Raw genomic sequence first — 108,750 nt, 5'->3', positions numbered from 1 at the left:
GCCGTCGGGCGACAGGCCGATTCCGTTGGGCTCGATCGTCTTGTCGATCAGGGTCAGGGCGTTGTCAGGGCCCAGGCGGTAAACGCCCGAATAGTCGGTCTGGCGATAGGGCGAGGCCCAGTCGCCGTTCAGGCCCCAAGGCGGGTCGGTGAAATAGATCGCGCCGTCGCGGGCCAGGACCAGGTCGTTGGGACTGTTGAGACGCTTGCCCTCGAAACTGGCGGCCAGGACAGTCTTCTTCTGGGTCTTCAAGTCGATGAACGAGACGCAGCGGTTGCCGCTGTCGCCGATCACCAAGCCGCCGCGCGCCAGGATCAGGCCGTTGGAGCCGGCCTCGCGCAGGCTGCCCGTGGCGGGTCCGGCATAGCCGGACGGCGTCAGCCACACCGCGCCGCCGCCCTTGCCGCCGCCTTTTCCGCCCCTGGGGGGCGACCAGCGCAGGATCCGGTTGGCCGGCACGTCGGAGATCAGCAGGAAGCCGTCCTTGCCGCCGACCCAGACCGGGCCCTCGCTCCAGGTGAAGCCGTCCAGCACCTGCTCGACCGGCGCATCCGCGTCGATCAGGGCGTCCAGGGCGGGGTCCAGGCGTTCGACCTTGCCGACCACGGGATAGGTAGCGGCGTGGGCGAAGGCGGGCGTGGCGGCAAAACCGGTCAGGGCGAGACCAGCGAGCGCGCGACGGCGGCTCAGGGCGAGGGGCGGGTGCTGGGTCACGGATCGGTTCCTCCGGCGAACGCGCGTCGCCTTCAGACCCTGCATATCGAGGGAGGCGCGCGAATGTCCATCGTTGTCATCGCGTGATCGGGTTGGGCCGCGATCCGATCCTAGCTGAGCGTGCGCCACACCTGGCCGGCGTGCTCGTCGAGGCCCGGCGCCTTGGGGTCCGGACGTCCGGGTTCCTGGCGAAACAGCAGCGGCGTGCCGACCACGGCGTTTCCCGCCGCATCGCGCCAGATCATCCCGCGCGCCGCCACTGCGGGGTCGGCGAAAGCCTCCTTCAGGGTGCGGACCGGGGCGAAACAGATGTCGCGCCCTTCGAACCAGGCTTCCCATTCGGCCTGGGTCCTGGTGATGAAGGTCTCGCGAAAGAACACCCGCAGGGGCTCCTGGCCGGGACCGGGCGGCTGGCGGGCATGGTCCAAGAGGTCCGACCGCCCCAGCGCCTCGAGCAGGGCGGCGGCGAACTTCACCTCCGACCCTCCCAGCACGATCCAGCGGCCATCGCGGCATTCATACAGGTTGAACATCGCCGCCCCGCCCCAGGAGCGCTCGGCCTTGGGGACGTTGGCGCGGTCTTGGGCGAACACCGGGCCGGTGGCGTTGGGCGTCCAGGCCATCAGACTGTCGAGCATGGCGACGTCGAGATGGTCGCCCAGACCCGTCTGGGTCCGGCGATAGAGCGCCATCAACACGCCGGACAGGGCGGTCAGCGAGGCCAGGGCGTCGGCCGCCATCAGGCCGGGCATGGCGGGCTTGCCGTCCTGGCCCTCGTTCAGCGCCACGAGCCCGGCCAGGGCCTCGACGGCCAGGTCGTGGGCGGGCCGGTCGCGATAGGGGCCGGTCTGGCCAAAGGCGCTGATCGAGCAATAGACGATCCCCGGATTGACTGCCTTGACCGCCTCGTAGCCGACCCCCAGGCGATCGACCACGCCGGGCCGAAAGGCCTCGACCAGAACGTCGGCTTCCTTGGCCAGGGTCCAGAACGCGGCCTGGCCTTGAGCGGATTTCAAGTCCAGCTGCACCGAGCGCTTGCCGCGATGGGTGTTGCGAAACCACACGGTCTGGCCGTTTGTCGAGAGGCCGATATGACGGCTGGGCTCGCCTTCGCCGACCGGCTCGATCTTGATCACGTCGGCCCCGTGGTCGGCCATCATCAGGGTCAGCATCGGACCGGGCAGGAAAAGGGAAAGGTCGAGCACCTTGACGCCGTCGAGCTTCATCGGTCGTCACCCCGCAGCAGACCGTTGTGCTCGCCCATGGCCGGGGCGCGGGCGGCGGGCATGCGCTGGCCATCGACCTTGATCGGGCAGGCCAGCATGTGCAGGCCCTGGGGCCTAGCCGGATGGTCGATGTGGTCGCGCATGGCCACCTCGGCCACGAAGGGGTTATCCAGGGCGTCAGCCAGGTCGACGATCGGAGCGAACGGCACGCGGCCGCCCAGATAGGTCATCCAGTCGGCGCCCGTGCGCGTCTCCATGATCGCGTCGAGGATCGGGGTCAGGGCGTCGAGATGGGCGCGGCGCGCTGGCATGTCGAGGAAGCGCGGATCGGTCTTCAGGTCCGGCCGCTCGACCAGATCGCACCAGACCTCCCAGAACCGCTGCGTCTGGCACATCAACATGCCCCAGCCGTCCTGGGTCTTGACCCGCTGGGACGGGCTGATCGATGGATGGGCCCCGCGCGGCGGCCGTCCGACGACATAGCCCTCGTTCATCGCCCACACCGCCGGATAGGAGGTCTGGTGCAGGGCCACGTCGAACAGCGACACGTCGACGTCGCAGCCGATGCCGCTGGCCCGCGCCCCGAGGATGGCCGAAACGATCCCCAGGGCGAACACCGAGCCGGTCATGAAATCGACCATCGACAGGCCAAACCGCACCGGCGGTCCGTCCGGCTCGCCGGTCATCGTCATGAACCCGGCTTCGGCCTGCATCAGATAGTCGTAGCCCGGCCAGGCCTCGCGACTATTGCCCCGTCCGTAGGCGGACAGATGGGCGCAGACGATCGCGGGCTTGATCGTCTTCAGGCTGTCAAAGGTGATCTTCAGCTTGTCCGGCTGGTCGCCGCGCAGGTTGTTGACCACCGCGTCGGCGCCGGCCACCAGGCGCTCGAAGTCGGCGCGGCCCTCCGGCGTCTTGATCTCCAGCGCCACCGACTGCTTGCCGCGCGAGAAGGTCTGGAAGAACTGGCTGTCGCCGTCGCCCAGGAAGTAGGGACCCAGGCCCCGGCTGATGTCGCCGCCCAGGGACGGGGCCTCGATCTTGATCACCTGGGCGCCCAGCTCGCACAGCAGCTGGGTGCCATAGGGCCCGGCGGCGTACTGCTCGACCGCCACGATGCGCACGCCGTTCAGGGGTCTGTTCATGCGCTCCGCCTCTGCTTGAGGCGATGATGCGACGGCCCGCCGGTCGCGCCTAGGGCGACGTGAGGGAAGGCCGCTTGTTTCCGCGCGGCGATGGACGTAGCAAGCCGCTCGACAACGCCGCCGTCGGAGATCCCATGACCGTCGTCCTGCAGACCGCCCGCGCTCGCGTCGAGATACTGCCTGGCCTGGGCGGCGCCTTGGGGCGTTTCACCTGGGACGACCGCGACGTGACGCGACCCACGCCCGCCGGGACGACCGAGGTTCTGGACGCGGGGTGTTTCCCGCTCGTCCCCTATTGCAACCGCATTCCGAACGGCTGCTTCGGTTTCGCCGGCCATGAGGTGTCGCTGTCGCCGAACCTGGGGGACCATCCGCACGCCCTGCACGGTCAAGGTTGGCGCGCGCCCTGGACGGTGGAGTCTGCGAGTGATGTGGAAGCTGTCTTGGTCTTCGAACACGCCCTCGGTGAATGGCCTTGGGCCTATCGCGCCGAGCAGCGGTTCCATCTCGCTGACGACGGTTTGCGCATCGAGCTGTCGGTGACCAATACCGGCGACGCGGCGATGCCCGCCGGCTTGGGGTTCCATCCGTATTTTCCGGCCCCGGCCGGCGAGCGCTTGAGGGCGGGGGTCACCGGTGTGTGGATGATCGACGAAGACTGCCTGCCCACCACGCTCGTCGAGGGCGCTTGGCGCTCGGATTGGGCGGCCGGCGCCTTGACCGCCGTCGAAAGCCTGATCGACAACTGCTACACAGGCTGGAACGGCGTGGCGACGCTGACGGGCCCCGACGGCGCGACCACCACCGTCACAGCCTCGCCCGAATGCCGTTGGCTCCACGTCTATTCGCCGCCGGGCGCCGACTTCATCTGCGTCGAGCCGGTCGCCAACCGTCCTGACCCGTTCGGGGGCAAGGACAGTGGAATCAGGATCCTGGCGCCGGGCGAGACGATGTCGGTGTGGATGAAATTCGCCTCGGCATGAGCGTTCCTCGATCTCGCGGCACGCGGTCTCGAACATCTAGAGACTTCGTCAATCCACCATGGCTTCCAGGGCCGCGCGGTCGCGTAGCAGCACCTTGCGGGCCGCCGGCAGGGCGATAAGCCCGTCGTGCTGAAACTGGGTCAGGGTTCGCGAGACGGTCTCGATGGTGAGGCCCAGATAGTCGGCCATGTCCTGGCGAGTCATGGGCACATCGAGCAAGGCCTGGGCGCCCGTCCGTTCGGCGAGGTCCAGCAGCAGGGCGGCTACCCGTTCGCAAGCGGCGCGGCGGCCTAGCGTCAGCGCATGGTCCTGGCTGCGGCGCAGGCTGTCGGTGGTCAGTTCCAGGAGCCGGCGCGCGACGTCGCCGCGCTCGGCGGCCAGGTTGTCGAGAGCGGCGCGCGGCATGGCGCGCACCAGGGTTTCGGACAGGGTCTCGGCGCTGGCCCGATAGGTCGGGCCGCTCTCCAGTCCAAAGACGTCGCCAGGGAAGTGGAAGGCCTCGATCTGCCGGCGACCATCGCGCAGGATCCGACAGGTGCGCAAGGACCCCGAGATCAACTGAAAGACCCGGTCGGCGGACTGGTCCTGGTGGAAGATCGTCTCGTCGCGCCCGTGGCTCAGATGCAGGCCGTCGAGGACAAGGGCCGGCGGTGGGCGGGCAGGCGATAGGGTGGGCGCGTGGATCACGGACAGCATGGCGATCTCCCGATAGCGCCGTCACTGTCTCGCGTCGCGGTCGGGCGGTACAGTCGTGACCGACGCCTAAGGGCGAATACCTAGGACGGCTTACCCCTGCCGCGCCGACAGCGTCATCCGCACCAGCGCGGCCAGGTTGTCGGCGTGCATCTTGGCCATCAGCTTGGCGCGATAGATCTCGACCGTTCGAGGGCTGATCCCCAGGTCGCGGGCGATCACCTTGTTGGGCTGCCCCTCGACCACGCCATCCAGCACCTGGCGCTCGCGTTCGGACAGGGTCTCCAGCCTCTGCAGGACCAGGGTCCTGTCGTCGGAGGCCGCAGTGGAGGCCGGCGTCGGTCCCGCGGCCAGCGCCCGGGTCAGGGCGTCGAGGATCCGCGCCTCGCCGAACGGCTTTTCGATGAAATCGATCACCCCGGCCCGCATGGCCTCCACCGCCAGGGGGATGTCGCCATGGCCGGTGATCATCAGGACGGGCACGCGCGAGCCGCGACTGTTCAGTTCACGGACCAGCTCCAGGCCGGTCATGTCGGGCATGCGCATGTCGGTGATCACGCAGCCGGCGCCATCGAGCGGCAGGGCGTCGAGCAGCGCCAGGGCGGAGGCGTGGCTGACCACGGCGAAGTCGGCGGCCTCCAGCAGGAAGGCCAGGGCCTCGCGGGCGCTCTCGTCGTCATCGACCAGGTGGATCACGGCTTCACTCATTGATCGGGCTTTCATCGTCGTGTCGTGCGTGGTCGTGCTGGGGCGGCAGGGTGAAATGAAACACCGTCCCGCCCTTGGGATTGGCGTCGGCCCAGATGCGCCCGCCGTGCGCCTCGATGATCGAGCGCGAGATCGACAGGCCTACCCCCATGCCCTCGGCCTTGGTGGTCATGAATGGCTGGAACAGGCGCTCGCGGAAATCGTCATTGATGCCCGAACCGGTGTCGGTGACGCTCACCTGGACGGAGTCGCTGTCGAGGCGCTGGCTTGCGATGGTCAGTTCTCGGCGCGGCGAGTCGGCCATGGCGTCGACGGCGTTGCGGATCAGATTGACCAGCACCTGCTGGATCTGGACTCGATCGGCATAGACCGCGTCGGCGGCGGGATCGAGCTTCAGGCGGGTGGTGACCAAGTGCTCGCGGGCGCCAATCAGGGCCAGGGCGGCGGCGTCCTCGACCACCTTCGACAGGCGTTCGGGCGCGCGCTCGCTGGCTCCGCGCCGCACGAATTCGCGCATCCGGTGGATGACGTCGCCGGCCCGCAGGGCCTGGGCCGAGGCCTTGTCGACCGCGTCGCGCACCTTGGCCTGATCCTCGGGCCGGCCCCGGTCGAGCAGGCGGCGCGAACCGGTCAGCAGGTTGGCGATCGCCGACAGCGGCTGGTTCAGTTCGTGCGCGAGGGTGGAGGCCATTTCGCCCATGGCGGTCAGTCGCGAGACATGAACGAGCTCGGTCTGCAGGTCGCGCAGCCTCGTCTCGGTCTGCTGGCGATCCGTCAGGTCGCGGATGAAGCCGGTATAGAAGGGGCTGGAGCCTCGGGTTTCGCCGACCGCCAGCTCCATCGGAAAGGTCGAGCCGTCCTTGCGCTGGCCGACCACGACGCGGCCCGTGCCGATGATCTTGGGTTCACGGCTGCGAGCATAGTTGGCGAGGTAGCCGTCGTGACCCTCCCGGTGCGGTCCAGGCATCAGGCTGCTGACATTGCGTCCTATGGCCTCGGCCGCGCTCCAGCCGAACAGGCGCTCGGCGGCCGGGCTGAACGAGGTCATCAGGCCGGCGGGGTCGATGACGATCACGGCGTCGGGCGCGCTGTCGAGGATCGACTGCAGATGATGGGTCATGGCCGCAGCGCGTCGACGGGCGGCATGGAACCAGCCGCCGCCGATCGACATGCCGACCCCGATCATCACGAACACCAGGCTGGACAGGGCCGTGGCCTGGTCATGCAGGCCGCGCGCCTTCAAGGCCCACACCGCCGCCGCCGCCAGCACGGTGGCGAACAGCCCTGGCGCCAGACCGCCGACTGCGGCGCTGATCAGCACCGCAGGCACGAACAGCAGGAAGGCCGACGACGCATTGAACGCCGGCGGCAGGGCCAACTGCACCAGGCAACAGGCCGCCACCGTAGCCAGGGCCGCCAGATAGGCCCGAGGCCGCAGGTCGCTGTGCAGCGTGCCGGCCGTAACCGTGGTCATCACGTGATAGCGATCTCCGCTCCGCAAGGTCGGCTACCCTATAGCGCGGGGCGAAGCGATTGGCAGTTGCTGATCGCACAGGGCGCGCGGCGCGGCGCGGTGGCTCACCAGGATCAGGCCCTGGCCGGTGCGTTTGAGCCGAGCGTCGAGGCGCGCGACGACCTGGGCCTCGGTCGCCGGGTCCAAGCCTTCGGTAGGCTCGTCGAGCAGCAGCCAGGGCGCGTCGCGCAGCAGGGCGCGGGCCAGGCTGAGGCGCCGCCGCTCGCCACCGGAGAGCCGTTCGCCGTTCTCGCCGATCCAGGTGTCCAGGGTCAGGGGCATGTCGCGAACGCGAGCCTCAAGCCCGGCGTCGGTCAGGGCGTTCCACATCGCGGCTTCGGCGTGAGCGCCGGCGAGAGCCAGGTTGGCGCGGACGGTGCCCTCGATCAGGACGGCGTCCTGCGGGGCGTAGGCGAAGGTGGAGCGCGTTTGGGCGCTTGGTTCTTGGCCTGCGCATAATAGTAACATCCGCTCATCCCGGCGAATGCCGGGATGAGCGGATTTGGAAAAAGAGCGCAATCCAAGGAGCCGCTCAAGGATGGTGGTCTTGCCGCAGCCGGACGGACCAGTCAGGACCAGCCGGGCGCCGGGTTCAACCAGCAGGTCCCCGAAAGTCAGGCTCTTCCGCTCCGCTATGGCGCGGGCGCCCGCCTCGCTCGGCTCATGTTTCAGCACCGTGTCCAGCCGCACCGCCGCCGCATCCGCCCCGGCATCCTGCTCGAAGGCCTTGGTCACGCCGGACAAGCCTTCCAGCGCCATCGCCGCCGCCAGGCCCGCCATCGCCGCCAACGGCTGGGCGGCGCTTTGGGCGAAAACCAAGGTCAGCGCCACGGCGAGGCCGAGGATCAGGCCTTGCAGCACGACCAGCCAGCCCTGGGCGGCGACCGCCTTGCGCCTCAGGGTGTCGAGGTCGACGCCCAGCGCCTCGATCTCCGCCGCCGCGCGATCCTGGACGCCGTAAACCCGCAGCTCCGGCGCGGCGGCGACATAGGCGGCCATGGCGTCCTTCAGCGCGCCGGTGGCTTGCTGGATCGCGGGTCCGGTGCGGACGCTCAGGCGGCGGGCCAGCCAACGGCTCGAGACCAGCGAGACCGCGACGCTCACCGCCGCGACCAGGGCCGAGGCCCAGCTTGCCCCGGCCGCCATCGCCACCCCGGACGCCACGGCCGCGCCGGCGCCCCAGGGCGCGGAGAGGCGGATGAAGCGGGTTTCCACGGCGTCGATGTCTTGCACCAGCCGCGCCGAGGCCTCGCCGCGCGACAGGGCCATCGCCTCGGCGGGCGGCGACGCGGCCAGTGCGGCGAACAGGGCCGGGCGGATGGCGGCCAGGGCCTTCAGCGCGGCGGCATGGCCGCTCAGGCGCTCCAGATAGCGAAAGGCGGTGCGCAGGATGGCCAGAAGGCGAATGCCGGCGCTGGGCAACAGCACGTTAAACGCCTGGGCCGCCGCGAGGCCTCCCAGGCCGGCGATCGCCGCGCCAGTCAGGAACCAGCCCGAGAGCCCCAGCAACAATACCGTCGAGGCCCCGACGATCGTGGCCGAGGCGGCGGCCAGGCGCAGTCCGTCGGCGTGGCGCCGCCGCTGCTGGCGGACCAGCCGGGCGAGGGGACCGCTCACAGCCGCACGACGCGGCTAGCCAGCGCAGCCAGGGCTTCGGAGTGGGTGGCGATCAAGGTCGTGCGGCCCCGGGCGGCTTGGGCGATGATCGGCAGCAGGGACTGTTCCGACGCCGCGTCAAGATCAGCGGTCGGCTCGTCGAGCAGGAGGATGCCGGCGGGCTTGAGCATGGCGCGGGCCAGGCTCAGCCGGCGCCGTTCGCCCCCGGAGAGGCCGGCGCCGCGCTCGTCGAGCCGAGCGTCGAGGCCGCCTCGACCATCGAGCACCTGTGTCAGGCCGACCGCCCGCGCCGCGACTTCGAGCTCATCGCGGCGCGCGCCTGGATGGGCCAGGGCCAGGTTGTCCGCGAGGGTTCCTGGCAGGACCACCGGCGACTGCCCGGCCCAGGCCACGGCGGACGCGATCGAGCCCAGGTGCGACAGGCGCTGGTCGCCGATCAGCACCTCGCCGCTGCTGAGCGGGGCCAGGCCCAGCAGCAGGTTCAGCAGCGTGGTCTTGCCGCTGCCGCTGGGACCCAGCAGGGCGACGACCTCACCGGGGGCGATGGCGAGGTCGAAGCTGTCGAACACCGGGGTCTCACCGGCGGCGTAGGTCACGGTCACCGACTGAAAGCGGATCGCGGGCGGGGCGTCGAACACCATGACGGGCGGGCTTGGCGTCGGAGCGGGCAAGGCGGCCAAGGTCAGGGCGGCGGCTTCGGCGGCCTGGCGATCGTGATAGGCGGCGGCCAAGCGGCGCAGCGGGGCGTAGACCTCGGGCGCGAGGGCCAGGGCGAAGAAAGCCCGCTTGAGGTCCAACTGTTCGGGCGCCGGGAAGGGCAGCAGCCGCAACAGGTTGAACCCGCAATAGACCGCGACCAGGGCCACCGAAAGGGCGGCGAAGAACTCCAAGGCCCCCGACGACAGAAAGGCCACCCTGAGCACGCGGATGGTCCGCGCCGCCAGGTCCTCGGCCGCGCGCGACAAGTCTCGCGTCACCGCGCCCTCGGCCTGGAAGGCCAGCACCACCGGCAGGGCGCGGACCCGGTCCAGGAACAGACTGGACAGCCGCTCCAGGGCCAGAAACTGCCGGCGCGACTCCTCGCCCGCCGCCCCGCCGGCCAGGGCCATGACCAGGCCGAACGGAACCAGGGTGAACAGCAGAACGCCGGCCGCCACGGGCGAGGCCACGGCGACGGCGGCGATGATCAGCAGCGGCGCGACCGCCGAGGCCAATCGGGCCGGCACGAAGCGCGAGACGTGGCCGTCCAGCGCCTCCACGCCCTCGACCACGGCTGACAGCGCCTCGCCGCCGGTGCGGCGCGCGGCGCCGTGTCCAAGTATGGCGGCGACCGCCTGATGCCGGGCCGCCGCCTTGACGCCCGCCGCAGCCTCCGCGCCCGACCGCGCCCCGCGACGCGCCAGCAAGCCGCGCGCCAAGGCCGCGACCGCGATTAACACCAGCCACGGAGCGGCGGCAGGGAGACCGCGCGGCAGGGCGTCGATTCCGAGTGCGAGGCCCCCGGCGAAGGCGATGGCGGCGGGAACGTCGGCCAGCAGCCACAGCGGCGCGGTCTTGCCCGCGCGCCCGCCGGCGGAACCGATCGCCTTCAGCCAGGGCCGCGCGACGGCGTCGAGGTCGGCGGTGAAGCGGGCGGACATGGACCGTAGTTAGGGGAAGGGAACGAAGGCGTCCTTGATCCTGATCAAAGCGCCCTGGCCTCTACGCGTCTAGAGGTGGGTGGTCATTGGGGCGATCGAACGCCCCTCGACAACCGGAGCGCCACATGGATCCCGCCGTCGTCGATCTCTCTCGCCTGCAGTTCGCCCTGACGGCGTTGTATCACTTTCTCTTTGTGCCCCTGACGCTGGGGCTGTCGTTCATGCTGGTCATCATGGAGAGCGTGTATGTGATGACCAAGCGGCCGATCTGGCGGACCACGACGCGGTTCTGGGGCACGTTGTTCGGCATCAATTTCGTGCTCGGCGTGGCCACTGGCCTGACCATGGAATTCCAGTTCGGCATGAACTGGTCGTACTATTCGCATTATGTGGGCGACATCTTCGGCGCGCCCCTGGCCATCGAGGGGCTGATGGCCTTTTTCCTCGAAGCCACCTTCGTAGGCCTGATGTTCTTCGGCTGGGACAAGCTGAAGCCCGTGACCCACCTGGGCGTGACCTTCCTGGTCGCCCTGGGCACCAACCTGTCGGCCCTCTGGATCCTGATCGCCAACGGTTGGATGCAGAACCCGGTCGGCGCGGCCTTCAATCCAGACACCATGCGCATGGAAGTCACCGACTTCAGGGCGGTGATCTTCAATCCCGTGGCTCAGGCCAAGTTCGTGCACACGGTCAGCGCCGGCTACACGATCGCAGCGGTCTTCGTGCTGGGCGTTTCCGCCTTCTACCTGCTGCAAGGCAAGTACAAGAGCGTCGCCAAGCGATCGCTGACCGTGGCCGCCGCCTTCGGCCTGGCCTCGTCTTTGTCGGTGGTCGTGCTTGGGGACGAGAGCGGTTACGCCCTGACCGACAACCAGAAAATGAAGCTCGCGGCGCTGGAAGCCATGTGGGAAACCGAGCCCGCCCCGGCCGGCCTCACCGCCTTCGGCATCCCTGACCTGAAGAACCGCGTCACCCATGCCGAGATCAAGATCCCCTATGTGCTCGGCCTGATCTCGACCCGCAGCCTGGACCGCCCGGTGGCCGGCATCTTCGAACTGGTCGCCCAGGCCGAGACCCGCATCGAAAGCGGCGTCATCGCCTATGACGCGCTGGAGAAGCTGAAGGTCACGCCCACCGACCTCGCCGCGCGGGGCGTGTTCGAGACCCATCGCCGCGATCTTGGCTACGCCCTGCTGCTCAAGCGCCATATCGCCGACCCGCGGCAGGCCGATCACGCCCTGATCGCCAGCACCGCCTGGGACACCGTGCCCAATGTGCCGGTGATGTTCTGGGCCTTCCGGATCATGGCGGGCACCGGCCTGCTGATGATCGCCCTGTTCGCCACCGCCTTTGTCTTGGTGAGCCTGCGCAAGCACGAGACCCGATGGTTCCTGCGCCTGGCGGTCATCGCCATCCCCCTGCCGTGGATCGCCACCGAGCTGGGCTGGGTGCTGGCCGAGGTCGGGCGTCAGCCCTGGGCGGTGGAAGGCGTGTTGCCCACCTTCCTGTCGCCATCCAGCCTCAGCGTGCCGCAGATCCTGACCAGCATCGTTGTCTTCACCCTGCTCTATGGCGCCCTGGCGGTAGTCGAGGTCGGGTTGATCCTCAAAACCATCAAGAAGGGCCCGTTCGCCGAGCAGGAAGCCTTCCCATCAGGCCACGGCGCCCCCGCCGGCGAAGCCGTGGCCTAGGAGAACCAGATCATGGACCTTCCTCTCGACTATCCGACCCTGCGGGTCATCTGGTGGGCCCTGCTGGGCATATTGCTGATCGGCTTTGCTTTGACCGACGGCTTCGACATGGGCGTGGGCGCGCTGCTGCCCTTCGTCGCCCGGACCGACGAGGAGCGGCGCATGGTGATCAACACTGTCGGCGCCACCTGGGAGGGCAACCAGGTGTGGTTCATCACCGGCGGGGCCTCGATCTTCGCGGCCTGGCCGCTGGTCTACGGCGTCAGCTTCTCGGGCTTCTATCTGGCGATCTTTCTTGTGTTGGTGGCGATGATCCTGCGGCCGGTGAGCTTCAAATACCGGTCAAAGCGCGCGGATTCGCGTTGGCGGACCTTTTGGGACTGGGCGCTGTTCACCGGCAGCTTCGTGCCGGTCCTGGTGTTCGGTGTGGCGGTCGGCAATGTGCTGCAGGGCGCGCCGTTCAAGCTGGATGGCGACCTGCGTAGCACCTATTATGGCGCCTTCTTCGGCCTGTTCACCCCGTTCACCCTGGTCTGCGGCCTGCTGTCGGTCGCCATGCTGGTGCTGCACGGCGCGGCCTGGCTGGGGGTCAAGGCCGAAGCGGGCATGGTGCAGGATCGAGCCCGCCGGTTCGGGACCGGCGCGGCGATCGCCAGTCTGCTGCTGTTCCTGGTCGGGGGCCTGCTGGCCATGCGCCTGGGCTTCCGGATCGAGGGCGTGATCAACCCGGCCGCGCCGTCCCACCCGTTGCGGACCATGACGGTCGCGGCGCCGGGCGCCTGGTTCGACAACTACGGACGCCATCCCTGGATGCTGATCGCACCGATCCTCGGCTTCGCCGGCGCCTTGGCCGCCCTATTCGGGTTGTGGAAGCGGTCCACGCTGCTGGCGTTCGGCGGCTCGTCGGCCTCGGCGACGGGGATCATCGCCACGGTCGGGTTGTCGATGTTCCCGTTCATCCTGCCCAGCACCATCGACCCGCGCTCCAGCCTGACCGTTTGGAACGCATCGTCCAGTCACCTGACCCTGTTCATCATGCTGATCGTCGTCGTGGTGCTGCTGCCCGTCGTGCTGCTCTACACCGCCTGGGTCTACAAGGTGTTGTGGGGCCGGACGAGCACGGCCGCCCTGAAGACCGATCCGTCGCTCTACTGAGGAGATATAGCCATGTGGTATTTCACCTGGATCCTGGGCCTTGGCCTGGCTATCGTCTTCGGGGTGCTGAACGGCGTCTGGTACGAGTTCAACCTGACCGATGACGGGGACCTTGGGGTTTCCGAGCCGGATTAAAGTTTTCCAACCGCTCATCCCGGCGAATGCCGGGACCCAGATCCCAAGCGCCTGGACTGACTGGATAGGCTCGGCGTCTGTGGCGTCAGCGTCGGAGTCATTCCATCTGGGTCCCGGCATTCGCCGGGATGAGCGGCATTTGTGAGGCGTTCCGCGACAATTCGGCGCGTGGCGATGACCACCCCATTAACCGTTATTAAACGACGATCGCGCTCTTCTGGCCTCCGACGCGAAACCGGATTTCGGCCTTTCGCCGCAAGACCTTTTCGCCTCGGGGATGACCATGACCGACCAAGCCGAACCCGCCCTGGAGCTGATCTCGTTCTGCATCGGCGAGCAGGAGTTCTGCATTGACGTGAAGACGGTCCGCGAGATCCGCGGCTGGACCCCGGCCACCCCGATCCCGCACGCTCCGTCGTTCCTGAAGGGCGTCATCAACCTGCGCGGCGCGATCATGCCCGTTATCGACCTGCGCAACCGCCTGGGCTTGGGCGTGACCATCCCCGAGACCCGCCACGTCATCGTCGTCGTCGAATGCCAGGACCGCCTGGCAGGTATCTTGGTGGACGCCGTCAGCGAGACCTTCTCGGTGTCGCGCGACCACCTGCAGCCGACTCCGGACCTCGGCGCGGACGAGCTGCGCTTCATCCAGGCGATCATCTCGCTGGACAGCCGCCTGATCACCTATCTGAAGATGGACGACGTCTTCCCGGCCCAGGTCAGCCGAGCGGCTTAGACCTCGCTTCATCGCGAACGAAAAAGGGCGGACCGCGAGGTCCGCCCTTTTTGATTCCCAGGGATCGGTGGACTACTGCCCGCGCACGATCCGCGCCGCTGCGGCGTGGAAGCTCGCCTCGGCTTCCGCGGCGGCCGCCACCGCGTTGTGGCGGTCGGCCGAGACCAGCATCGGCGCGCGGCCGGTGGTTGGGACGGCGTAGCTCTGAGCGACCTTGCGGGAGTCCTGGGCGCGAAGAGCGGCGTTGGACGCGGTGGTCTCGTGCCAGTGGGCCAGCTGCTCAGCGGTCAGGGCGCCGTCGGCCGGCACGTCGCCGTGGTGCACCACTTCGCCAAAGCCGATGGCCACGAAGCCATGGATCACGCCGTAGTCCTCTTCGGACAGCAAGAAGGTGATCTGCCGCTCCTCGACCTGGCCGGTATAGTCGTTCATCTCCGGATCGAACTCGCGCAGCACCAGCACGTCGCCGACCGCGAACTCGCGGTCGTTGCGGCGAATCTCGAAGCGCTTCTTGCCCAAACGCAGGGCCGCGAAATATTGCGGCCAGGTCTTCAGTTCGTGACGGGTCATGGGGGACTTCTGCGGGTGTTCGGGAAATAGGAAGGCGTGGTCTCAGACACCGGATCGGGCTGTCAGGTTAAGGCGGGAGCATGGGGTTGTGGACTCTAAAACGCCGTTTCCCCGGCGAAGGCCGGGGCCCAGATGGAATGGCGGTGGGGCTGACGCCAATAGCGCCGCGCTCATCCAATCAACCACACCGCCTTGGGATCTGGGTCCCCGCCCTCGCCGGGAAAGCGGACTAGGTTAGCCCAAACAGACCCGGGCGATCTCGGCGCGCAGTTCCGGCAGGCCGTCGCCCTTTTCGGACGAGGTGGCCAGCACCTTTGGGAAGGCGGCAGGCCGCTTGGCGATGGCCTTCTGGGTGGCGGTGACCACGGCCTCGACCTCGGCCGGCTTGATCTTGTCGGCCTTGGTCAGGACGATCTGGTAGGAGACCGCCGCCACGTCCAGGGCGTCCAGGGCCTCGGTGTCCACGGCCTTGAGGCCATGGCGCGCGTCGATCAGCAGATAGACCCGCTTCAGGTTCACCCGCCCACGCAGATAGGCGCGGCCCAGGTCCTGGAACTTGTCGGCCACGGTCTTGGACACCCGTGCGAAGCCATAGCCCGGAAGGTCGACCAGCCGCAGCTGCTCGGCCAGCACGAAGAAATTGACCTCGCGCGTGCGGCCAGGCGAGTTCGAGGCCCGGGCCAGGTGGTTCTGGTTGACCAAGCCGTTGATTAGGCTGGACTTGCCGACATTGGAGCGGCCGGCGAAGGCCACTTCCGGGAAGTCGGACGTGGGCATGCCGTCCATCTTCACCGCGCCCATCATGAACAGGCAAGGCTGGGCGAACAGCACGCGGGCTGTCTCGATTTCGTCGTCGGTGAAGGCGAGTTCGTCGATCATCAGGTCGCCTCGGCGGTGGTCTTGCCGCGCAGACGGTCGATCACCTTGTCGATCGGGTTCTCGACCTTGTAGCGGTGCATGATGATGTACTGCTGCAGGATGGTCAGCACGTTGCTCCAGCACCAGTAGATCACCAGGCCCACGGCGAAGCCCGACAGGGTGAAGGTGAAAATCAGCGGGAAGAACTGGAAAATCTTCTGCTGGATCGGGTCGCCGGCCGGCGGGTTCATCGAGGTGGTGAGCCACATGGTGATCCCGTAGAGGATCGGCCACAGGCCCAGGTGGGCGATCGAGGCGCCGAGGAAGGGCAGGGTGGAGGGGTCCCAGGGGATCAGGCCAAACAGGTTGAACAGCGTGGTCGGCTCGGGCGCCGACAGGTCCTTGATCCAACCGAAGAACGGCGCGTGCCGCATCTCGATGGTCACCGTCAGCACCTTGTACAGCGAATAGAAGATCGGGATCTGGATCAGCATGGGCACGCAGCCCATCATCGGGTTGATCTTCTCCTTGCCGTACAGCGCCATCATTTCCTGCTGCTGTTTGGCCGGATCTTCCTTGTGCTTGACCTTCAGTTTTTCGACCTCGGGGGCGATCTTCTTCATCTTCGCCATCGACTCGTAGCTCTTGTCGGCCAGCGGGAAGAGGATGAGCTTCAGGGTCACGGTCAGCAGCAGGATGGCGACGCCGAAGTTGCCGACCAGCTTGTAGAAGATCTCCAGGATATTGAAGATCGGCTTGGTGAAGAACGAAAACATGCCCCAGTCGACGGCCCAGTCGAAGCGCGGGATCTCGACCTTGGGACGGTCCCAGAACTTCCACCAGACCACAGGCTTGCCGCCGTACTGATAGCGGGTGATCAGCGGCACGGTCTTGGCGCCGGCGAACAGGCGGGTGCTGTGGGTAATGGTCTGGCCGGGGTTCAGCGCCTGGGTGGCGCCCAGGAAGTTGGACTCATAGATGTCCACGCCGCGCGACTGGGTGACCCGGAACCGACCGCTGATCATCTCGGACTGGTCGGGGATCAGCGCCGACAGCCAGTATTTGTCGGTGATGCCGATCCAGCCACCCTTGGATTTCAGGTCGTTCTGATCGGGCTTGTCCTTCTTCCACTTGGGGTACTTGGCCTTGTCCTGCAGGATGTACTTGTCGTCGGTCACGCCGCCGAGCACGCCGATGCCGCCTTCGTAGACGATCTGGGTCTTGCCCAGGGTGGCCGGGATGCCTTGGCGTTGCACCGAGGCGTAGGGCGCCAGGGCCACAGCCGCGCCGGCCTGGTTACGCACGCCGTCGGTGACGGTGAACATCGCATCGGCGTCGACCGAGATGAGGCGGGTGAACACCAGGCCCTGGCCGTTATCGTAGGTCAGGGTGACGGGCGTGTCGGGGCGCAGCACCTGTCCCGGCGCTGCGGTCCAGACGGTCTGGGCGGTGGGCAGGCCGGGGAGGTTGGAGCCTACCCAACCGAAGTCGGCGAACCAGGCGAACTCCATCCCCTCGGGGCGGAACAGCTCGACCGGGGCCGAGGTCTTGGAGAGCTCCTGGGTGTAGCGCTTCAGCCAGAGGTCGTCGATGCGAGCGCCCTTCAGGGCGATCGAGCCCGACAGGGCCGGGGTGTCGACGGCGATGCGCGGGCTCTGGGCCTTGGCGTCTTCGCGCGACAGCTTCACTGACTGCGGCGCGCCGTTGGGGCCGAGCGTCATGCCGGGTTGCAGCGCGACCTGGGCTTCGGCGATCTTCTTGGCCTGCAGGGCCGCCGCGGCCTTCTTCTGCTGCGGCTCCATGTAGAAGAAGTTGTAGCCAATCAGGATCGCGAACGCGCAGACGAGAAAGATCAGCGTGTTCTTGTTGTTGTCGTTCGGCTGCATGGATGACTTAACCAGAAACGGAGGAATCGGACGCGGTGGGGGCGTGCGGAGCGGGCTGCTGACCCGGGCCCGCGCGATCGAGGTCGGCGGCGAGGCTTATCAGCGCGGTTTTAACGTCGTCAAGCAAACGTCCCCAAGCCCGCTGGCCGGTGCCGCCGCGAGCAATGAACACATAGTCGCACGAAGGGCGACCATGAAGGGGAAGAAGTAGCCTGGCGGCCTCGCGCAGGCGTCTTTTGGCGCGATTTCGCTGAACCGAGCCGCCGATCTTCTTGGTGGCGGTGAATCCCACGCGGATTTGCGGATCGTCGTCGTGACGGGGGCGCATCTGCATGAACACCGCGCCACGCGCCAGGGCCGGGGCCTTGGCGGCCTTGAGGAACTCAGGGCGCTTCTTGAGGCGCTCGATCTTCACGGACGCCGGGGTCTGGGACGGAAGCTGGGCTTCGGTCATGAAAAAAGCCGCCCTTTCCGGTGCAGGCGCTGAGCCTGTTTCGAGGAAAGGGCGGCTTCTGTCATGGTCTTGATCCCGCCCACTCTTGCGAAGAAGGAGGGAGGAAGTCTGTTAGGCCGTCAGGCGCTTACGGCCCTTGGCGCGGCGACGCGCGACGATCTTTTGGCCGTTCTTGGTGGCCATACGCACGCGGTAGCCGTGACGGCGGGCTCGCACGAGCTTCGACGGCTGGAATGTCCGCTTCACGAGGTGGCTCCGATATTAGTTGGGCGCGGAAGCCGCTAGGCCCCCGCGAGTGAGGGGCGGTGGATAAGGGAAGGGGCGGGCGCTGTCAACATGAGTCCCGACTCTTAGGTCCGTGAGGCTCCGAGCCCGCGCGGCGCCGGTTCGCCTCCCTGTGCCAGGCTCCAAGACCGGTTGCGCGATAATTCATCCCAACCGATGATTGGGGCAGGGTTTGGGGCGCTGTCGGTCTGTCGGCGGATCAAACGGGCACGGGACGACAAGGCATGCATGTGGTTCAGGGCATCGGTGACGCTTCCGATCCGGCCCTGCCGGGCTCGATGCTCGACGCCTTGTCCTCCAATATCGCGATCCTGGACAGCGACGGCCGCATCGTCGCGGTGAACGAGGCCTGGGCCCATTTCGTCACGCTCAGTGATTTCGACCTGGAAAACCTTGGCCTGGGAGCGGATTACATGTCGCTCCCCAACGCCCTCCATGCGAGCGACAGCGCCGCCATCGACGAGGGTCTTCGGGCGTTGTGGGGCAACGAGCCGAGTCCCTTTCGGCTCGAATACGAAACCGGCGGCGCGGTGGGCCGGTATTGGGTCCGGCTTTCCGCCGTCAGGGTTGGCGAGGGCGAGAAGCCCTTGCTGATCGTGTCGCACGAAGACATCACCCCCCAGCGCCGCGCCCAGGCCGCCCTTGGCCGGGCGACGGCGGCGCTACTGCATGCCGAGGACGACGAACGCCGCCGTATCGCCCGTGAACTGCACGACGGCACGGCCCAATACCTGACCGGCGCCAATCTGATGCTGGGCAACCAGAAGGTGGAAGGGCGCGCCGAGGAAATCCGCATGGAGGTGAAATCCCTGCTGACCAGCGCCTTGGATGAGATTCGCAGCCTGTCCTATGTGCTGCATCCGCCGGCCCTGGAGGAGCTGGGCCTGGGCCTGGCGTTGCGGCAACTGATCGACGGTTTCGCCCGGCGCACCAGCCTGTCGATGCGCATCGATATCGCCGACGATTTTCCCAAGATGAACGCGGCGACCGAGATCGCGCTTTATCGCGTCGCCCAGGAAGCCCTCGCGAACGTCCACCGGCACTCGGGCAGCTCCATGGCCACGATCAGCCTGCGCCTGGCCGGTGAGATGGTGCTTCTGTCGATCCGCGACTACGGCGTTGGCTTGGCCAGCGAGGATTCGCTGACCGGTGGCGTTGGCCTGGCCGGCATGCGCCTGCGCCTGGAATTCCTGAACGGCCACGTCACCCTGACCCAGGGCCTGCCCGGCGTCTTGGTCGAGGCCTGGGTGCCCTTCCTCGCCAAGAACGCGGCCGGGGCCTAGAGGTCAGGCCGGATCACGGCCTTGCCGATCACCTGGCGCTCGGCCAACAGGTTGAACGCCTCGCGCCAGCGCGCCAGCGGCAGCTCCGCATGGACGTGCGGCGAGATCACGCCCTCATCGGCCATTCTCCAGATCGCCGCCTGGTTCTCCCGGCCCTTTTCCGGAAACCGCCGGCCATACTCGCCGGCCCTGACGCCCATCACCGAAAAGCCCTTGATCAGCGGCATGTTGACCGAGATTGTCGGAATCCGGCCGGCGGTGAAACCGATCACCAGCAACCGTCCGTCGAAGGCGATGCACCGCACGCTCTCGTCGAACACGTCGCCGCCCACCGGATCGTAGATCACGTCGGCGCCTCGCCCGCCGGTGATCGCCTTTACCTGGTCACGGAAACCGTCGGTGACATTGACGACAGCGTCGGGGGCGTAAAGTCGCTCGATCGCCGCCAGCTTGATGTCGGACGCCGAGGCGGCGATCACCCGCGCGCCCAGGGCCTTGGCCAGGTCCACGGCCGCCAGGCCCACCCCGCCAGCCGCGCCGTGGACCAGCACCCACTCGCCGGGCTCCAGCCGCGCCCGGCGCACCAGCGCGACATAGGCGGTCAGATAGGCCGCGCCATAGGCCGCCGCCTCGCTGAACGACAGCCGCGCGGGCTTGGGCTTCAGGCTCTCGGCGCTCAACACCGCATAGTCGGCGAACCCGCCCAGCCGCGCCCCGCCGACCACGGCGTCGCCGATCTTCCAGCCCGTGGCGCCTTCGCCGAGCGCCACCACCTCGCCGGCGACGTCCAGGCCTGGGGTAAAGGGCAGCGGCGGTTTGAACTGGTATTCGCCGCGGGTCATCAGCAGGTCGGGGAAGTTGACGCTAGCGGCCTTCACCGCGACCAGCACCTCGCCTGGGCCGGGCGTTGGCGTGGGCACGTCGCGGATCGCGCAGCCGGCGAAGTCGGGGGCGAGGGTCTCGACGACGAGGGCGCGCATGGTGCTGTTCATGCGCGCCCCCAAATTCCGCTCATCCCGGCGAATGCCGGGATCGAGATCCCATGGCGTTTGGGTAATTGGAAAAGCGCTGAGATCATGGAACCCACTGTTGAGCTCTTCCATCTGGGTCCCGCATTCGCCGGGATGAGCGGATAAAAAAGACCTAGACCCGCGCCTCGAGCGCCGCCCGAACCAGCCGCGCGATCTCCCGGCACGCCGCGTCGGCCGCCGGCACGGCCCCGGTGAACGCCGTGAAGCCGTGGGCCAGGGCGTCGTAACAGCGGTAGGTCACCGGCACGCCGGCGGCGGCCAGGCGCTTGGCGTAGGCCTCGCCCTGATCGACCAGCGGGTCGAACCCGGCGGTGATCACCACGGCCGGCGCCAGGCCGGTCAGGTCCTCGGTCTTGTCCGGCGACAGACGCGGATCGGCCGGATTGGCGTCCGGACCCATATAGTGGCCCATGAACCAGTCCATGATCGGCCGGCTCAGCGGATAGGCGTCGCCATAGGTGCTCATCGACGCTGTCTCGCTGGCCACATCGACGGCGGGATAGATCAGCAGCTGCAGGGCCGGCTGGGCCTCGCCCGTTTGCTGCATTTCCTGGGCGACGATGGCCGCGAAGTTACCGCCCATGGAATCGCCGCCGATCGCCGCCGTTCCCGGCGCCGCGCCAAAGCGAGCGGCGTTGTCGCGTGACCAGCGGTAGGCGGCCAGCACATCATCCAGCCCGGCCGGGAAGCGGTGGTCGGGCGCCAGGCGGTAGTCAACCGAGATCACCGCCGTGCGGCAGGTCCGCGCCAGAATCCCGCAGAAGGCGTCGCAGGTTTCCAGGTCGCCGATCACGCCTCCGCCAAAGTGGGCGAAGACGATCAGGGGCGCGCCGCTGTCCTGGTCGGCCGGGCGATAGGCGCGCAGGTTCAAGGGGGCTACACTAGCCTCCCTGGACACAGGCCCATCGATTGAGAGGTTTTCGGTGCGCACGCCCGGCTCGGGCGGCCCGCTCATGGCGGCCAGGCCTCGGGCGCTGGCGGCCCGTGCCTCGTCGGGCGCCAGGCTGGTGATCGACGGCATCTTGGCCGCCGCGTGGCTGAGGAACTGGAAGCGCGGATCCAGGGTTCGCCCGCCACGATAGACCACACCGCCGCCGGACATCGCTCGCAGCACCGGGCTGGGCAGCGACATCAGGGCCTTGAGGATGAACTTCTGGACGGCGGGATCGGCCATTTGGGCTCTTTCTTATGGAAGGCGCGGCTTCAGGCGTGAGGCAGGGCGGGCAGGCCGCCGAGGATCATCTTGACGGCGAAATCGGCGGCGCCGGCCACGTCGATCGGGCGACGCTCCAGCATCTTGTCGCCGATCTCGCGGGCGATCGCGATACAGGCGGCGGCGAAGTAATCCAGATCGACCGCCGGGGCGTGGTCGTGCTCCAGAACCTTTGCCAGGGCGGCATGGACCTCGTCGAACACCGCGACGATTTCGGGCGTGGGGCGGGCATGGGGAAAGACCTCGCCGGCCGGCCGGTTGACCCGCCAACTCTCGTGCTCGCCTTCCAGAAACTCAAAATAGGCCCGGACCGCGCCGCGCAGAAAGCCCTCGAAGTCGACGGCCCGTTCGGACTCGGCCCGCAGGATCGGCCGGAAGCGGCGCGCCCCGTCGTCGGCCAGGGCGTCGAACACTTCCTCCTTGGACTTGTAGTAATTGTAGAAGGTGCCCGAGGCCAAACCCGTGCGGCGGATGATGTCGCGCACGGTGGCGGCCTCGTAGCCGAGGTCGCCGAACACCGCGCGCGCGGCGTCGAGGATCGCCTGGCGGTTGGCGACCTTGGTGCGCTCGCGCTTCCCGGGCTTATGGTCCTCGAGAACCGGTCGGACGGGGAAATAGGCGATGTTCGACATCGGAACGCGACTCGTGACGAGGCCCAGCTGACGCCCCGTCATGATTTCAGCCTCATTCCGCCGCCAGGGGCAAGGCCTCGACGGCGCGCGCTGCGATTGAAAGCCTGTTGCCGGCCGCCTTCGCCCGCCTTTCACCCGCCGAAATCTCCTTTTTCAGGTCGGCGCAATAGACGCCGAAATCGACCTGTATGGTGTGACGGGCCGAGGCGTAATACTGGCCGGTGTGGCGCTCCTCGTCCTTGGCGGTGATGCGCTGCATGTCTGCGATCGCCGGGAGTGCGTAGCGGCCAGTGAGGTATTCGGCGACCAGCTTGGACTGCTGCTCGGCGAAATTCACCAGGGTCGGCAGGGCCTGGGCCAGGCCCATGTAGAAGAGATTGGGCGTCCCGGGCTTCATCATCCGCTTGAATAGCGGCAGGCGGTGATCGGCGTCCGGAACCAGGGCCGGCTCGGCCAGGAAGGGGAAGCTGATCTTGTAGCCGGTGGCGAAGACGATGACGTCGACTGCCTCGACCGTGTCGTCCGCGAAGCGGACGGTCTTCCCCTCCAGCGCCTTGATCGCCGGCTTGAAAGTGATGTCGCCGCAACCGGCCCGGGTCAGGAACTCGCCCGACACCGAGGGGTGGGCCTCCAGCGGTTCGTGGTCGGGCTTGGGCAGGCCGTAGTCTTCCATCTTGCCGACATGCTTGCGGATCAGCGAGCGGACGATCGACAGGCCCAGCTTGCGCGGCATCCAGGGCGGCATGGCCGACTTGTCCGACGGCTTGCCGTTCAGATATTTCGGAAACACCCAGACCCCGCGCCGCGCCGAGACGATCAGCTTGCCGGCGATGGGCCGCTGAGCCAGTTCGCTGGCGATATCCATGGCCGAATTGCCCATGCCGACCACCACGACGGTCTTGCCGCGCATATCGACCGGATCGAAGGGGTCGCTATAGGCATGGGCGTGGAAGGCGACGCCATCGAACGACCCTGGATATTCGGGAATGCGCGGGTCCCAGTGGTGGCCGTTGGCGACGATCAGCACGTCATAGAGCCGGGTCTCGCCGGTCGACAGGGTCACCGACCACAGGCCGTCGTCGGTTCGCGCGGCCTTCTGAACCTTGGTGTTGAAGGTGATGGTCTCGCGCAGGCCGAAATGGGCGACATAGTCCTTGAAGTACTGGAGGACCTGGCTGTGATGGGGGAAGTCGGGCCAGCCCGCCGGGACTGGGAAATCCTCGAAGGCCAGGCGCCATTTCGAGGTGTCGATGTGCAGGCTCTCGTAGCAGGCCGACAGACCGTTGGGGTTCTTGAAGTACCAGTTGCCGCCGATGTCGTCGGAGGCCTCGAAACAGTCATAGGAGACGCCAGCGTCCTTCAGCCGCTTGGCGGTGGTGAAACCGCTACAGCCCGCGCCGATGATGCAGGCCTTTGGCAGCCCCTTCTGAGGCAGTGCTGGGCTCATGGCCCCCTCCCTGACTTATCGTTGTTCAGGAGAGCGTAACAGCGTTAGCCGGACCGTCAAATTGCCGTTGGGTTACTCAGCCGCCCGGGCGCGTGTAGGTGGCCGTACAGCGGCTCTTGCACTGGGCCCACTGGCCGCCGCAGCCGGGATCGTCGCCGGTCGCGCCGCAGAAATAATAGGCCTTGGCGCAGGCGGCCCGGCATTGGCCGGGATCGCGGCCCTGGCGGTTGGCGGCGAACGGCAGCAGCACGGGCAGGACGGGATTGGCCGTCTGGGTCGGTGTCGGTTGCGACGTCACGGCCCGCGGGACCACCGTGGTCGGCTTGGCCCGCACCTGGGCGCCGGCCGGCGTGGCCAGGGCGGCGATCATCAGCAGGCAGGCGAGGGCGCGGCGCATGAAGCCGTGTGTAGCGCGGACAGCTTTAGGTTTGATTAACCACGTTGCAGGCGTGAAGGGCTAAGGCTGCGACGTCGCCAGAAAGTCCGTCAGCCCGTCGGCCAGATGATCGAACATCGTCCGCATCCGCAGGGTGCCGCGCAGGTCCTCGTGCATCACGAGCCAGATGCCGAGCGAAAAGCGGATCAGGCCGGGGCAGACGGGGATCAGGTCGGGCTCCCGCCGCGCGATCCCGTGCTGGACGAAGCCCACGCCGAAGCCGGCGCGCACGGCGGCGAGCTGCGCCAGATCGCTGTCTGCCCGGAACGCGAAGCCGTTGCGACTCAGGGGCAACCGCTGGGCAAGGTCCCTCAGAAAGGGGTTGCCGCGATCGAAGCCGACCAGAGGGTGGTCCTGAAGCTGTTCCAGGGTGGTCGGCGCGCCTTCGGCCTCGACATAGCGGCGATGGGCGTAGAGGCCCAGATAGGTGTCGGCCAGGCGGCGGGCGACCAAGGCCTCCTGGGTGGGGCGGACCATGCGCACGGCGATGTCGGCCGCGCCGCGCAGCATGTCCTGTTGTTGATTGTCGAGGGCCAGCTCGATGATCACGCCGGGGTGCAACGGGCGATAGGCGGCCAGGATCCGGGGCAGCACCTCGGCGCCGATGATCTCGCTGGCGGTGATGCGAACGACGCCACGCGCGGTGTCACCCGCTCCCGAAGCGGCGCGGGCCATGGCGCTGGCGGCCCCGGCCATGGCCTGGGCGTGCGGGGCCAGCTCAAGGGCGGCGTCGGTGGGCTTGAGGCCCTGCGGCGAGCGGGTGAACAGGGCCAGGCCCAAGGCGCGCTCAAGTTCAGCGACTTGTCGGCCCAGGGTCGGCTGGGTCAGACCCAAGGTTCGAGCGGCGGCCGACAGGCTGCCCTCGGTCAGCACGGCCAGGAAGGCGCGATAGAGACTCCAATCGGGATCGTTCATGCATTCTTGCATAGCAGATCAACAAGGTTCGCCAATTCCTGTTTATCTGATTGAGGCGCAGTTTGGGGTCATCAGATTTCACGGGAGACCAACATGACCTCGACTTCACAACCCATCGCCCTGGTGATCGGCGCGGCCGGCGGCATCGGCGGCGAAGCGGCCAGCGCCCTGGTTCGCCACGGCTGGACCGTCCGCGGCCTCACCCGTCGCGACCAGCCCGCCAAGGCCGGTATCGCCTGGATCGCAGGCGACGCCATGGTCGCCGCCGACGTGGCCCGCGCGGCCCAGGGCGTTTCGCTGATCGTCCACGCCGCCAACCCGCCCGGCTACAAGGACTGGGACAAGCTGGTCCTGCCGATGCTCGACAACACCATCGCCGCGGCCAAGGCCAACGGCGCGCGGATCCTGCTGCCGGGCACGGTCTATAATTTCGGCCTCGACGCCTTCCCGCTGATCGACGAGACCGCGCCGCAGGCGCCCGCCACGCGCAAGGGCAAGATCCGGGTCGAGATGGAGCGGCGGCTGAAGGCGGCGTCGGCGGATGGCGCGCCGGTGCTGATCGTCCGGGCCGGTGACTTCTTCGGCCCGCACGCCGGCAACAACTATTTCGGCCAGGCGGTGGTCAAGCCGGGCGCGCCGCCGACCTCGGTGGCCGAGCCGTCGGCCAAGGGCGTCAGCCACGCCTGGGCCTATCTGCCGGACCTGGCCGAAACCATGGCGCGCGTGCTGGATCGCGCCGACCGGTTGGGGTCGTTCGAGGTGTTTCACTTCAGCGGCCACCAGTTGGCCTGGGGTGAGATGGGGGCGTCGATCCGTCGGGTGTTGGGCCAGCCCAAGCTGCCGATCAAGGCCTTCCCCTGGTGGATGATCGTGGCCCTCTCGCCCGTGGTGCCGGTCTTCAGCGAGATGGCCGAGATGCGCTACCTGTGGCGCGAGCCCATGGCGCTTATCGACGGCAAGCTGCGGGCGTTTCTGGGCGAGGTCCCGCACACGCCGCTCGACGTCGCGATGGCGGTGAGTCTGAGGGGGCTGGGGTGTCTGGAGAGCCATCCCGTCGCGGGAGCGCCCGAGGCCGGCCGTGCCGCGACGCAAAGCTGAGGCTTACGGCGCCACGGATTGTCAAAGGCATTGCCACGATCGGGGACATGCATCTGTGCATGTCCCCAGCCGCTTAAAGGGCTTCCGAGGCGCAGCCTCTATTTCAGCTTCTCGATCAGCGCCATGGCGGCGGCCGGATTGCGCACCTTCGCCCCGGCGATGAAGTAGGCGTAGACGTCGCCGCGCTTGGCCCAGGCCTGGGCTCGCTTGGCGATGGCGTCCAGATCGTCCGAGGTCATGCCGGTGGGCTCGCTCTCGCGGCTCGACATCAGGCGGGCATAGGTGAAGTCGGCGGTCGGCTGGTCGATGCAGGGCCAAGTCGGCTCCTCGTCGTCCTCGGCATAGACGATGGCCGCGCCGTACTGGGCGGCCAGGTCGTAGAATTCCTGGGTGGCGAAGGTGGGGCTGCGGACCTCCAGGGCGTGGCGCGCCGGCCGGCCGCCGATTTCCTTGGGCAGCAGCTTCAGGAAGCCTTCGAAATCGACCGGGTCGAACTTCTTGGTGGCCATGAACTGCCAGTTGATGGCGCCCAGCTTGGCGCCCAGCGCCTCCAGCCCCTGGCTGAGGAATTTCTCCAGCGAGTCGTTGTTCTCCGACAGCACCTTGCGGTTGGTGCAGTAGCGGCTGGCCTTGACCGAGAACACGAAGTCGTCGGGCGTCTCGGCATGCCACTTCTGCCAGCTGTTGGGCTTGAAGGTGGAATAGTAGGTGCCGTTGATCTCGATGCTGGTGACGTGGCGGCTAGCGTATTTCAGCTCGTCCTTCTGCTTCAGATCATCGGGATAGAAGGGGCCGCCCCGCCAGGGCTCGTAGGTCCAGCCGCCGATGCCGGCGCGAATGGTTCCGGGCATGAGTGTTCTCTTCCTGTTCTGGCGGCACGTTAGGTTAAGGGTTTGAGTTTGAGCAAGAGGAAACCGGATCACTGGCCCCCACCTGACGGCTTCGCCGTCTGTCAGCGGCGAGGGGGCGGAGCCCTGCGCTTAAGCTCTTCCCCCTCTGGGGGAAGACGATCGCGAAGCGATCCGTAGGAGGCAGGTGATCAACATTCCACCCGGTTGACCGACAACCCCACCGCCAGACCCCCCAACGAGGTCTCCTTGTAAATCTCGCTCATGTCCTCGCCGGTGCGCTTCATCGTGGCGATCACCTTGTCGAGCGACACCGAGTGCTGACCATCGCCCAGCAGCGCCAGCCGCGCGGCGTCGATGGCCTTGATGGCGCCCATGGCGTTGCGCTCGATGCAGGGGATCTGGACCAGGCCGCCGATCGGATCGCAGGTCAGGCCGAGGTTGTGCTCCATGCCGATCTCGGCGGCGTTTTCGATCTGCGCGTTGGTGCCGCCGAGCGCCGCGCACAGCCCGCCGGCCGCCATCGAGCAGGCCACGCCGACTTCGCCCTGGCAGCCGACCTCGGCCCCGCTGATCGAGGCGTTGCGCTTGTAGAGCGCGCCGATCGCCGCCGCCGTCAGCAGGAACACCCGCACCTGCTGCGGCGTGCCCTGGTGGAAGCGGTGGTAGAAGCGCAGCACCGCCGGGATCAGGCCGGCCGCGCCATTGGTCGGGGCGGTGACCACCCGGCCGCCGGCCGCGTTCTCCTCGTTGACCGCCATGGCCCACAGGTTGACATAGTCCATCGCCGCCAATGGATCACTGAATTGGGGGTCGCTGATCTGGCGCTCCATGCGGCCCTGGATGGTCTGATGGATCTGGAGGGCTCGCCGCTTGACGTTGAGCCCTCCGGGCAGGACGCCGCTCTCGCGCATGCCGCGGTCGATACAGGCCTCCATGGCCTCGAAGATGCGGTCGAGCCCAGCGGCCAGCGCGTCCTCGTCCATCCGGACAAGCTCGTTGGCGCCCATCACCCCGGCGATGCTCAGGCCGGCGTCGGCGGCGCGTTGCAACAGGTCGGCGCCGCTCTCGAACGGGAAGGGGACTTCTGGCCCTTCCTCTGGCGGGGTGTTGCGGCCCATCTCGCTCTCGTCGCGCACGAAGCCGCCGCCGATCGAGAAATAGGTGCGCTCCGCCAGCGTGACGCCAGCGGCGTCGAAGGCTGTGAAGGCCAGCCCGTTGGGGTGCTGCGGCAGGCGTTCGTGGCCGGCCCAGACGATGTCGCGTTCGGCGTCGAAGCCGATGCCGACCTCGCCGCCCAACATGATCCACTGGTTGGCGGCGGCCTCGACCAGCGCCGCCTCGCCGGCGTCGGGGTCGAGTTGGGCGGGCACGAAGCCCATCAGGCCCAAGACCACCGCCCGGTCGGTGGCGTGGCCGCGACCGGTGAGGGCCAGGGAGGCGTAGAGGCGGATTTTGACCCGCGCCGTTGTCGCCAGTTGGCCGGCGTCACGCAGACGGCCGACAAACAGGCCGGCGGCCGTCATCGGCCCCATGGTGTGGCTGCTCGACGGGCCGACGCCGAGCTTGAATAGGTCGAAGACGGAGGCTGTCATGGTGTGGTTTCACAAAACGCGTTTGCGTCCGCGAATTACGATCGGGGACATAGGCATGTCCCCGTCCGCGTCCCGAACGGCAGAAGTCTACTTCCGATCCGCCTTGGTCGTGTCCCGCAGCGCCTTGAACTCCGAGCCCGCCTGCCATTCCGGCCAGACCCTCGAATTAGCCAAGTCCGCGCCCACTTCATAGAACAGTCCTATGTCCTGGGCCTGGCCGGTCAGGTCCCAGTCGGCTCGCCATTCGTCGGCGGGCTGGTGGTAGCGGTTGGTGGTGTAGTCTTCCTCGCCCTTCTGGCCGGCTTCCTTGCCGCCCACGACCAGATCCTCGCCCGAGCCAACCGAGATGGCCGGCACGCCGCGCTTGGCGAACGGGAAGTGGTCCGAGCGATAGAAATGGCCGGCCTGGGGCGAAGGGTCGGGCGTGAAATAGCGGCCATGGGCCTTGGCCTTGGCGACCAGCAGGTCCTGCAAATCCACCTTGCCGTCGCCCGAGGTGGTGATGTCCTTGGCCGGGCCGGTGGCCGACAGGGCGTCGATGTTCAGGTCACCCACGGTCTTGGACAGCGGATAGAGCGGGTTGGCGGCGTAATATTCCGAACCCAGCAGGCCGCGCTCCTCGGCGGTGACGGCCAGGAACAGGATCGAGCGCTGCGGGGCCGGCTGGCTCTTGAAGGCGCGGGCGGTTTCCAGGATGGCGGCGACGCCATCGGCGTTGTCGATCGCGCCATTATAGATCTTGTCGCCGCGCGCGTCGGGCGCGCCAACGCCCAGATGGTCCCAGTGGGCGCTGTAGATCACCGTCTCGTCGGGACGGACGGAGCCCTTGATGCGGCCGGCGATGTTCTTCGACACGATCACCGAGTGATCGACGGCGTAGGCGGCCGAGAAGGTCGCGCCTTTCAGCTCGACCGGCTTGAAGTCGCGGCTCTGGGCTTGCTTTTTCAGGGCCTCGAAGTCGAGATGGGCGGCCTTGAACAGCTCGACCGCCGCGTCACGCTGGATCCAGGCCTCCAGGTTGGGGTGGCTCTTGGCCGGCTCATTGCGCACAATGTCGAACATCGTCGCGCCGTTGGAGTTCTTGACCGTCGCCCAGCCATAGGCGGCCGGGGCGGTTTCGTGGACCACCAGCACGCCGGCCGCGCCCTGGCGGGCAGCCTCCTCGTACTTGTAGGTCCAGCGGCCGTAATAGGTCATGGCCTTGCCGCCGAAGTCACCCCCGTCCTTGGTGTTTGGGCCGGTCTCGAAGTCGGGGTCGTTGATCAGCACCACCAGGACCTTGCCCTTCAGGTCCAGGCCCTTGAAGTCGTCCCAGTGACGCTCTGGCGCCTTGACGCCATAGCCAACGAAGACCAGCGGAGCGTCCTTGATGGCGACGCTGTCGACATTGGTCATGGCCGCGCGGATGGCGATCTGCTCGTTCCGGGCCAGGGGCACGGTCTTGCCGCCGATCGTGAAGTGGGCGTCGACAGGGCCCTTGATGTCGAACTTGCCCAGCGGCACGTCCTGGGTCCAGGCGCGGGTCCCGTCCTTCTGCGGATCGCCGGCCGGCTCCAGGCCGATGGCCTTCATCTGCTCGACGATATAGCCGACCGCCTTGGTCTCGCCGGCCGTGGCGGGGCCCCGGCCCTCGAACGCGTCGGACGACAGGACCTTGATGTGGGCCGACAGCTTTGCGGGGTCAATCTTGGGCGTATCGGCCGCCCCTTGCGCAAAACAAGGATGCGCCAGCATGGGAGCTACGATCAGGGCGGTCGCGAGCAGCAGGCGTTTCATCGGGCCTCTCTTTTGGAGTAGATCTTTATCGTTGGGGCGGACCCTAGCTGGCTTCTCCTCACCCGCAAAGCGGGGGAGAAAAAGTCAGATCTCTCCCGCCAACACCCGCGCGAACAGCGCCGGATCGACGTTTCCGCCCGAACAGACGATGGCCGCCGTCTGGTCCTTCAGGTCGATCTTCCCCGTCAGCGCCGCGGCGAGCGCCACACAGCCGCCCGGTTCGACCACCAGTTTTAGCACCGAGAAGGCGTAGCGCATGGCCTCGGCCACCTCGGCGTCGGTGACGGCGACGATACCCGACAGATTCTGGCGATTGATCGGCCAGGTCAGCTCGCCGGGGATCAGAGTTTGCAGCGCGTCGCAGATCGAGCGGGCGCCCGTTTCGATGGTCTCGCGCCGCCCGGAGGCCAGGGAGCGGCGGGTCTCGTCGAAGCCGACCGGCTCGGCGCCCCAGACCTCTGTCTCCGGCGACAGCGCCTTGACCGCCGTGGAAAGGCCGGCGACCAGCCCGCCGCCGCCGACGGGCGAGAGCACCCGGTCCAGCTCGAGCCCGAGCGCGCGAGCCTGTTCGACGATCTCCAGCCCCACCGTGCCCTGGCCGGCGATGATGTACGGGTCGTCATAGGACGGCACGACCACGCAGCCGCGCTCGGCGGCGATCTCTGCGGCGATGGCGACGCGGTCCTCGGTGAAACGGTCGTAGAAACGGATCTCGGCCCCGAAGCCGCTCGTGCCCTCGACCTTCACGCTGGGCGAGTCGGACGGCATGACGATCAGGGCCGGACAGCCGATGATCCGGGCCGCCAGGGCGACGCCCTGGGCGTGGTTGCCCGATGAGAAGGCCACCACCCCGCGCTGGCGCTCGTCGTCGCTTAGCCGCGACAGGCGGTTATAGGCGCCGCGGAACTTGAACGCCCCGGCCCGCTGCAGGGTCTCGGGCTTGATGAGCACTCGCCCGCCCAGGCGTTCGTTAAGCGCGGGGCTCTCGACTAGCGGCGTGCGCACCGCCAGGCCGACCAGGCGGGCGGCGGCGGATTCGATGTCGGAAAAGGCGATGGCGAGGGCGTCGGTCATGCACGAGGGTCTAACGCCGCCTCAGCGCGATCGAAACCCTTTGCGAGCCGCGCCGTTCACGCCATAAGAGAAAAACACACGACTTTGCTGGGGAGCATTCCGTGAAGAAAGCCCTGTTCGCCATGGCGGCCTGCATCGCCATGACCGTCGCCGGGCCCGCCCTGGCCGGTGAAGCCTTTGTCGGCGTCTACAAGCACGACGTGACGTTCCTGGGTGAGGCTGTCGGCCTGGGCGCCGCCGGGCGCGAGGACGGCGTCGATGTCCATCTGGGCTATCGCACCAACCGCATCGAGAGCCTGCGTTGGCTGGGCAAGCCGCAGGTTCACGCCTTCGTCTCGATCAATAGCGAGAACACCTCCAACTTCGTCGCCACCGGCTTCGACTGGCCGATCGAGCTGGGCGCGCCGGGCGGCTTCTATCTGCGGCCTGGTTTTGGCCTGGCCTATACCGACGGCGCGGCTGGCCTGCCGCCGGTCAACCAACCGGGCATCTCCCAGGCCGAGATCGATCGCCGCCTGGTGCTCTACAACACCCGCATCGACTTCGGCTCCAAGGTGCTGTTCGAGCCGGAACTGGCCCTGGGCTACCGGTTCAACGACCGGGTGTCGGCCGAACTGTCCTATACGCACCTGTCGAACGGCCAGATCTTCCACCAGGGCAAGAACCAAGGGCTTGACGACGTGGGTGTGCGGCTGGTTTACGCCTTCTGACGTGGCGGGGTTCGGTGATCCGGGCCCTACGGTCGCCCAGGCTTGGGCCGCCCACAATTGAATTCAACGTCCGCGGTCGAGTCCTGTCGAAGGGTCGCGTGACGTCACCGGGCAGGTGACAAGGCATATCTAGACCATGGCCAATGTGACCGTAGTCGGCGCCCAGTGGGGCGACGAGGGCAAGGGCAAGATCGTTGACTGGCTCAGCAACCGGGCCGACGTCGTCGTCCGCTTCCAGGGCGGCCACAACGCTGGCCATACCCTGGTGGTCGATGGCAAGGTCTACAAGCTGGCCCTGCTGCCCTCGGGCGTCGTGCAGGGCAAGCTCTCGGTCATCGGCAATGGCGTGGTGGTCGATCCCTGGCACCTGCTGAGCGAGATCGACAAGATCGCCGAGCAGGGCGTGGTGATCACCCCCGACCTGCTGGTCCTGGCCGACAACGCCTGCCTGATCCTGCCGCTGCACAAGGACCTGGACCAGGCCCGCGAGGCCGCCTCGACCCAGAAGATCGGCACCACCGGCCGCGGCATCGGCCCGGCCTATGAGGACAAGGTCGGCCGCCGCGCCATCCGCGTCGCCGACCTGGCCGATCCCGAAGCCCTGAAGCCGAAGATCGAGCGCCTGCTCGCCCACCACGGCGCCCTGCGTCGAGGCCTGGGCCTGCCCGAGGCCGATGGCGACGAACTGTTCGACGCCCTGCTGGCCGTCGCCCCGCGCGTGCTGGCCTACGCCCAGCCGGCTTGGCGCCTGCTGGACAAGGCCCACAAGGACGGCCGCCGGATCCTGTTCGAAGGCGCTCAAGGCGCCTTGCTCGACGTCGACCACGGCACCTATCCGTTCGTCACCTCGTCCAACACCGTGGCGGGCCAGGCCTCGGCCGGGTCGGGCATGGGGCCCTCGGCGACAGGCTATGTGCTGGGCATCGTGAAGGCCTACACCACCCGAGTCGGCGAAGGCCCGTTCGCCGCCGAACTGGACGACGAGGTGGGCAAGCACCTGTCGACCGTCGGCCGTGAGGTCGGCGTCAATACCGGCCGGGCCCGGCGCTGCGGCTGGTTCGACGCCGTTCTGGTGCGCCAGTCGGTGGCCATCAACGGCATCCATGGCGTGGCGCTGACGAAGCTCGACGTTCTGGACGGCCTGAAGACCCTGAAGATCTGCGTCGGCTACAGGATCGGCGACAAGGTCTTCGACTACCTGCCAGCTGGCATGCGCGACCAGAAGGCCGCCCAGCCGATCTACGAGGAGATGGACGGCTGGAGCGAAAGCACCGCCGGCGCCCGCTCGTTCAAGGACCTCAACGCCAACGCCGTCAAGTACGTGCGCCGGGTCGAGGAACTGATCGGCGCGCCCGTCGCCCTGCTGTCCACCAGCCCCGAGCGCGACGACACCATCCTGATGCGCGATCCCTTCCAAGGCTAGGCGCTACAAGGGGTTTCCACGGCACAGTTAGCGTTTGCTTAGCAGGCGATGGTTTATGACGGCGGCTCCTTAGGGAGTTCGCCGTCCGTGGCCGCAGCGCGTCGCCTGATGAAATCCGCCAACAAGACGGATCGCTTGACGCGCAGCCTGCGTGCGCTTGAGCGCACCGCGTCGACCAGCCGCGTGCTCAATCTGCTGGCCATAGACGCCCGGAGCGGACACCGGTCCGAACATGGCGAAGCGCCGATGTTCCGCAACCGGGTGCTCAACACGGCCCTGGTGATCAAGCACCGCCTGCGCACCGACGACATCTTCCTGTTCGACGAGATCAAGCCGACCGCCACCAAGATCATCATCCCGTTCGAACGCAGCGACCTGGGCCTGGGCGGCCAATCCTTCTTCGTCGGGCAACGCGGCTGGATCGACCTGCTGCGCGAGGCCTGTAACGAGCACAGCGACATGGCCCGCGACCTGGCCATGCTGCGGATGATCGACCAATTACCGTCGCTCGATCCGTTCCTGTTGCGCGAGCACCTGCGTCGCAACGGCTTGCTGGTGGCGCCCTGCTACTTCGCCCTGTCAGGCGGCGACATGGAGCAGATGCAAACCTTCGTCTCGGTGCAGATCTCGCAGCTAATCAACCTGGCCTTCCAGGAAGCTGGCCGCATCGTCCCGGGCGCCTACGCCGCGCGCCTAGTCGAGGCCTTGCTGTCCACCGACGTCGATGAACGCCTGGAGCCGCTGCGCGAGACCCTGGTCATGGACGGCGACAGTTTCAAGGAGGGCGTCTTCAGCTGGAAGGGCTTCCTTTACTACAAGTGGATGCTGTCCCGCCTTTGGCCGGAGCTGAACACCGTGGGCGGCGAAATCGCCCGGCTGACGGTGACCGGAAATCGGGACGCCGACACGGGTCGCTATATCGAGGACACCCGCACGCGTCTGCGGCATGGCATCGTTTCCGAGCGCAAGGCGATCATGCGCGCGCTCGACGTCTATGACCGCGCCTTCGAGGACCTGATCGACAACGGCAAGCCCAAGGCGTTCCGCGAGTTTCTGTTGCGCGCGCCGGACATGTTCCTGAGCCTGGGTGAAAAGGTCGGGGTCATCGCCCACATCGCCAGCTTCTGGCGCTATCGCTTCCCTCTTGGCCAGCCCTTGGTCTGTGACGTAAACGAAGCGGTTGATATTCTGCAAGACTTCGACTCCGGCCTCAGCACCAGTATCGGGTTCTGAAGCCGGTTCATTTGCCGAGCCGCCCGCCATAGACAATCGGTCGCGGAAACGCGGCATCAAGTGGTTTTTTACAGTCACCGTCATAATGTGGCGGCCGGTCATAGTGGGAGCGTCAGGGTCTCGTGTTCGACGGCAATATCCGCACATTGCAACGTGTCGCTTCGAAGATGCAGCGTGTGCTGGTCGTCGATCCGAACACCCCTGCCGTTCGCCTGCTCGCCGACCAACTGCGCCACGTGGGCAATATCCAGGTCTTCCACGCCACCTCGATCGAGGCTGGTTGGGCGATGACTCGCACCACCGACCCGCTGCTGATCTTCGTAGAGCACGCGTCCAGCGGCTGCGACGGTCAGGCCTTGGCCCGCAAGATTCGTCGCAGCGACCTGGCCTGCCGCGAAAACCCGATCATCATGTGCACGTCCGAAGCGACGGCCGAGGCGATCTTCGGGGCGCGCGACGCCGGCATCCACGAATTCATGCGCAAGCCGTTCACGATCAAGGATCTGGAGCGGCGACTCGAGGCGGTGACGCTGAAGCCCCGTGACTGGGTCGAGGCCGTGCAATATGTCGGACCCGATCGTCGGCGCTTCAACTCGGCCGAATACAAGGGGCCGCGCAAGCGCAAGGCCGATGCGGCCGGCACGCCGGCCTCACGTCTGTCCCAGGCCCTGCGGATCATCAAGTCGGCCGCCACGGCGCTGGACACCGATCCCAACCAGGCCCGCCGGGCCCTGGCCGCCCAAGCCGTCGAGCTGAAGAAGGTCGGGACGCTGGTCGGCGAGCCGCGCCTGATCGCCGCCGCCGAGGCGCTGGAGGCCTGCACCGCCGGCCCGACGGCCGAGACCCTGGGCCGCAAGGAACTGATCCAGCGCATCGACTCGCTGATGGGCTTCATGACCGAAGATGGCGGAGGCGGCCGCGCCGCCTAGCGATCTGGGCTAGAGCGCCTTTGGTTCAGATTGAATCGGCATCCAAATATTCCGTCTCCCCGGCGAAGGGCTGGGCCCAGGTGAAACCCACGAGAGGCTCTGGTTGAATCTCGGGCGCGGCCGGGAAGCGCCAGACACCGACGTCTTCCTCGGCCACATAGAGCTGGCCGGTGCGATCGTCGGCCACCCAGCCTTCGGACTGTGTGGCCTGGTTCCCAGGCCTGAACCGACCGCGACTCCGACGCAGCAACCTCAACGACGAGCCGTGGCGCACCAGTGTCGGGACGGAAAACCACCTCGGCGAGAACGAACGCTATGGCCGCTCGGTGCGGGCGGGGCGTCCGTGGCTTTACCTGGCCAGCAAGCGCCGAAGGCCCGCATTGACCGCCTCGGGCGCCTCCATGGGCGTCATGTGCCCGGCGTTGGGGATGACCAGCAAATGCGAGCAGCCGATCGCATGGGCCATCTCGTGCTGGCCGCCCAGCGGGGTGATGGCGTCATGCTCGCCGCAGATGATCATCAGCGGGCAGCTCAGGGCCTTAAGCGCGGCCTCCCCGTCCTCGCGCGGCATGGCGTTCTGGCGCAGGAACACCTCGCGGCCCAGCCGCTGGGTCATGGCGTGGATGCGGCCGGTCAGGATCTTGTCGCCGAGGCGCGAAGCATCGACATAGCTTGCCATCAGCCGGTCGGCGATGCCGAGAAAGGCTCCGGCCCGGCCGGCGGCCGCGTTGACGGCGCGGCGCTGGGCGGCCCGTTCCGGCGTGTCGACGCGGATGGCGGCGCCGATCAGCGCCAGGCGCGTGATGCGCCGCGGCGCGATCCTGGCGATCTCCTGAGCGACATAGCCGCCCATCGAGAAGCCAGCCAGGGCGAAGGTCGGTTCGGCTTCGGCCAGAACCTGCCGCGCCAGTTCGCGAAGGCTCTCGCCCTGCGTCAGGTCAGCGACTTGGCACCGCGCCATGTCGGCCAGACCACTAACCTGGCCGCGCCAGAGCTCGGCGTCATTCAGCAGGCCGGGCAGCAGGATCAGTTGAGGGCGAGGATCGATCATTAAAAAACGCCCCGGACCTTGCGATTCGGGGCGCTCCAGTCTGTGCGGCCTAGGCGGTTAGGCTTCAACCATGTTCTTGGCGACAGCGCCTTGGCGCATCGACTTCTGAAGCTTCTCGAACGCCCGGACCTCAATCTGGCGGACCCGTTCACGGCTGACGCCGTATTGGGTGGCCAGCTCTTCCAGGGTGGTCGGGTCGTCCTTCAGGCGCCGCTCGGTGAGGATGTGGCGCTCCCGGTCGGTGAGTTCGACCATGGCCTCCTCAAGCAGGCCCATCCGCATGGACTTTTCCTGATTCTCGGCGACCGTGGTCTCTTGCGAGACCTGGTTATCGTCGGCCAGCCAATCCTGCCACTCGCTCTCGCTGTCCGAACGCAGTGGGGCGTTGAGCGAGGCGTCGGGACCTGACAGGCGGCGGTTCATCGAAATGACCTCGCTGTCCAGCACGCCCAGCTTGGTGGCGATGTAGCTGACCTGTTCGGGGCGCAGGTCGCCGTCTTGGAAGGCGGCGATCTGGCTCTTGGCCTTTCGCAGGTTGAAGAACAGCTTCTTCTGAGCGGCGGTCGTGCCCATCTTCACCAGCGACCACGAGCGCAGGATATATTCCTGTATCGAGGCGCGGATCCACCACATGGCGTAGGTGGCCAGGCGGAAGCCCTTGTCGGGCTCGAACTTCTTGACGGCCTGCATCAGGCCGACATTTCCCTCGGAGATCACCTCGCCGATCGGCAGGCCGTAGCCGCGATAGCCCATGGCGATCTTGGCCACGAGGCGCAGGTGGCTGGTGACCATCTTGTGAGCGGCGGCGCTGTCCTGATGCTCTTTCCAACGCTGGGCGAGCATGAACTCCTCGTCCTTGGGCAGCATGGGGAATTTTCGGATTTCGGTGAGATAACGCGACAGGCCGCCGTCCGGCGACATCACCGATAGTGATCTTACTGCCATGGATACTATCCCCTTATTGTGCGGATCCGCCCGCGGAACGCGCGCCATCATCCCCTCCACGGAGGGTCAGATAGGAACGCGTTCCGGCGAAGGTAAGGTCCGATGACGCATTTGTAATGTCCGACACCCGGACTCGGGTATTGGCGCTTCTGGGGTGAGAATGAACGTTCATTCTCAAACTTTCAAGTGAGAAATCCTTGGAGCGCACTACGGAAAGCTCCCCCCGGACGCCGGATTGCCGACCAAGGCTTGCTAGCGCGCGACGTGCGCCGCTAATGGCCAGGCTTGATCATCGTTGGAGACACCTGAATGACGCGGTTCATTATCCGGGCCCTGATCGCCGCCCTGGGCCTCTGGTTGGCGTCGGAAATCGTGCCTGGCATCGCCGTGCCGGGCGGGTGGACGACCCTGCTGATCGCCGCCCTGTTGCTGGGTGTCGTCAACGCCGTGGTGCGGCCGGTGATCTTCGTGCTGACCCTGCCCCTGACCGTGGTGACACTGGGGCTGTTCCTGCTGGTGGTGAACGCCGCGATGCTCGGCTTGGTCGGCTGGCTGCTGAAGGGTTTCGTCGTCGATGGCCTGTGGGCCGGGATTCTGGGCTCGGTCGTGATCGGCGTCGTCAGCTGGCTGGGCCACCTGCTGATCGGGGATGGACGCGAGCGGGCCTAAACCAGCGCGCTCGCCGCCAGGTCGCGCCAGCCCCGCGCTTCCTTGCGGACCGAGGGCGGGGAACATCGATGATTCCAAGCTCCACTGGAGGTCTTGTCGGGTCGCGAGCCTTCCGTCAATCCGCCGCGCGGGGGTCTAGTCGCCTTGGCGCGCGGCTTTCTTGGGGTCTGCCTTGGGCGCTGGCGCCAGGCGCATGACCTCGGCCTGGTAGCGCTCATCGTCGCCGGCCGCCGCGAAGGGCAGGGCGTCGGTGATGGCGTCCAGCATCGGATCCAGCCACTGGTGTTCGACCTTGTGGAAGTCGCCCAGCACATAGTGCATCACCGCGTCCTTGTGGCCGGGATGGCCCACGCCGATGCGGCCGCGGCGGAAGGTGTCGCCCACCTGGCTGGTGATCGAGCGGACGCCGTTATTGCCCGCCGCCCCGCCGCCAGCCTTCATCCGAAACCGGCCCGGCGCCATGTCGATCTCGTCGTGGAAGACGATCACATCGGTCGGGGCCAGCTTGAAGAACTTCATCGCCTCGCCCACGGCGCGGCCACTCTCGTTGTAGAAGGTCTTGGGCTTGAGCAGCAGCAGCTTGACCGGGCCAGCGGGCATGCCAACCTGACCCTCGCAGGCCAGTCCCTGGAAGCGCGAGCGCCACGGCGCCGTGCCCCATTTGCGGGCGATGGCGTCGATGGCCATGAACCCGACATTGTGCCGGTTCTTCTCGAATTTCGGTTCGGGATTGCCGAGACCGGCGAGGATCAGCATCGTGTAAGACCTAGACTGGACGTCGGAACGAAAAACGGGCGGGCCCTGAAAGCCCGCCCGTTCTCACGTATCAGATCGGAGACCCGACCAAAGCGGTTAGGCTTCGGTGGTGGTGTCGCCTTCACCCGATTGCGACGCGGCCGAGGCCTTCAGGGTGGCGATCACGAAGTCGCGGTCCTGGGCGGGGCGCACGCCATCCGGCAGCTTGACTTCCGAGATGCGGATGGTGTCGCCGATGTCGTGGTCGGCCAGGTCGATGACCAGTTCTTCCGGAATCTGGTCGGCAGGGCAGGCCAGCTCGACGGTGTGGCGGATGATTTCCAGCGAGCCGCCCTTTTTCAGGCCGACCGAGGTTTCGTGGTTCTTGAAATGCACCGGCACTTGGATCTTGACCAGTTGGTGCTCGCTGACCCGGAACAGGTCGAAGTGCACCGGCTCGTCGGTGACCGGGTGGAACTGGATCGCCTTGGCGATGACCGACTGCTTCTCGTCGCCATATTGCAGGGTCACCAGGTGGCCCAGCAGCTTGCCGGTGTAGAGCGCCTTGCGGAATTCGTTCGACTTCACCGCGACGTTCACGGGTGCGGTCGTGCCGCCGTACAGGATGCCCGGAATCTTGCCGGCGCGGCGGGTTTCGCGCGAACCACCGGTGCCGGCGCGATCGCGAAGTTCGACGTTGAGAATGATGTCGGCCATGTCGTGTCTTTCTGGAGAGCCGGATGCTCTCGGAGGCAAAGCCGCCGCACAGAACTGAATTGTCCCGCCCGGTCGACGTTTTTGAGGTCGCGCTCAATACACAAAACGGCGGCCCGTGGCAACGGCCCCAAGTCCTTCCCCCTTGCGGGAGAAGGTGGCTTCGCGGAGCGAGGTCGGATGAGAGGTCTCTCAAACGCCAAACGAAAAAGGGCCGCAGGGTCTTGACCGGTGCGACCCCTCATCCGTCGGCCTTCGGCCGCCACCTTCTCCCGCAAGAGGAGAAGGGAAAACTAGCTCTTCTTCTTGGCCGTGGCCGCCTTCTTGGCGACGGGCTTCTTCTTGGTCACCGCCGGCTCGGGTTTGGGCGGGGGCGGCGGCTCATAAGGCATGGCGGCGCCCGAGGCCTTGATCATGCAGGCGCCGGTGTCGATCAAGATGTGCTGGCCCAGGCAGAACACGTCCTCGTAATGGGGCTTGGCCACAGCCAGGCACTGGTAGAGGTTCAGCTTGGACATGTTCAGGCACATGGCGGTGGTGGGTTCGACCATGATCGCGTCGATGGTGGCCAGGTTGTTGTCACCGGCCGCGCCGAGCGCCGCCAGGGCGGCGATGGACATGCCGCGAATGACCAGAGGCGAATAGGGCGGCGGCGCGGCGCGCGGGGTGATGACCAGCGGGACGGCGCCGTTCGAGGCTTGCTGCAGCACGGCCACGTCGGCGCTGTCGGCCAGGCCCGGTGTCGCCGACATGCTCTTGGCGTAGGCCAGGCGACCGTCGCGGTCGAGCACAGGCAGGCTCGACCACTTGTCGTGCTGGACGGAGTAGGCCGCCTGCTTCACGGCCTTGCCGGCTTGGTAAACCTTCAAGCCGTCGTTGCCGAGGGTGTCGATGATCAGGCCGGCGGCGGTGTCGCTGCCCTTGAAGCCCACGGCGTAGGCGGGGTCCGCCACCAGTTGGTTGATGACGTTCTGGCGCTGGGCCGGATCGGCGGCGAAGACCCGCACCGAGGCCACAAAGGTCGGGTCCTGCAGGGCCAGGACAGCGGCATAGGCTGTGGCGCCCGACAGGAATCGCTTGGGCTCATAGGCGACAGCGACCTTTAGAGACGACTGGATCTGTTCGCCGTTGGCGAAGGCCGGGCTGATGGCTGCGGCGCGCTCCATGTAGCCGCGGAAGGCGCTGGCGCGTTCGACGACGCTGGCCGACAGGGTGATCGGCGGCGGCGCGGGCGGCGCCAGGACCACGGGTGGGGGCGGCGGCGGGCTGCTGCAACTGGCAAGGACCGTGGCGACGACCACGGCCATGGCCGTCAGGGCGGCGCGCGTACGCGTGGTGGAAAGCATCCCGAAAAAATCCCCAATGAGACAGAGCGCTCGCCCATACCATTGGCCAGCGGACGACATTGTGACAGTCGTCCCGTTAACCACGTCTTGACAAGCGTGGCCGTCGAAAACGCCTTGGAGCGATTAGTCGAAAAGCTTGGAGACGGACTCTTCGTTGGCGATCCGGCGGATGGCCTCGCCGATCAAAGGCGCGCACGAGACATAGCGGATCTTGGAGCAGGCCTTGACGGTGTCGGAAGCCTCGATCGAGTCGGTGACCACCAGTTCGGTCAAGACCGAATTGGCGACCCGCTCGGCGGCCGCGCCCGACAGCACCCCGTGGGTCACATAGGCGCTGACCGATGTGGCGCCCTGGGCGATCAGGGCGGCTGCGGCGTTGCACAGCGTGCCGGCCGAATCGACGATGTCGTCGAACAGGATGCAGCGACGGCCGGCGACGTCGCCGATGATGTTCATCACTTCGCTCTCGCCCGGCGCCGAGCGGCGTTTGTCGACGATGGCCAGGTCGGCGTCGTTCAAGCGCTTGGCCAGGGCCCGGGCCCGCACCACGCCGCCGACGTCGGGCGAGACGACCATCAGGTCGTCCTTGATCGTGTAGCGTTGGTGGATGTCGTCGGCGAGCAGCCGCGAGGGCAGCAGGTTGTCGGTCGGGATGTCGAAGAAGCCCTGGATCTGACCGGCGTGCAGATCCATGGTCAGCACCCGGTCGGCGCCCGAACGGGTGATCAGATTGGCCACCAGCTTGGCCGAGATCGGCGTGCGGCCGCCGGTCTTCCGATCCTGACGGGCATAGCCGAAGTACGGGAGCACCGCCGTGATCCGCTTGCCCGACGCCCGCTTCAAGGCGTCGATGCAGATCAGCAGCTCCATCAGGTTGTCGTTGGCGGGATAGCTGGTCGACTGGATGACGAAGACGTCCTCGCCCCGCACGTTCTCGTCGATGGTGACGAAGACCTCGAGGTCGGCGAACCGGCGCACCTGGGCGCGGGTCAGCGGCATGTCGAGATATTCCGCGATGGCCTGGGCCAGGGTGCGGTTCGAGTTGCCGGACAGCAGCTTCATGGTTTGGTCTCGGAGAGGGGCGTCGCCGTTGCCGGGGCTTCTAGCAGTCCCGGGCGATGGAACAAGCTTAACTCGCGATTGATCGGGGTTATTCGACTCGGTCACGCTTCGAGTGTGATCGCTGACAGAAGCCGTCCGTAGTCGGACTCCCCGTTCAGGAAGGCCCGGCGGTTGGAAAAGAACAGGTCCGGCTCGGCGCGGGTGTCGCGGTTAACCCACTCGCTCTGGCCGACTCCGGCTGTCTCCAGGCGATCGAGCACGAAGGCCGGCAGGTCGAACATCCGCTTGTCGTCCGCCCCGCCGGGTGAGAAGAATCGGCCCGAGCCGGGGCTGTCGGCCTCGAAACGGTGCAGGAACTCGAGGCCGACCTCGTAGGATTTGGGGCCGATGCAAGGGCCGACGGCCGCCACCATGCGGGCGGGTTCGCCGCCCAGCGTGACCATCCTGTCGACGGCCGCCTGGACGATCCCGTCCAGCGCTCCGCGCCAGCCGGCGTGGACGGCGGCGACGATGCGCGCCACGGGATCGACGATCAGCACCGGGGCGCAGTCGGCCGCCAGCGCGCCGCAGACCACGCCGGGGGTCTTGGTCACCACCGCGTCGCCCTCCGGACGCACATCGCCCCACGAGCCGTCGGCGACGATGGCGATGGTCGAGTGGATCTGGAAGCAGGTATTGAGATCTTCCGGCGCGGCCCCGAACCAGGCGGCGGCCCTGGCGCGGTTCTCGGCGACGTCCTCCGGCTCGTCCTCGCTGCCGCGCCCCACGTTGAGACTGGAGTAAAGGCCCGTCGAGACCCCGCCCTGCCGCGTGAAGAAGGCGTGCCGGACGCCGGCGACGGCGGCCAGCAGCGGGGACTGGACTGTGGGAAGGTCGTGCATGGATCAAGCGTCCTCGAAGAGGGGAGGGGCCAGGCCGGGCGCATGGATGCAGACGACCTTGAACAGCGCCCCCATCTGATCTGGTCCGGTGAGGCGATCAAGCTGTCTTGCGACCACGTCTGCCTGATAGGGCCGCGCCTGGGACAGCGCCTGGGCGCGCGCTTCGACGCCGAGGCCGCGCAGGAAGTCGCCCTGGGTCACGATCGCGCCGGTCCTGGCGCCGGCGTCGCGGGCGGCCTCCAGCACGGCGGGGAAGTCGACCCAGACGGTCAGGTCAGCCTGGCCGGGCTCGGCGAGCGGCGAGACCTTGGCGTGGGCCTTGAGCGCCTGGAGCGTGTCGCCAACCCCGGGCGCGTCGCGGCCGTAGTCGATCAGCAGGGCGGCGCCGCCATCTTGAGCGATGCGATGGCCCAGTTCAGAGCCCAGGGCGGCCTGGGCGGGCGAGGACTCGACGACGGCGCCGGCGGGATAGCCCCCTTCCCCCATGGGGGGAGGACCTAGGGCTTTCAGCCCGAACGCCAGCCCGCCCGCCTCATCCAGCCCCACCATCCGCTCGGCCCAGCCGCCGTCCGTGCGCACGAACTGCCGGGTCGGGAGGCAGTCCAGCACCTCGTTGGCGATCAGCAGGATCGGCGCGCCAGCCGGCACCGCCTCCAGCCGATCGGCCCAGCGTGGCGTCAAGGCCGCGCCCTCCAACCGCGACGCCTGCAACGTCCGCAAGGGCGGCGACACCTCGACCAGCCACAGGTCGGCGGCCTCGAGGAAGTCCGGCAGCAGCCTGGCGGCGCGCAGCACGTCGCTGATCAGCGCGCCGTCGCCGGGTCCCATCTCGACCAGACGCACCGGCGAAGGGCGCCCCATGCGGGTCCAGGTTTCCAGCAGCCACAGGCCGATCAACTCGCCGAACATCTGGCTGACGCCCGGCGCGGTTAGAAAGTCGCCCCCCGCCCCTAACGCCGGCCGGGTGGCGTAATAGCCTTCGCGCGGGTCGTGCAGGCAGCGGGTGAAATATTCGGCGACGCTGATCGGGCCGTCCTGGGCGATCTGCGCCCGCAGGCGATCAAGCAGGCTCATGGTCTTCCGCGAGCGGGGCGGGCACGGGCTCGCGCAGCGCGCGCCACAACAACCAGGCGCCGACCGCCAGCATCGGGATCGACAGCATCATCCCCATGGTCAGGCCGAACGGGAAATCGGGCATGCCGTGGTCGGGATTGCGCACCCCTTCCAGCGCGACGCGGAAGAGGCCGTAGCCGATCAGGAAGGTCGCCACCAACGCGCCCCGGCGTTGCAACCACTTCAGCTTGTAGACCGCGAAACCGAGGATCAGGAACAGCACCACGCCCTCCAGGCCCGCCTCGTAAAGCTGGCTTGGATGACGCGGATACGTGCCAGCAGGACAAATGTGATCGCTATTGGCCGCCTTGATCGTGGCATTACAAAAGATGACGCCGAACGGATGGTCGGTGATCCGGCCCCACAACTCGCCATTGATGAAATTGGCGCAGCGGCCGAAGAACAGGCCGATCGTGGCGACGGGCGCGACCAGGTCGCCCAGTTTCAGCATGTCGATCTTCTGCTGGCGCGCGAACAGCACGATCGCCGCGCAGACGCCCACGAAGCCGCCGTGGAAAGACATGCCACCTTCCCAGATCTTGAACGCGTCCAATGGATGGGCGGCCAGGTTGGCGCGTTGGTCGCCATTCAGCAGCATGTAGAACAGGATGTAGCCGATGCGGCCGCCCAGGATGATGCCCAGGGTGATCCACAGCACCAGATCGTCGATCTGCACCGAGGTGGCGGTCGGCCGGTGACCGCCCCACAGCTTGGCGTCGCGCGCCAGCTTGATCGCGTACTGCCAGCCGAGAAGAATGCCAGCCACATAGGCCAGGGCGTACCAGCGGATGGCCAGCGGCCCCCATTGCAGCGCCCAAGGGCCGATGTGAACGATCGGGTCGATGTCGGGAAAGATCACGCCGAACGGCTCCTGGCGGACAGATGGTCGCACCCTTACCGCGTTCCCTCTTCGCTTTCATCCCTCGTTTCCCATATAAGCGCCGACGAGCCCGCCGCGCCCTGGAACTTCGATGCACAGCCAAAACCCCTTCCTCGATGAATTCGCCAAGCTGACCCAGGCCGCCATGGGCATCGCCCAGACCGCCGGCGAGGAAGCCAAGACCGCGATGCGCGCCCAGGCCGACCGTCTGGCCGCCGAGTTCGACCTGATCCGGCGCGACGATTTCGAGGCCCTGAAGGCCGAGGTCGCGGCGTTGCGCGCGGACGTCGCGGGCCTGAAGGCCAAGGCGGCGCTCGCCAAGACCGCCGCGCCAAAAAGCGACGATACGGCCCTCTAGGCGAGTTTCGTTTCCCTTTCGACGTGAAGGCGGTTGTGACGCCGCCCGCGAAGCAGCTTAGAGTCCCTTGAGTGGGTGATTTGAATGGGTCCCGCGACCCGTCTCTCCCCGGGGGCCAAAGGTTCTTATGGACACCCAACCCGACGACGACGACGTTCTGCTGGCGATGGACCCTCTCGAGGTCGTCGAACATGTGCTGGCCGCCGAGAACCTGACGTTCGACCGCACCGACGACGGCGACCTGGCCTTCGCCTTGACCGGCGACTGGAAGGACTACGAGCTGTGGTTCGCCTGGCGGCCCGAGGCCGACTGCCTGCAGCTGTGCCTGTCGCTCGACCTGCGCGCCGTCAAGGCCAAGCGCCCCGCCGCCTACGAGCTGTTGTCGATGATCAACCAGCGCGTCTGGCTGGGTCATTTCGAGGTCTGGACCGAGGACGGCGAGGTGGTGTTCCGCCATGCCCTGGCCCTCCCGGCCGGCGAGCGCCCGACCATGGCCCAGGCCGCCTCGATGATCGACGCCGCGGTCGAAGCCGCCGACCGCTTCTACCCGGCCTTCGACTTCCTGCTGCACAGCGCCAAGACCCCCGACGAGGCCATGGCCGCCTGCATGTTCGAGACGATGGGCCAGGCTTAGGATTCTCCTTCTCCCGCAAGGGAGAGAAGGAAGAGGTAGACGCCCCATGACCCCCATCCTCCTCCTCGGCGCCGGACGCATGGGCGGGGCCCTGATCAAGGGCTGGACCAAGGTCGGCGTATTCGCCGCCGCCGACCTGATCATCCGCGATCCCAACGCCGACCCCGCAGCGTTTGCGGGCGCGAGCGTCAATCCGCCGCTTGAGGCCCTGGCCACAGCCAAGACCGTGCTGCTGGCGGTCAAGCCGCAGATCTGGCGGGAGGCGGTGGTCGAGGTCGTCCCGCACCTCGCGCCAGACGCCATCATCGTCTCGATCGCCGCCGGGGTCGCCGCAGCCGACATTTCCAAGGTTTTCGGGGGCCGCGCCGTGGCCCGGGTGATGCCGACCACCGCCGTCGCCATCGGCCTGGGCACGGCCAGCATCTTCGCCGACACGGTCGAGGCAAGGTCGCGCGCTCATGCCCTGCTCGACCCAGTGGCGACGGTGGTCGATCTGGACGACGAAGACCTGATGCACGCCGCGACCGCCGTCTCGGGATCGGCCCCGGCCTATCTCTACGCCTTCATCGAGGCCTTGGAGGCGGCGGGCGCGGGTCTGGGGCTTGACCCCGCCGCCTCGGCGAAGCTGGCCCGGGCCACCATCGTCGGCGCCGCCGCCCTGCTGGGTCAAGGCGGCGAAGAGCCGGCCGAACTGCGCAAGCAGGTCACCTCGCCGGGCGGCACGACCGCCGCCGCCTTGGCCGTGCTGATGGGGAAGGGCGGCTTTGGGGACCTGCTGCCGACGGCGCTGGCGGCGGCCGTGGCGCGGTCAAAGGAACTGGGCGGCTAAACCTCTCCCAGCGGGAGAGGGTTCTTGCTTCGCGCGCTCCGACCCGCCATTTGATCGTCCATGACCGCCGCCGAAGACATCCTCGATCGCGCCGCCGCTGCAGCCCTGTCCCTGGCCGCCGACCGGCCGTGGACGCAGATCAGCCTGCGCGACATCGCCGTGAAGGCCGAAGTCCCGTTCGCGGAGCTCTATGCCCGGGCCGATGGCAAGGCCGCCTTGCTAGCCCATTTGTCGACCCGCTTCGACCGCGCCGCGGTGGCCACGGCCTCGGCCCAGGTCGCCACGACCCACGACCGCCTGTTCGACGCCGCGATGGCGCGGATCGAGGCCATGGAGCCGCACCGCGCCGCCCTGATCGCCATCAGCCGGTCCGAGCGCCTCGTGGTTTCGGCCCTGCGCTTCCCCAAGACCGCCCGCGCCATCCTCGAAGCGGCCGGCGTCGACGCCACGCCCGCGCGGCTGACGGCGATGACGGCGGTCTGGGTCCGCGCCCTGCAGGTCTGGCGCGATGACGAAGGCGCGCTGAACCGCACGATGGCCGAGCTGGACAAGCGCCTGAAGCAGATGACCTCGGGCCTGGAAAAGGTCGGGGCGGGGGTCTAGGGCGCTCACCTCGACTCACCCACGAAAAAGCCCGCCGGGATCGCTCCCGGCGGGCTTCGTCGTTTAGACCTGAGACGAGCCTAGCCCTTGGTGGCGTTGGTCGGCAGCTTGCAGCCGCCGCCCACGCCCTTGGCCTGCAGGCAGGACATCAGTTCCTTGGGCTTGTCCGAACCGACCTTGAGCGGATAGGCGATAACCCAACCCGGCAGGCCGTCGGAGCAGGCGACCTCGACATAGCCGTCGGTCGCCGTCTGGCCGATGATCCGCGAACCGGAGACCGTGCAACTGCTCTTGCCCAGCGACTTCAAGTTGGCCGTCAGGCGCGGATAGACCGCGTCGGCCTTGGTGAAGCTGCAGCGGTAGCCGTTGATCTCAGAGGCTACGCAGTCATAGACGGTGTTGTTGGTCGTCGTGAAAATGCCAATGCCGCCGTCGGGACGGTTGGCGCACTTCATTTCAACGATCTCGGTGCGGGGATCGCTGCTGGGGAGCATGCCGTACTTCTCGACCTTGCAGTCGAAGCCGGCCTTGGCGGACAGCTTGGTGTAGAGGCCGGCCTGCTCGGTCTGGGCCGCGAGGCTGTCGGTCAGGGTGCACCCGCCGCCAACGAAGCTGGCTTGGGCGCAGTCGATGGCCTTGACCAAGGCGCCGCCGACAGCAGCCTGCTGCAGCATGTAGCCCTTGCCGTCCTGGCAGGCGACTTCGAAATAGTTGTCGGTCTTGGTGCTGAGGACGTAGCGCTTGTCCTTGACCGCGCAATTCTTGCCCGAGGCGCCGGCCAGGGTGTCGACGGCGGCCAGCTGCGTGGCCTTGTCGGTCAGCTTGCAGCTGACATTGCCGCCTTCCTCGTACAGCAGGCAGCTGTTGGCGATGACCTCCTGGTCGACATTGACCGGGTTCGCCGTCTGAAGAACGTATCCCGCGCCACCCTTACAGGCGACCTCGAAATAGGCGTTCTTGGCGGTGCCGCCGATGGCGCGGGCGTTCTGGATGTCGCAGGCGGCGCCAGCCTTTTGCAGGTAGGGCGTCAGGCCCGCCTTGGGGTTGGCGTTGCCCGGCAGGATACAGGCCAGGGCGCTGGGCTTGCCGTCGGCGGCCGGATTGGCGGTTTCCAGGCAGCTGTAGGCCGCCGGCTTCTCGTCCTTCTTGGCGAGGATGGCGAAGCCCAGGCCTTGTTGGCACGCGACTTCGTAATAGTCGGTGCTGGTCTTTTTGTCGTTGCCGATGAGGCGCGCATCCGAGACGGTGCACGAAACGCCGGCGGCCTGGATCAGGGCGGGCGTCGCCTTCATGCCCGCTTCGCGGGACTTGGCGTCAACGGCTGCCGGCTTTTCTTTTTCCTTCGCCGCGGAGAGCACGGTGACGGGAACGAGCGCGGCGAGCGCGAGGGCGGCCGTCAAGCCGATCGCGATGGGCCTCATGGGATAGGTCTCCTGGGGTAAATTCCTCGCGGCGGACTTAAGGCCCGCTTGCATCGAGGGTCAAGATGTCGTCCGACGGGGGCGCAATCATGACGGTGGCCCGGGGGCGGGGCGTGCCGTGGCCGGAGGACGCAGGATGCGCGACGGAATCGAAGAGGGGGTCGCCGAAGAGGCGACCGAGCCGCGCCGGCCCCGGCTGGTCTACCCGTTCGAGCAGGCTCCAGAGACCGGAACAGGCCAGGCGGTCGAGGTCGCGCCTGGGGTTCTCTGGCTGCGCCAGCCGCTGGGCGGCTCGCTGGGCTTCATCAACGTCTGGGCGATTCGCGACGGCGCGGGCTGGGCGGTGGTCGATACCGGCCTGCAGACCAAGGAGACCTCCCAGGCCTGGCGGGCGGCGTTCGCCCAGGCCTTGGGCGGCGATCCGATCACCCGGGTGATCGTCACCCATCTTCACCCCGATCATGTCGGGTTGGCCGGCTGGATCGCCCGCAAGTTCGACGTGCGCCTGTGGATGACCCGGCTGGAATATTTCCAATGTCGGATGCTGGTGGCCGACACCGGCCGCGAGGCGCCTGTGGACGGGGTCCGATTCTTCCACGCCGCGGGCTGGAACGAGGACGGGATCGAGACCTACAAGGCGCGGTTCGGCGGATTCGGCAAGGCGATCCACCAACTGCCCGACAGCTATCGGCGGATGGTCGATGGCGAGGTGTTCGCGATCGGCGATCACGACTGGCGGGTGGTGACGGGCCAGGGCCATTCGCCCGAACACGCCTGCCTGTGGTGCGAGGCGCTGGGCGTACTGATCTCCGGAGACCAGGTGCTGCCGAGGATATCGTCCAATGTCTCGGTGTTCCCCACCGAGCCCGACGCCGACCCGCTGACCGACTGGCTGACCTCGTTGGCCAAGGTCAAGGCGACGGTGCCGGACGACGTGCTGGTGTTGCCGGCTCACAACGACCCGTTCCGGGGCCTGCACGCCCGCATCGACCACCTGATCAACGGCCACGAACGAGGGCTGGGGCGTCTGCGGGGCAAACTTCAGGAGCCCAAGCGCGCGGTCGATGTGTTCGGCGCCCTGTTCGCCCGCCCGATCGGCCCGGACCTTCTGGGCATGGCGACGGGCGAAGCCCTGGCCCATCTGAACTGCCTGATCGGCCGGGGTCTGGCGGTTCGTGAGCCGGACGCGGACGGGGTTGCCTGGTATCGGGCCGTGGACTGAGCCGTCTTTTCATTCGGAGCTGTCGCCATCCGCATTGTTCTCGCCACCGCCGGGTCGCTCGGCGACCTGCATCCCTTCCTTGCGCTGGGCAGGGCCCTGCAAGCGGCCGGGTTCCAGGCCGAGGTCGCCACCTCGGCCGAATACCGCGCCAAGGTCGAGGCCGAAGGGCTGGTCTTCCACGAGGTGGGTCCCAGCCTGGAGCGCTTGCGCGCGGACCTCGGCATGGATCTTGCCCAGCTCACCCACGCCATCGCCGCCTCGGACGCCTTTCTGTTCGAGAAGATCATGACGCCCTACCTGGAGAGCGCTACCAGGCAGTTGATCGCCGCGGCCAAGGGCGCTTGCGCCCTTGTCGGCGGAAGCTTCGCGGCCGGGGTGGCGGTGACCGCCGACTATCTGGGCATCCCTTTCGTCTCGGTGGCGCTGCAGCCGACCGTGGTGTTCTCGGCCTATGACCCGCCGCTGTTGCCCAAGGCGCCGTGGCTGGGACCGGCGACCGGCGGCCTTCGCTTGTGGCTCAATCGCGCGACGATCGCGATCGGCCGGGCGACGACCGATCACTGGACGCGGCCGGTCAATGGCTTGCGCCGGGCCTTGGGCTTGCCGCCGAGTCGGGACAACCTGTTGTTCGACGCCGGTCGTGGAGCGGCCCTCTCGCTGGGGCTCTATTCGCCTCTGCTGAGTCCGCGTCAGCCCGACGCGCCCGAAAATTTCGACGTGGTCGGATACGCCGCCTATGACAGCGACCTCGGCGGTCCGACGACCTTGCCGCCGGATCTGGAGACCTTCCTGGCGGCCGGACCCGCGCCGCTGGTCTTCACCCTTGGTAGCGCGGCGGTGAACATTCCGGGGGACTTCTACCGTGAGAGCATGAAGGTCGCACGGCGCATGGGGCGACGCGCCGTGCTGCTGGTCGGACCCGATGGCGATCCGTCCGTCGCCGACGGGGCGGAGGACGCCGTCGCCTTCGCCTACGCGCCCTATTCCCTGCTCTTTCCCCGCGCTGCCGCCCTCGTGCATCAGGGCGGGGTCGGCACTATTCAGCAGGCGTTGCGCGCTGGCCGGCCGCAACTGGTCGTGCCGCATCTGGGCGACCAGTTCGACAATGGGGCGCGGATCGCGCGGTTGGGCGTTGGGGCGACCCTGCCGCGCGACGCCTACCGTTCCAAGGCGGCGGCGGCCCTGATCGACAGGCTTTTGGGCGACCCCGACCTGATCGCGAGGACTGTCCGTCTCGGCGAAATAGCGTCCCGAGAAGATGGCGCCGCTGAAGCCGCTAGCCGGGTCGCGGCGCTATGGGCCGCCCGCTCCGGCAGCGAACACGAAACAATCGTTTGATATTTCGTGCACGAACTATAATCTCCACGTCATGACCACGCCTCCCGACCGCCGCCTGGTGTTCCTGCTGAATGTCGCGCACCGCCGCGTGCAGCGCTATGTCGAGGCCAAGATGGCCGCCCAGGGGGGGCTGACGGCGGCCCAGTCCGGAGCGCTCTTTGTGCTCGGGCAGAAAGACGGCGCCCTGATCGGCGAGGCCGCCGAGGCCCTGGACCTTGCGCCCTCGGCCATGACCGGCCTGATCGACCGCATGGCGCGCGCCGAGCTGGTCGAGCGGCGGCCCGACCCCAAGGACGGCCGCGCCCTGCGCCTCTACCTGACCGCCAAGGGCCATGTGGCGCGCGCGGACGCCAAGGCCGGCGTCGAGGGGCTGAGCTCTCACCTCACCGAGGGCTTCACGGACGACGAGATCGCCGTGGTGTCCCGCTGGCTGGTCAGCCTGCAAACCAAGTTCCCCAAAGGAGATGCCGCATGACCGATCTGGTGAAGGTCGAGATCGACGCCGGCGTGATGACCCTCACCCTGGCCCGTCCGGACAAGAAGAACGCGCTGAGCAACGCCATGTACGGCGTGCTGGCCGACAGCTTGGAGCGCGCCGAGGCCGACCCGGCGATCCGGGTGGTGGTGTTCCAGGGCGACGGCGACAGCTTCAGCTCGGGCAACGACCTGAAGGACTTCACCGCCCAGGCCACCGGGACCTTCACCGGCGAGCGCCATGTGATGCGGTTCCTGAAGAACCTGGCCACGGCCACCCGGCCACTGGTCGCCGCCGTCCAGGGCCAGGCGGTCGGCGTGGGCACGACCATGTTGCTGCATTGTGACCTGGTTTTCGTCAGCTCCGACGCCCGGCTGACCGTGCCGTTCGTCAACCTGGCCCTGGCGCCCGAAGCCGCCTCCAGCCTGCTGCTGCCGGCCCGCATCGGCCACGCTCGCGCCTATGCCATGTTTGCCCTTGGCGAGGCGGTGGATGGCGCGACCGCCGTGGCCTGGGGCATCGCCAATGCCTGCGTGCCACTGGAGGATCTGCGGACCCGCGCCCGCACCGCCGCTGACCAACTGGCCAAGCGTCCGCTCGGCGCCCTGACCGTCACCAAGTCGCTGATGCGCGACGCCGAGGCGATCTCGGCCCTGATGGACAGGGAGGGCGAACTGTTTGCTCAGCGTCTGCAGACCGCCGAGGCCCGCGAGGCCTTCATGGCCTTCGCCGAGCGCCGCGCGCCGGACTTCAGCAAGGTTGGCTGAGGTGGCCCTGGCCCTGGTCCTGTCGACGGCGCTGCTGGCCTTGGCGGGAATCCACCTCTACTGGGGCTTGGGCGGTCGCTGGCCGGGCCATGACGAGGCTTCGATGGTCGAGCACGTGGTGGGCCGCACACGCGGCATGCGCGCGCCCGGCCTGCTGGCCTCCGTCGCTGTCGCCCTGGCCTTGGCGGCTGGCGGCGTTCTGGTCGCCGCGACCTTGACCCCGACCGTCTGGGACCCGCAGTTAAAGGCCGCGCGCTGGGTCCTGTTCGTGGTCTTCGCCGGACGCGGTCTGGCGACCTATGTCCCGCCGGTCTTCCGCTATGCCGAGGGCACGCCGTTCGCGACGCTCAACCGCCGCGCCTATGGGCCGCTGTGCCTGGCGATCGCCTTGGGAATTCTTGTGTTGCAGCTGTAGCGTCCACTTCAATGACAAAAATCAAGGGAGCGAACATCATGGTCGACCGCATCAAATCGCCCTTCGGGGCCTTCACCGACGCCCGCGACGTCGTCGCCGGCCACGACCTGACCGGCAAGGTCGCCATCGTCACCGGCGGGGCCACCGGCATCGGCGTCGAGACGGCCAAGGCCTTGGCCGAGGCCGGCGCCGAGGTTGTGATCGCCGTCCGCAAGCCGGATCTGGCCGAGGCCGCCGTCGCCGAGATCAACGCCGTGGCCAAGGGCGCGCAAGCGTCGTGGTCGATGCTCGATCTCTCCAGCTTCAAGTCGATCCGCGCCTTCGTCGAGCGCTGGGGCGACCGGTCGTTGAACCTGCTGATCAACAACGCCGGCGTCATGGCCTGCCCGCTCGCCTATACCGAGGACGGGCTCGAGATGCAGATCGGCACCAACCACTTTGGCCACTTCCTGCTGTCGGTGCTGCTGGCTCCCAACCTGGTGGCCGGCGCCAAGGCCCCCTCTCAAGGAAATGGCGGCAAGACCTCGCGGCTGGTGTCCCTGTCGTCGATCGGCCACCGCCGTGCCCCGATGAATTTCGAGGATCCGCATTTCCGGTCTCACCCCTACGAGAAGTGGGAAAGCTACGGCCAGGCCAAGACGGCCAACGCCCTGTTCGCCGTGGGCTTCAATCAGCGCTTCAAGGATCAGGGCGTGTTCGCCAACGCCGTGATGCCTGGCGGCATCATGACCCCGCTGCAGCGCCATCTGCCGATCGAGGAGCAGCGGGCGATGGGCTGGATCGACGAAAACGGCAAGGTTCGCGACGGTTTCAAGACGCCCGCCCAAGGCGCGTCGACCAGTGTCTGGGCGGCGGTGGGCGACGAACTCGAGGGCGTCGGCGGGCTCTATCTCGAGGACTTGGCCCAGGCCAAGCCGTGGACGAAGGAGGCCGGCTGGTCTGGCGTCATGTCCTACGCCCTGGACCCGGAGCAGGCCGACAGGCTGTGGGCCCTGTCAGTGGAAACCACAGGGGCGGGATGACCGTCGCGGTGTTTCGGCATAGAATCGGACCGTCCTTGAGGAGACGACGATGAGCTTGAACGGCAAGACCCTCTTCATCACCGGCGCCTCGCGCGGCATCGGCCTGGCCATCGCCCTGCGCGCCGCCCGCGACGGCGCCAATATCGTCATCGCCGCCAAGACGGCGGAGGCCCATCCGAAGCTGCCGGGCACCATCTACACCGCCGCCGCGCAGATCGAGGCGGCCGGCGGCCAGGCGCTGCCGCTGGTGGTTGATGTGCGCGAGGAGGCCAGCGTCCAGGCGGCCGTCGACAAGGCGGTCGAGAGCTTCGGCGGTATCGACATCTGCGTGAACAACGCCTCGGCGATCTCGCTCACGGGCACGCTGTCGACCGACATGAAGCGCTACGACCTGATGCACCAGATCAACGGGCGCGGAACGTTCCTGACCTCGAAACTGTGTCTGCCGCACCTGAAGAAGGCGGCCAATCCGCACGTGCTGGCCCTGTCGCCGCCGCTGGACATCAAGCCCCGCTGGTTCGCCCCCCACGTAGCCTACTCCATGGCCAAGTACAATATGAGCCTGTGCATGATGGGCATGGCCGAGGAGTTCCGGGCCGACGGCGTGGCCTTCAACGGCCTGTGGCCGCGCACCGCCATCGCCACCGCCGCCATCCAGTTCGCCTTGACCGGGGAGGAAGGCCTCAAGCACTGCCGCACCGTCGAGATCATGGCCGACGCGGCCCACGCGATGTTCCTGAAGCCGTCGCGAGCGTTCACCGGCCAGTTCGTGATCGACGACACGTTCCTATACGGCGAGGGCGTGCGCGACTTCGATCAGTACCGCGTGGATCCGACCGCCACCCTGATGCCGGACTTCTTCGTGCCGGAGGATAGCCTTCCGCCGCCGGGGGTGGTGATAGGGTAAGGGTCTTGCAATTGGGGACAGGCGCATGCGCCTGTCCCCAGCCCTGGATCAGGGCTTCCGAGCCTTCCGCGCCGCCGCCACCGCGATCGAGCGCCGCGCCCACTCGACCATCAGGTCTGGCTCATCCAACGCTTCGGCGGGCGCCGACCAGTAAGCCATGGAGCTCACGCCGAAGGGCGCGAACTGCGTGCTGCCGGCGGCCGCGAAATCGGGGCCCAGCGTCTCGTCGCCCTTGAGATAGAGGGTGTCGTCGTCGATCAGGGCGAAGAACAGGCCTTGGGCATAGAGGCCGACTCCGCCGAACATCTTTCGCGAGGTCAGCGGCCCGACCGGGGCCAGCTGTTCGAGTACCAAATCCAGATAGTCCGAAGAGACCGCCATGCCCGTATCCATTCGTCCCGCCGTCGAGGCCGACAGCGCCTTGATCCTGCGGTTCATCCGCGATCTCGCCGCCTATGAGAAGCTGCTCGACGATGTGCGGACCACGCAGGACGATATCACGGTGGCGCTGTTTGGCGAAAACCCCAAGGCCTTCTGCGACATCGCCGAGATTGACGGCGCGCCGGTGGGCTTTGCCTTGTGGTTCTACAACTTCTCGACCTTCGTCGGCCGGCACGGAATCTATCTGGAAGACCTGTTCGTGCTGCCCGAAGCGCGGGGCAGCGGGGCGGGCAAGGCATTGTTGGCGGGGCTGGCGCGGCGCTGCCTGGACGAGAAGCTCGGCCGACTGGAATGGGCCGTGCTCGACTGGAACGCCCCGTCGATCGCTTTCTATGACAGCCTGGGCGCGGCCGCGATGAACGAGTGGATCGTGCGACGGATGACGGGCGAGGCGTTGGCGAGGTTGGCTGCGGCCTAGGCGAGGAACGGGGACAGGCACATGTGCCTGTCCCCGTTCCTCGCACAGCCTAATCCAGCCGGTCCGCCTTGCGCAGTTCCGGGAACATCTTGGCCCACGCGCCCGTGACGATCAGGGCCCCGACGCCGCCGAACACCGCCGCGCCGACCGGGCCCAGGAACCGCGCCGCGACGCCGCTCTCGAACTCGCCCAGTTCGTTGGAGGCGCTGATGAACAGGCCCGAGACGGCGGCGACCCTGCCGCGCATCGGATCTGGGGTGACCAGTTGCACCAGGGTCTGGCGGATATAGACCGAGACCATGTCGGCCGCGCCCAGCACCGTCAGGGCGCCGACCGACAGCCAGACATATTTCGATAGCCCGAAGACCACGGTCGCGGCGCCGAACACCGCCACGGCGCCAAACATCAGCAGGCCCGCTCGGCGGCGGATCGTGTGGCTGGCCAGGATCACCGCCACCAGCGTCGCGCCCACGGCGGGGGCGGCGCGCAGCACGCCAAAGCCCTCGGCCCCCACATGCAGCACATCACGGGCGAACACCGGCAGCAGGGCCGTGGCCCCGCCGAGCAATACCGCGAACAAATCCAGCGAGATCGAGCCGAAGACGATCTTGTTGCGCCAGGTATAGACCAGGCCTTCCTTGATCAGCGCCCAGCGCGAGCCCGGCTGGGTCACGGGCTTGGTATTGGCCTTGATGCCAAGCAGCAGCAGGCCGCCCAGCAGGAACAGCACGACCGAAGCCCCGAACGCCGTGGCCGCCGAGATGGCGCATAGCAGGCCGCCCAAGGCCGGGCCAATGATCGAGGCGCTCTGCCAGGACAACGAGTTCCAGGCGATGGCGCGCGGCAACAGCGGGCGCGGCACCAGCATCGGCCCCATGGCGCTGGACGCCGGGGACAAGAAGGCGCGGCCGGCGCCGAACAGCACGGCGATGGCGAAGATCGGCCACAGCGTCGTGTGTCCCGACCAGGCCAGGAAGCCCAGGGCTGCGGCGCAGACGATGTCGACGCCGATGGCCGCAGTCATGATCATCTTGCGATCATGGCGGTCGGCGGTCTCTCCGGCGGTCAGCGCCAAAAAGAACAGCGGGATGAACTGGGCCAGGCCTACCATGCCCAGCAAGAAGGCCCCCTGGCCCTCATTGTGTCCGGTCTCGCGGGCCAGGGTGTAGACCTGCCAGCCGATTGTCACCCCCTGGATCTGCACCGCGAGGGTGGCGGTGAACCGCGCGCCCCAGAAGAACACGAAGTCGCTCTGCTTGAGCAGCGCGCGCATCGAGGTTTCCGGCGCCTCGAGGGCGGACGGGATGGAATCTGCGTCGGGGGGGAGGTCGGTCATCGGGGGCGGACCATGTCCTCAGGCCCGCGTCGCCGCAATCGCGTTTCTCTTATGCAGCCGTTGAATTATTTGACCCAGCGCGCCCTAGGCCCTATTTCGCGCCCTTCTGATGGAGAGGGCGCGTCATGCGACGCCAGCGACGAACCTGCGCCGCGCGGACCGGAGTCCGCGTCTGAACGCCCCGGATGCGACCGTCTCGGCCGCGTCACGATCCGGGGCTATGCCCCTTTTCGTGTTCTGGATCGTTTAGCGCCCATGTCGTCTTCCGCCGTCGCGCCTTCGTCGCCCTATCCCAGCCTTCTCAACGAGCTGCCCGAGCACGCCCGCGCCGTCGAGGTGCTGGTCGATCGCGCCTTCGGACCCGGCCGCTTCGCCAAGTCGTCGGAGCGTTTGCGCGAGGGCAATCGGAAGCTGGACGACTGTTCCTTCGTGGCCTTGGACGAAGGTCGGGTGATCGGCAGCGTGCGCCTCTGGCCGGTCATGGTGGGCGACAGGCCCGTCGCCTTCCTCGGCCCGCTGGCGGTGGACGCCACCGCGCGCAGCCACGGCCTGGGCCAGGCCCTCGTCGAAGCCGCCTGCGCCGCCGCCGCGCGAGCCGGCTGGCGCGCGGTGCTGCTGGTCGGCGACGCCCCCTATTTCGCGCGGATCGGCTTTTCGGCAGGACCGGCGGCGAGGGTGACCATGCCGGGGCCGGCCGATCAGCGACGGGTGCTGGTGAAGGCCTTGGTCGAGGGCGGAGATTCGGGCTTGGTGGGACCTATCCGCGTCGCTTGAGTTACGGCTGGGGACAGGCGCATGCGCCTGTCGCCATATCGTGCGCTCGTGCTTGAGTGTGGGCGCCGCATGCCCTACCTGAAGCCCATGACTGTCGATCCCACCCCCTCTGGCCTCGCAGGCGTCACCGCCGCCGCCCAGGCGGCGAAGGGGCGCGCGGGCGAGCGCGGCCTGCCGCCTGTGCATCTGTGGCATCCTGAGCATTGCGGCGAGATCGACATCCGCATCCGCAAGGACGGCGTCTGGTTTCACGAGGGATCGCCGATCGGCCGCGAGGCTCTGGTGCGGCTGTTCTCGACCGTGCTGCGGCTGGATCCCGACGGCTATCACTTGGTCACCCCTGTCGAGAAGCTGAAGATCCAGGTCGAGGACGCGCCGTTCATGGCCACGCGGGTCGATGCTGAAAACGGCGTGCTGCGCTTCGAGACCAATGTCGGTGACCTGGTCGAGGCCGGCCCCGACAACGCCATCCGCGTCGAGACCGATACGGCCACTGGCGAGCCGCGGCCCTATGTCCACGTGCGGCGCGGCCTGGAGGCTCTGATCGCGCGGCCTGTGTTCTATGAGCTGGTCGAACTGGCTGCGGAGCGCGACACGCCGGAGGGGCCGCGCCTGGGTGTGACCTCAAACGGCGCCTGGTTCCCGATGGCCCCGGCCGGGGCGCACCGAGGATGACCCTGTCCAGGGACGCGCGGCGCGCCTGGATCGCCAGCAAGTTGGACCCGATCGACGGCTACGATCCCAGCCTCGACGCCGCGCGTTCGGACTACGATCTCAATCCCGGCATGCGGCCCGACAATCCCCACGCCCTGCGCCCCGCCGCCGTGCTGGTGGGGCTGGTCGAGCGTGAGGCGGGGATGACCGTCCTGCTGACCCGCCGGTCCGATACTCTGCGAAGCCACACCGGCCAGATCGCCTTTCCCGGGGGCCGTTGCGATCCAGGCGAGACGCCGTGGGAGACCGCCCTGCGCGAGGCCCAGGAAGAGGTGAACCTAGACCCGTCCTGCGTTACCCTGGCGGGTCTGCTGCACGGCTACCGCACGGTGACGGGCTTCCACGTCACGCCGGTGGTCGGCTTCATCGATCCCGCCGCCACCTTCGTCGCCAGTCCCGACGAGGTGGCCGATGTGTTCGAGACGCCGTTCGCCTTCCTGATGGACTCTCAGAACCATCAACGTCAGCATCGCGACCTGCCGGACGGCGAGCGCCGATTCTTCTATGCGATGCCGTGGAATGAGCGTTTCATCTGGGGGGCGACCGCCGGCATGCTGCGCGCGCTCTACGAGCGGCTGCATGGCGAAGACCCCGTCGGCTGAGCGGGTGCTCTTGGTGCGGCATCGATCAACAGCTTGATCGGTGTCCGGGGCTTGCCGGTTTGAAATAATCGTTTGAAATGCCGGACCCCGCTGGGCGGGGGCGTTTTGTGCACCTGGGGGAGTGGCGTGAGTACAGAATCGATAGGCGTGCCGCCGTGGATGGCGCTGCCGGAGACCCAGGCGGTGATCGCGGCGCTGGAGGCGCGCGGCTTTCCCGGCTGCGCGCGTTTCGTTGGCGGCTGCGTGCGCAACACCTTGATGGGCAAGCCCATCGACGACATCGACATCGCCACCACCCTGACCCCGGACCTGGTGATCGAGGCCCTGCAGGAGGCCGGCCTGAAGGTCATCCCCACCGGCGTCGACCATGGCACGGTAACGGCGATTTCCAAGGGTCGGCCCTATGAGATCACCACCCTGCGCCGCGATGTCTCGACCGACGGCCGCAGGGCGGTCGTGTCTTTCACCCAGGACTGGGACCAAGACGCCGAGCGCCGCGATTTCCGCTTCAACGCCCTCTATGCCGACCTGAACGGCCGGCTCTATGATCCGACCGGCGAGGGCGTGAACGACGCGCTCGAAGGGCGGGTGGTGTTCGTGGGTGACCCGATGACCCGGATCCGCGAGGACTATCTGCGCATCTTGCGGTTCTTCCGCTTCCACGCCTGGTATGGCAAGGGCGACGCCGACCAGAAGGCCCTGGCCGCCTGCAAGGCGCTGAAGGGCATGGTCGAGGGCCGCGCCGCCGAGCGCACCCAGAAGGAGTTGCTGAAGCTGCTGGCGGCCGAAGATCCGCGCTCGGCCCTGCGACTGATGGCGGCGACCAGCGTGCTGTCGTCGATCCTGCCTTTCGTGAAGTCGCTGGCCCGTTTCGAGGGGCTGATGACCATCGAGACCGAGCAACTGTTCGAGAACGACCCCGAGCTGCGCCTGGCCGCCCTGATTCCCGACGACCCCAAGATCGCCGCCCAGATGGCCGAGCGGCTGCGGCTGTCCAACAGCCTGAAGGAGCGGCTGATCGAGGCGGTCGGCACGTCTCCGCGCATCGTCTCCTGGATGGGCCCGCGCGAGACGCGTCGGGCGGTCTATGCCCTGGGCGTCAAGACCTTCAGCGACCGGGTCAAGCTGGCCTGGGCCGGGGCCGGCCGCACCGCCACCACGCCGCAATGGCGCGGCCTGTTGGCGTTGGGCGAGACCTGGACGCCTCCGGCCTTTCCGCTGACCGGCGAGGAGATCCTGAAGTCTGGTGTGCCCAAGGGCCCGATGGTCGGTGAGGTGATGCGCGAGGTCGAAATCTGGTGGATCGACCAGGACTTCATCGAGGACAAGTTTTCGGCCATCGAGCGGCTGAAGGCCGTCGCGCAGGGGATGGTGTTTTAGAGACCTTACGTCCTTCGCGGTTGTATATCGACTGAAGCGTCCTGGAGACCCGCCCATGAAGATCGGCCTGCTCGAAACCGGCGAACCGCCCGAGGCGCTGCAGCCTGAGTTCGGGCGCTATGGCGGCATGTTCCAGGACCTGCTGGGTCCTGGCCACGACTACGTCACCTACGATGTCCAGGCCGGTGAACTGCCGGCCGATCCGGATGAGTGCGACGCCTATATCGTCACCGGTTCAGCGGCCGGGGTCTATGACGATCTGCCCTGGATCGCGCCGCTGAAGGCTTTCCTGATCAAGGCCCAGGCCCGGCCGCTGGTCGGGGTGTGTTTCGGCCACCAGATCATGGCCGAGGCGTTCGGTGGCAGGGTCGTGAAGTCGGACAAGGGCTGGGGCGTCGGCCTGCACGCCTACGAGGTGACCGAGGCCTTGCCCTGGATGGACTTGGAACGGGACCTGGCCCGCGTCGCCGTGTCGGCGTCGCATCAGGATCAGGTGGTCGAGATCCCGCCGACGGCCCGCGTCGTAGCTGGCAGCGCCTTCACCCCGGCCGGGATTTTGGTCTATGACGATCGTCCCGCTATCTCGATGCAGTTTCACCCAGAGTTCGACCCGGCCTATGCCATCGCCCTGATCGAGGCCCGTCGCGGCAGCCGCTATACCGACGCCGAGGCCGACGCGGCGATCGCGTCCTTGCAAGGCTATAACGACCGCACACGGATGGCCGACTGGATCGAATCTTTCCTGTCGCAGGCAACCTAAGCCTTAGCTTGACCGTTCCCGACGAAACGGGGGAGATCAGATCATGCGCGCCGTCACAGCCCTGCTCGTTGTTGGTTGCGCCCTGACCGGCGGCGCCCTGCTCTCCACGGTGTGGGCCGCCGCGCCCGCTACGCCGACGCCGCTCCCGGCCGAGACCCTAAAGAGCCCCGCCGAGTTCGTGTCGATCCAGGATCCCGCCGCCCGTTCGGTCGCGCTGTTCTCCGAGGCCGGCAAGGTGATCAACAGCCCGCGCTGCATGAACTGCCACCCGGTCCAGCGCGCCCCAACCCAGGGCGATGACCGGCATCCGCACAATCCGCCCATGGTCGCCGGTCAGGCGGGCCACGGCCCGGTCGGCATGCCCTGCAGCGCGTGCCACGGTCCCGCCAACGTTCCGACCTGGGGCCAGGACGTCAAGTCGATCCCCGGCGATCCGAAATGGGCCCTGGCGCCTGTCGAGATGGCCTGGCAGGGCAAGTCGCTCGGCGCGATCTGCGCCCAGATCAGGGACCCGTCGCGCAATGGCGGCCGGGGCTTGGCGCAACTGCACGACCACATGGCCAACGACCACCTGGTCGGCTGGGCCTGGAACCCAGGCGCGGGCCGGGTTCCGGCGCCGGGCACGCAGGCGAGGTTCGGCGAACTGGTGCAGGCCTGGATCGGTACCGGGGCGAAGTGCCCGGCGGCGTGACCTGACCCTTCTCCCGCAAGGGGAGAAGGACCCTGTCACGGCCACTTCACCTCGGGCGGCATGGAGCTGAGGATCGACTCCACATTGCCGCCGGTCTTTAGTCCGAACATCGTGCCCCGGTCGTAGAGCAGGTTGAACTCCACATAGCGGCCGCGCTGCACCAGTTGCTGCTCGCGCTCCTGCGCCGTCCAGGCCTCGCCCATCCGGCGGCGGACCAGCTCAGGATAGATCCCCAGGAACGCCTTGCCGACGTCCTGGGTGAAGGCGAAGTCCTTGGACCAGTCGCCGCTGTCGTGGTGGTCGTAGAAGATGCCGCCGATCCCGCGCGGTTCGTTGCGGTGGGGCAGAAAGAAGTATTCGTCGCACCAGGCCTTGTACTTGGCGTGCCAGGTCGGGTCGTGGGCGTCGCAGGCGCGCTGATAGGCGGCGTGGAAGTCGATGGCGTCGGGAAAGTCCTGTTGCCGTTGGTAGCCGAGCAGGGGCGTCAGGTCGCCGCCGCCGCCGAACCAGCTTTTGCTGGTGGCGATGAAGCGGGTGTTCATGTGGACGGCCGGCACGCGCGGGCTGCGCATGTGGGCGATCAGGCTGACGCCGGTGGCGAAGAAGCGTGGGTCCTCCTCGGCGCCGGGCATGTTTTTCGCCATTTCCGGGGTGAAAACGCCGTGCACTGTCGAGACATGCACCCCGACCTTCTCGAACAATCGGCCGTGCATCATCGACATCACCCCACCGCCGCCGGCCTCGCGGTCCCACGGCTTGCGGAAGAAGCGGCCGGCGTCGCCGGGATAGAAGCCGGCGGGGGCCTCGTCCTCGAGCCGCTCGAACGCGGCGCAGATCTGGTCGCGCAGGCTTTCGAACCAGGCGCGGGCCGTGGCTTTCTTGCGGTCGAGGTCGAGTGTGTCGGTCATGGCGGCGGCTTAAGGGTTTCCGCCGGCCCGCGCAAATCCGGCGGCCCGCATAAGGGCTTGTGCCTAGCCGGCCGCTAGAGAATTTTTCGAGCGAAGTGGTTCCGGTTCGCGTGAAGAAAAATGCGTCAAAACAAAAGATCTGAGCTCACGGCCTGACGCAGTCAGGTCGGGAAATGCCCTAGTCCCCCGCGAACCCGGCGGTCTGCCGCAGCGCCTCGCCCAGGGCCATGGCCGCCGCCGTCGCCAGGTTCATCGACCTGGCCTCGGGCCGCAAGGGAATCGTCAGCCGCGCAAAGGCCGCGTCATGCACCTCCGGCGGCGCGCCGTGGCTCTCATTGCCAAACAACAGGGTGTCGCCTGCCTGAAAGGTGAACTTGTGGAAGGGCGCGGTCGCCTTCGTCGTGAATAGCAGCAGCCGGCCCTTGCGACGTTCCGACGCAGCCATGAAAACCGCCCACGATGCGTGACGCATCATGTGGGTCAGCGGACCATAGTCGAGGGCCGCGCGCCTCAAGCTCTTGTCGTCCAACGGGAAACTGCACGGTTCGATGACGTCCAGGCCCACGCCGAGGCAGGCGCCCAATCTGATCGCCGCGCCGACGTTCTGAGGAATGCCGGGTTGAAAAAGCGCGAGCCGCATTCTAAGCGAACCACCATAGAGCTAGCAGGGACATTTGCGGCGAATCGAAAGGGCTTGCGGACTTCGTCCGCGCGTCCGATAGGACGATCCGCTTTCGCCATTTGTGGCGAAGACCCGTTCGCGGGTCTAGATAGTACGCGCCGACAGGCGTTTCTCCAGGCCGGGCCGTTTTGGCGGCGCGGCGGCATCGAAGGGTGACTTGGGTGGCCGACACCGCCGTGGGCGCAAAGACTGATCCGGCGCATGGGGAAGACCCCAGCCGCCGGGATTTCATTTACATCGCGACGATCGCGGTCGCCGCCGGCGGCGCGGCCTCGCTCGCTATACCGTTCATCGACCAGATGAACCCGTCGGCCGACACCCTGGCCCTGGCTTCGATCGAATTCGATCTGAGCAAGGTCGCGGTCGGTCAGCAGGTGACGGTGAAGTGGCGGGGCAAGCCCCTGTTCGTCCGTAACCGCACGGCGGCCGAGATCGCCGCGGCGGTCAAGGACGACCATGCGTCGTTGAAGGACCCCCAGACCGACGCCGACCGGGTCAAGCCCGGGAAGGCCAACTGGCTGGTCCTGATCGGCAGCTGCACCCACCTGGGTTGCGTTCCAACCTTCGGCGGCGGCGCTTACGGCGGCTGGTTCTGCCCGTGCCACGGCTCGGTGTACGACACATCGGGTCGCATCCGTCAGGGTCCTGCTCCGAAGAACCTCGCGGTTCCGGACTACACCTTCCTATCCGACACCAAGGTCAAGATCGGCTAAGAGACGATGAGCGGACATTCGACCTACGAACCCAAGACCGGTATCGAGCGCTGGCTCGACGCCCGTCTGCCGATCGTGCGCCTGGGCTACGACAGCTTCGTCGACTACCCAACGCCGCGAAACCTCAACTACTGGTACACGTTCGGCGGCATTCTCTCGCTGTGCCTGGCGTCCCAGTTGATCAGCGGCATCATCCTGGCGATGCACTACAACCCCGGCGCGGACCACGCCTTCGCCTCCGTCGAGCACATCATGCGCGACGTGAACTACGGCTGGCTGATCCGCTACATGCACGCCAACGGGGCGTCGATGTTCTTCATCGCCGTCTATATCCACATGCTGCGCGGCCTCTATTACGGGTCGTACAAAGCCCCCCGCGAAGTGCTGTGGATCCTGGGCTGCGTGATCTATCTGCTGATGATGGCCACGGCCTTCATGGGCTACGTGCTGCCCTGGGGCCAGATGAGCTTCCACGGCGCCGTCGTGATCACCAACCTGTTCGGCGCCCTGCCGCTGGTCGGTCCAGCGATCACCACCTGGCTGTGGGGCGGTTTCGCCGTCGACAGCCCGACCCTGAACCGCTTCTTCTCGCTGCACTACCTGCTGCCCTTCATGATCGCCGGCGTGGTGATCCTGCACGTCTGGGCCTTGCACGTGGTGGGCCAGAACAACCCGACCGGCGTCGATCCCAAGTCGGAGGCCGATGTCCTGCCCTTCACGCCGTACGCGACGGTGAAGGACGGCTTCGCGATGAGCCTGTTCCTGCTCCTCTTCGCCTTCTTCGTCTTCTACATGCCCAACGCCCTGGGACACGCCGACAACTACATCCCGGCCAACCCGCTGGTGACGCCCGCCCACATCGTTCCGGAATGGTATTTCCTGCCGTTCTACGCGATCCTGCGCGCCGTTCCCGACAAGCTGTTCGGCGTGCTGGCCATGTTCGGCGCCATCGCCTGTCTGTTCGCCCTGCCCTGGCTGGACACCTCCAAGGTGCGCTCGATGCGCTACCGGCCGACCGCCAGGATCCACTTCTTCATCTTCGTGGTGGCGTGCTGCATCCTGGGCCTCTGCGGCGCCAAGCTGCCGTCGGAGCCGGTCATCCCGGGCCTGACGACATTCAACCTGGTGGACGCCGACCTGAACAGCTTTGTCTGGCTGTCGCGTCTGGCGGCGTTCTATTATTTCGCTTTCTTCCTGGCGATCCTCCCCCTGCTCGGCTTGTTCGAAAAGACCTTGCCGGTGCCGGATTCCATCGCCTCCCCCGCCCTGTCGCATCCGGCCACTATTCCGGCCGCAGCGACCGCCGCGCCTGAAATGAAGGGCTGACTTCGATGCTGCGCAAACTTTCCGCCATCGCAGCGGTCGCGGGTCTCCTGACGGCCGGCCTCGCGGGCCCCGCCCTGGCCAGCGGTCACGCGCTGCCGGCCAAGGAGGTCAAGTGGTCCTTCGACGGCCCGCTGGGCAAGTTCGACCAGGCCCAGCTGCAACGCGGCTACAAGGTGTATCGCGAGGTCTGCTCGGCCTGCCACGCGATGAGCCTGGTCAGCTTCCGTAACCTCGGCGACAAGGGCGGCCCGTTCTACGACGAGAAATACTCGGCCAAACACGGCAAGACCTCGAACGACAACCCCAAGGTCAAGGCGATCGCCAAGGAGTACGAGGTCGCCGACATCGACTCCGAGACCGGCGATGCGATCAAGCGTCCGGCCACCCCGGCCGACCACTTCGTCTCGCCCTTCGCCAACGAGGCCGCGGCCCGCGCCAGCAACGGCGGCGCGCTGCCGCCGGACATGTCGCTGCTGGCCAAGGCTCGTGAAGAAGGCCCCAACCACATCTATTCGATCCTGACCGGCTATGCGGCGCCGCCGGCCGGCCTGAAGGTCGGCGACAACCAGCACTACAACAAGTACATGGCGGGCGACCTGACCTCCTATTGGTCGGGCAGCCACGAGCATGTGCCGCCGGGCGGCTTCATCGCCATGGCCCCGCCGCTGAAGGCCAACCAGGTCACCTTCGACGACGGCGCCCCGGCCACCCTCGACCAGGAAGCCAAGGACGTCTCGGCCTTCCTGATGTGGGCCGCCGAGCCCAAGCTGGACGAGCGCAAGCAGACCGGCTTTGCGGTGATGATCTATCTGCTGCTGTTCTCGGGCCTGCTCTATGCCAGCTACCGTAAGGTCTGGAAGAACGAGTCGCACTGACCGCGACCAAGGCTTTCGAGGAATTCAGGGCCCGGCGGAAACGCCGGGCCCTTTTTCTTGGATGGTCTGGGGCGCGGCAAGCGCCGGGGTAAGCCAAAGGCGCGACGCCTTGGGATCGAAGATCAGGCGATAGGCCGACAGCACCGTCGCGCCGATGGCGCCGACCACGCCATCGGGAAGCTCGCCCGCCACCACGGCTGGAACGTTCTGGCGCAGCACGCCGTCCAGCGACAGTCCGCGCAGCGTCCCCGCAGGCTTCTGCCGGGGCGCGTCGGCCGCGCCTCGGGCCCGCACGCCGCCGGCCGAGGCGGTGTCCAGGGCGAACGGGCCAGAGACGCCGCGCAGGCCGTCGGAGGCCGCCGCCAGCACCGTCGGGGTCCCGCCGACCATCGTCACCTTCAACCCGCGGCCGGCGGGGCGCGGCGGGGCGTCGCGCGACCGCAGCTGCAATCGGCACGGGGCGAAGTCCAGGATCATCAGGTAACGGTCAAGAACGTCGGCCCCGATGACACCGGTGATCGGGGTGGAAAAGCCGACGCTGCGGTAGTCGAGGTCGCGCACTGTCACAGCCGTCGCTGCGGTACGCTGGCCAGCGACGCTCACCGGAAGGCTCAGGGCGGTGTCGGAAAAGCCCGCCGTCTGGGCGGCGGTCTCGTGCAGCAGGGTGCGGGGCGCCGACAGGTCGATGACGAAATCGCCGCTGACCCCGCCGATCGCGGCGGGGGCGACCACGGCGCCGTTTTCGAACCAACAGGCCGTTGTCCCGGCGACGGCGCGACCGCTGCTCGCCGCCAACAGACTCAGGACCAGCACGGGGATCGGGTGGCGCATGACCCGATCCTAGCCAAGCTTTTGTCGTCCGGCGACAGGTGACGTCTCGGCTTCCCTAATGTGACTATGGACATAGAAAGCTCTGTGATGCAGAGTTATCTGCAAGTTCGTCATTCCAAGCCTAGGAGGCCATCGTGCGTCTGTTTTCCGCCCTGATCCCGATCGTGATCCTGACGACCTGCGCCGGTGTCGGCCAAGCCCAGACCCCGCCCGATCCCGCCGCTCGGATCGCCGAGCAAAAGGCCGCCATGAAGGCCCTGGCCTGGATGGACGGCGTCTGGCGCGGTCCGGCGGTCGCCACCGGCGCGGGCGGTCGCAAGATCGAGCTCACCCAGACCGAACGCAGCGGTCCGTTGCTGGACGGCGTGTTGCACGTGGTCGAGGGCCGTGGCTACAACGCCGACGGCACGACCGGCTTCAACGCGTTCGGCGTGATCTCCTATGATCCCGCCAAGGGCTACAGCATGCGCTCCTACGCCATGGGCCAGGCCGGCGACTTCCCCATGACCCTGACGCCGACTGGCGCAGTCTGGACTATCCCTGCCGGGCCGGCGACCCTGCGCTATACGATCACCGCCCAGAACGGCGTCTGGCACGAGGTTGGTGAACGCGTGGTCGAGGGCCAGCCGCCGACGCCGTTCTTCGAGATGACCCTGAAGCGTATCGGCGACAGCGCATGGCCATCGGCCGGGGCGATCGAGCCGAGCTAGGCCTCGCCTTTCGCTCCACCGGCCCGCTGGAACAGCTGCAACGTCCGGAGCATGGCCAGCTTGGCGCCGTCGGCATGGTGGCCGCTCGGGGCGACGAAGGCGTGACCGGCGTCGTACAGCCAGACCGGCAGGTCGGGATGGGCGGCCTCGATCGAAGCGACGTCGGCCAGCGGGATCAGCGCGTCGGTCTTGCCGAAATGCAGGATGGTTGGGACCCTCGGCGTCTCATCGACATAGGCGATAATGTCGCCGCCGTAGAAGCACGCGACCGCTTTCAGCCCCTGGCAGCGGCTAGCCGCGAGCCAGGCGGTCGTGCCGCCGTAGCAGAAGCCCAGGGCGAAGACCGGGCCAGCCGCTGAGAGAGTGTCGATCGCCGCCTGCACGCGAGGCAGGGCCGCAGCGCCCCAACCGCTGGCCTCGCCCATCGCCATGCGGGCCTCGAGAGCTTGTGGGTCAAGATCGGCGACGGGGAAGGGGATTTCGGGGCCGTCGAGCAGGCAAGGCGCGATGACCTCATAGCCCTGGTCGGCCAGGCCGTCGGACAGCTCGCGGATATGAGGCGTGACACCCCAGATGGCGTGCAGGATCACCAACCCCCCGCGCCGCGCGTCGCCGGGCGGAGCGTGATAGGCGGCGAAGGGCTCTCCGCTGGCCGTCACCAGGCTGATGCGCCCGCCGGCCATGCTCAGGCCGCGCCGTGGGCCTGGAAGAGGGCCAGGGTTCGCGCCCGGGCCATCTGGGCGTCGTCGAGGTCGGCGTCGGGTCGGCCGTCGTTGTTGAAGCCGTGGCCGCTGTTCTCGTAGATGTAGATGGGCACGTCGGGATGGGCGTCTTCAACCGCCGCCTTGACGGCGTCGGCGGGGATATGGCCGTCCTTGCGGCCCAGGTGGACGATCACCGGGCAAGTCAGGGGTAGGGCGGCGTTGGCCGCGACCATGCTGCCGTAATAGCTCGACCCTGCGGCCAGGCCCGTCAGCTTGCTCGCCGCCAGCCAGACCAGCGAGCCACCCAGGCAATAGCCGACCGCGAAGACCGGGCCGCGCGGGGCCAGGTCGTCGATACAAGCCTGGATGTCCGACAGCATCTTCTCCAGGCCGATGGACTGGACGTGGCCGATCCCGATCGGGAAGGCCGCCGGCTCATGCTCGGCAACGTAACCGGGTTCCGCGCGGTCGAAGATCGACGGCGCGAGCACTTCGAAGCCCAAGGCCGACCAGCGCGCCACGTCGGCCAGCACATATTCGTCCAAGCCGAAGATCTCCTGGATCACTACGATCCCGCCCTTGCGCGGCCCCTGCGGCGCGGCCTGGGCGGCGGTGAAGGCGAAGCCGTCGAGAGCTGAGGTGAAGGTGACGGTGTCGGTCATGGGACGCTCAAGCGAAGGGTTGATACGGAAACGGCCGGATGTGAGCCCGGCCGCTGGTGGTTCTAGACGTTGAACCGGAAGTGCATCACGTCGCCGTCCTTGACGATGTAGTCCTTGCCCTCGGCCTTCATCTTGCCGGCCTCCTTGGCGCCGTTTTCGCCGCCCAAGGCGACGAAGTCCTCGTAGGCGATGGTCTCGGCGCGAATGTAGCCCTTCTCGAAGTCGGTGTGGATGACGCCGGCCGCCTGGGGGCCGGTATCGCCCACATGGATGGTCCAGGCGCGGGCTTCCTTGGGGCCGACCGTGAAATAGGTCTGCAGGTCCAGCAGGGTGTAGGCCTCGCGGATCAGCCGGTTCAGGCCGGGTTCTTCCAGGCCCAGGGTCTCCAGGAACTCGGCGCGTTCATCGGCGTCGAGCAGGGCGATCTCGCTTTCGATCTGGGCCGAGATCACCACCGACTTGGCGTTGTCCTGGGCGGCGCGGGTGGCCACCAGGTCGGAATAGCCATTGCCCTTGTCGGCGCTACCTTCATCGACATTGCAGACATAGAGGGCCGGCAGGGCGGTCAGCAGTTGCAGCATGTGCCAGGCCTTCTGGTCGTCCTCGTCGATCGTGGCGGCGCGAGCCGGCCGGCCGGCCCGCAGCAGGTCCAGGGCGATGGTCGCCAGACGCAGGGTGTTGGCGCTTTCCTTGTCGGCGCCGACCTTGGCGCGCTTCTCCAGGGCGGGAACGCGCTTTTCCAGGCTCTCCAGGTCGGCCAGCATCAGCTCCATCTCGACGATCTCGAGATCGCTGAGCGGGTCGATGCGGCCCTCCACGTGGACGATGTCGCCGTCCTCGAAGCAGCGGGCGACGAAGGCCACGGCGTCGCAGTCGCGGATATTGGCCAGGAACTGGTTGCCCAGGCCTTCGCCCTTGCTCGCGCCGCGCACCAGGCCGGCGATATCGACGAAGGTGATCCGGGCCGGGATGATCTCCTTGGAGCCGGCGATCTTGGCCAAGGCGTCCAGGCGCGGCTCCGGCACCGCCACTTCGCCGGTGTTGGGCTCGATCGTGCAGAACGGATAGTTGGCGGCCTGGGCCTGGGCGGTTTGCGTCAAGGCGTTGAACAGGGTGGACTTGCCGACATTGGGCAGGCCGACGATGGCGACTTTAAGGGCCATGGATCTCTCGTGAATTTCGTTGGCGCGCGCTTAGCACGGATCGGCGGGGAAGTCCCCTTCGGTGCGTGAGGCTCCATCCACTTGGCCCCGCGAAGCGGTCAGGTCGGGGCAAGGGGGTGTCTCTTGCTGGTCCAAGACGCGCCCAGTTCGAGGTGGGCGAGCGCGCCGGTCTCGAACACAAGGCTTGCGAGTGTTACTCTGTATGTCGGCGGGCGTGTGATGATTTGGCGCCGGCGGAAGAAGACGCCGCAGAGGTAGCTTGAGCGTCTTAAAAAGTTCTGTCGAAATTCCGACATAATAAAACGCCGAGCAAATTATTTGGTCGAAACATGACGCGGGCCGATTTTAGTGATTACATACTTTTCACCGCTTCACCGCCATTCCGGGCGAGCGACCCGGCCCGGGTATCCGATGAGTCAGGGCCTAGCTTCCACCTACACCTATGTCGCTTCCAGTCTCGATGGGCGGGCGTCTTTCCTTGACCTGAAGGTCATGGCAGACTCCGACGAGATGACCCGCCACGCCCAACGGCTGTTGGCCGATCATCGCAGCTGCGACAAGGTCGAGGTCTGGGCTGACAGCGTCTGCGTGGCCGTGGTGGCGCGCTAGCCGGATGACGCGACCGCGCCATCCGGCTAGCGCTCTCAACCCAGAGCATTTTTCGAACGAAGTGGTTCCGGTTCGCGCGAAGAAAAATGCGTCAAAACAGAAGATTAGAGCTCACGGCCTGACGCAGTCAGGTCGGGAAATGCTCTAACCCTTGTCGACGACGTGGGTGGTCGGGCGGTCGTCGCCGGCCGACAGTTCCTCGTGCCACTGCCCCTTGGCGTCCTCGTAGACGATGCCCGTATCGTTCTCGTCGGTGAGTTGTTGTTCACTGGCCACGCGTTGGGCGGTTTTCAGGGCCGCCTCGTGGGTCGGGAAGGTCTCGGAGAACACGTCGCCCAACTTGTAGGCCCAGCCGCCGTCGTGTTCGACGATGGTGTAGGTGATGTCGGTCATGGGCGGACTCCGTGGTCTGGGGCGGGATTAGGGGCAGGGGAACGGCGGGAAGGAGAGCACGGTTCCGGGACGGCGTCTTGCGACGGGTTCCGAACCTTCACCTTTGCGCCGCGTTTAGAAAGCTACAGCCTAGCTCTGGAGTTCCCATGATCCCTGTTCCCGCGCGCGCCGCCCTGCTGCTGACCGGCCTGCTCGCCGTGGCGGCCTGTTCGCCGAAGACCGAGCCGACGACCGCCCGGTCCGCGCCCGAGGCGACCCGCGGGGTCGGGGCCGAGGTGCTGGTCTATCAATGCGACAACGGCCAGACGTTGCGGGCCAGCTATCCCGACCGCGACACGGCCCTGGTCGAATATCAGGGCCGCTCGCGCATCCTGAAGAGCGCCCGCGCGGCCAGTGGCGCGCGCTATGTCGGCGACAGCCTGCAGTGGTGGACGCAAGGGTTGGCGCGCGGCGCCGTGGCGCCCCTGGCGATGGGCGAGGACCTGGCCTCAGCGGTCAGTGTCAACTGCGCGGTCGTTCCGCCGCCGGCCGTCACCGCTCCGCCGGCTCAGCCGCCTGTGGCGGTGACGGAGCCGGCGCCGATCGCCGCCGTGAGCCCGCCCGCGCCGGTTCCGGTGGTGACGCACGCGCCTACGCCGCTCGCAGAGTCGCTGATCGGGCCGTCGCGTGACCTGGGCGGCGTGCTGCCGCTCAAGCACGGGATCTTCGTGGCGTCCGGCGCCTCGTGCGGCTCACCGCCCAACGCCGCTCTGCGCCGCTATGACGGTGTGGGCCTCAGCGGGGCTCATACGCGCGCCTGCCGGGCCAAGGTGCTGTCACATCGCGGCAAGGCCTATGAGGTGGATCAGTCGTGTCTCGACGCCGGGTCAGGCCCCGCCAAGCGCACGAGCGAACGCCAGACGATCGTGATCGAGAACAACCTGAACTTCGTCCTGCGCCGCAAGGCCGGCGAGCAGCGCTTCAAATACTGCGCGGCCTCGCTGCTGCCGGCTGGGGTGAAGTAAAATCCTTCTCCCCTCGTGGGAGAAGGTGGCGGCCAAGGGCCGACGGATGGGGGGCCTCTCGAACGGAACCGCCGCGACCGGCCTTTCGGCTGATCGCGGCGGTTCTGGTCTTCAACCCCTCATCCGACCCGCTGCGCGGGCCACCTTCTCCCGCAAGGGGAGAAGAAGATCACGCCACCTTCACCCGCGCCGCGCTCTCCGGGAGGTCCGTCCCGAACGCCCGCTGGAAGAACTCGGCCACGGTCGGGCGCTCCAGCTCATCGCACTTGTTGAGGAAGGTCAGGCGGAACGCCAGGCCGATGTCGCGGTCGAAGATGTCGGCGTTCTGGGCCCAGGTGATGACGGTGCGGGGGCTCATGACCGTGCTGATGTCGCCGTTCATGAAGGCGTTGCGGGTCATGTCGGCGACGCGGACCATGGCGGCCAGGGTGCGCTTGCCGTCCGGATTGTCATAGGAGGGGTTCTTGGCCAGAACGATGCCGGCCTCGACGTCGTGGTCGAGATAGTTGAGCGTCGTGACGATGCTCCAGCGGTCCATCTGGCCCTGGTTGATCTGCTGGGTGCCGTGATAGAGCCCCGTGGTGTCGCCCAGACCGATAGTGTTGGTCGTGGCAAACAGCCGGAAATAAGGGTTGGCGCGGATGACCCGGTTCTGGTCGAGCAGGGTCAGCTTGCCGCCGGCCTCCAGCACGCGCTGAATGACGAACATTACATCCGGGCGACCAGCGTCATATTCGTCGAACACCAAGGCGATCGGGCGCTGCAAGGCCCAGGGCAGAATTCCCTCACGGAACTCGGTGATCTGCTTGCCTTCCTTCAGGACGATGGCGTCCTTGCCGACCAGATCGATGCGCGAGACGTGGCTGTCGAGATTGACCCGCACCAGCGGCCAGTTCAGCCGGGCGGCGATCTGCTCGATGTGGGTGCTCTTGCCGGTGCCGTGATAGCCCTGGACCATCACCCGGCGATCATGGGCGAAGCCCGCGCAGACGGCCTTGGTCGTCTGAGGATCGAACCGGTAGGCGGCGTCGATCTCCGGGACGTGGCTGTCCTTGTGGCTGAAGTACGGGACCTTCATGTCGCTGTCGACGCCGAACGCGTCGCGCAGCGTGACCCACTTGTCGGGGGCCAGGGTGATCAGGGGATCGGCGGCGTGGGCGTCGGTCAGATCGGGCATGCGTTTCCGATACCGCCTTGACGTGGGGGAGGGGAAGGGGCGAGGCGGTTTCAGAGCCCAAAAAAAAGCAAGCACCCCGGATGGCGGGGGCCATCCGGGGTGCTCGGCTCGCACCCGCGAGGGTCTTAGTGGTTGGCGATGATCACCGAGGCGATCAGGCCGGTGGCGACGGCCGTCAGCAGGAAGCGGTCGTTCACCTGCTGCCAGCGATAGCCGCGGGGCGGGGCGCGCAGGCCATGACGGCGATAGTCGCTCACATAGTAGCGGTTATCGCGGTAGCGGGCGTCCAGGCGCTGGCCGCGCTGCCAGCGGCGGGCGTCGTGGCGGCCGTCCTTGCGACCCTCGCGATAGGCGTGACGTTCGTCGCGACGGTCATCGCGACGGTCATCGCGACGGTCGTAGCGGCTATCGTGACGGTCATCGTGACGTTGCTCGTAGCGATGGTCGTCGTAACGTTGCTGGCCGGCGGCCATGGCTGTCCCCGACAGGGCCGTGCCGGCCAGCAGGGTGGCGGCCAGGGTAGAAATGATCAGACGCTTCATGGTGAGGTCCTTTCCTGGAGTGTGTGTCGGTCCGACACCGCCGAACCTCGTCTTCGCAGCTTCGACGCTAGCGAAGGTGATTTGGACCTGGGATGAACGGCGCTAGTCAGGATTAGTTCATGTTGGCTTGGCCGGGTTCGGCTGGCGCCGATTCGAGTTTGGAGCGTTCCCTTGCCCATGAGATTCCCGATGCAGCGCTTGTCCGACCTTCGACCGCACCGAAGCCTTGCCCGGCTGATCGAGGCCGCCAAGGGCGAATTGGGCGTCGTGCTGGCCCTGCTGGTGCTGGCCGGGGGCATGCTGGCGGCGCTGCGCCTGTCCGAAGAGGTCGGCGAGGGCGACACGCGGGTGTTCGACCTGCGCGTGCTCCAGGCCTTGCGGGCTGGCGATCCCCACATCCTGATCGGACCCAAGTGGCTGCATATCGCCGCCGCCGACATCACCGCCCTGGGGTCGGTGACGGTGCTGGGCCTGTTCGTGCTGCTGGCGCTGAGCCTGCTGCTCAGCCTGCGCCGCTGGAGCGCTGCGCTGGTGCTGCTGACGGGCGCGGTCGGCGGGGTCGAGATTAGCCAGGCGCTGAAATATGCCTTCCTGCGCGAGCGGCCGGACCTAGTCTACCGCGCGGTGGAGGCCTCCAATCCCAGCTATCCGTCCGGCCACGCCATGCTGTCGGCCGTGGTGTTCCTGACCTTGGGCACCCTGGCGGCGCGGTTTTCGACCAGGCGTCGGGTCAAGGTGATGGCGATCGGCTCCGCAGTGCTGGTCAGCCTGCTGGTGGGCGCCTCGCGGATCTATCTGGGCGTCCACTGGACCAGCGACGTTCTGGCCGGCTGGAGCATGGGCGCGGCCTGGGCCATGACCTGCTGGCTGGCGGCCTGGGCCTGGGAGCGGCGGGTGGGTCGGCGGCTGGATGGGTCGCTGGAGCGGGGCGAGCCGATTTCCTGACCTCAGGCCGGACCAGCCTGGGCGAAGGCCTCCGGGGAAGACGCCTTGCCTTACCCCGTCATCCCCGATTTCTGCAGGGTCTTGTAAGCCTTGATCACCCGTTGGAGCTTGTGCTCGGCGCTGCGGTCGCCGCCGTTCATGTCGGGGTGGCAGCGCTTGAGGAGGTCCTTGTAGGCGGCGCGGATGGCCGGGCCGTCGGCGCCGGCCTCCAGGTCGAGGTCAGCCAGGGCCTGGCGTTCCAGCTTGCCAAGGTTACGGCTGACGGTGGCGGACTCGGCCTTGCGCTTCTCGGCGCGGAACAGGCCGAAGGGGTCGGCGATGTGGCGGGCGTCGCGGGCGGCGGCGGCGGCGGCCTCGCGCGAGCCCCGGTCGGCCTTCATCGACCAGGTCGGTCGGCCGCCGGTCATCTTCTCCAGCTCCTGCTGCGAGCGAATCTGCCCCTCGCTCATGCCGGCGTAGAAGTTCCAATTCTTGTTGTATTCGGCCGCATGCTTGAGGCAGAAATTATAATAGGCGCCCGGCATGTCGCGCGACTTGGGCGCCTTGGAGGTGGCGGCCAGGCTGCACTCGGGGTGATCGCAACGCACTTCGCCCGGTTTCAGGGCGAAGACGTCGTTCTCCCGCGCCTTCTCCTCGGCCGTTTTCGGCGGGCGGACACGGATGTCAAAAAACTTGGGGCGATATTCAAACTCGGCGCTCATGGCGCCTAGAGTAAGCCGGAGCTATTTCTGTTCAAGGATTGACATGCAAGGAAGACGCTCATGGGCGCCGTCGCAGACACCATCGCCGCGAAATTGACCACCGCTTTCGCCCCCACGCGGCTGGAAGTGGTGGACGATAGCGATCGCCACCACGGTCACGCCGGCCACCGGGAAGGCGGGGAGAGCCATTTCAACCTCGTGATCGAGGCGGAAGCCTTTGCCGGCAAGGGCCGCGTGATCCGCCAGCGGCTGATTCACCAGGCCCTGGCCGACGAATTGGCAGGGCCCGTCCACGCCCTTTCGATTGTCGCCAGGGCGCCCGGAGAGGCCTGACGCCTGCCCGCGAGAACAGGCTTGCGCGACAGCCCCGCGACTGATTGCCTCTCCGCCCGGCGCGGCCTGCCGGAGAGGCAGATTCTTGGCATGAGCGCGCGCGAAATTCCCATTTCCGAGGATGACCTGGCGGCGAGCCTGCCGGCTTTGCTGGGAAAGGCCTATGCCCGATACTCGAACTTCACGGTCGCCGCAGCGGTGATCGACGCGGACGGGGTCGCCCATCTTGGGGTCAATGTCGAGAACGCCGCCTATCCCTCGGGCACCTGCGCCGAGCAGGCGGCGATCGGGGCGATGGTCACGGCCGGCGGGCGCGGGATCGCCACGGTGCTGATCGCCGCTGGCTCAAACGCCGTGGTCCAGCCCTGCGGGGCCTGCCGTCAGCGCATCGCCGAATTCGCGACCGAGGCGTGCGAGATCGTCTCGGTGCAGGACGGCCGGACCACGCGCCGGACGCCGTTCTGGAGCCTGTTGCCCGATTCGTTCGGGCCTCGCGATCTGGATTAGGTCCTACGAAATTGTCGTCTCGGACTACGGACTAGAGCATTTTTCGAGCGAAGTGGTTCCGGTTCGCGTGAAGAAAAATGCTCTAGTCCACCTAGGCTAGACCACCTGGGCAGCCAGGCCTTCGAGCACGCGGCGCAGGTCGGCTTCGCGGAACGGCTTTTGCAGCACGGTGGCGCCCCTGTGGTCCTCCGAGAGGCCCGCCTCGCCATAACCGCTGGCGAAGGCGAACGGCACGCCGCGTTCCTTCAGGGCGTCGGCGACCGGGAAGATCGGGCGGCCGCCCAGATTGACGTCCAGCAGGGCGGCGTCGATGTCGGCGCTGGCTGCCAGGCGCAAGGCTTCTTCGAGTTCGGCGGCGGGGCCGACGACCACGCAGCCAAGGTCGCTCAGCATGTCCTCCACAAGCATGGAGACCAGAGCCTCGTCTTCGACCACCAAGACTCTAAGGGCGGCGAGGGTCTTCATTTTTCAAGGCTCCAGAGCACGGATCGGCAATATCGTGGTGCTTATGACGTCAAGGCTATCATAGGCCAGGTTGATTTCAGCGGACAGTTCGCGCGCGATGCCGCTTTGCCGCCATCGGACGGCGCGACCGCAGCGCGGCGGCAGAGGGGCGCGGCGGCAGAGGGGTGCGGGGCCGCAGCGTCCGGTTTGGGTCAGGGTCAGCAAACGGCGATCTTGGATCTTCAGGGCCAGGTCACCTGTGTCCTCGATCCCGCCCCCTCGGACATGGCCCATCGCCTTGGCCAAGCTGTCTAACCCCCGTCACGCCCTGCGCAATACACCCAGCGCGCCGGTGACACATCGCCAAGGTGAAAGTTCCTTGCTGGAGTAATCCTGCGCCCGCGAAGGGCGTGAGTTCAAACAGATTATTCGGGAACTGCTCAGGAAATCAATTATTTAGGTATGGCATCCGACTTATGGCCCGGCGGGAGTTGCTTCCCATCGAAGCATTGCTGCCGATCAGGAGAGGCAGTGGGTCAAGACCGCGACATCACTTTAGCGCACCGCGTCTTCCAAGCGACCGCTGATCCGCAGGCCGGTGACCTGGTTACGCTGACGGCGCAGCACCTGGAAGCGGTGATGATGGAAGATGAAGATCTGCCCCGGTTCGGGAATGGTTTGGGCCTCGTGGATCACCAGGCCGGCGATGGTCACGGCGTCGCCTTCCGGTAGCCGCCAATCCATGGCCCGGTTGAGGTCGCGCACCGTCACGTGGCCATCGACATGCACCGAACCGTCCGCCTGAGGACGAAGACCCTCGACCTTGGTGTCATGCTCGTCCTCGATCTCGCCGACGATCTCCTCGAGGATGTCCTCCAGGGTCACCAGGCCCTGGAGGGCGCCGTACTCGTCGACCACCAGCGCGAAATGGCTTCGGCGCTTGAGGAAGGCGTTGAGCTGGTCCTTCAGGTTCGTCGTGTCGGGGATGAACCACGGCTCGCGCTGGATCGTGGCCACGTCGATGGCGTCGATGTCGCCATTGGCGGCGGCCATGGCGCGCAGCAGGTCGCGGGCGTGCAGCACGCCGACGATGTTGTCGGCGTTGTCGCGATAGAGCGGGATGCGGGTGTGCTGGGCCTCCAAGGCCTCGGCCACCAACTCGCGGATCGGCAGGTCGGCGTCAATCAGGGTGATCGACTTGCGGTGGACCATGATCTCCGAGACGTCCATGTCCGACAGGTCCAGCACCCCGCCCAGCATCCGCCGGTCGCCGCTCTCCACGCCGCCCTCGGAGTGGTGGTACTCGACCGCGCCGCGAATCTCCTCGTGGGCGGCCAGCACGTCGACCTCCATGGTCAGCTTGACGCCGAACAGCCGCAGCGTCCGCCGCACGATCCACTGGATGGCGTAGATGATCGGGCCAAACAGCCGCACCATCAGCAGGGTGGGCCCCGACAGGAAGCGCGCCACGTCGTCGGACTTCAGGATCGCCAGGGTCTTGGGCAGCACCTCGGCGAACACCAGCACCAGAACCGTCATCGCCCCGGTCGCCGCCGCCACGCCCCAGGGTCCGGGGATCGCGGCGGTCAGCACCTGGGTGGTCAGGGCCGAGGCCAGGATGTTGATCAGATTGTTGCCCAGCAGCACCGCCCCGATCATCGTCTCCTGATCGGCCAGCAGCCTGTTGACCCGCTTGGCCGGACGATCCCCCTCCCGCTCCAACTGGTGCATGCGAGCTCGCGAGGCGGCGGTCAGCGACGTCTCGGCGGCCGAAAACAGGGCTGAGATCGCCAACAGGACGACGATGATCGGCGCGAGGCCGAGTATGGCGGTGAGGATCATGCCGCCTTCCTACGCTTCCTCCGCGCAAAGCGGGAAGTAGGCTGGTGGAAATAGGCCACCAACGCGCTCGAAAGGTCTCGCCGCTGACCGGCGCCTCAGCGTCCGGAGGGCGGTCCGACAGGCGCCCAGTTCGGAGAGCCCTTCTCATAGGGTTCGTCGGCAAGGGCGTGGGCTTGCGAGCCATCGGCGCGCATGACGAAGATTTCGCCATAGGGCTGCGGGTTGGCCGGGTGAAGCAGCGCTTCGTCCTTGAATCCGCCCCGGCCGCTGGCGAAGGCGATCCACTGGCCATCGGGCGACCAGGCGCTGTGGGCGTCGTTGCCAGGCGAACGCGTGAGGCGCTTCAGGTCCGAGCCATCGGGGCGGATGGAATATATCTCGTAGTCGCCGTCGATGTCGGCGGTGAAGGCGATGACGCCGCCGGTCGGCGACCATGTGGGAAAATTGTAGTGCGCGGGCCCGCTCAGCAGCACACGGGACGCGCCGGTGTCCAGATCGAGGATATCGAGCGCCCGGACCGCGCCCGCCTGGCGATAGACGAGGTGGAGGCCATCGGGGGACCAGTCGGGGAAACCGAAATTGCCGCCGCCCTGGGTCAACATCCTGAGGCCGCCGCCCTTGGTGTCGATAACGGCGATGTCGGCCCGGGCCGGTCCTTGGAGGCCTTGGAAGAACTGGCCGAGGCCGAACGCGATCCGGTCGCCTTGGCGCGACCAGCTGGGAGCCAGCGCGCTCTTTTGGGGATCGCTGAACAGGACGGAGGCCTGGGATCCGTCGGCCCGCATCATTAGGATGCTGTTGTGCAGGATGCCCGCAGTCTTGTCGTTGCTGACCCGGCGATCGCCGGAGGGGGAATAGGACGGGAAGACGCCGACGCGTTTGAGGGCGAACCTTGGATCCAGGGAGATCCAGCGGCGATCCGGCGGCCAGGTCTTGTCCACCTCGCGGTGAAAGAGCATATGGCGGCCGTCCGCCGACCAGCTGGGGCTGTTGAACTCGCCCCGGGCGCCAGAGGGCCCGCTGATCGTCTCAACGCCGCCTTCGGGACCGCCGGTCACGTAGCCGACCTTGCCGGACGACAGCCAATGCGGCGACCATTTCTCGCCCGGTCCCGAGGTCAGCGCTTGGCGCGCGCCGGTCTCGACGTCGATCACCTCGATCTGGCTGATCCCTCGCAAACGCATGGGACTGGTGATGTTGCGCACCTCTTCGATCGTGGTCGCGTAGAAGGCCAGCTTCGCGCCATCGGGCGACCATGAGGGGCTGCCGCCGAACTGGCCGTCCTGGGTGATGCGGCGCAGGCTCGAGCCGTCGGCCTTTACGACATAGATCTCGGTCGAGTGGCGGATCGAGAAGTCACCCTTGGGCGAGCGGGGATGGCTGGACTCGCGATCCGAGGAGAAGGCCAGCCACTGCCCGTCCGGCGACCAGGACGGGCGAAAGTCGCCCGCCGGGTTGTGGGTCAGGTTGCGCACTGCCTTGCTGGCCAGGTCCAGGATCCAGATGTCGGCCTGGCCGCCACGGCTCGAAACGAAGGCCAGCGAACGGCCGTCGGGCGAAAGAGCGGCCTGGTCGTCATAGGCGGGCGAAGCCACCAGAGGTTCCAGTCCCGAGCCATCGAGATGGGAGCGGTAGATGTCCGAGGTCCCAGCCCGCCGCGACGTGAAGAGCACCCACTTTCCATCGGGCGAAAAGCTGGCGTTGGAGTCCAGTTCCGCGTCGGGCAGGAACGGCCGCGCATGGCTACCGTCCGCGTCGGCGAGGAAGATGTCGCTGTTGATCGGCGCGAAGCTGGCGAAGGCGACTTCGTACTTGGGTTCGGCCGCCCAGGCGGGCAGGGCGCTACAGGCCAGAACCATGGAAGCGACAATGCACGTGAATGTTTTCATGACCCACCTCAAAACTTTTAGGCGAGTATCGAGGAGAGATTTTGGGGAGTCCATGCGCGATAGCGCGGCGAACGCCTAAACCGAGCCTTCCTCCACGAGGAAGGCCCGCAGCGCCTCACGATCCACGTCCTTGGCCACGAACGCGTCGCCGATCGCGCGGACCAGCACGAAGGTGAGCGTCCCGCCCTGCGCCTTCTTGTCCTGGCCGCAGTGGGCGACCAGGGCGTCGGCGTCGAACGGCGCGGGGCGGATGTCGGCCAGCCGGGTCGGCAGGCCCGCCGCCTTGATCGCCGCCTCCGCGCGGACGGCGTCCTGGGTGGAGCACAGGCCCTGGCGGACCGAGAACCGGAAAGCCTGCGCCATGCCCAGGCCCACGGCCTCGCCGTGCTTGAGCGCGTCGCCAAAGCCCATCTCGGCCTCGACCGCGTGGCCGAAGGTGTGGCCGAGGTTGAGCAGGGCGCGGCGACCGGCCTCCTTCTCGTCCTCGGCGACGATCTCGGCCTTCATCTCGACCGAGCGGCCCACGGCCTTGACCAGGGCGGCGGTGTCGCGCTCGAGCACGGCCTTGACGTTAGCTTCGAGCCACTCGAAGAACGCGAAATCGCCCAGCAGGCCGTACTTGATGATCTCGGCATAGCCGCAGGCCATCTCGCGGGCGGGCAGGGTGGCCAGGATGTCGAGGTCGGCCAGCACCAGGCGCGGCTGGTGGAAGGCGCCGATCAGGTTCTTGCCGCGCGGGGTGTCGATGGCGGTCTTTCCGCCGACGGACGAATCCACTTGAGCCAGCAGGGTGGTGGGAATCTGGATGAAGTCGATGCCGCGCTTGTAGATCGCCGCCGCGAAGCCCGTCAGGTCGCCAACCACCCCTCCGCCGAATGCGATGACCATGTCGCCGCGCTCCAGGCCCAGCGCCAGCAGCCGATCGGTCAGGTCGGCCAGGCCCTCGAAGCTCTTGGTCTCCTCGCCGGGTGGCACCAGGATCACGTCGGTGGCGATGCCGGCGTGCTCGAGCGAAGCGGCCAGGCGCTCGCCATGGTGCTCGCCGACAATGGTGTCGCTGACAATGGCCACGCGAGGACGTTTCAGCAGGGGGGCGATGTGCTGGCCGGCCTTGTCGATCAGTCCGGTTCCCACGACCACATCATAGGCGCGCGCGCCCAGGCCTACTGGAATGCTACGGATCACTGGATTTCACTTTCAGAAGATGAGGTCGGGGCCAGATGGACGTCGAGCGCCCGCAACACCGCCTCGACCGCCACGCCGTGGGCGGTGTCGCCGGGCTCGACCGTCAGGTGGGCCTCGCCATAGGCGGGGTAGCGGGCGTGGGCTTGCTCGCGCAACACCATCAGCGGGTCGCGGTTCTTGAGCAGCGGGCGGCCTTCCTTGCGGCCGATGCGGCGCGCCAGCAGCTCGAGGTCGGCCTTCAGCCAGACGGCGACGGCCTTGTCCTTGATCAGGGCGCGGGTCTCGGCGTTGGCGAAAGCCCCACCGCCAGTAGCCAGCACGTGCGGCGGCTCGTCCAACAGTCGGGCGATCACCCGCCGCTCGCCGTCGCGGAAGGCGCCTTCGCCCATCTCGGCGAAGATCTCGGGGATCGTGCGACCTGCGGCCGCCTCGACCTCGGTGTCTGCGTCGCGGAACGGCAGCTCCAGCGCCGTGGCCAGCCGGCGACCGACGCTGGACTTGCCCACGCCCATCAGTCCGACCAGAACGATGGTCTTGTGGCGCAGATGGGCGCGGGAAGGGGCGGGTTGGTCGGTCATGCCTCCTGCCGGTTTACACGAGGCCGGGCCGCTCCGCCAAGGCTTGGGACAAGCGCGCGCCCAAGCTCGCCGCGAGGGCTAGAAGTTTCACCAGACGTCAACCTGCGGCATACTTGGCCCATGGCTTCTTCCAAGCGACTTACGACCGTCTCGGCGCTGGCTCTGGCCACGCTGTTTTCGACATCGGCCTTCGGGGCCGCCTGGGCCCAGGTCCAGGTCCAGACCCTGGCGCCGCCGGACCTGTTCTCGACCCCGGCGGGCGACACCGGGCTATCGGCCGACCTCTGGAAGGACACCGCGCCGGGCATCGCCCGCGAGGTGCTGCCCAAGCTGGCCGCCAAGCCGCTGTCGCCGGCCAGCGCGGCTCTGGCGCATCGCGTGCTGGCCACCGGCGCCAACGGTCCGGCCGAGGTCGGGAGCGAGCCGGACATGGGCGCGGCTCGCGCCATGGCCCTGATCGCCCTGGGGGATGCGGCTGGGGCCGGCGCTGTTCTCGACCGCGCCCCCGGCGTGGCCGGCAACTCAGCGCTGTCGATGGCGGCGGCCGAGGCGGCGCTGATCACCGGGGCCGACGCCAAGGCCTGCGGCGTCGGCGAGGCGCTGGGCGTCGACAGGAGCAATCCCTATTGGCTGCGGCTGCGGGCCTTCTGCCAGGCCCTGGCCGGCCAGACCGACGCGGCGCAACTGACGCTCAACCTGGCCGCTGGCCAGACCCAGGACGCCGACTACATGCGGCTGATGAACGCCCTGCTGAGCGGTTCGCCGGCGGGGGCGGCCAATTTGCGCAACGGCATAAATTACGCCCTGTCGCGCAAGCTGGGCCTGGATTTGCAAGCTGCCGCCGCGACGGCCTCGCCGGCCCTGAAACCCGTGCTCAAGCCGTCAGGCGATATGGCCGCCTTGGCAAGCGGCGGCGACCTGACCGCCGCCCAGACCGCCGACGTGGCCTCGCTGCGCCAGGCCAAGGGCTTGCCGGCGTTCATCGACGCCGCCAAGGCATCGACCGCCTTGATCGCAGCCCTGGCGCGCGCCGACGCGCCGCTGGAGGACCCGGTGCTGTTCGCCAAGGCGGCCCTGGCGGCGGGAGATCTCGCCACCGCCCAGTCGATCCGTGGCAGGCTGACCCAGGACCAGATCCCTGGCGCCACCGCCACCGACCTGGCCCTGCTCGACGCCGCCCTGTCGGCGGCGGCCGGCAAGCCCAACGCCCAGATCCTTGATGGTCTGGTGGAGCGCGGCGCCCAGGCGGGCGCCAAGTCGGCTGCCCAGCCCGCCGCCCTGATCCTTGCCGCCTTGGGCGGGACGATGGGGCCCGAGGCCCGCGCCCGGTTCGCGACCTTCGATCCCGGCAAGTCCGCCGCCTCGGCCGCCCGGCTGACGGTGTTGGACGCCGCCGCCGCCGCTCATCGCCAGGGCGAGACGGCGCTGCTGGCGCTATCGGTGTCGGCTGACGCTGGCGCGAGCGGTCCTGGTCCGGTGGATCGCGCTCGCCTGGTCCGCGCCCTGGCCCAGGCCGGGCTGGACGCCGACGCCCGCGCCCTCGCGGTGGAGGGGCTGTTGGGGCTGCAGGTAAAATGAGCGCATCCGCCGCCGGCTGGATCGACGCGTTCCTTGAGATGATGGCCGTCGAGCGCGCCGCAGCCCGTAACACCCTGACCGCCTATGAGAAGGACCTGGCCGACGCGCGGGCGTTCCTGGCCTCGCGCGGCGACCTGGACGGGGCCTCGGCCGAGGCGATCGAGGCCTATTTCGCCGACCTGGGCGCGCGGGGCCTCTCCCCCGCCACCGCCGCCCGTCGCCGGTCGGCCCTGCGCCAGTTCTATCGCTTCGTGCTGGGTGAGGGCTGGCGGGACGACGATCCCTCTCGCCGGGTCGAGGCCCCCAAGGCCGGACGGCCGCTGCCCAGGGTCCTGTCGCGCGACGCGGTCGAGCGGCTGATCGCGGCGGCGGCCGCCAAGGACGGCGCCCAGGGTGTGCGCCTGGCCTGCATGATCGAGCTGCTCTACGCCTCGGGCCTGCGGATCTCCGAGCTGCTGAACCTGCCCCTGGCGGCCCTGGCCCGGGACCCCGCCTTCCTGATGGTCAGGGGCAAGGGCGGCAAGGAGCGGCTGGCCCCGCTGAACGACGCCGCGCGTGCGGCCGTCAAGGCCTATCTGGAGGTTCGGGCCGGCTTTCTTCCGAAAGGCGTCAAGGACAGCCCGTGGCTGTTCGTCTCGCGCGGCAAGGGCGGCAAGCTGACAGCGCGGCGGGTGTCGCAACTGCTGGAGGACGCCGCCATCGCCGCCGGCATCGATCGCGCAGCGGTCAGCCCCCACGTCCTACGCCATGCCTTCGCCACGCACCTGCTGGAAGGCGGCGCCGACCTGCGGGTGATCCAGACCCTGCTAGGCCATGCCGACATCGCCACGACCCAGATCTACACTCACGTGGCCGGGGATCATCTGGCGGCGGTGGTGAAGAGCAAGCATCCGCTGGCAAAAAAGGGCTGAGGCGTGGTACGCCCCGCGCCTCGATCCGAAGGGGCGCCCCATGGCCGATGAAACCCGCGACAGCAACGGCGCCGTCCTCGCCGACGGCGACAACGTCACCCTGATCAAGGACCTCAAGGTCAAGGGCTCGGGTGGCGTCACCCTGAAGCGCGGAACCCTGGTCAAGAACATCCGCCTGACCGGTGACACCGACGAGATCGAGGCCAATGTCGAGAAGGTGCGCGGCCTGGTGCTGCGGGTGGAGTTCGTCAAGAAGGCCTAGGGTAAACGCTAGGGCCTACCCCTCCGCCGCCGCCTTCAACCCGGCGATGTCCAGCTTGACCATCTGCATCATCGCCGCAGCCACGCGCTGGGCCTTGGCCTTTTCGGGGCCGCCCATCAATTCCAGCAGGATATTGGGCACGACCTGCCAGGACAGGCCGTACTTGTCCTTGGCCCAACCGCATTGCACCGCCTTGCCGCCGTCGGTGGTGAAGGCCTCCCAATAGTGATCGACCTCCGCCTGGTCTTCGCAATGGACGACGAACGACACCGCCTCGGTAAACTGGAAGTGCGGGCCGCCGTTCAGGCCGGTGAAGGCTTCGCCGTCCAGCGCGAAGCCGATCGTCATCACGCTGCCGGCCGGGCCGGGGCCGCCTTCGCCATAGCGTGAGACGCTGGTAATCTTCGAATTGGGGAAGACGGAGACATAGAAGTTGGCGGCCTCTTCGGCCTGGGTGTCGAACCACAGGAATGGGCTGATCTTCGGCATGGCGTCATCCTTCGCGGTGAGCGGATACTGGCCGCTTCAGTCGAAGGACGATCCGCCGGAAGTCATTCCGACAGGGCCAGCGCTTTTCCGCCAGCGGACGTTGTCGCGGCGGGCGCGGCGCTTTAGTTACGTTCCATGCCCCCCTCGCAAATCGAACCTTTCCACGCCATCGCCATCAGCCGCATCGCCCATCAGATGAAGGCGGCCGGGGCGTCGATCATCCACATGGAATTTGGCCAGCCCTCGACCGGCGCGCCCCGCGCGGCGATCGAGACGGCCCATCGGGTGCTCGACACCGACGGCATGGGCTATTGGGAAAGCCCGCGGCTGAAGGCGGCGATCGCCACGCGCTACGCCGAGCAGAACGGCGTCGAGGTCGATCCAGAACGGATCATCCTGACCTGCGGGGCGTCGCCCGCCCTGGTCCTGGCACTGGCGTCCAGCTTCCAGCCCGGCGACCGGGTGGCCTTGGCCCGGCCGGGCTATGTGGCCTATCGCAATACCCTGAAGGCCCTGAACCTGGTTCCGGTGGAGATCGCCTGCGGGACGGAAAGCGGCTTCCAGCTGACCGCCGCCCACCTGTCGGCGCTGGACCCGCCGCCGGCGGGTGTGATCGTCGCCAGCCCGGCCAATCCGACCGGCACCATCATCCCGGCTGATGAGTTGAAGGCCTTGGCGGCCGTTTGTCGCGCGCGCGGGATCGCGGTGATCTCCGACGAGATCTATCACGGCCTCAGCTATGGCGAGGCGGCCCGCTCGATGCTGGAGTTCGAGCCCCAGGCCCTGATCGTCAACAGCTTCTCCAAGTATTTCAGCATGGCCGGGTGGCGGCTGGGTTGGCTGGTCGCGCCGCCGCAGGGGATCGCCCGGGCTCGAGCCTTCATGGGCAATCTGTTCCTCACCCCGCCGTCGCTGAGCCAGCACGCCGGCCTCGTAGCCATGGATTGCATCGACGAACTGGAAGGCCATCGCGACGTCTATCGCGCCAACCGTCAGTTGCTGCTTGACGCCTTGCCGGCCCTCGGCCTGGCCTCGATCGCCCCGCCGGACGGGGCCTTCTACATCTATGCCGACATCGGAGACCTGACGCACGACAGCCTGGCCTTTTGCGAGGCCCTGCTGCGCGACACTGGCGTGGCCACCGCGCCGGGCGTCGATTTCGACCCAGTCGACGGCGGTCGCTTCATCCGCTTCAGCTTCGCGGTCTCGACCGCCGAGGTGGAGGAGGCGTTGCGGCGGATCATCCCGTGGTTTCAGGCGAGGGAAGCCATCTAGAAGCCCTCTGGGAGAGGGCTGATCGCGTGCCTATATGCTGCAGATACATACCAAACGGAGCTCCCCCATGAAGACGCGCAAACTCGGCGACGGCCTGGAAGTCTCGGCGATCGGCCTGGGCTGCATGGGGATGAGCTGGGCCTATGGCCCCGCGCCCGACAAGGCCGAGACCTTCAAGGTGCTGGCCCGCGCCGTTGAGCTGGGCGTCACCTTCTTCGACACCGCCGAGGTCTATGGTCCCTATGTCAACGAGGAGCTGGTCGGCGAGGGGCTGAAGCCGTTCCGTGACAAGGTCGTGATCGCCACCAAGTTCGGCTTCGACATCGCCCCGCCCGAAGCGGCCAACGGCACCAGCCGGATGGTCGGCGTCAACAGCCGGCCAGAGCACATCCGCGCCGTGGCCGAGGCCTCGCTGAAGCGTCTCGGCGTCGAGGTGATCGATCTGTTCTACCAGCACCGCGTCGATCCGAACGTGCCGATCGAGGACGTGGCCGGGGTGGTCAAGGACCTGATCGCCGAGGGCAAGGTCAAGCATTTCGGCCTGTCGGAGGCGGGTCCCGAGACCATCCGCAAGGCCCACGCCGTCCAACCCGTGGCGGCTCTGCAGAGCGAATACTCCCTGTGGACCCGCGATCTGGAGAAGGCGACCCTGCCGCTGATCCGGGAACTGGGCATTGGCCTGGTGCCCTACAGCCCGCTAGGTCGGGGCTTTCTGACCGGGACGCTGACCAGCGACGCGGGCCTGGCCAAGGACGACTTCCGCCGCGGCTTGCCGCGCTTCCAGGGCGAGGCCCTGACCAAGAACCTGTCGCTGGTCGAGGCCCTGACCGCCTTGGCGACCGAGAAGGGCGTCACCTCGGCCCAACTGGCCCTGGCCTGGATTCTCCACCAGGGGGACAATATCGCCCCGATCCCCGGCACGACCAAGGCCTCGCGCGTCGAGGAAAATGTCGGCGCGGCGGATGTCGTGCTGTCGGCCGACGATCTCGCCCGGATCGCGGCGGCGGTGCCAGAGACGCAGATCGAGGGCGCGCGCTATTCCAAGGCCGGGCTGGCGATGGTGGGGCGGTAAAAAGACTAGGCCTTTCCCTCCCCAAAGCGGGGAGGGAAAGGGGCTTTGGGATCTTGGTCGCTTCGCGCCGGCCGAAGGACCAAGACCGCCGCCGTATCGCGCAACGACGCCGCCGAGGATCTCAAACGTGAGGGTTCCGAGGAACCGCCGCCGCCGGTGCAGGGGCCGCCGGCCAAGCCGGCCTGAGGGCGTTTGAGCCGCTTTCCTGACCGCTCGCTCTGAGGTAGAGATTAGAGCCGTATCGGGGGACTTGATTATGCAAGATTTTGCGAAGCGTTACAGCGTCGGGATTGGCCTCCTTCTCGCGCTTGCTGCGGGTCCAGCCTTGGCCGCGCGGCCCATGATGATTCACGTCAAGCCTGGGGCGAGCTATGACGGGACGGTCGCTGACTATAAGGTCTGCAACAAGGCGTTCGTGGACCCGACGGCGCGCCCACCGATGGTTCCGTTGCGCGCACCGCTCGCCGCCCAGGCGGGCGCGGCCGCTGCGACGGGCTTCATGCAAGGCTATATGGAAGCCAAGGCTCGGGCTGAATATGTCGATACGTGCATGTCGGCCCTTGGCTACACCAAGATCGACATGACGCCTGGGGAGCGCGCGGCCGTGAAGGGTCTCAAGGGCGAACCCGCAAAAAAGACTTGGTTCGACGCGTTCTTCAACACGGACCTGAGCGCGCGCATCGCGGCCGTATCAACGGCGACGAGCGTCGAAGGACCTCCTCCTAAGCCCTGACCCATGCGTCAGTCTTGACCCCGCTACCGCGCCGCCGCAATCTTCTCGCAACTGCGAAATAAGAACACGACGCCGGGAGCACGCGCATGAAGACCCCCAGAGGCTTTTTCAAACCCCTGGCCATCGGTGCCCCCACGCCTTGGCGCGAGCCACCCGCGCGGGTGGAGCGGATGATCCATTTCGTGCCGCCGCACCTGGACAAGGTCCGCGCCAAGATCCCCGAGATCGCCTTGAGCGTCGATGTCATCCTGGCCAATCTGGAGGACGCCATCCCCGCTGACGCCAAGGGCGCGGCCCTGGCTGGAACCATCGAGCTGGCCCGCGCCACCGATTTCAAGGCCCTGGGCGTGGGCCTGTGGGTCCGGATCAACTGCCTCAACTCACCCTGGCACCTCGACGAGGTGGCCACCCTAGTCGAGAAGGCCGGAAACCAGATCGACGTGATCATGGTCCCCAAGGTCGAGGGGCCGTGGGACATCTTCTACATGGACCAGTTGCTGGCCTCGCTGGAGGCCAAGCATGGGGTGACCCGGCCGATCCTGCTGCACGCCATCCTGGAGACTGCCGAGGGGGTGATGAATGTCGAGCAGATCGCCGGGGCCAGCTCGCGCATGCAGGGCATCAGCCTGGGCCCGGCCGACCTGGCCGCCAGCCGGGCCATGAAGACCACGCGGGTGGGCGGGGGACATCCCGGCTACCGCGTCATCGAGGATCCGCACACCGACGGGTCGCCCCGCGTTTCGGTGCAGCAGGACCTGTGGCACTACACCTTCGCCAAGATGGTCGACGCCTGCGCGGCCCATGGCATCAAGCCGTTCTACGGTCCGTTCGGGGCCATCGACGATCCCGTGGCCTGCGAGCAGCAGTTCCGCAACGCCTTCCTGATGGGCTGCGCCGGCGCCTGGAGCCTGCATCCCAGCCAGATCGACATCGCCAAGCGGGTGTTCTCGCCGGCGCCGGACGAGGTGGCTTTTGCTCGCCGCATCCTGGAGGCCATGCCCGACGGCACGGGCGTGGCGATGCTGGACGGCAAGATGCAGGACGACGCGACCTGGAAACAGGCCAAGGTCATGGTCGATTGCGCCCGGCAGATCGCGGGGAAGGATGCGGAGTATGCGGCGCTGTATGGGTTCTGAGGCTCACCCACTTGCCCCCACCTGACCGCTTCGCGGTCTGTCCGCCCCCAAAGGGGGCGGAGCTCGCAAGGCGCCGGCGGCGGGGCTCTTCCCCCTCTGGGGGAAGACGATCGCGAAGCGATCCGTAAGGGGCAAGTGTTCGCTAAACCTACGCTAGCCGCGTCTCGATCTTCGACCCCGCCGTCAGCATCTTGTGCACGGGGCACTGCTCGGCGATCTCTATCAGCCGCGCGCGTTGGGCTTGGTCCAGGTCGCCGCCCAGGGTGACTTCGCGATCGAAGATGTCGGCGGGCAAGGCCGTCACGTCTCGCCGCCAGGTCACCGCCACATGCACCGCGCCCAACGGCCAGGCTTTGCGCCTGGCGTAAAGCCGCAGCGTCTGGGTGGTGCAGGCCGCCAGGCCGGCGGCCAACAGGTCGTGGGGGTTGGGGCCCAGGTCCAGGCCGCCTTGCGAGGGCGACAGGTCGCCGACGAACCGGGCGGGGCCGGCGCTGATCAGGATCTGGACGCCGCCATGGCCGCTGTCATCGACGACGGCGGAGGGGCGGGCGGGCTCGATGGTCATGGCGCGGACTCCGAATAGCGACCGAATTTGCTACCGTAAAGCGCGGCCGTCTTGCACGGTTTTATGGAGCCTAGGCCGCCGCCCGCTGGGCCGACGTCACGTCGAACAGGCGTGTCGCGCCGCGCCAGACCTCGATGGTGTCGCAGCCGCGGTGCACGCCGACCAGGTCTTCGGCGCGGCGACGCGCGGCGGCGTCGTCAAGGCAGGGGGTGACATCGAAGCGTGGCACCGAGCCATCCGGCTCGACACAGAAGAAAGTGAACACCTGCATGGGAACGTCCGTTCGCATCAGGCGGGACCGGGTCCATATTCGATGGGCGGGGCCGCGGGCGTCGGCTGTTTTCTGAGCCGACCGGAGGGATATAGGCGATGGTCCCGTCTCCCGCCAGGGATCATGGGTTTCGAAACGGGACTCTCCTGGGAGACGAATCCCCAGGACTCAAAAGGGTTCCGGCTGAGTGACGGTGTCGCTGCGACGACGAGTCGCAGGCCGAGGTCTCCGCCAAACCTTCCTAAACAAGCAATGAGTCCCGCTTGAGTCGGAGGTTGGGCGAATTAGGACCTGGGCGCCGCCAAAACCGGTTCCGTTTTGCGGCTTCGCGCTCTAGGTTCGCCACCTTTCCGCAACGGCGACGTTAAGAGACTCATGGCCGCGCATTATCTCGACTTCGAGCGACCCATCGCCGATCTGGAAAGCAAGATCGAGGAGCTGTCCAAGCTCTCCGAAACGGCTGGTCCCGGCGCGTTCGACGGCGAGATCCAGGCCCTGCGCGATCGCGCCCAGCAGATGCGCAAGGAGGCCTATGCCGGCCTTGACGCCTGGCAGAAGACCATGGTCGCCCGCCATCCCGAGCGCCCGCACCTGAAGGACTATATCGCCGGCCTGATCGACCAGTTCGTCGAGCTGCGCGGCGACCGCAAATTCGCCGACGACCAGGCCATCGTCGGCGGCCTGGGCCGGTTCCGCGGCATCCCGGTTGTGGTCATGGGCCACGAGAAGGGCCACGACACCACCACCCGCCTGAAGCACAATTTCGGCATGGCCCGCCCCGAGGGCTACCGCAAGGCCGTGCGGCTGATGGACATGGCCGAGCGCTTCAACCTGCCGGTCATCACCTTCGTCGACACCGCCGGCGCCTATCCGGGCCTGGGCGCCGAGGAACGCGGCCAGGCCGAGGCCATCGCCCGCTCGACCGAGCGTGGCCTGGTGCTGGGCACGCCGATGATCGCCACCATCGTCGGCGAAGGCGGCAGCGGCGGGGCCATCGCCCTGGCCGGCGCCAACAAGGTGCTGATCCTCGAGCACTCGATCTATTCGGTGATCTCGCCGGAAGGCGCGGCCTCGATCCTGTGGCGCGACGGCGCCCGGGCCAAGGACGCCGCCGCCAACATGAAGATCACCGCCCAGGACCTGATCGGCCTGAAGATCGTCGACCGAATCGTCGAGGAACCGGCCGGCGGGGCCCATTCCGATCCCTCCGCCGCCATCGAAGCGGTGGGCGACGCGGTCGAGGACGAACTGAAGGCCCTGATGAAGCTGTCGGCCGCCGAGCTGAAGAAACAGCGCGCGGCGCGGTTCTACGCCATTGGGCGCGAAGGGCTGCAGTAGGTTCGGGACCCGCCGCCGGCCTCGAAAATCGATGTTCGCTGGCGTGCGACCGGAAGTCCGCTAAGGCGGCGCTCCAGGGTGGAGCTTACTCGACAATGCACTTTCTAGTCGTCGCGACCGTCCTGCTCCTGGCCGCCGCGCCGATCGTCCAGGCCAGGCCAGCGCCGGCCAAGCGCCCCTCGGCGGTGGATCACTGCCTGGAACCGGGACCCAATATCGCCGTCTTGAACTGCGTTTCCTACCTTGCCGACGTCCAGGACGGGCGTCTCAACCGGTCCTACAAGGCCGCCATTGCGTGATTGAAAAGGCCGGAGCAGAAGGCCGCATTGAGGTCCGCCCAACGCGGCTGGATCGCGTCCCGCGACGCCGAATGCTTGCCCTAAGCCGATGAGTCGGAGTTTTGCCAGCAGGGCAAGATCGACGTCGAGGTCTGCGTGCTGGACCAGACCCGCCAGCGCGCTGGCGAACTTGAGCGCTATCGATAGCGGATAGCGGCCGCCAGGGGGTAAAAGACGGCTGCGGTAAACACCCCGGCAAGCACTGTGACGTCACCGTGAAGTTTTCGCGAAATAGCAGCGCTTCAGCGTTCAGGTTAGCACACCGTTAGCCGAGAAATGGTCCCTCCACCGAATAGTGGAGGCGTATCATGTTCACCTTGCGAGACACCGTTTCATCCCTCGCGCCCGCACGGGCCGAGGACCTGGGCAAAACGCTGTATGACCGATTCCGCGAAGAGCCCGACACACTGATCGTGCCGGTGCTCGACGATGAAGACCGGCCCATCGGTCTCGTGGAGCGCAACGCCTTTTTCCTGCGCATGGCCGCCGAATATGGCCGCGCCCTCTACGCCAATCGGCCGATCTCGGTGTTGATGGACGCCCAGCCCCTGGTGGTCGAGGCCGATGTCGAGCTGGCGGCCTTCACCAGCGACAGCCTGTCCTATCGGGCGTCCGACCTGCTGCGCGGCTTCATCGTCACCGACGGCGGGCGCTATCTGGGGGTCGGCACGGTGCTGGGTCTGCTGCAGGCCGCCAACGAGACCAACCGCCGGGGCGTCGAGGCCCTTGCCGCCGCCAAGGCCGCCGCCGACCAGGCCCACACCTTCATGACGGCGGTGGTCGAGGCCATACCCTCAATGGTGTTCGTCAAGCGGGCCGACGACCATGCCTATGTCCTGCTCAACCGGGCCGGCGAGAAGATGCTCGGCCACCCCCGCGCCGAGATGATCGGCCGCACCGACGCCGACTTCTATCCGCCCGAGCAAGCGGCGATCTACCGGGCGCGCGACGCCGAGGTGATCTCGTCGGGCGAGGTGCGGGTGATCGAGGAAGACCACGTGCCGCGCAAGGATGGCTCGATCGCCCTGTTGCGCACCAAGAAGATCGCCATCATCGGTCCCGACGGCCAGGCCGAATATCTGCTGGGCGTCTCCGAGGACATCGCCGAGCGCAAGCGAGCCGAGGCTCAGATCGCCCGTTTGGCCCATTATGACCCGCTGACCGACCTGCCCAACCGCCTGCTATTTCAGAAGGACCTGTCGGCGGCCCTGGCCCGGGCGGCGCGGCGCGAGGAACTGGTGGCGGTGCACTGTGTCGACCTGGACCGCTTCAAGACCGTCAACGACACCCTCGGCCATCCGGTCGGCGACGCCCTGCTGAAGACCGCCGCTGAGCGTCTGCGGGCTTGCGTGCGCGAGGGCGACACCGTCGCGCGGCTGGGCGGCGACGAGTTCGCGGTGGTGCAGACCGGTTTGACCGACCTGTCCGGCGCCACGCGTCTGGCTAGCCGGATCGTCGAGGCTCTGGCCGAGACCTTCGACCTGCAGGGCCACCAGGTGATGATCGGCGGCAGCGTCGGGGTGGCCATATCGCCTACGGACGGGGCGGGCGCCGATGAGTTGCTGAAAAAGGCCGACATGGCGCTGTACCGCGCCAAGGCCGACGGGCGTGGGACCTTCCACTTCTTTGAACGGGCGATGGACGAACAGCTCCAGGCCCGCCGCGCCCTCGAGCTCGACCTCCGCCTGGCCCTAGTCGAAGGCCAGTTCGAACTCTATTACCAGCCGCTGTTCAGCCTCGGCGCCGACCGGGTGATGGGCTGCGAGGCGCTGCTGCGCTGGAACCATCCGACGCGTGGCATGGTCTCGCCGGGCGACTTTATCCCGCTCGCCGAGGAGATCGGCCTGATCAACCCGCTGGGCGAATGGGTGCTGCGCGAGGCCTGCCGCGAGGCGGCCGGCTGGCCCGACCATGTGCGCCTGGCGGTCAATCTGTCGCCGTCGCAGTTTCGCGACAAGCAGTTGGTGAGAACCGTGGTCTCGGCCCTGGCCGCCTCGGGGCTGCCCGCCGAGCGACTGGAACTGGAGATCACCGAGTCTGTGCTGTTGCACAACACCGCCGGCAACATGTCGATCCTGCATGACCTCAAGACCCTGGGCGTGCGGATCTCGATGGACGACTTCGGCACCGGCTATTCCAGCCTGAGCTATCTGCGCAGCTTTCCGTTCGACAAGATCAAGATCGACCAGACCTTCGTGCGCGACATCCTCGACGACCCCGACGCCCTGGCGATCATCAAGGCCGTGCTCGACCTGGGCGCCAGCCTGGGCATCACCACCACGGCCGAGGGCGTCGAGACGGTGGAGCAGCTGGACGAGCTGCGCCGCCAGGGCTGCGGCGAGATCCAGGGCTATTTCATCAGCCGTCCCAAGCCGGCGGCCGAGATCGCCGCGATGCTGGGGGCCAGGGTCCCGGTCGAGCCCGGCGCCCGCCTGGAAAGTCATCGCGCCGCGCGGGCCCTCAAGCGGGCCTGAAACGCAATCAGCGTTCGGATCGTGTTCGGGCGGCTTGGAGGGCGCCGCCTCCAAGCCGCCCGAGGACCCATGTCGCAACTGACGCTGTTCAAGCCGCTGACCTTGCGGGGCCTGACTCTGAAGAACCGCATCGTGGTCTCGCCGATGTGCCAATATGTGGCCGTCGACGGGGTGGCCCAGGACTGGCACCTGGCGCATCTGGCGCGGTTCGCGATCGGCGGGGCGGGCGTGGTGTTCGTCGAGGCCACGGCCGTCGAGCCGCGCGGCCGCATCACCCATGGCGACCTGGGCCTGTGGAACGTCGCTCAGCAGGCGGCCCTGGCCAGGATCGCCAGCATGATCAAGGGGCTGGGCGCGATCCCCGCCATCCAGCTGGCCCATGCCGGACGCAAGGCCAGCACCCATCGCCCGTTCGAGGGCGGGGGTCCTATCCTGCCTGACAACGCCAAACCCGGCGAGCCGGCCTGGGCCGCCCTGGCCCCCAGCGCCGTGCCCTTCGCTCCGACCTGGCCAACGCCTGAGGCCGCGACCCTGGACGACATCGCGGCGATCAAGGCGGCCTTCGCGGCCTCGGCCAAGCGCGCCTTGGCGGCCGGCTTCGAGATCATCGAGATCCATTGCGCCCACGGCTATCTGTTGACAGAGTTCCTGTCGCCGATCAGCAACCAGCGTGACGACGCCTATGGCCGAGCCTGGGCGGGCGGATGCGTCTGCCGCTGGAGGTGGTCGACGCGGTGCGCGAAGTCTGGCCCCACGAGCGGCCGCTGTTTGCGCGGATTTCCTCGGTGGACGGGACCGAGGGCGGCTGGGACCTGGAGGATAGCGTCATACTGGCCCGCCAGATGAAAGCACGCGGCGTCGATGTAGTCGATTGCTCGTCGGGCGGGCTGACGCCGTCGATCGCCACCCTGCCGACGCCGGCGCCGGGCTATCAGTTCGACTACGCCGCCACGGTGCGCCGCCAGGCCGGGGTTCCGACCATGGCCGTGGGGCTGATCGTCGAACTGGCCCAGGCCGAATTCGCCCTGGCCTCGGGTCAGGCGGACCTGGTTGCCCTGGGTCGGCAGATGCTCGACGATCCCAACTGGCCGCTGCGGGCCTTGGCCGAGGTGGACGCCGAGCATATCGGCGGCCCGGAATGGCCGGCGCCGGTCGGCTATGCGATCAAGGCGCTGAACAAGGTCAAGGCCAAGTACGGCCTGCTCCGCAAGGAAACCTCGACGTTCTGAGGTGATGATTAGCGGTTAGCCGGCGTGATGAACCTGCAGCAAGCCTGGATCGCCGGCTGGGCTTTTTCGGGCTCGACCGGTACGAAGCCGGAGCCGTCCCTGACATAGATGATGTTGCCTTCGACGTGGTCGAGACCGGCCGCGCCGATCACAGCGAAATAGTAGGTCTTACCCGTTTCGATATCGATCTGGAGCTCAGCGTTGCTTTGCGCGGAAAGCAGGGGCCAGGCCAGTTTGAACTTATGAGCTCCGACCGCAACCTGAACTGCAGTAAAGCTGTTCTGCTTTAGAGCTGCGACATTTCGGCCGTCGATTTTCAGCGTCGTCGACCACAGGGTCGGCTCGGCATAGGCGCGGAAGATGAAGACGTTTTCAACCCCAGCGGGCGCAGTGACAAGATCAGAAACCTCCGCCTGGGTGGGTGAGGCGGTCAGGACAGCGAGCAGGCCCAGCGAGGCCAAGGCGAACTTTCTAAGCGGCACCGGGGTTCCTTCGCGGCTGACTTGATGCGAGGAACCCTAAGCGGCGCTTTGGGTGAGCTCAATGGGGCTGCCTAGTCTTAAGCCACCGTCTTCAGCGCCTCGCCCAGTTCCTCGACCATCTCCGGCGTTGTCGCCCAGGAGCACATGAACCGCGCCGTGCCGTCGAGGAAGCGGTAGACGAACCAGCCCCGGCCCCGCAGCCGCTCCAGGGCCGCGTCGTCCATATCGACGAACAGGCCGTTGGCCTCGACCGGGTGGCGCAGTGGGAAGGGCATCAGGTCCGCAAGCTTGCGCGCCATGGCGTTGGCGTGGGCCGCCCGCGCCGCCCACGGGCCGCCGTCATTGTCCTCGCCTAGCAGGCCCAGCCAGGGGGCCGACAGGAACCGGCCCTTGGAGACCAGTTGGCCGGCGTGCTTGAGGCGGGCATCGAGCCGGCGGTGCAGGTCCTTGTCGAGGAAGACCACGGCCTCGGTCGGCGTCGAGCCGGCCTTGGTGCCGCCAATCACCAGGATATCGACGCCGATCTTGGCCACCCGCTTGAGGTCAAAACCCGCCGCCACGGCGTTGGCCAGGCGAGCGCCGTCGAGGTGTACGCCGTATCCCTGAGCCTTGGCCGGGGCGATCAGGGCGGCCAGGTCGTCGGCGCCATAGACCGTGCCATATTCGGTGGCGTTGGTCAGGGACAGGGCTGCGGCCGGTTGGCGGTAGGAGACATCGGGTTCGGCCAGGGCCGCTTCCAGCGCCGGCAGTTCGATCTTGCCCGAGGCGCCGGGCAGGCCGATCAGGCCGACGCCCTGGCCGAAGAAGCCGGGAGCGCCGGTTTCGTCGGTGCAGATGTGGGCGTGCTCGTGGGCCAGCACCGCCTCATGCGGACGCGCCAGGCAGGTCAGGGCGAAAGCGTTGGCCGCCGTGCCCGAGGCGGTGAACCGCACCTCGGCGTCGCTGTCGAGCAGGGCGCGGATGCGATCGGCCGCCGCAGCGCTGACATGGTCGGTCCCATAGCCGGAGGCGGTTCCGGCATTGGCGGCGATCAGGGCCTCCATCACCTCGGGCATGGCGCCCGCGACATTGTCGGAGGCGAAGTCGTAGCGGGCTTGGCTCATGGGATTGCGATAGGGCGGGTTCGGCGGCCCGGCAAGACCCCTCTCGCTCGCCACCAACCTACCCGGAGTGGCCTTCGCCTTTCACCCAAAGCGGTTGTCATCCCGGACAAGGCCCAACGGGCCGCAGATCCGGGACCGACCCGTGAACGCAGGCGCTTCCGGCGGTCCCGTTGGGCCTTGTCCGGGATGACAAACTTTGTTGGTTGTCTAGCGAGGTCAGCCCACGGCGCGCGCCCAGGCCCGGACCTCGTCGACGAACAGTCCAGGCTCTTCCATCGCCGCGAAATGGCCGCCGCGCGGCAGTTCGGTCCAGCGGGTGATGGTGTAGGCCCGGTCGGCCCAAGTGCGCGGCGGAGCCTGGTAGAGCACCTCGCCTGGGAAGTTGGCGAAGGCGGTGGGGGTCTCGCAGCGCACGCCCTCGGGCAGGGTGATCCCGCCCTCCTCCATCAGGCCGCGATAGTACCAGGCCCCGGTCGTGAAGCTGCCGGTCATCACGTAGATCATCAGGTTGGTCAGCAGCTGGTCGCGGCTGAACACCTGCTCGAACGACTTTCCGGACAGGTCGGCCCAATCGTGGAAGCGTTCCAGTATCCAGGCGGCCTGGCCCACCGGGTTGCTGGCTCCCAGCCAGGCCAGGGACTGCGGCTTGGAGACCTGCAGGCGCAGATAGGCGCCCATCATGTCCATGGCGAAGGCGGTGCGCTGCACCCAGGCGACCTCGGCCTCGCCCTGGGGCGGACCAGCGGGGCGAAAGCCGATCATGTTCAGGTGGATGGCCTTGACGTGGGCGGCGTGGTCCAGCCCCAGCCACGAGGTGATCAGCCCACCCCAATCGCCGCCCTGGGCGAGGTAGCGGTCATAGCCGAGCACGTCGGTCATCAGGCTGTTGAAGAGGCGCGCGGTGGTCCGCTGGCCGATCGGCTTGGCGGGCTTGGACGAGAAGCCAAAGCCCGGCAGGGACGGGATCACCAGGTCGAAGGCGTCGGCCGGATCGCCGCCATGGCGCGACGGGAAGGCCAGGGGCTCGATGGCCGCCCAGAACTCGTAGTGGCTGCCCGGCCAACCGTGGCTGAGCAGCAGCGGGCGCTTGCCTTGGGCTTCGCCGACCACGTGGACGAAGTGCAGGTCGAAATCCTCGACCCGGGCGGTGAACTGCGGGAATCGGTTGAGCTGCGCCATGGCGGCGGCGACGTCGAAGCCGTCGGTCCAATAGGCAGTGATCTCTTTGAGGAATTGGGCGTCGCACCCGTGGTTCCAGCCACCGCCCTCCGGCGCGGGCGGGAACTCATAGGCCCGGACCTGGTCCAGGACCTTGCCGATCGCGGCGTCGCTCCAGGCGACCTTAAAGGGCTGCGGCATCACGTCCTCCCGTCTGTTTTCAAGAAGGTGCTGCGGGTGACGTGGGGGGCGTCAAGCGCTCCCCCAAAACTCCGCTCATGCCGACTTTCGCTCGGGACTTCGTGCGTCTGACGCCGGACGTCTGACGCTGGAGGCCGGCGAGCGCGAGCTCGGCGCTAAGCGCGCACGCTGCACCGGTGACGGCGGCGCCGCAAACGTTCGGCGCCGTCCGATCCGCCTTCCTAACCCCGCGCGGCGACCGCCAGGCCGGGGAAGTCGCTGAACACCCCGTCGACGCCGGCGGCGTATAGCGCCTTGAACACCTTCGAGACCTCGCCCGGTTGGGCCAGATAGTCGGCCGCAGCCGGGTCGCCCCGGCGCAAGGACGCCGGCAGGAAGTAGTTCTCGGCCCGGACCGTCCAGGGGTGGACCACCAGGCCGGTGGCGTGGGCGTCCTTCACCAGACTGGTGGCCGGCAGCAGGGTGTCGGCGTCCTGCGGGATGATCTGGGTCTTCTCCGCGCCCAGGCCGTCGGCATAGAGCGCCACGCCTTTCAGGCCCTCGGGGCTGCAAAGCTGGGCGTAGGTGACGTTGGGCAGGTCGGCCGGACCGCCTTGACCCGCCGTCAGCAGCACCAGTCGTGCCTTGGTCTTGCCCCGGATGGCCTTCAACGGCCCAACCTCGAAGCACTGGACGAAGACCGGCGCAGTGGCTGAGTTCAGGTCATGGGCCTTGAGCAGGGCGACCAGGCGATCCTCGACCGGCAGGCCGATGCCGGCGAAATAGGTCGGATGCTTCATCTCGGGATAGACGCCGATCGTTCGCCCCGAGCGCTGGCTGCCCACCTTGGCGATGGCCACCACCTCGTCGAAGGTCAGAAGCTGGGCCTGGCCGTCATATCTGGTATTGCCGGGACGAAGTTGCGGCAGGCGCTCGCGGGCCCGCAGCGTCTTGATCTCGGCCAGGGTGAAGTCCTCGGTGAACCAGCCGGTGATCTGTTGGCCGTCGATGGTCTTGGTGGCCTTGCGGCCGGCGAATTCCGGATGGCTGGCGACGTCGGTGGTTCCGCCGATCTCATTCTCATGCCGGGCGATCAGGTGGCCGTCCTTCGTCGGGACCAGGTCGGGCTCGATGAAGTCGCAGCCCTGGTCGATGGCCAGGTCGTAGGCCAGGGCGGTGTGTTCCGGCCTCAGGCCCGACGCGCCGCGATGAGCGATGACGATCGGCTTTCTGGGCGCGGCGAAGCTCATGGCGGGGATCAGGGCGCCAGCCAGGGCGGCGGTCGTGAGGGCGCGGCGGGTCAGCAAGGTCATGGTCGCCATCTAGCGCGCCGATGTGACGTTTTGACCAGAGCCGCGCCATCGATCCGGCGCACGCCAGCGGCCTAAAATCTTTTTCTGCGGACGCCGTGTCCGGCGCGCAGGCCAGCGCGTAGCTGCTGTCGACAGGCCCGACCAGTACGGCTTTCCGGGTCATCGTCCGTGAGCCCGCCGCCCCGCCGCCCCGTCCCCCACCAGACCGGCGGGCGAGCCTCGACCCTTCGGCCTCCTTCCCCCCCGTCGGAGGCGGGGGGGCCTTGCGCTCAAGAGCATTTTTCGAGCGGGAGTGGTTCCTGTTCGCGTAAAGAAAAATGCGTCAAAACAAAAGATTAGAGTTCACACCCCGACGCAGTCAGGTCGGGAAATGCTCTAGCCCTTGGACGAGCGCTCGAGAATGGCCTTCAGGCTCTGGGCCTTTTGCGGAAGATCCGACGCCAGGCGCGACGCCATTTCGCGAATCCCCACCGCATAGGCCTCGCCGCCTTCCGCGATCTCGCGCGCCCGCTGAGCCAGGTCCTCCAGGTCGCGAGCCATGGCTTCAACCTGCTCGCGGGCCAGCATGCGCGCTTCATCCTGCAGACGCCGGACGCGCTGGGTCGTGGTCTCCGGCCCACGGCTGAAGTTATAGACCTCGACCGGATCGACGCCTTTGTCGGGGACAACGGTCAGATGGGGACCACTCATGGGCGTTTTGGCTCCACCGGCGGCGCAAACAGCGCCGGCCTTGCAAGTACAAGCCACGGCGACCCTCGCCGTTCCCGGCGGGCGGCGCGATCCGTGCGATCGCTCCGATGCTGTGGCGCTGAGGACACTTAATCCTGACCGGGACGATGTCGCGCCTAGGTTTCAGGCTTCCAGGTCGCTGGATCGCAGGCGCCTTGATAGGTGCTGACCGCCTGCATCTTGAGGGTCTGTTTGCGGCCATAGGCCCCCAGGGTCAGGTTGAGGTCGGTGGTCGCGGTGGTGGTGAAGTCGCCGCTGACGACACCCGACAGCGCGTAGTCGACGCCCTTGTGCTTGCACGCCTGGTCGATGTGGAAGCCGTCCGCCGTCCGGGTGAGGGTGGGCTTGCCGCAGGGGCTGGCCTTCTGGACGGCGTCGGCGCCGGGGTCGTAGCCTTCGCCAACGCACCGGGCGGTGGTTTCCTCGCCGGCCGGGGTCTTGGTTACGGTCGTCCACAGGCCTGGCCTGAGGGTCTGGGGCCCGCCGGCGACCGGAGTTGCCTGCTGCGACGCGGCCGCTCCGCCCGGCGCGACCGGCCTGTCATCGGTGCGCGAACAGGCGGCCAGACCCATCAGCCCGGAGGCGACCATGATCGCCAGGCTCGAATTCAGGGCGTAACTCGGCATTCGGAACCTCCCCGGCGTGTGACCTTTTGAAGTTAAGGTCTTTGAAGCGCCAAGAGTTGCAACCCTTGGAGCCTTCACCGGGTCCGGCGAGGCTCCAGAGCATTTTTCGAGCGGAAGTGGTTCCGGTTCGCGTGAAGAAAAATGCGTCAAAACAAAATATTAGAGTTCACGGCCTGACGCAGTCAGGTCGGGAAATGCTCTAGCCGGGATAGACAGCCATGGCGGGCGTGTGACCACTGGCCGGCTGCGGCTGCGGCTGCGGCTGCGGCTGCGGCTGCGGCTGCGGCTGCGGCGCGACGGGGGCGGCAGCGGCGGGCGCGGGGCGCTGGAACTTCAGGCTGCGGCCCTGGAACTGCGCGCCGGTTTCCATGGCCAGCTGTTCATGGGTGATGTCGCCATCGACCACGGCCGTCCCATAGAGCCGCACCTGCTTGGCCGAGACCGCGCCGGTCACCCGGCCGTGGATCTCGATGACCTGAGCGTAGAGCGTACCCTCGACCCGGGCGTTGGGGCCCAGGACCAGCTTGCCGACCCGGATGTCGCCCTGGATCACGCAATCCAGGTGCAGTTCGCCGTCGCCGAGCACGTCGCCCTTGATGGCCACGCCTTGGGCGATCATCGAGGCGGGCTTGGGCCGCAGCGTCGGCGTCGGCGTCGGCGTCGGGGCCATGGCTAATTGCGGGGTCGGCTCGATCTGGGCCAGTGGCGTGAAGGCGGGAGCGGAAGGGGCGGTTTTTTTGGCGAACATGGCGAGGGCCTTGTCTCGAAATGGAGCGTTGTGGGGAAAGCTCAGCAAGAGCGGCGCCGTCAGACCTTCGTCACAGGGGAGGATATATTCGCCCCGACTCGCGCCATGCTGCGCCATCCGGAGTTCCCCAAGCCATGGCCGATTCCCTCGAACATCTGATCGACCGTCTGCGCGAGGTCGAGGCGCAGATCGAAGCCGCCTTCGCCGCGCGGGCCACGGATCATGACGCCAAGCACGCGGTCGAGCGGGATGCGGTTGGCAAGCCCTGTTTCAAGGCCGACGCCTTGCGTCGCCAGAAGGTCCACCGCAAGACCCTGGGCCTGGCTCGCGTGCCGTTGCCGACCCTGCTGACCATGCCGCTGATCTACGGCATGGTCCTGCCGCTGGTGATCCTCGATGTCAGCATCAGCCTCTACCAGCTGGGCTGTTTCACCGCCTGGGACATCATGCGGGTCAAGCGTTCGGACTATGTGGTCATCGACCGCCACCGGCTGGGCTATCTGAACCTGGTGCAGAAGCTCAACTGCGCCTTCTGCGGCTATGGCAACGGCGTCATCGCCTATGCCCGCGAGGTCACCGCCCGCACCGAACAATATTGGTGCCCGATCAAGCACGCCCTCAAGGTCAAGGGCAGCCACGAGCGCTACCGCGACTTCCAGGCCTATGGCGACGCCGAGGGTTATCTGGCGAGCTCGGGGGCGTATCGAGAGCGGCTGAAGCGGGGCCTGTAGGCCGGCTCGGGACTGTCGATCAGAGCGACAATACCGCGCCCGAAAACAATGCTGGGTCGTAGGAGATAGAATTTACCTGGGATGCGATCGGCCGGCACCTAGGAGCGCCCGGTATGTGACCATAATGAGACAATTTTCAACGAACTGTTTCATTACCGCAATGTAAATTGACCGACCGTGCCTCTCCCCCATAGCTCCTCTCCCATCGCCGCCAGGAAAACTGCAGCCGGCGCCGATTCTGAGGTGTCATTCGTGACACGGGGCCGATTGGGGGAACTAAACTTGACCATCAAAACCGTTCGGGAGCGCCTTTTGGCCTCCACGATGATTTGCGGCGTGGCCGCCGCAACCTTGCTGAGCGTGAGCCAGGCCGTGGCCCAGACCGCGCCCGCCCAGACCGCGCCCGCGCCGGACGCTAACGCCGTCGAAGAAATCGTCGTCACCGGCTCGCTGTTCCGCCGCACCGATACCGAGACCCCGTCGCCCGTCACTGTGCTGACCTCGGAAAACCTGCAGCGCGCCGGCATCACCACCGCCTCGGACGCCATCCGCTCGATCTCGGCCGATGGCGCCGGCTCGATCGGCACCGGCTTCCAAAGTGGCTTCAGCGCCGGCGGCTCGGCCGTCTCGCTGCGCGGCCTGGGCGTCTCCTCGACCCTCGTGCTGGTCGACGGCCTGCGCTCGACCAACTTCCCGATCAATGACGACGGCCACAACGCCTATGTCGACCTGAACAGCATCCCGTTCAGCCTGATCGACCGCGTCGAAGTGCTGAAGGACGGCGCCTCGTCGTCGTACGGCGCCGACGCCATCGGCGGCGTGGTGAACCTGAAGCTGAAGAAGACCTTCGTCGGCGTCGCCGGCAGCGTCGAAGCCGGCCAAAGCGCTCAGAATGACGCCGAGCATCGGCGCGGCGACCTGACCCTGGGCTTCGGCGACTACGCCGCCAGCGGCTGGAACGTCTATATCAACGGCGAATACCAGACCAACGACCGGGTCTCGAGCCACAGCCGCGGCTTCCCGTTCAACACCCAGGACTTGAGCTCGATCGGCGGCATCGACAACAATACCGCTGACTCGGCCATGACCACGGCCACCCCGACCGCCAATGTGACCCGGGTCAGCCAGTCGGACCTGAACAATCCGCTGGCCGGCAAGGTCGGCGCGCCGCTGACGACGTCCTACCAGTCCCTGGATCTGGGCGCCTGCCCCAACGGCACGTTCACCCAGGCTACGGCCACCGCCAACGGCACCGGCTGCAAGTGGGACCTGATCGACACCTATCGTAAAATCGCGCCGTATCAGAAGCGCTACGCCTTCAACGGCCGCCTGAGCGTGCGACTGGCCGACAATATCGAGGCCTATGCCACCGGCAGCTACTCGAACAGCTATGTCAGCATCAAGGGCGCGCCAACCGGCATCCGCCAGACGCAACCCTTCGGCGGCGCCCCCGCCCTGGCCTCGAGCAACCCCGGCATCGTCCTGCCGGTCTATATTTGTAACACCGGCGTCAACTGCGCCACCGACCTCACCGCTCCCGCGCGTCGCCTGAACCCGAACAATCCGTTCGCCACCACCTTCGCCGCAGATCCGGCCAACGGCGCCGCCCGCATCTACTATCTGTTTGGCGATCTTCCCGCCGGCAGCGATCGTTCCAACGAAGTCATCCGCGGCGCCGCCGGCATCAAGGGCAGCTTCGGCGACGACTGGAACTGGCAGATCGACGCCGTCGGCGCGCGTGACAATCTCGAGATCACGCAACACGGCCTGCTGAACATCGCCAGCATCCTCAGCGCCGTGAACACCGGCGCCTATAACTTCGTCACGCCGTCGTCGAACACCCAGGCGGTGCGCAACTTCATCTCCCCCGACAAGGTGACCCCGTCGCACTCGTCGATGATGTCGCTGGACGCCTCGATCACCAAGTCGCTGTTCGCCCTGCCGGGCGGCGACGTGCAACTGGCCGTCGGCGGCCAGGTGCGCAAGGAGCTGCTGGAAAACAATAACCAGAACGCCCGCCTCGACACCTATGCCCTGACCACTGCCTCGGCCTTCGGCAAGCATACGGTCTCGGCCGCGTTCTTCGAAGTCCTGGCCCCGGTGACCGAGCAGATCGAAGTCAACGTCTCGGGTCGCTACGACCACTATTCGGAAGGCTTCAGCCACTTCTCGCCGAAGTTCGGCGTGAAATACACGCCGCTGCGTCAACTGGCGTTCCGCGGCACCTATTCCAAGGGCTTCCGCGCGCCGACCTTCGCTGAATCGGGCCCGCGTTCGCAATATGCCGGTTTCGTCACCACCACTCCGCCGGCAAACTTCCAGGCCGCGCACGGCGGCACCACCAATCCGTACTCGCAGTCCTACAGCCTGGGTCGCGGCGTGGCCGGCAATCCGGACCTGAAGCCTGAAACCTCGCGCAGCTTCACCCTGGGCGCGATCGCCGAGCCGACTCGTTGGCTCAGCCTGACCGTCGACTATTACAACGTGAAGAAGTCCGACCTGATCATCTCGGGTCCGGACGTCAGCAAGGCCAAGGACGCCTACTACGCGGCCGCCGATCAAAGCGCCGGCTGCGCCGCCGTCGCCGCGGTGGGCGCCGGCTATTCGTGCAACGTGGTCGACGCTCCCGACCCGCTGTTCGCCGCCGCCCTGCCGCGCGTGCTGATCATCAACGTGCCTTACGTCAACGCCAACTACGCGCAGACCGAAGGCGTCGACTTCTCGGCCACCGCCAAGGTTCCGGTTACCGACTCGATCAACTGGACCAGCCGCATCGAAGTCACTCACGTCCTGAAGTACGACCTGCACACCGCCAAGGAAGTGCAGAAGTACGCCGGCACCCTGGGCCCGTACGACCTGTCGTCGGGCAACGGCACGCCGGACTGGAAGGGCAACTGGCAGAACACGGTCGACTTCGGCCGCTACACCCTGTCGGCCACCGCCTACTATGTCGGCTCGATCAAGTCGGTCGCCGCCGACACCAACGGCAGCACCGAATGCGTCCCGGGCAACCCGTATGGCGGCACCGCCAACACGGCCGCGGCCAACAAGTTCTGCACGATCAAGCGCTTCATCAATGTGGACGCCAACGCCTCGGCGGACATCACCGACAGCGTCACGGCCTATGTCAATGTCGGCAACCTGTTCGACGCCCGGGCGCCCATCGCGCCCGGCGCCTATGCCAGCGCGCCGAACTTCCTGACCACCTGGCACTATGCCGGCCTGATCGGCCGCACCTACAAGGTGGGCCTGCGCTTCAAGTTCTAGCCGACTTGAGCTCAGCCTGGGGAAGGGGCCGGTTCCGAAAGGAGCCGGCCCCTTTTTCGGGGGCGGGCGGGCGCGATCACGACCGCGACGAACTCTTGGCGCAATCGGCCGGAGACTCGTTCAGCGACCCTTCCTCGGGAGGCGGGCACGACGCGCCCTCGACCCGGGGCGGGTAGCCCATGCGCCGGGACAGCGCGTCCAGCCGCTTGCCGATCTCGTGAAAATAGTATTCGGCCTCCTCGGGCGTCGGCAGCCGACCCCGTTTGGGACGGCGGCGCTTGGCGGCGACCGGGCGGGCCTTTTGGGGGCGGGGCTGGGCCATGGGCGTTTCCTTTCGCAAGGCGCGGCTTCGCCGCCTCACGCGGCGGGCCACTGAGGGGATGGAAAGGGACGCGGAGCGCCGGACACCGTCCGGAAGTCTTTGTGTTGTGTTACCGTTTCGACGACGCCGACGCTCCGCGCGCGCGTTTTCCGTCCGCGTCCGGTAGGCGGCCCTGTTGAGGCCTAGCCGGAAAGCCGGTTCGCCGTTTCCGACGAAGGCCGGCGCCGGGGGACGCGGATCCTGAGGACGCGCACGCCTGTTCCCCGGCTGACGCCGACGGCGGGCGGGCCCCCCAACGATGGAAGTCCCCGGACCGCGCGCGTATCCCCCGCGCGCCTGTCCCCGCTCGCTCGCCCCCCGCCGCCGCAACGGTCGCTGGCCTTGCGCCCTTTCCGGTGCGGCGAGGTGGGATGATTATGCGCGCGGTCTGGACGCGCCAGCGGTGGTGACGCTGATTATCTTACAGGGCGTTGAATTTGCTGGAGCTTGGGGTGGGTGGTTATGGGGATGGAGCGGCGGCGATGCTCGAAAACGCTTCCCTCCCCCCCGCAGGGAGGGTGGCCCCGAAGGGGTCGGGTGGGGGGAGCCGGCCGCATTGAGCGCCGTCCGCCGAGCCCCTCCCCAACCCGCCCGCGTCGGCGAGGCCTCGCCTTAAAACCTTGCTGGCGAGCTTGCTCTGGCGTCTGACGGTGTCAAGGACGGTCCCGCAGGGACCGCCGCGCCGCGGCCGGCCGGAGGCCGGTCCTTGACACCGTCAGACGCCAGAGCTCCCATCCCCCAAGGGTTTAAGGCGTGGCCGCATCCGGGGCGGATGGGGGCTTTCGCCCGATGCCTACTCAGCCAGGGTCGAGGTCGATCGGCGCCATGCCTCGGCCACGTGCCTGCTCTGCTGCCTCAGCCATTCGAGCTCGGATGAGCTCAAGGGATGGCTGACGAGCGAGATAGGCGGCTTCGACCTCGGTGAGACAGTCGAGACCGTGGCCGAAGACGGCGTTCCATAAGATTTCGAGCGACTGACCATGGCGTCCCCGTAGCATGTCTAGGGTTCGGCGTGATCGCCTCACGCGGCGCGCGACGCCTCGTCCAGTTCGGCTTCGATCTGGTCGAACCAGGCGCCCCGGTCCTCGACGATCTCGACCCGGCCGGCTTCCAGATCGTCGAGGCCTTCCTGGATCAAGGCCTTGAAGCGCTCGACCTTCGCGGCCTCGCGACGTTGCTCGCGCTGAAGCAGCTCGACGGCCGCCGCCAACACCGCGTCGGCGTCGGGATAGGCCCCGGAGGCGACCTCGGCCTCGACGAAGGCCTTGAGGGGCTCGGGCAGAATGACGGAGCGCGTGGTCATGGCCGTGAGGGTACGGCGAAACCGGGGTTTCTCAAAGCGTGGGTGGTGGCCTCGGGCGTCGATGTCGAGAAAAGGGTCTGCGGGCGGTCTCAACCGGTCATCGCAACGGCTATGGATTGTAGCGGTTGAGGCGAGGTTGGGATGGGTCGTCGGGTTCGGTTGACGGATGGGCAGCGTCGGGAGCTCTGGGCGCGCTGGAA

Annotated in this window: 117 protein-coding genes (1 of these 117 only partly in view); 54 read left to right on the top strand and 63 right to left on the bottom strand. The window is 67.4% G+C overall.

Features of this window, described 5'->3' with window-relative positions; genetic code table 11:
* The 3 genes from ACP696_RS18960 to ACP696_RS18950 all read right to left on the bottom strand — a co-directional run.
* Positions 1–714, bottom strand: partial view of an SMP-30/gluconolactonase/LRE family protein gene (locus tag ACP696_RS18960; RefSeq protein WP_426014254.1) — the 5' portion only. It extends 330 nt beyond the left edge of the window; the window shows 714 of its 1,044 coding nt (coding positions 1–714); it begins with the start codon at positions 712–714; the stop codon falls past the left edge of the window.
* Between the two features lie 110 nt (positions 715–824).
* Positions 825–1,940 carry a CaiB/BaiF CoA transferase family protein gene (locus tag ACP696_RS18955; protein WP_426044169.1) on the bottom strand — a complete coding sequence of 372 codons (1,116 nt, stop codon included), beginning with the start codon at positions 1,938–1,940 and terminating at the stop codon, positions 825–827.
* Entirely contained in the window at positions 1,937–3,085 is a 1,149-nt protein-coding gene (locus ACP696_RS18950; RefSeq protein ID WP_426044168.1) for a CaiB/BaiF CoA transferase family protein, read from the bottom strand. The genes ACP696_RS18955 and ACP696_RS18950 overlap by 4 nt, the downstream gene beginning before the upstream one ends.
* 134 nt (positions 3,086–3,219) lie before the next feature.
* Here ACP696_RS18950 and ACP696_RS18945 point away from each other — a divergent pair, with 134 nt between their 5' ends.
* Entirely contained in the window at positions 3,220–4,068 is an 849-nt protein-coding gene (locus tag ACP696_RS18945; protein WP_426044167.1) for an aldose 1-epimerase, read from the top strand.
* A 48-nt stretch (positions 4,069–4,116) separates the two neighbouring features.
* Here ACP696_RS18945 and ACP696_RS18940 read toward each other — a convergent pair whose 3' ends face one another.
* From ACP696_RS18940 to cydD, 5 genes are all read right to left on the bottom strand, one after another.
* Positions 4,117–4,764, bottom strand: a complete 648-nt coding sequence (locus ACP696_RS18940) for a helix-turn-helix domain-containing protein (RefSeq protein ID WP_426044166.1) — start codon at positions 4,762–4,764, stop codon at positions 4,117–4,119.
* Positions 4,765–4,854: 90 nt separating this feature from the next.
* The gene (gene fixJ / locus ACP696_RS18935) at positions 4,855–5,469 is read right to left on the bottom strand and encodes a response regulator FixJ (protein WP_426014264.1); all 615 of its coding nucleotides are present in this window, start codon (positions 5,467–5,469) and stop codon (positions 4,855–4,857) included.
* Positions 5,462–6,943 (bottom strand): PAS domain S-box protein, encoded by a 1,482-nt coding sequence (locus ACP696_RS18930; RefSeq protein WP_426030359.1) that lies wholly within the window; start codon positions 6,941–6,943, stop codon positions 5,462–5,464. The genes fixJ and ACP696_RS18930 overlap by 8 nt, the downstream gene beginning before the upstream one ends.
* Positions 6,944–6,976: 33 nt before the next feature.
* Positions 6,977–8,599, bottom strand: coding sequence for an amino acid ABC transporter ATP-binding/permease protein (locus ACP696_RS18925; protein ID WP_426044165.1), 1,623 nt, complete (start codon positions 8,597–8,599; stop codon positions 6,977–6,979).
* Positions 8,596–10,239 (bottom strand): thiol reductant ABC exporter subunit CydD, encoded by a 1,644-nt coding sequence (gene cydD / locus ACP696_RS18920; RefSeq protein ID WP_426014271.1) that lies wholly within the window; start codon positions 10,237–10,239, stop codon positions 8,596–8,598. Before cydD ends, ACP696_RS18925 begins: the two co-directional genes overlap by 4 nt.
* Positions 10,240–10,364: 125 nt before the next feature.
* Between cydD and ACP696_RS18915 the strand changes: the two genes are divergently transcribed.
* From ACP696_RS18915 to ACP696_RS18900, 4 genes are all read left to right on the top strand, one after another.
* Positions 10,365–11,930 (top strand): cytochrome ubiquinol oxidase subunit I, encoded by a 1,566-nt coding sequence (locus ACP696_RS18915; protein ID WP_426014273.1) that lies wholly within the window; start codon positions 10,365–10,367, stop codon positions 11,928–11,930.
* A gap of 12 nt (positions 11,931–11,942) precedes the next feature.
* On the top strand, positions 11,943–13,085 hold the full coding sequence (cydB, locus tag ACP696_RS18910; protein WP_426014275.1) for a cytochrome d ubiquinol oxidase subunit II: 1,143 nt from the start codon (positions 11,943–11,945) through the stop codon (positions 13,083–13,085).
* A 12-nt stretch (positions 13,086–13,097) separates the two neighbouring features.
* Positions 13,098–13,220, top strand: coding sequence for a cytochrome bd-I oxidase subunit CydX (gene cydX / locus ACP696_RS18905; protein WP_426014277.1), 123 nt, complete (start codon positions 13,098–13,100; stop codon positions 13,218–13,220).
* Between the two features lie 283 nt (positions 13,221–13,503).
* Entirely contained in the window at positions 13,504–13,956 is a 453-nt protein-coding gene (locus ACP696_RS18900) for a chemotaxis protein CheW (RefSeq protein WP_426014279.1), read from the top strand.
* Positions 13,957–14,028: 72 nt separating this feature from the next.
* Here ACP696_RS18900 and ACP696_RS18895 read toward each other — a convergent pair whose 3' ends face one another.
* The 5 genes from ACP696_RS18895 to rpmH form a co-directional block, all read right to left on the bottom strand.
* Positions 14,029–14,526, bottom strand: a complete 498-nt coding sequence (locus ACP696_RS18895; protein ID WP_426014280.1) for an ASCH/PUA domain-containing protein — start codon at positions 14,524–14,526, stop codon at positions 14,029–14,031.
* Positions 14,527–14,760: 234 nt separating this feature from the next.
* Positions 14,761–15,405 (bottom strand): ribosome biogenesis GTP-binding protein YihA/YsxC, encoded by a 645-nt coding sequence (gene yihA, locus ACP696_RS18890; RefSeq protein WP_426014281.1) that lies wholly within the window; start codon positions 15,403–15,405, stop codon positions 14,761–14,763.
* On the bottom strand, positions 15,405–17,270 hold the full coding sequence (gene yidC / locus ACP696_RS18885) for a membrane protein insertase YidC (RefSeq protein WP_426030367.1): 1,866 nt from the start codon (positions 17,268–17,270) through the stop codon (positions 15,405–15,407). Before yidC ends, yihA begins: the two co-directional genes overlap by 1 nt.
* A gap of 7 nt (positions 17,271–17,277) precedes the next feature.
* Complete coding sequence (rnpA, locus tag ACP696_RS18880) at positions 17,278–17,724, bottom strand: ribonuclease P protein component (RefSeq protein ID WP_426014283.1); 447 nt, start codon at positions 17,722–17,724, stop codon at positions 17,278–17,280.
* Between the two features lie 111 nt (positions 17,725–17,835).
* The gene (gene rpmH, locus ACP696_RS18875) at positions 17,836–17,970 is read right to left on the bottom strand and encodes a 50S ribosomal protein L34 (RefSeq protein ID WP_035043203.1); all 135 of its coding nucleotides are present in this window, start codon (positions 17,968–17,970) and stop codon (positions 17,836–17,838) included.
* Between the two features lie 263 nt (positions 17,971–18,233).
* Between rpmH and ACP696_RS18870 the strand changes: the two genes are divergently transcribed.
* Positions 18,234–19,292 carry a histidine kinase gene (locus ACP696_RS18870; RefSeq protein ID WP_426044164.1) on the top strand — a complete coding sequence of 353 codons (1,059 nt, stop codon included), beginning with the start codon at positions 18,234–18,236 and terminating at the stop codon, positions 19,290–19,292.
* Here the strand turns inward: ACP696_RS18870 and ACP696_RS18865 are convergent.
* The 6 genes from ACP696_RS18865 to ACP696_RS18840 form a co-directional block, all read right to left on the bottom strand.
* Positions 19,289–20,284 carry an NADPH:quinone oxidoreductase family protein gene (locus ACP696_RS18865; protein ID WP_426044163.1) on the bottom strand — a complete coding sequence of 332 codons (996 nt, stop codon included), beginning with the start codon at positions 20,282–20,284 and terminating at the stop codon, positions 19,289–19,291. The genes ACP696_RS18870 and ACP696_RS18865 overlap by 4 nt on opposite strands.
* 151 nt (positions 20,285–20,435) lie before the next feature.
* Positions 20,436–21,497, bottom strand: a complete 1,062-nt coding sequence (locus ACP696_RS18860; RefSeq protein ID WP_426044162.1) for an alpha/beta hydrolase — start codon at positions 21,495–21,497, stop codon at positions 20,436–20,438.
* A gap of 29 nt (positions 21,498–21,526) precedes the next feature.
* Complete coding sequence (locus ACP696_RS18855; RefSeq protein ID WP_426030412.1) at positions 21,527–22,168, bottom strand: TetR/AcrR family transcriptional regulator; 642 nt, start codon at positions 22,166–22,168, stop codon at positions 21,527–21,529.
* Between the two features lie 52 nt (positions 22,169–22,220).
* The gene (locus ACP696_RS18850; protein WP_426044161.1) at positions 22,221–23,615 is read right to left on the bottom strand and encodes a flavin-containing monooxygenase; all 1,395 of its coding nucleotides are present in this window, start codon (positions 23,613–23,615) and stop codon (positions 22,221–22,223) included.
* Positions 23,616–23,691: 76 nt separating this feature from the next.
* Positions 23,692–24,012, bottom strand: coding sequence for a hypothetical protein (locus ACP696_RS18845; protein ID WP_426014292.1), 321 nt, complete (start codon positions 24,010–24,012; stop codon positions 23,692–23,694).
* 60 nt (positions 24,013–24,072) lie between these two features.
* Positions 24,073–24,966: a LysR family transcriptional regulator gene (locus ACP696_RS18840; protein WP_426014295.1), complete on the bottom strand. Its 894-nt coding sequence runs from the start codon at positions 24,964–24,966 to the stop codon at positions 24,073–24,075.
* Between the two features lie 93 nt (positions 24,967–25,059).
* Here ACP696_RS18840 and ACP696_RS18835 point away from each other — a divergent pair, with 93 nt between their 5' ends.
* On the top strand, positions 25,060–26,064 hold the full coding sequence (locus ACP696_RS18835) for an NAD-dependent epimerase/dehydratase family protein (RefSeq protein WP_426014297.1): 1,005 nt from the start codon (positions 25,060–25,062) through the stop codon (positions 26,062–26,064).
* 98 nt (positions 26,065–26,162) lie between these two features.
* Here ACP696_RS18835 and ACP696_RS18830 read toward each other — a convergent pair whose 3' ends face one another.
* The 4 genes from ACP696_RS18830 to ACP696_RS18815 form a co-directional block, all read right to left on the bottom strand.
* A complete protein-coding gene (locus ACP696_RS18830; RefSeq protein ID WP_426014298.1) occupies positions 26,163–26,915 on the bottom strand; it encodes a DUF72 domain-containing protein in 753 nt (250 codons plus the stop codon).
* A gap of 188 nt (positions 26,916–27,103) precedes the next feature.
* On the bottom strand, positions 27,104–28,507 hold the full coding sequence (locus ACP696_RS18825; RefSeq protein ID WP_426014300.1) for an L-serine ammonia-lyase: 1,404 nt from the start codon (positions 28,505–28,507) through the stop codon (positions 27,104–27,106).
* Between the two features lie 87 nt (positions 28,508–28,594).
* Complete coding sequence (locus tag ACP696_RS18820; protein WP_426014301.1) at positions 28,595–30,283, bottom strand: M28 family metallopeptidase; 1,689 nt, start codon at positions 30,281–30,283, stop codon at positions 28,595–28,597.
* Positions 30,284–30,367: 84 nt separating this feature from the next.
* Positions 30,368–31,357, bottom strand: coding sequence for a threonine ammonia-lyase (locus ACP696_RS18815; RefSeq protein ID WP_426014304.1), 990 nt, complete (start codon positions 31,355–31,357; stop codon positions 30,368–30,370).
* A gap of 122 nt (positions 31,358–31,479) precedes the next feature.
* Between ACP696_RS18815 and ACP696_RS18810 the strand changes: the two genes are divergently transcribed.
* From ACP696_RS18810 to ACP696_RS18795, 4 genes are all read left to right on the top strand, one after another.
* Positions 31,480–32,067 carry an acyloxyacyl hydrolase gene (locus tag ACP696_RS18810; protein WP_426014728.1) on the top strand — a complete coding sequence of 196 codons (588 nt, stop codon included), beginning with the start codon at positions 31,480–31,482 and terminating at the stop codon, positions 32,065–32,067.
* Between the two features lie 136 nt (positions 32,068–32,203).
* On the top strand, positions 32,204–33,490 hold the full coding sequence (locus tag ACP696_RS18805) for an adenylosuccinate synthase (protein WP_426014306.1): 1,287 nt from the start codon (positions 32,204–32,206) through the stop codon (positions 33,488–33,490).
* A 108-nt stretch (positions 33,491–33,598) separates the two neighbouring features.
* Positions 33,599–34,723, top strand: a complete 1,125-nt coding sequence (locus tag ACP696_RS18800; RefSeq protein ID WP_426014730.1) for a hypothetical protein — start codon at positions 33,599–33,601, stop codon at positions 34,721–34,723.
* A gap of 122 nt (positions 34,724–34,845) precedes the next feature.
* On the top strand, positions 34,846–35,652 hold the full coding sequence (locus ACP696_RS18795) for a response regulator (protein ID WP_426014309.1): 807 nt from the start codon (positions 34,846–34,848) through the stop codon (positions 35,650–35,652).
* 25 nt (positions 35,653–35,677) lie between these two features.
* On the opposite strand, the gene ACP696_RS18790 is transcribed toward ACP696_RS18795, so the two are convergent.
* From ACP696_RS18790 to rpoH, 3 genes are all read right to left on the bottom strand, one after another.
* Positions 35,678–35,926, bottom strand: coding sequence for a phytase (locus ACP696_RS18790; RefSeq protein ID WP_426014311.1), 249 nt, complete (start codon positions 35,924–35,926; stop codon positions 35,678–35,680).
* Between the two features lie 75 nt (positions 35,927–36,001).
* Positions 36,002–36,703: an alpha/beta fold hydrolase gene (locus ACP696_RS18785; protein WP_426014313.1), complete on the bottom strand. Its 702-nt coding sequence runs from the start codon at positions 36,701–36,703 to the stop codon at positions 36,002–36,004.
* Positions 36,704–36,760: 57 nt separating this feature from the next.
* Positions 36,761–37,657, bottom strand: a complete 897-nt coding sequence (gene rpoH / locus ACP696_RS18780) for an RNA polymerase sigma factor RpoH (RefSeq protein ID WP_426014731.1) — start codon at positions 37,655–37,657, stop codon at positions 36,761–36,763.
* Positions 37,658–37,957: 300 nt separating this feature from the next.
* Here rpoH and ACP696_RS18775 point away from each other — a divergent pair, with 300 nt between their 5' ends.
* A complete protein-coding gene (locus ACP696_RS18775) occupies positions 37,958–38,317 on the top strand; it encodes a phage holin family protein (protein ID WP_426014315.1) in 360 nt (119 codons plus the stop codon).
* A gap of 135 nt (positions 38,318–38,452) precedes the next feature.
* Here ACP696_RS18775 and pth read toward each other — a convergent pair whose 3' ends face one another.
* From pth to lgt, 7 genes are all read right to left on the bottom strand, one after another.
* Positions 38,453–39,073 (bottom strand): aminoacyl-tRNA hydrolase, encoded by a 621-nt coding sequence (pth, locus tag ACP696_RS18770; protein WP_426014316.1) that lies wholly within the window; start codon positions 39,071–39,073, stop codon positions 38,453–38,455.
* Between the two features lie 96 nt (positions 39,074–39,169).
* Complete coding sequence (locus ACP696_RS18765) at positions 39,170–39,769, bottom strand: 50S ribosomal protein L25/general stress protein Ctc (RefSeq protein WP_426014318.1); 600 nt, start codon at positions 39,767–39,769, stop codon at positions 39,170–39,172.
* Between the two features lie 290 nt (positions 39,770–40,059).
* Positions 40,060–41,112, bottom strand: coding sequence for a hypothetical protein (locus ACP696_RS18760; protein WP_426014320.1), 1,053 nt, complete (start codon positions 41,110–41,112; stop codon positions 40,060–40,062).
* Positions 41,113–41,235: 123 nt separating this feature from the next.
* Entirely contained in the window at positions 41,236–42,174 is a 939-nt protein-coding gene (locus ACP696_RS18755; RefSeq protein ID WP_426014322.1) for a ribose-phosphate pyrophosphokinase, read from the bottom strand.
* Between the two features lie 101 nt (positions 42,175–42,275).
* On the bottom strand, positions 42,276–43,055 hold the full coding sequence (pgeF, locus tag ACP696_RS18750) for a peptidoglycan editing factor PgeF (protein ID WP_426014324.1): 780 nt from the start codon (positions 43,053–43,055) through the stop codon (positions 42,276–42,278).
* 3 nt (positions 43,056–43,058) lie between these two features.
* Positions 43,059–44,129: a class I SAM-dependent methyltransferase gene (locus tag ACP696_RS18745; protein ID WP_426014326.1), complete on the bottom strand. Its 1,071-nt coding sequence runs from the start codon at positions 44,127–44,129 to the stop codon at positions 43,059–43,061.
* Positions 44,116–45,027 (bottom strand): prolipoprotein diacylglyceryl transferase, encoded by a 912-nt coding sequence (gene lgt / locus ACP696_RS18740; RefSeq protein WP_426044160.1) that lies wholly within the window; start codon positions 45,025–45,027, stop codon positions 44,116–44,118. The genes ACP696_RS18745 and lgt overlap by 14 nt, the downstream gene beginning before the upstream one ends.
* A 112-nt stretch (positions 45,028–45,139) precedes the next feature.
* On the opposite strand from lgt, the gene ACP696_RS18735 reads away from it, so the two are divergent.
* The 4 genes from ACP696_RS18735 (at position 45,140) to ACP696_RS18720 (ending at position 47,472) form a co-directional block, all read left to right on the top strand.
* Positions 45,140–45,406 carry an accessory factor UbiK family protein gene (locus tag ACP696_RS18735; RefSeq protein WP_426014329.1) on the top strand — a complete coding sequence of 89 codons (267 nt, stop codon included), beginning with the start codon at positions 45,140–45,142 and terminating at the stop codon, positions 45,404–45,406.
* A 127-nt stretch (positions 45,407–45,533) separates the two neighbouring features.
* A complete protein-coding gene (locus tag ACP696_RS18730; RefSeq protein ID WP_426014332.1) occupies positions 45,534–46,040 on the top strand; it encodes a YbjN domain-containing protein in 507 nt (168 codons plus the stop codon).
* Between the two features lie 46 nt (positions 46,041–46,086).
* Entirely contained in the window at positions 46,087–46,869 is a 783-nt protein-coding gene (gene proC, locus ACP696_RS18725) for a pyrroline-5-carboxylate reductase (RefSeq protein WP_426014335.1), read from the top strand.
* Positions 46,870–46,929: 60 nt separating this feature from the next.
* Positions 46,930–47,472 (top strand): TetR family transcriptional regulator, encoded by a 543-nt coding sequence (locus ACP696_RS18720; RefSeq protein WP_426014337.1) that lies wholly within the window; start codon positions 46,930–46,932, stop codon positions 47,470–47,472.
* A gap of 80 nt (positions 47,473–47,552) precedes the next feature.
* On the opposite strand, the gene ACP696_RS18715 is transcribed toward ACP696_RS18720, so the two are convergent.
* Positions 47,553–48,893 (bottom strand): hypothetical protein, encoded by a 1,341-nt coding sequence (locus ACP696_RS18715; RefSeq protein ID WP_426014339.1) that lies wholly within the window; start codon positions 48,891–48,893, stop codon positions 47,553–47,555.
* Positions 48,894–49,029: 136 nt separating this feature from the next.
* Here ACP696_RS18715 and ACP696_RS18710 point away from each other — a divergent pair, with 136 nt between their 5' ends.
* Genes ACP696_RS18710 through ACP696_RS18680 form a run of 7 tightly spaced genes read left to right on the top strand, consistent with a single transcriptional unit; the run spans position 49,030 to position 55,039 of the window.
* The gene (locus ACP696_RS18710) at positions 49,030–50,115 is read left to right on the top strand and encodes an MBL fold metallo-hydrolase (RefSeq protein WP_426014341.1); all 1,086 of its coding nucleotides are present in this window, start codon (positions 49,030–49,032) and stop codon (positions 50,113–50,115) included.
* Positions 50,116–50,142: 27 nt separating this feature from the next.
* Positions 50,143–51,453, top strand: a complete 1,311-nt coding sequence (locus ACP696_RS18705; RefSeq protein ID WP_426044171.1) for a glycosyltransferase — start codon at positions 50,143–50,145, stop codon at positions 51,451–51,453.
* A gap of 31 nt (positions 51,454–51,484) precedes the next feature.
* Entirely contained in the window at positions 51,485–51,928 is a 444-nt protein-coding gene (locus ACP696_RS18700) for a MarR family winged helix-turn-helix transcriptional regulator (RefSeq protein ID WP_426014342.1), read from the top strand.
* Positions 51,925–52,695, top strand: coding sequence for an enoyl-CoA hydratase (locus tag ACP696_RS18695; protein ID WP_426014344.1), 771 nt, complete (start codon positions 51,925–51,927; stop codon positions 52,693–52,695). The genes ACP696_RS18700 and ACP696_RS18695 overlap by 4 nt, the downstream gene beginning before the upstream one ends.
* A gap of 1 nt (position 52,696) precedes the next feature.
* Positions 52,697–53,110, top strand: coding sequence for a DUF3995 domain-containing protein (locus ACP696_RS18690; RefSeq protein ID WP_426014735.1), 414 nt, complete (start codon positions 52,697–52,699; stop codon positions 53,108–53,110).
* A 38-nt stretch (positions 53,111–53,148) separates the two neighbouring features.
* Complete coding sequence (locus ACP696_RS18685; protein ID WP_426014347.1) at positions 53,149–54,132, top strand: SDR family NAD(P)-dependent oxidoreductase; 984 nt, start codon at positions 53,149–53,151, stop codon at positions 54,130–54,132.
* A gap of 49 nt (positions 54,133–54,181) precedes the next feature.
* The gene (locus ACP696_RS18680; RefSeq protein ID WP_426014348.1) at positions 54,182–55,039 is read left to right on the top strand and encodes an SDR family oxidoreductase; all 858 of its coding nucleotides are present in this window, start codon (positions 54,182–54,184) and stop codon (positions 55,037–55,039) included.
* 48 nt (positions 55,040–55,087) lie between these two features.
* Here ACP696_RS18680 and ACP696_RS18675 read toward each other — a convergent pair whose 3' ends face one another.
* Positions 55,088–55,420 (bottom strand): TfoX/Sxy family protein, encoded by a 333-nt coding sequence (locus ACP696_RS18675; protein ID WP_426014349.1) that lies wholly within the window; start codon positions 55,418–55,420, stop codon positions 55,088–55,090.
* Between ACP696_RS18675 and ACP696_RS18670 the strand changes: the two genes are divergently transcribed.
* Entirely contained in the window at positions 55,419–55,898 is a 480-nt protein-coding gene (locus ACP696_RS18670; protein ID WP_426014351.1) for a GNAT family N-acetyltransferase, read from the top strand. The genes ACP696_RS18675 and ACP696_RS18670 overlap by 2 nt on opposite strands.
* 49 nt (positions 55,899–55,947) lie before the next feature.
* On the opposite strand, the gene ACP696_RS18665 is transcribed toward ACP696_RS18670, so the two are convergent.
* Entirely contained in the window at positions 55,948–57,234 is a 1,287-nt protein-coding gene (locus tag ACP696_RS18665) for an MFS transporter (RefSeq protein ID WP_426014353.1), read from the bottom strand.
* Between the two features lie 255 nt (positions 57,235–57,489).
* Here ACP696_RS18665 and ACP696_RS18660 point away from each other — a divergent pair, with 255 nt between their 5' ends.
* From ACP696_RS18660 to ACP696_RS18635, 6 genes are all read left to right on the top strand, one after another.
* Positions 57,490–58,008: a GNAT family N-acetyltransferase gene (locus tag ACP696_RS18660; RefSeq protein ID WP_426014355.1), complete on the top strand. Its 519-nt coding sequence runs from the start codon at positions 57,490–57,492 to the stop codon at positions 58,006–58,008.
* Between the two features lie 87 nt (positions 58,009–58,095).
* Positions 58,096–58,683 carry a DUF1285 domain-containing protein gene (locus ACP696_RS18655; RefSeq protein ID WP_426014737.1) on the top strand — a complete coding sequence of 196 codons (588 nt, stop codon included), beginning with the start codon at positions 58,096–58,098 and terminating at the stop codon, positions 58,681–58,683.
* A gap of 2 nt (positions 58,684–58,685) precedes the next feature.
* On the top strand, positions 58,686–59,324 hold the full coding sequence (locus tag ACP696_RS18650; RefSeq protein ID WP_426014739.1) for a CoA pyrophosphatase: 639 nt from the start codon (positions 58,686–58,688) through the stop codon (positions 59,322–59,324).
* Positions 59,325–59,450: 126 nt separating this feature from the next.
* Entirely contained in the window at positions 59,451–60,704 is a 1,254-nt protein-coding gene (locus ACP696_RS18645; RefSeq protein WP_426014356.1) for a CCA tRNA nucleotidyltransferase, read from the top strand.
* A 55-nt stretch (positions 60,705–60,759) separates the two neighbouring features.
* Positions 60,760–61,464 carry a type 1 glutamine amidotransferase gene (locus ACP696_RS18640; RefSeq protein WP_426014358.1) on the top strand — a complete coding sequence of 235 codons (705 nt, stop codon included), beginning with the start codon at positions 60,760–60,762 and terminating at the stop codon, positions 61,462–61,464.
* Between the two features lie 43 nt (positions 61,465–61,507).
* Positions 61,508–62,155 (top strand): Isoquinoline 1-oxidoreductase subunit, encoded by a 648-nt coding sequence (locus tag ACP696_RS18635; protein WP_426044159.1) that lies wholly within the window; start codon positions 61,508–61,510, stop codon positions 62,153–62,155.
* A 35-nt stretch (positions 62,156–62,190) separates the two neighbouring features.
* Here ACP696_RS18635 and hemF read toward each other — a convergent pair whose 3' ends face one another.
* On the bottom strand, positions 62,191–63,063 hold the full coding sequence (gene hemF / locus ACP696_RS18630) for an oxygen-dependent coproporphyrinogen oxidase (protein ID WP_426044158.1): 873 nt from the start codon (positions 63,061–63,063) through the stop codon (positions 62,191–62,193).
* A gap of 178 nt (positions 63,064–63,241) precedes the next feature.
* A complete protein-coding gene (locus tag ACP696_RS18625) occupies positions 63,242–63,703 on the bottom strand; it encodes a tRNA (cytidine(34)-2'-O)-methyltransferase (protein ID WP_426044157.1) in 462 nt (153 codons plus the stop codon).
* Between the two features lie 203 nt (positions 63,704–63,906).
* Between ACP696_RS18625 and petA the strand changes: the two genes are divergently transcribed.
* The 3 genes from petA to ACP696_RS18610 are packed head-to-tail and all read left to right on the top strand — an operon-like array spanning position 63,907 to position 66,659.
* Positions 63,907–64,458 carry a ubiquinol-cytochrome c reductase iron-sulfur subunit gene (gene petA / locus ACP696_RS18620; protein WP_426014365.1) on the top strand — a complete coding sequence of 184 codons (552 nt, stop codon included), beginning with the start codon at positions 63,907–63,909 and terminating at the stop codon, positions 64,456–64,458.
* 6 nt (positions 64,459–64,464) lie between these two features.
* Entirely contained in the window at positions 64,465–65,784 is a 1,320-nt protein-coding gene (locus tag ACP696_RS18615; RefSeq protein ID WP_426044156.1) for a cytochrome b, read from the top strand.
* A 5-nt stretch (positions 65,785–65,789) separates the two neighbouring features.
* Entirely contained in the window at positions 65,790–66,659 is an 870-nt protein-coding gene (locus ACP696_RS18610; protein ID WP_426044155.1) for a cytochrome c1, read from the top strand.
* A 24-nt stretch (positions 66,660–66,683) separates the two neighbouring features.
* Here ACP696_RS18610 and ACP696_RS18605 read toward each other — a convergent pair whose 3' ends face one another.
* On the bottom strand, positions 66,684–67,490 hold the full coding sequence (locus tag ACP696_RS18605; protein WP_426044154.1) for a hypothetical protein: 807 nt from the start codon (positions 67,488–67,490) through the stop codon (positions 66,684–66,686).
* Between the two features lie 134 nt (positions 67,491–67,624).
* Here ACP696_RS18605 and ACP696_RS18600 point away from each other — a divergent pair, with 134 nt between their 5' ends.
* Entirely contained in the window at positions 67,625–68,200 is a 576-nt protein-coding gene (locus tag ACP696_RS18600) for a DUF1579 domain-containing protein (RefSeq protein ID WP_426044153.1), read from the top strand.
* Here ACP696_RS18600 and ACP696_RS18595 read toward each other — a convergent pair.
* The 3 genes from ACP696_RS18595 to ychF form a co-directional block, all read right to left on the bottom strand.
* A complete protein-coding gene (locus ACP696_RS18595; protein ID WP_426044152.1) occupies positions 68,197–68,883 on the bottom strand; it encodes a dienelactone hydrolase family protein in 687 nt (228 codons plus the stop codon). The genes ACP696_RS18600 and ACP696_RS18595 overlap by 4 nt on opposite strands.
* A gap of 2 nt (positions 68,884–68,885) precedes the next feature.
* On the bottom strand, positions 68,886–69,566 hold the full coding sequence (locus ACP696_RS18590; RefSeq protein WP_426014375.1) for a dienelactone hydrolase family protein: 681 nt from the start codon (positions 69,564–69,566) through the stop codon (positions 68,886–68,888).
* Between the two features lie 62 nt (positions 69,567–69,628).
* Positions 69,629–70,729: a redox-regulated ATPase YchF gene (ychF, locus tag ACP696_RS18585; RefSeq protein WP_426014377.1), complete on the bottom strand. Its 1,101-nt coding sequence runs from the start codon at positions 70,727–70,729 to the stop codon at positions 69,629–69,631.
* A 411-nt stretch (positions 70,730–71,140) separates the two neighbouring features.
* On the opposite strand from ychF, the gene ACP696_RS18580 reads away from it, so the two are divergent.
* Positions 71,141–71,338 (top strand): hypothetical protein, encoded by a 198-nt coding sequence (locus ACP696_RS18580; RefSeq protein WP_426014379.1) that lies wholly within the window; start codon positions 71,141–71,143, stop codon positions 71,336–71,338.
* Between the two features lie 144 nt (positions 71,339–71,482).
* Here the strand turns inward: ACP696_RS18580 and ACP696_RS18575 are convergent, their stop codons facing one another.
* On the bottom strand, positions 71,483–71,731 hold the full coding sequence (locus tag ACP696_RS18575; protein ID WP_426014380.1) for a DUF2188 domain-containing protein: 249 nt from the start codon (positions 71,729–71,731) through the stop codon (positions 71,483–71,485).
* 146 nt (positions 71,732–71,877) lie between these two features.
* Between ACP696_RS18575 and ACP696_RS18570 the strand changes: the two genes are divergently transcribed.
* Positions 71,878–72,735, top strand: coding sequence for an MliC family protein (locus ACP696_RS18570; protein ID WP_426014382.1), 858 nt, complete (start codon positions 71,878–71,880; stop codon positions 72,733–72,735).
* Positions 72,736–72,904: 169 nt separating this feature from the next.
* Here ACP696_RS18570 and cobS read toward each other — a convergent pair whose 3' ends face one another.
* On the bottom strand, positions 72,905–73,912 hold the full coding sequence (cobS, locus tag ACP696_RS18565; RefSeq protein ID WP_426014384.1) for a cobaltochelatase subunit CobS: 1,008 nt from the start codon (positions 73,910–73,912) through the stop codon (positions 72,905–72,907).
* 125 nt (positions 73,913–74,037) lie between these two features.
* Positions 74,038–74,454 (bottom strand): RcnB family protein, encoded by a 417-nt coding sequence (locus ACP696_RS18560; protein WP_426014386.1) that lies wholly within the window; start codon positions 74,452–74,454, stop codon positions 74,038–74,040.
* 189 nt (positions 74,455–74,643) lie between these two features.
* Here ACP696_RS18560 and ACP696_RS18555 point away from each other — a divergent pair, with 189 nt between their 5' ends.
* A complete protein-coding gene (locus ACP696_RS18555) occupies positions 74,644–75,399 on the top strand; it encodes a phosphatase PAP2 family protein (RefSeq protein ID WP_426014389.1) in 756 nt (251 codons plus the stop codon).
* A gap of 50 nt (positions 75,400–75,449) precedes the next feature.
* On the opposite strand, the gene ACP696_RS18550 is transcribed toward ACP696_RS18555, so the two are convergent.
* Positions 75,450–76,100: a J domain-containing protein gene (locus tag ACP696_RS18550; RefSeq protein ID WP_426014391.1), complete on the bottom strand. Its 651-nt coding sequence runs from the start codon at positions 76,098–76,100 to the stop codon at positions 75,450–75,452.
* Between the two features lie 60 nt (positions 76,101–76,160).
* On the opposite strand from ACP696_RS18550, the gene ACP696_RS18545 reads away from it, so the two are divergent.
* Together ACP696_RS18545 and cdd are read left to right on the top strand one after the other, a co-directional pair.
* The gene (locus ACP696_RS18545; RefSeq protein ID WP_426014393.1) at positions 76,161–76,433 is read left to right on the top strand and encodes a BolA family protein; all 273 of its coding nucleotides are present in this window, start codon (positions 76,161–76,163) and stop codon (positions 76,431–76,433) included.
* Positions 76,434–76,523: 90 nt separating this feature from the next.
* The gene (gene cdd, locus ACP696_RS18540; protein WP_426014396.1) at positions 76,524–76,940 is read left to right on the top strand and encodes a cytidine deaminase; all 417 of its coding nucleotides are present in this window, start codon (positions 76,524–76,526) and stop codon (positions 76,938–76,940) included.
* Between the two features lie 96 nt (positions 76,941–77,036).
* On the opposite strand, the gene ACP696_RS18535 is transcribed toward cdd, so the two are convergent.
* From ACP696_RS18535 to ACP696_RS18515, 5 genes are all read right to left on the bottom strand, one after another.
* Entirely contained in the window at positions 77,037–77,405 is a 369-nt protein-coding gene (locus ACP696_RS18535) for a response regulator (protein ID WP_426014398.1), read from the bottom strand.
* Positions 77,406–77,939: 534 nt separating this feature from the next.
* Positions 77,940–79,223, bottom strand: a complete 1,284-nt coding sequence (locus tag ACP696_RS18530; protein ID WP_426014741.1) for an HlyC/CorC family transporter — start codon at positions 79,221–79,223, stop codon at positions 77,940–77,942.
* 98 nt (positions 79,224–79,321) lie between these two features.
* On the bottom strand, positions 79,322–81,115 hold the full coding sequence (locus tag ACP696_RS18525; protein WP_426014400.1) for a hypothetical protein: 1,794 nt from the start codon (positions 81,113–81,115) through the stop codon (positions 79,322–79,324).
* Between the two features lie 75 nt (positions 81,116–81,190).
* The gene (aroB, locus tag ACP696_RS18520; protein WP_426014402.1) at positions 81,191–82,300 is read right to left on the bottom strand and encodes a 3-dehydroquinate synthase; all 1,110 of its coding nucleotides are present in this window, start codon (positions 82,298–82,300) and stop codon (positions 81,191–81,193) included.
* Complete coding sequence (locus tag ACP696_RS18515; RefSeq protein ID WP_426014404.1) at positions 82,297–82,878, bottom strand: shikimate kinase; 582 nt, start codon at positions 82,876–82,878, stop codon at positions 82,297–82,299. The genes aroB and ACP696_RS18515 overlap by 4 nt, the downstream gene beginning before the upstream one ends.
* A gap of 120 nt (positions 82,879–82,998) precedes the next feature.
* On the opposite strand from ACP696_RS18515, the gene ACP696_RS18510 reads away from it, so the two are divergent.
* The 3 genes from ACP696_RS18510 to ACP696_RS18500 are packed head-to-tail and all read left to right on the top strand — an operon-like array spanning position 82,999 to position 85,629.
* Entirely contained in the window at positions 82,999–84,456 is a 1,458-nt protein-coding gene (locus ACP696_RS18510; protein ID WP_426014406.1) for a hypothetical protein, read from the top strand.
* Complete coding sequence (locus ACP696_RS18505; protein ID WP_426014407.1) at positions 84,453–85,367, top strand: site-specific tyrosine recombinase XerD; 915 nt, start codon at positions 84,453–84,455, stop codon at positions 85,365–85,367. The genes ACP696_RS18510 and ACP696_RS18505 overlap by 4 nt, the downstream gene beginning before the upstream one ends.
* Before the next feature lie 40 nt (positions 85,368–85,407).
* The gene (locus ACP696_RS18500) at positions 85,408–85,629 is read left to right on the top strand and encodes an alkylphosphonate utilization protein (RefSeq protein WP_426014409.1); all 222 of its coding nucleotides are present in this window, start codon (positions 85,408–85,410) and stop codon (positions 85,627–85,629) included.
* A 15-nt stretch (positions 85,630–85,644) separates the two neighbouring features.
* On the opposite strand, the gene ACP696_RS18495 is transcribed toward ACP696_RS18500, so the two are convergent.
* Positions 85,645–86,118 carry a VOC family protein gene (locus ACP696_RS18495; RefSeq protein WP_426014411.1) on the bottom strand — a complete coding sequence of 158 codons (474 nt, stop codon included), beginning with the start codon at positions 86,116–86,118 and terminating at the stop codon, positions 85,645–85,647.
* 135 nt (positions 86,119–86,253) lie between these two features.
* On the opposite strand from ACP696_RS18495, the gene ACP696_RS18490 reads away from it, so the two are divergent.
* The 4 genes from ACP696_RS18490 (at position 86,254) to ACP696_RS18475 (ending at position 90,334) form a co-directional block, all read left to right on the top strand.
* Complete coding sequence (locus ACP696_RS18490) at positions 86,254–87,393, top strand: aminotransferase class I/II-fold pyridoxal phosphate-dependent enzyme (RefSeq protein WP_426014414.1); 1,140 nt, start codon at positions 86,254–86,256, stop codon at positions 87,391–87,393.
* Positions 87,394–87,460: 67 nt separating this feature from the next.
* The gene (locus ACP696_RS18485; RefSeq protein WP_426014417.1) at positions 87,461–88,465 is read left to right on the top strand and encodes an aldo/keto reductase; all 1,005 of its coding nucleotides are present in this window, start codon (positions 87,461–87,463) and stop codon (positions 88,463–88,465) included.
* 340 nt (positions 88,466–88,805) lie between these two features.
* Entirely contained in the window at positions 88,806–89,198 is a 393-nt protein-coding gene (locus ACP696_RS18480; protein WP_426033108.1) for a hypothetical protein, read from the top strand.
* 86 nt (positions 89,199–89,284) lie between these two features.
* Positions 89,285–90,334: an HpcH/HpaI aldolase/citrate lyase family protein gene (locus ACP696_RS18475; protein WP_426014421.1), complete on the top strand. Its 1,050-nt coding sequence runs from the start codon at positions 89,285–89,287 to the stop codon at positions 90,332–90,334.
* 148 nt (positions 90,335–90,482) lie between these two features.
* Here ACP696_RS18475 and ACP696_RS18470 read toward each other — a convergent pair whose 3' ends face one another.
* Both ACP696_RS18470 and ACP696_RS18465 read right to left on the bottom strand, forming a co-directional pair.
* Entirely contained in the window at positions 90,483–90,899 is a 417-nt protein-coding gene (locus tag ACP696_RS18470) for an OsmC family protein (RefSeq protein ID WP_426014423.1), read from the bottom strand.
* A 70-nt stretch (positions 90,900–90,969) separates the two neighbouring features.
* Positions 90,970–91,170: a hypothetical protein gene (locus ACP696_RS18465; RefSeq protein WP_426014426.1), complete on the bottom strand. Its 201-nt coding sequence runs from the start codon at positions 91,168–91,170 to the stop codon at positions 90,970–90,972.
* Positions 91,171–91,545: 375 nt separating this feature from the next.
* Here ACP696_RS18465 and ACP696_RS18460 point away from each other — a divergent pair, with 375 nt between their 5' ends.
* The 6 genes from ACP696_RS18460 (at position 91,546) to ACP696_RS18435 (ending at position 96,549) form a co-directional block, all read left to right on the top strand.
* Positions 91,546–92,508 carry an acetyl-CoA carboxylase carboxyltransferase subunit alpha gene (locus ACP696_RS18460; protein WP_426014428.1) on the top strand — a complete coding sequence of 321 codons (963 nt, stop codon included), beginning with the start codon at positions 91,546–91,548 and terminating at the stop codon, positions 92,506–92,508.
* 95 nt (positions 92,509–92,603) lie between these two features.
* Positions 92,604–92,807 (top strand): hypothetical protein, encoded by a 204-nt coding sequence (locus tag ACP696_RS18455; protein WP_426014429.1) that lies wholly within the window; start codon positions 92,604–92,606, stop codon positions 92,805–92,807.
* Entirely contained in the window at positions 92,808–92,891 is an 84-nt protein-coding gene (locus ACP696_RS18450; RefSeq protein ID WP_426014742.1) for a lysozyme inhibitor LprI family protein, read from the top strand.
* A 263-nt stretch (positions 92,892–93,154) separates the two neighbouring features.
* Positions 93,155–95,320: a putative bifunctional diguanylate cyclase/phosphodiesterase gene (locus ACP696_RS18445; RefSeq protein ID WP_426044151.1), complete on the top strand. Its 2,166-nt coding sequence runs from the start codon at positions 93,155–93,157 to the stop codon at positions 95,318–95,320.
* Between the two features lie 69 nt (positions 95,321–95,389).
* Positions 95,390–96,166 (top strand): hypothetical protein, encoded by a 777-nt coding sequence (locus ACP696_RS18440; RefSeq protein ID WP_426044150.1) that lies wholly within the window; start codon positions 95,390–95,392, stop codon positions 96,164–96,166.
* Positions 96,055–96,549, top strand: coding sequence for a hypothetical protein (locus ACP696_RS18435; RefSeq protein WP_426014434.1), 495 nt, complete (start codon positions 96,055–96,057; stop codon positions 96,547–96,549). Before ACP696_RS18440 ends, ACP696_RS18435 begins: the two co-directional genes overlap by 112 nt.
* Positions 96,550–96,557: 8 nt before the next feature.
* On the opposite strand, the gene ACP696_RS18430 is transcribed toward ACP696_RS18435, so the two are convergent.
* From ACP696_RS18430 to ACP696_RS18400, 7 genes are all read right to left on the bottom strand, one after another.
* Complete coding sequence (locus tag ACP696_RS18430) at positions 96,558–97,010, bottom strand: hypothetical protein (RefSeq protein ID WP_426044149.1); 453 nt, start codon at positions 97,008–97,010, stop codon at positions 96,558–96,560.
* Positions 97,011–97,108: 98 nt separating this feature from the next.
* Complete coding sequence (locus ACP696_RS18425) at positions 97,109–98,134, bottom strand: low specificity L-threonine aldolase (RefSeq protein WP_426044148.1); 1,026 nt, start codon at positions 98,132–98,134, stop codon at positions 97,109–97,111.
* Positions 98,135–98,350: 216 nt separating this feature from the next.
* Positions 98,351–99,493, bottom strand: a complete 1,143-nt coding sequence (locus tag ACP696_RS18420) for an epoxide hydrolase family protein (RefSeq protein ID WP_426014438.1) — start codon at positions 99,491–99,493, stop codon at positions 98,351–98,353.
* A gap of 221 nt (positions 99,494–99,714) precedes the next feature.
* A complete protein-coding gene (locus tag ACP696_RS18415) occupies positions 99,715–100,794 on the bottom strand; it encodes a glycerophosphodiester phosphodiesterase (RefSeq protein ID WP_426044147.1) in 1,080 nt (359 codons plus the stop codon).
* 366 nt (positions 100,795–101,160) lie between these two features.
* A complete protein-coding gene (locus ACP696_RS18410) occupies positions 101,161–101,475 on the bottom strand; it encodes a hypothetical protein (protein WP_426014442.1) in 315 nt (104 codons plus the stop codon).
* Positions 101,476–101,630: 155 nt separating this feature from the next.
* On the bottom strand, positions 101,631–102,140 hold the full coding sequence (locus ACP696_RS18405) for a DUF3617 domain-containing protein (RefSeq protein WP_426014444.1): 510 nt from the start codon (positions 102,138–102,140) through the stop codon (positions 101,631–101,633).
* Between the two features lie 199 nt (positions 102,141–102,339).
* Positions 102,340–102,888, bottom strand: a complete 549-nt coding sequence (locus tag ACP696_RS18400) for a bactofilin family protein (protein WP_426044146.1) — start codon at positions 102,886–102,888, stop codon at positions 102,340–102,342.
* Between the two features lie 134 nt (positions 102,889–103,022).
* On the opposite strand from ACP696_RS18400, the gene ACP696_RS18395 reads away from it, so the two are divergent.
* Positions 103,023–103,619, top strand: a complete 597-nt coding sequence (locus tag ACP696_RS18395) for a hypothetical protein (RefSeq protein ID WP_426014447.1) — start codon at positions 103,023–103,025, stop codon at positions 103,617–103,619.
* Positions 103,620–103,943: 324 nt separating this feature from the next.
* Positions 103,944–106,886, top strand: coding sequence for a TonB-dependent receptor plug domain-containing protein (locus ACP696_RS18390; RefSeq protein WP_426014744.1), 2,943 nt, complete (start codon positions 103,944–103,946; stop codon positions 106,884–106,886).
* Between the two features lie 76 nt (positions 106,887–106,962).
* Here the strand turns inward: ACP696_RS18390 and ACP696_RS18385 are convergent, their stop codons facing one another.
* Both ACP696_RS18385 and ACP696_RS18380 read right to left on the bottom strand, forming a co-directional pair.
* The gene (locus ACP696_RS18385; protein WP_426014449.1) at positions 106,963–107,208 is read right to left on the bottom strand and encodes a hypothetical protein; all 246 of its coding nucleotides are present in this window, start codon (positions 107,206–107,208) and stop codon (positions 106,963–106,965) included.
* A gap of 1,060 nt (positions 107,209–108,268) precedes the next feature.
* Positions 108,269–108,550, bottom strand: a complete 282-nt coding sequence (locus tag ACP696_RS18380; protein WP_426044145.1) for a type II toxin-antitoxin system ParD family antitoxin — start codon at positions 108,548–108,550, stop codon at positions 108,269–108,271.
* Positions 108,551–108,750: the final 200 nt, after the last annotated feature.

It is taken from the genome of Caulobacter sp. DWR3-1-2 (assembly GCF_049896225.1).
Taxonomy (GTDB): Bacteria; Pseudomonadota; Alphaproteobacteria; order Caulobacterales; family Caulobacteraceae; genus Caulobacter.
This window is presented reverse-complemented; position numbering and strand designations above follow the sequence as displayed.

Excerpts from the sequence above, each read along its gene's own strand:
- ACP696_RS18955 (WP_426044169.1), bottom strand. The coding sequence starts at position 1,940 with ATGAAGCTCGACGGCGTCAAGGTGCTCGACCTTTCCCTTTTCCTGCCC.
- ACP696_RS18950 (WP_426044168.1), bottom strand. The coding sequence starts at position 3,085 with ATGAACAGACCCCTGAACGGCGTGCGCATCGTGGCGGTCGAGCAGTAC.
- ACP696_RS18945 (WP_426044167.1), top strand. The coding sequence starts at position 3,220 with ATGACCGTCGTCCTGCAGACCGCCCGCGCTCGCGTCGAGATACTGCCT.
- ACP696_RS18940 (WP_426044166.1), bottom strand. The coding sequence starts at position 4,764 with ATGCTGTCCGTGATCCACGCGCCCACCCTATCGCCTGCCCGCCCACCG.
- fixJ (WP_426014264.1), bottom strand. The coding sequence starts at position 5,469 with ATGAGTGAAGCCGTGATCCACCTGGTCGATGACGACGAGAGCGCCCGC.
- ACP696_RS18930 (WP_426030359.1), bottom strand. The coding sequence starts at position 6,943 with ATGACCACGGTTACGGCCGGCACGCTGCACAGCGACCTGCGGCCTCGG.
- cydD (WP_426014271.1), bottom strand. The coding sequence starts at position 10,239 with ATGTCCGCCCGCTTCACCGCCGACCTCGACGCCGTCGCGCGGCCCTGG.
- ACP696_RS18915 (WP_426014273.1), top strand. The coding sequence starts at position 10,365 with ATGGATCCCGCCGTCGTCGATCTCTCTCGCCTGCAGTTCGCCCTGACG.
- cydB (WP_426014275.1), top strand. The coding sequence starts at position 11,943 with ATGGACCTTCCTCTCGACTATCCGACCCTGCGGGTCATCTGGTGGGCC.
- cydX (WP_426014277.1), top strand. The coding sequence starts at position 13,098 with ATGTGGTATTTCACCTGGATCCTGGGCCTTGGCCTGGCTATCGTCTTC.
- ACP696_RS18900 (WP_426014279.1), top strand. The coding sequence starts at position 13,504 with ATGACCGACCAAGCCGAACCCGCCCTGGAGCTGATCTCGTTCTGCATC.
- ACP696_RS18895 (WP_426014280.1), bottom strand. The coding sequence starts at position 14,526 with ATGACCCGTCACGAACTGAAGACCTGGCCGCAATATTTCGCGGCCCTG.
- yihA (WP_426014281.1), bottom strand. The coding sequence starts at position 15,405 with ATGATCGACGAACTCGCCTTCACCGACGACGAAATCGAGACAGCCCGC.
- yidC (WP_426030367.1), bottom strand. The coding sequence starts at position 17,270 with ATGCAGCCGAACGACAACAACAAGAACACGCTGATCTTTCTCGTCTGC.
- rnpA (WP_426014283.1), bottom strand. The coding sequence starts at position 17,724 with ATGACCGAAGCCCAGCTTCCGTCCCAGACCCCGGCGTCCGTGAAGATC.
- ACP696_RS18870 (WP_426044164.1), top strand. The coding sequence starts at position 18,234 with ATGCATGTGGTTCAGGGCATCGGTGACGCTTCCGATCCGGCCCTGCCG.
- ACP696_RS18865 (WP_426044163.1), bottom strand. The coding sequence starts at position 20,284 with ATGAACAGCACCATGCGCGCCCTCGTCGTCGAGACCCTCGCCCCCGAC.
- ACP696_RS18860 (WP_426044162.1), bottom strand. The coding sequence starts at position 21,497 with ATGGCCGATCCCGCCGTCCAGAAGTTCATCCTCAAGGCCCTGATGTCG.
- ACP696_RS18855 (WP_426030412.1), bottom strand. The coding sequence starts at position 22,168 with ATGTCGAACATCGCCTATTTCCCCGTCCGACCGGTTCTCGAGGACCAT.
- ACP696_RS18850 (WP_426044161.1), bottom strand. The coding sequence starts at position 23,615 with ATGAGCCCAGCACTGCCTCAGAAGGGGCTGCCAAAGGCCTGCATCATC.
- ACP696_RS18845 (WP_426014292.1), bottom strand. The coding sequence starts at position 24,012 with ATGCGCCGCGCCCTCGCCTGCCTGCTGATGATCGCCGCCCTGGCCACG.
- ACP696_RS18840 (WP_426014295.1), bottom strand. The coding sequence starts at position 24,966 with ATGAACGATCCCGATTGGAGTCTCTATCGCGCCTTCCTGGCCGTGCTG.
- ACP696_RS18835 (WP_426014297.1), top strand. The coding sequence starts at position 25,060 with ATGACCTCGACTTCACAACCCATCGCCCTGGTGATCGGCGCGGCCGGC.
- ACP696_RS18830 (WP_426014298.1), bottom strand. The coding sequence starts at position 26,915 with ATGCCCGGAACCATTCGCGCCGGCATCGGCGGCTGGACCTACGAGCCC.
- ACP696_RS18825 (WP_426014300.1), bottom strand. The coding sequence starts at position 28,507 with ATGACAGCCTCCGTCTTCGACCTATTCAAGCTCGGCGTCGGCCCGTCG.
- ACP696_RS18820 (WP_426014301.1), bottom strand. The coding sequence starts at position 30,283 with ATGAAACGCCTGCTGCTCGCGACCGCCCTGATCGTAGCTCCCATGCTG.
- ACP696_RS18815 (WP_426014304.1), bottom strand. The coding sequence starts at position 31,357 with ATGACCGACGCCCTCGCCATCGCCTTTTCCGACATCGAATCCGCCGCC.
- ACP696_RS18810 (WP_426014728.1), top strand. The coding sequence starts at position 31,480 with ATGGCGGCCTGCATCGCCATGACCGTCGCCGGGCCCGCCCTGGCCGGT.
- ACP696_RS18805 (WP_426014306.1), top strand. The coding sequence starts at position 32,204 with ATGGCCAATGTGACCGTAGTCGGCGCCCAGTGGGGCGACGAGGGCAAG.
- ACP696_RS18800 (WP_426014730.1), top strand. The coding sequence starts at position 33,599 with ATGAAATCCGCCAACAAGACGGATCGCTTGACGCGCAGCCTGCGTGCG.
- ACP696_RS18785 (WP_426014313.1), bottom strand. The coding sequence starts at position 36,703 with ATGATCGATCCTCGCCCTCAACTGATCCTGCTGCCCGGCCTGCTGAAT.
- ACP696_RS18775 (WP_426014315.1), top strand. The coding sequence starts at position 37,958 with ATGACGCGGTTCATTATCCGGGCCCTGATCGCCGCCCTGGGCCTCTGG.
- pth (WP_426014316.1), bottom strand. The coding sequence starts at position 39,073 with ATGCTGATCCTCGCCGGTCTCGGCAATCCCGAACCGAAATTCGAGAAG.
- ACP696_RS18765 (WP_426014318.1), bottom strand. The coding sequence starts at position 39,769 with ATGGCCGACATCATTCTCAACGTCGAACTTCGCGATCGCGCCGGCACC.
- ACP696_RS18760 (WP_426014320.1), bottom strand. The coding sequence starts at position 41,112 with ATGCTTTCCACCACGCGTACGCGCGCCGCCCTGACGGCCATGGCCGTG.
- ACP696_RS18755 (WP_426014322.1), bottom strand. The coding sequence starts at position 42,174 with ATGAAGCTGCTGTCCGGCAACTCGAACCGCACCCTGGCCCAGGCCATC.
- pgeF (WP_426014324.1), bottom strand. The coding sequence starts at position 43,055 with ATGCACGACCTTCCCACAGTCCAGTCCCCGCTGCTGGCCGCCGTCGCC.
- ACP696_RS18745 (WP_426014326.1), bottom strand. The coding sequence starts at position 44,129 with ATGAGCCTGCTTGATCGCCTGCGGGCGCAGATCGCCCAGGACGGCCCG.
- ACP696_RS18735 (WP_426014329.1), top strand. The coding sequence starts at position 45,140 with ATGCACAGCCAAAACCCCTTCCTCGATGAATTCGCCAAGCTGACCCAG.
- ACP696_RS18730 (WP_426014332.1), top strand. The coding sequence starts at position 45,534 with ATGGACACCCAACCCGACGACGACGACGTTCTGCTGGCGATGGACCCT.
- proC (WP_426014335.1), top strand. The coding sequence starts at position 46,087 with ATGACCCCCATCCTCCTCCTCGGCGCCGGACGCATGGGCGGGGCCCTG.
- ACP696_RS18720 (WP_426014337.1), top strand. The coding sequence starts at position 46,930 with ATGACCGCCGCCGAAGACATCCTCGATCGCGCCGCCGCTGCAGCCCTG.
- ACP696_RS18715 (WP_426014339.1), bottom strand. The coding sequence starts at position 48,893 with ATGAGGCCCATCGCGATCGGCTTGACGGCCGCCCTCGCGCTCGCCGCG.
- ACP696_RS18710 (WP_426014341.1), top strand. The coding sequence starts at position 49,030 with ATGCGCGACGGAATCGAAGAGGGGGTCGCCGAAGAGGCGACCGAGCCG.
- ACP696_RS18700 (WP_426014342.1), top strand. The coding sequence starts at position 51,485 with ATGACCACGCCTCCCGACCGCCGCCTGGTGTTCCTGCTGAATGTCGCG.
- ACP696_RS18695 (WP_426014344.1), top strand. The coding sequence starts at position 51,925 with ATGACCGATCTGGTGAAGGTCGAGATCGACGCCGGCGTGATGACCCTC.
- ACP696_RS18685 (WP_426014347.1), top strand. The coding sequence starts at position 53,149 with ATGGTCGACCGCATCAAATCGCCCTTCGGGGCCTTCACCGACGCCCGC.
- ACP696_RS18680 (WP_426014348.1), top strand. The coding sequence starts at position 54,182 with ATGAGCTTGAACGGCAAGACCCTCTTCATCACCGGCGCCTCGCGCGGC.
- ACP696_RS18670 (WP_426014351.1), top strand. The coding sequence starts at position 55,419 with ATGCCCGTATCCATTCGTCCCGCCGTCGAGGCCGACAGCGCCTTGATC.
- ACP696_RS18675 (WP_426014349.1), bottom strand. The coding sequence starts at position 55,420 with ATGGCGGTCTCTTCGGACTATCTGGATTTGGTACTCGAACAGCTGGCC.
- ACP696_RS18665 (WP_426014353.1), bottom strand. The coding sequence starts at position 57,234 with ATGACCGACCTCCCCCCCGACGCAGATTCCATCCCGTCCGCCCTCGAG.
- ACP696_RS18660 (WP_426014355.1), top strand. The coding sequence starts at position 57,490 with ATGTCGTCTTCCGCCGTCGCGCCTTCGTCGCCCTATCCCAGCCTTCTC.
- ACP696_RS18655 (WP_426014737.1), top strand. The coding sequence starts at position 58,096 with ATGACTGTCGATCCCACCCCCTCTGGCCTCGCAGGCGTCACCGCCGCC.
- ACP696_RS18640 (WP_426014358.1), top strand. The coding sequence starts at position 60,760 with ATGAAGATCGGCCTGCTCGAAACCGGCGAACCGCCCGAGGCGCTGCAG.
- ACP696_RS18635 (WP_426044159.1), top strand. The coding sequence starts at position 61,508 with ATGCGCGCCGTCACAGCCCTGCTCGTTGTTGGTTGCGCCCTGACCGGC.
- hemF (WP_426044158.1), bottom strand. The coding sequence starts at position 63,063 with ATGACCGACACACTCGACCTCGACCGCAAGAAAGCCACGGCCCGCGCC.
- ACP696_RS18625 (WP_426044157.1), bottom strand. The coding sequence starts at position 63,703 with ATGCGGCTCGCGCTTTTTCAACCCGGCATTCCTCAGAACGTCGGCGCG.
- ACP696_RS18615 (WP_426044156.1), top strand. The coding sequence starts at position 64,465 with ATGAGCGGACATTCGACCTACGAACCCAAGACCGGTATCGAGCGCTGG.
- ACP696_RS18610 (WP_426044155.1), top strand. The coding sequence starts at position 65,790 with ATGCTGCGCAAACTTTCCGCCATCGCAGCGGTCGCGGGTCTCCTGACG.
- ACP696_RS18605 (WP_426044154.1), bottom strand. The coding sequence starts at position 67,490 with ATGCGCCACCCGATCCCCGTGCTGGTCCTGAGTCTGTTGGCGGCGAGC.
- ACP696_RS18595 (WP_426044152.1), bottom strand. The coding sequence starts at position 68,883 with ATGGCCGGCGGGCGCATCAGCCTGGTGACGGCCAGCGGAGAGCCCTTC.
- ACP696_RS18590 (WP_426014375.1), bottom strand. The coding sequence starts at position 69,566 with ATGACCGACACCGTCACCTTCACCTCAGCTCTCGACGGCTTCGCCTTC.
- ychF (WP_426014377.1), bottom strand. The coding sequence starts at position 70,729 with ATGGCCCTTAAAGTCGCCATCGTCGGCCTGCCCAATGTCGGCAAGTCC.
- ACP696_RS18580 (WP_426014379.1), top strand. The coding sequence starts at position 71,141 with ATGAGTCAGGGCCTAGCTTCCACCTACACCTATGTCGCTTCCAGTCTC.
- ACP696_RS18575 (WP_426014380.1), bottom strand. The coding sequence starts at position 71,731 with ATGACCGACATCACCTACACCATCGTCGAACACGACGGCGGCTGGGCC.
- ACP696_RS18570 (WP_426014382.1), top strand. The coding sequence starts at position 71,878 with ATGATCCCTGTTCCCGCGCGCGCCGCCCTGCTGCTGACCGGCCTGCTC.
- cobS (WP_426014384.1), bottom strand. The coding sequence starts at position 73,912 with ATGCCCGATCTGACCGACGCCCACGCCGCCGATCCCCTGATCACCCTG.
- ACP696_RS18560 (WP_426014386.1), bottom strand. The coding sequence starts at position 74,454 with ATGAAGCGTCTGATCATTTCTACCCTGGCCGCCACCCTGCTGGCCGGC.
- ACP696_RS18555 (WP_426014389.1), top strand. The coding sequence starts at position 74,644 with ATGCAGCGCTTGTCCGACCTTCGACCGCACCGAAGCCTTGCCCGGCTG.
- ACP696_RS18550 (WP_426014391.1), bottom strand. The coding sequence starts at position 76,100 with ATGAGCGCCGAGTTTGAATATCGCCCCAAGTTTTTTGACATCCGTGTC.
- ACP696_RS18545 (WP_426014393.1), top strand. The coding sequence starts at position 76,161 with ATGGGCGCCGTCGCAGACACCATCGCCGCGAAATTGACCACCGCTTTC.
- cdd (WP_426014396.1), top strand. The coding sequence starts at position 76,524 with ATGAGCGCGCGCGAAATTCCCATTTCCGAGGATGACCTGGCGGCGAGC.
- ACP696_RS18535 (WP_426014398.1), bottom strand. The coding sequence starts at position 77,405 with ATGAAGACCCTCGCCGCCCTTAGAGTCTTGGTGGTCGAAGACGAGGCT.
- ACP696_RS18525 (WP_426014400.1), bottom strand. The coding sequence starts at position 81,115 with ATGAAAACATTCACGTGCATTGTCGCTTCCATGGTTCTGGCCTGTAGC.
- ACP696_RS18515 (WP_426014404.1), bottom strand. The coding sequence starts at position 82,878 with ATGACCGACCAACCCGCCCCTTCCCGCGCCCATCTGCGCCACAAGACC.
- ACP696_RS18510 (WP_426014406.1), top strand. The coding sequence starts at position 82,999 with ATGGCTTCTTCCAAGCGACTTACGACCGTCTCGGCGCTGGCTCTGGCC.
- ACP696_RS18505 (WP_426014407.1), top strand. The coding sequence starts at position 84,453 with ATGAGCGCATCCGCCGCCGGCTGGATCGACGCGTTCCTTGAGATGATG.
- ACP696_RS18500 (WP_426014409.1), top strand. The coding sequence starts at position 85,408 with ATGGCCGATGAAACCCGCGACAGCAACGGCGCCGTCCTCGCCGACGGC.
- ACP696_RS18495 (WP_426014411.1), bottom strand. The coding sequence starts at position 86,118 with ATGCCGAAGATCAGCCCATTCCTGTGGTTCGACACCCAGGCCGAAGAG.
- ACP696_RS18490 (WP_426014414.1), top strand. The coding sequence starts at position 86,254 with ATGCCCCCCTCGCAAATCGAACCTTTCCACGCCATCGCCATCAGCCGC.
- ACP696_RS18485 (WP_426014417.1), top strand. The coding sequence starts at position 87,461 with ATGAAGACGCGCAAACTCGGCGACGGCCTGGAAGTCTCGGCGATCGGC.
- ACP696_RS18480 (WP_426033108.1), top strand. The coding sequence starts at position 88,806 with ATGATGATTCACGTCAAGCCTGGGGCGAGCTATGACGGGACGGTCGCT.
- ACP696_RS18475 (WP_426014421.1), top strand. The coding sequence starts at position 89,285 with ATGAAGACCCCCAGAGGCTTTTTCAAACCCCTGGCCATCGGTGCCCCC.
- ACP696_RS18470 (WP_426014423.1), bottom strand. The coding sequence starts at position 90,899 with ATGACCATCGAGCCCGCCCGCCCCTCCGCCGTCGTCGATGACAGCGGC.
- ACP696_RS18465 (WP_426014426.1), bottom strand. The coding sequence starts at position 91,170 with ATGCAGGTGTTCACTTTCTTCTGTGTCGAGCCGGATGGCTCGGTGCCA.
- ACP696_RS18460 (WP_426014428.1), top strand. The coding sequence starts at position 91,546 with ATGGCCGCGCATTATCTCGACTTCGAGCGACCCATCGCCGATCTGGAA.
- ACP696_RS18455 (WP_426014429.1), top strand. The coding sequence starts at position 92,604 with ATGCACTTTCTAGTCGTCGCGACCGTCCTGCTCCTGGCCGCCGCGCCG.
- ACP696_RS18445 (WP_426044151.1), top strand. The coding sequence starts at position 93,155 with ATGTTCACCTTGCGAGACACCGTTTCATCCCTCGCGCCCGCACGGGCC.
- ACP696_RS18440 (WP_426044150.1), top strand. The coding sequence starts at position 95,390 with ATGTCGCAACTGACGCTGTTCAAGCCGCTGACCTTGCGGGGCCTGACT.
- ACP696_RS18425 (WP_426044148.1), bottom strand. The coding sequence starts at position 98,134 with ATGAGCCAAGCCCGCTACGACTTCGCCTCCGACAATGTCGCGGGCGCC.
- ACP696_RS18420 (WP_426014438.1), bottom strand. The coding sequence starts at position 99,493 with ATGCCGCAGCCCTTTAAGGTCGCCTGGAGCGACGCCGCGATCGGCAAG.
- ACP696_RS18415 (WP_426044147.1), bottom strand. The coding sequence starts at position 100,794 with ATGGCGACCATGACCTTGCTGACCCGCCGCGCCCTCACGACCGCCGCC.
- ACP696_RS18410 (WP_426014442.1), bottom strand. The coding sequence starts at position 101,475 with ATGAGTGGTCCCCATCTGACCGTTGTCCCCGACAAAGGCGTCGATCCG.
- ACP696_RS18405 (WP_426014444.1), bottom strand. The coding sequence starts at position 102,140 with ATGCCGAGTTACGCCCTGAATTCGAGCCTGGCGATCATGGTCGCCTCC.
- ACP696_RS18400 (WP_426044146.1), bottom strand. The coding sequence starts at position 102,888 with ATGTTCGCCAAAAAAACCGCCCCTTCCGCTCCCGCCTTCACGCCACTG.
- ACP696_RS18395 (WP_426014447.1), top strand. The coding sequence starts at position 103,023 with ATGGCCGATTCCCTCGAACATCTGATCGACCGTCTGCGCGAGGTCGAG.
- ACP696_RS18390 (WP_426014744.1), top strand. The coding sequence starts at position 103,944 with ATGATTTGCGGCGTGGCCGCCGCAACCTTGCTGAGCGTGAGCCAGGCC.
- ACP696_RS18385 (WP_426014449.1), bottom strand. The coding sequence starts at position 107,208 with ATGGCCCAGCCCCGCCCCCAAAAGGCCCGCCCGGTCGCCGCCAAGCGC.
- ACP696_RS18380 (WP_426044145.1), bottom strand. The coding sequence starts at position 108,550 with ATGACCACGCGCTCCGTCATTCTGCCCGAGCCCCTCAAGGCCTTCGTC.